The sequence below is a fragment of the Amycolatopsis sp. PSD-21 genome (genome assembly GCF_055561455.1).
This window is the reverse complement of the sequence record NZ_CM145712.1, coordinates 4,359,349-4,473,450: the sequence shown is the minus strand read 5'-3', so window position 1 is coordinate 4,473,450 and position 114,102 is coordinate 4,359,349. Positions and strand designations below refer to the sequence as shown.

Sequence of the window (114,102 nt, the reverse complement as noted above, 5' to 3'; positions counted from 1 at the left end):
ACGGGACCGACTGGTTCTACGTCTCGGACCCCGGTTACGAGGGCTGAGCCAGCCCCGCCACCGGGCCGAAGACGATCACCGCGGGCGGCCGCACCCCGGCCGCCGCCGCGTCCTCGACCACCTTGTCCAAAGTGGAGCGGAGCACCCGCTGCGTGCGCATGGTGCCGTCCTCGACGATCGCCACCGGCGTGTCGCCGGGCCGCCCCGACTGGAGCGCCTTGGCGAATAGCGGGAGTCGCTCGACGCCCATCATCAACACGATGGTGCCGCGCATCTTCGCCAGCAGATCCCAGTCCACCAGCGATTTCTCGTCGTCCGGTGCGACGTGCCCGGAGACCACGACGACCTCGTGCGCGACGCCGCGATGGGTCACCGGGACGTCCGCCGCGGCGGGGACGGAGAACGCGCTGGTGATCCCGGGGACCATCGTCACCGGGATGCCCGCTTCGGCGCAGGCGAGGACTTCTTCGAAGCCGCGGCCGAAGAGGTACGGGTCGCCGCCCTTGAGCCGCACGACGAACTTGCCGGCCTTGGCCCGCTCGATCAGGGTGGAGTTGATCACGTCCTGGCTGGCGGCGCGGCCGTACGGGATCTTCGCGGCGTCGACGATCTCGACGTGGGGCGCGAGTTCGTCGAGCAGTTCGCGCGGGGCCAGCCGGTCGGCGACGACGACGTCGGCCCTGGCGAGGAGACGGCGCCCGCGCACGGTGATCAGTTCCGGATCCCCGGGGCCACCGCCCACGAGGGCGACCCCCGGGAGGTCGCCGTGGACGTCCGGGACGCGGCCGTCGGCGACGGTACCGGCGCGGAGTCCGTCGAGGATGCTGTCCCGGACGGTGGCCGACCGCAGCGGCTCGCCGCCGGAGAGCACGCCGACCAGCAGCCCTCCGTGCCTGCCCGAGGCCGGGGTGACCGCGCTGCCGAGATCCCCGTCGTCGGCGCGGACGCAGAACACCCGCGCGCGCTCGGCTTCGGCGCAGACCGCGGCGTTGACCTCGGGATCGTTCGTGCACGCCAGCGCGTACCAGGCGTCGGCGAGGTCGCCCTCGGTGTAGCGGCGCTCGTGCCAGACGATCTCGCCCGCGTCGGCCATGGCGCTCACCGACGGCGTGGTGTGCGGCGAGATCAGTTCGACCCGCGCGCCGGCACCGATCAACCGCGGCAGGCGGCGCTGGGCGACCGTCCCGCCACCGATCATCACGACACGACGGCCTGCCAGGTCGAGGCCGGAGAGGTAATGCGGGTCATCCATGCGGGGCAGTGTAAGGATTCAGCGCCCCGGACCGCGATCCGAGTGAGAACCGCCTCAGCTCTCCAGCAGTGCCAGCAGTTCGGTGTTGCCGAACATCCTGGCCGCGTCGATCGCCGACGGCTCCCCCGCCGTCGCGTCCGCGCCGCCCTTCAGGAGCGCCTTCACGACCTCGGGCTCGTTCTTGAACACCGCGCCGGCCAGCGGGCTCTGTCCCCGGTCGTTCTGGCGGTTCGGATCGGCGCCGCGTTCGATCAGCGCGGCGACGGTCTCGGCGTGTCCGTGGTAGGCGGCGAGCATGACCAGCGTGTCACCCCGGTCGTTGGTCAGGTTCGCCGAAATGCCGGCGTCGACGTACGCGGCGATCTCGGCCGTGGCGCCCGAGCGCGCGAAGCCGAACACCTTGGCCCACAACTCCAGCAGTTCGGGATCGAATTCCTCGGCCTGTCCGGGGTTCTCCGTCATGGACTCGATTCTTCCACAGGGCCGCGGTCCGGGCGGCGAGTCGCACCGCCCGGACCGGTGGCGTCAGCGCCCCGCGTTGGGGTAGGGCAGCAACGCCATCTCGCGGGCGTTCTTGATCGCCGTGGCGACCTGTTTCTGCTGCTGGGGCGTCAGCCCGGTGACCCGGCGGGCACGGATCTTGCCGCGGTCGGAGATGAACTTCCGCAGCAGGTCGACGTCCTTCCAGTCGACCTCGGTGATCTTGTTGGCGTGCAAGATGTTCGTCTTGCGCTTGAAGGGACGGTCGCGGCCTGCCTTGCCCATCGCGCTCACCAGCTCGACTTCGTGACGCCGGGCAGTTCGCCGTTGTGCGCCATCTGCCGCATCCGGACGCGCGACAGCCCGAACTTCCGCAGGTAGCCACGCGGGCGGCCGTCGGCGGTGTCGCGATTGCGGATCCGGGTCGCGCTGGCATCGCGCGGCATCGCCTGCAGGGCCGACACGGCCGCGGCCTTCTCCTCGGGCGACGCGGAGGGCGAGGCGATAGTGGCCTTCAGCTCACGCCGTCGTTCGACGTAGCGGGCGGCGATCACCTTGCGCTGCTCGTTCTTGGCGATCTTCGACTTCTTGGCCATCAGCGCTCCTCCTTGAACTCGACGTGCTTGCGCGCGATCGGGTCGTACTTGCGCAGCACCATGCGGTCCGGGTCGTTCCGGCGGTTCTTCTTGGTGACGTAGGTGTAGCCGGTGCCCGCGGTCGAGCGGAGCTTGATGATCGGCCGGATGTCGGTGCTCTTGGCCATCAGAGCTTCACCCCTTTCGCGCGGAGCTCGGCCACGACTGCCTCGATCCCCCGCTTGTCGATGGTCTTCATGCCCTTCACCGAGACCCGCAGGCGGACCCAGCGCCCTTCGCTCGGCACGAAGTACCGCTTGGCCTGCAGGTTCGGCTCCCAGCGCCGGGACGTGCGCCGATGCGAATGCGACACCTGCTTCCCGTAACCCGGTTTGCGGCCGGTGACCTGGCACACGGCGGACATACACCCTCCCAAGTTGATATCGGTTGTCGTTTTCATTTACTCTACACAGCCGAACCAGAACGCCCTCGACGCCCCGGAGCTTCAGTGACCGACAACCCCCGCGTGCCCCTCGTCCTGATCAGTGGCCTCGCACCGGGACCGAACGCCGACCTCGCCGAGCGGCTGCGCCTCGCCGAGCCGGGTACCGCCGTCGTGCACCACGACCTGAGGCAGATCCACTCCGGAGTGGTCAGGCGGCGGATCCGGCTCGGCGACCGCGACCAGCTGACCGTCCTCGAACTGGCGCACGGCTGCGTCTCGTGCACGTTGCGCGAAGACCTGCTGCCGCTGCTGCGCAAGCTTTCGCAGATGCCTCAGGTGCGGCGCATCGTGGTGCGGCTCGACGAGGCGATGGAGCCCGAGCCGGTGAGCTGGGCGCTGCACAACGTCCTCGTCGGCGAGCGGCCGGTGATCGAGGACGTCGACCTGCGGGCCGTGCTGACGGTCGTCGACTGCGCGGGCTGGCTGGCCGACAGCACCGGTGACGACACCCTGGCCGAGCGGAACCTGCGGGCCAGCCCCGAGGACGAGCGCACCGTCGCCCAGGTCGCGCTGTCCCAGGTCGAATTCGCCGACCTGCTCGTCCTCGCCGGCGTGGCGACCGACGCGTGGTCCGCGGCGAAGGCTTCGGCCGTGCTCGACCGCGTCGCACCGTCGATCCCGCGCGTCGAGCTGTCCACTGTGGACGGGGAGACCGTGCTCGACGCCGTCCCGTCCGACGCCCGGCGCGGTGAGGTCACCGACATGCACGGGCCGCTGCTGCGGGGCCAGCCGCCGTTGCACACCGACTGCGGCATCGGGCTGCTCACCTTCACCTCGCAGCGCCCGTTCCACCCGGAACGCCTTCACGACGCGATCGACGTCCTGCTCGACGGTGTCGTCCGCACCCGGGGGCGGCTCTGGGTGGCGAGCCAGCCCGACATGGCGCTGTGGATCGAGTCCGCGGGCGGCGGTCTCGGCGTCGGGCACGCCGGGCCGTGGCTCGCCGCCCCGGACGGTCCGGACTGGGCCGACGTCTCCCCCGAACGCCGCACCCTCGCCTCCCTGCGCTGGGACCCGCTGTTCGGCGACCGCGCGCAGGAACTGGTCGTCGTCACGGATCAGGCCACCCCGGACGAGATCGAAGCCGCATTGAACGGGGCGCTGCTGACCGAGGAGGAACTCGCCGCCGGTGAGCAGGAATGGCTCCGGTACCCGGATCCGTTCGGCGAGTGGCACGAAGAACCGTGCGAGGACACGGAAATCGACCCTGAGAAGCACGACGTGAACGCGTCGAACCGAAAGGACGAAACGCAGTGAAACCGGGAATCCACCCCGACTACCACCCGGTGGTGTTCAAGGACCTCTCCACCGGGGACGCCTTCCTGACACGCTCCACCGCCACCTCGGAGCAGACCATCGAATGGAGCGACGGCAACACCTATCCGCTGGTGAACGTCGAGATCAGCTCGTGGTCGCACCCGTTCTGGACCGGCAACCAGCGGATCATGGACAGCGCGGGCCAGGTCGAGAAGTTCCACCGCCGCTACGGACGCCGCGGAGGGTCGAAGTAATGGCCGTCCCGAAGCGGAAGATGTCGCGCAGCAACACCCGGTCCCGGCGTTCGCAGTGGAAGGCGGCCGTACCGGATCTGGTGCCGATCAAGGTGAACGGCGAGACGAAACTCGTGCCGCGCAAGCTGATGAAGCATTTTCATCAGGGTGGGGAATGACGACGCCGGTCACGGTGCTGTCCGGTTTCCTCGGGGCGGGTAAGACGACCGTGCTCAACCACGTCCTCGCCAACCGCGACGGGCTGCGGGTGGCGGTGATCGTGAACGACATGAGCGAGGTCAACATCGACGCCGCGCTGGTGCGGGACGGGAACAGCCTGTCCCGCACCGAGGAACGGCTCGTCGAGATGACCAACGGCTGTATCTGCTGCACCTTGCGCGACGACCTGCTGGAAGAGGTCTCGCGGCTGTGCGAGGACGGCCGGTTCGACTACCTGCTCATCGAATCGAGCGGCATCTCCGAGCCGATGCCCGTGGCGGCGACGTTCTCGTTCCTGGACGCCGCACGGCTCGACACCATGGTGACCGTGGTCGACGCGGTGAACTTCGAGCGGGAACTGGCGGCCGGGGACGCGCTGGCCGAACGCGGGCTCGACCAGTACGACGGGGACGAGCGGACGGTCAGCGACCTGCTGATGGACCAGATCGAATTCGCGGACGTCCTCCTGCTGAACAAGGCGGACCTGGTCCCGGCCGTCTCCCTCGACCGGCTGACGGCGGTGCTGCGGCGGCTCAACCCGGCCGCCGACGTCGTCGTCTCGACGCACGGCCGGGTCCCGCTCGACCGGGTGCTCGGCACCGGGCGCTACGACATCGAGCGGGCGCAGGAGGCACCTGGCTGGGTGGCGGAGCTCAACGGCGACCATGTTCCGGAGACCGAGGAGTACGGGATCTCCAGCGTCGTCTTCCGAGCCTCGCTCCCTTTCGACCCGGAGCGGCTATGGGACTTCGTCGGGCGGCTCGACACCGGGGAGTTCGGGACGGTCCTGCGGTCGAAGGGGTTCTTCTCGCTGGCGTCGCGGCCCGGGGTGACCGGGCTGTGGTCTCAGGCGGGTTCGGTCGCCCGGTTCGAACCGCAGGGTGTCGAGGAGGCGCCGCGGCAGGAACTGGTGTTCATCGGCGTGGGGCTGGAGAAGGACGCTCTGCTGGACTCGCTGCGGTCGTGCCTGGCCGCCGGTCCGGCCGGGGCGGATCCGTTCCCGGAGTGGGAAGCGATGCACGTCCACTGAGCAGTACGCCTCGTGAGCGGTAAGGACGGTTCTAACCCGTCGGTGTCGCGAAAGCCACTTTCGGGACACCAGACGTCTCGAAAGTGGCTTTCGCGACATGCGCACCAGGGCCGTGGCCAGGCCCGGCGCCCTTCATGTGCTCGGACAGGGAACACCGGTACCGGAGGGGTCGAGTCTCGTGAGTGGTAAGGACGGTTAGAACCGTCCTTACCACTCACGAGGACGAGGGTCAGTGGTCGTCGTAGTGGTCCCCGTGCGCGGCGTGGCGGTGGCCGTCGTGCAGGTAGTCGACGTGGTCACCGTGCGGCACCGCGACATGACCGCAACCCTCGCCGTGCGCGTGGTCGTGCCCCTGGTGCGGGATGTGGTCGCCGGTCTCGCACTCGTCGAAATGCCCGTCGTGAGCACGGTGCAGGTGCCCGTCGTGCACGTAGTCGACGTGGTCTCCGTGGGGTACGGCGACGTGGCCGCATCCTTCGCCGTGAGCGTGCGTGTGGCCGGCGTGTTCGGTGTGCGCGGCGGTCATGACCGGGTCCTTCCTCAGCGGAAATGCCTGATCAGGCGGACCGTAGCACCGGTTTACGGGCCCAGCAGCGCTCTCACCCGACCGAGTGCACGCACCTGTTCGGCCCAGCGCGGGCCCGCCAGCCCGACGACGATGTGGGCCGCTCCTGCCTCCCGGTACGCCGCCAGCCGCTCGGCGACGGTCTCGGCGGAACCGGTCAGGGGCAAGGAGAGCGCCTGGTCGAGCGACATCCCGTAGGCCTCGTTGATCCCTGTCGCCAGATCCGCCGCTGTCGGCAGATCCGCGCCTTCCCCCAGTGCGCCGGTGGCGCCGACCGCGATCACCGGGTTCGCGACGCCGAGATCCGTCAGCCGCCGCCGTCCGTCGGCGACGGCGTCCGGCGGCAGGAGCGACGGGAACCACCCGGTGCCGTGCTCCGCGACGCGCTGGAGCACGAGCCTGCCCCGATTTCCGACCCAGATCGGCGGGACCGCCACCGCCGGTGCCAATTCGACGACGGCGTCGCCGATCCGCACCTCATTGCCCGCCAGCAGATCCGGCAGCAAACGGAGCGCCTGGTCGGTGCGCGGGCCACGTTCGCCATACGGCACCCCTGCCGCGGCGAACTGGGCTTCTCCCCCGCCCGAGCCGATGCCGAGGATCAGCCGTTCGCCCGACACCTTCTGCAGCGTGGCGATCTGCTTGGCCGCCCACGCCAAGGGCCGCATCGCCGGGACGAACACGCTGAGCCCGATCCGGATCCGGGTCGTGACCGCGGCGGCGACCCCCAGCCCGACCGTGCTGTCCAGCGATGGACGGCCGGTCATCAGGTGATCGCCGAGGAACACACTGTCGAGGCCCGCGTCCTCGGCCTGCCGGGCGGAGACGCGGAGGTCGCCTGCCGGGAGGATCACACCCAGTTTCATGAGCCCATCGTGCGACCTCCACTCGGCTGGAGGTCAAGGCGCGGATCGGTCAGGCGATGCGGCGGCGGTGCCCGGCCCAGAACGGCTCCCGGAGCGCCCGCTTGTCCACCTTGCCGATCGCCGTCAGCGGCAGCGCCTCGGCGAAGTCCACATCGGACGGTACGAAATGCTCCCGGCCGAAGAACTCCCTGGCATGTGCCCGGACTTCTTCGGCCGACAGCGCTCCCGAGGCGACCACCACGGCGTGGACCCGCTCGCCCTCGCCACCGTCGCCCGGCACACCGAACACGGCAGCGGCACGGATCAGCGGATGCCGCGCGAGCGCGTTCTCGACCACGGTCGAGTACACCTTGGTGCCGTGCTCGCCGGTGATGATGACGTCGTTCGCCCGGTCCAGCAGGTAGAGGTACCCCTCGTCGTCGAACCGCCCGAGATCACCGGTCCGCAGCCAGCCGTCCCCGATCGGCGCCGCCCCGTGGTACCCGACCATCATGGACAGTCCGCGCACCAGGACCTCCCCGTCGTCGATCCTGGCCTCCATCCCCGGCACGATCCGGCCAACGGACTCGAGCCGCTCCGGCCTGCCGTCGAGTTCCGCCGCGGAGATGCTCGCGATCATCGGCGCCTCGGTGAGCCCGTAGCCCTGCCCGACCACGGGCCCGAACACCTCGAGCGCCTGAGCCAGCCGCCTCGGCGGTAGCGGGGCGGCACCCAGCGAAAGCTGCCGCACACTGCCGACGTCGGTCGACACCATGGCCGGGTGGTCGAGCACTTCGGCCAGGCGCGCGGGCGTGAGGGACAACGCGGTGATCCGGTGTTCCGCGATCGCGTCCAGCACGGTGCCCGCGTCGAAGCCCCGCAGCAGCACGACACTCTCCCGTCGCAGGATCGCTCCCAGCACGGTGGCGTTGCCGGTCATATGCGTCATCGGCGCGATCAGCAGCGTGCGGCCCGGACCCGCCGGATCCGGCGCGAAGATATGCGCCATCCCGTCGTAGATCCCGCTGTGCCGGATGAGTTTCGGCGTTCCGGTCGTGCCTCCGGTGGGGAAGACCACGGTGACCGACTCCGGCAGTCCGGCCGGGTCGGTCCCATCGCGGTCCGTCAGTTCGTCGAGCGTGATCACGCGTGCGGGCCAGTCCGACGGCCGCTCGGTCACCAGGGTCGTGACCCCGGCCGCCTCGACCGCGGCGACGCGATCCGGCGAACTCGCCGACGCGGCGACGAGCAGCACCGTCGCGCCGCGCAGCTGTGCGGCGATCTGCAGGAGAACGGTTTCGGGCCGGTTGCCGGCGTCGATGGCGACCACCCCGCCCTCGGGCAGTCCCGCGTACATCCGGCGCACCAGGTCGAACGCCTTCGCGTAGCCGATCTCCACACCGTCCTGGACGAACAGCACCTCGTCGCCTCCCGAGCGCAGCGCGTCCAGCACCCGGGTCAAGAACAGACTCTCCACCGGCGGACCCTAACCCACCGAGCAGCACCCGCCTCCGGACGAAGCGGCGCCCTCGTAGGCGTCGTGCCAGTTCCACCACTCGTACGGCGGCGTCTGCGGATAGCCCTCCGGCGAGTCCTCCCACTCCTCCTGCCGTCCCAGCGCGGTGATGTCGAGGTAGCTCCACGTGCTCCCCATCGCCTCGTCGCCGCGATTGTTGACGAAGTAGGTCCGGAACACCTGGTCACCCTCGCGGATGAAGGCGTTGGTGCCGTGCCACTCGTCCACGCCGAAGTCGACGTCGAAGTCGCCGGCGATCGTGTACCACGGCATCGTCCAGCCCATCCGCGCCTTCATCCGCGCGAGATCCGCCTGTCCGCCCCGGGATACGAAGGCCAGGGTGGTGTCGCGGGCGTTCAGATGCGCGACGTGCGCGACCTGGTCGGCCACCAGCGAGCATCCTTTGCAGGCGTGGTCGGGGAACCCTTCCACGCCGGGATCGAAGAAGGCCCGGTAGACGATCAGCTGACGGCGTCCCTCGAACAGGTCGAGCAGGTTCACCGGGCCGGACGGCCCCTCGAACTCGTACGCCTTCTCGACGGGGAGCCACGGCATCCGGCGCCGCTCGGCGGCGAGCGCGTCTCGGGCTCGGGTCAGCTCCTTTTCCTTCACCAGCAACCGAAGGCGTGCTTCTTCCCATTCGGCCGCGGTCACCGTGTTCATCGCGCCAGCTCCGCGGGCAGGACGCTTTGCCGGTTCGGCCGCCCCTCCCCGGTGGTGATCAAATCGCGCAGGCTGGTGCCGACGTAGAAGCTCCACGCCTTGTGGCAGACGTCGAAGCATTCGTACTCCGGGACCAGCCCGTGATGGGTGAAGCGCGCTTCGGTCTTGCCGTCCTTCTCGGTGATTTCGAACGTGATCGTGGTGCCGACCCATTCGGTCTCGTCGCGGGTGAAGTCGAAGTGGTTTTCCAGCACCAGCCAGGAGACCTTGCGGCCGGGCACAGACTCGGTGATCCGGATCCGGCAGCGGTGCACCTCTTCGTAGTGGTACTCGAATTCGTCCCCGGTGAACTCGATCTCTTCCGACCACCACCGGCGGACGTCGGTGAAGGCGTCGAAGACCTGCCGCGGTGTCTGATCCACGGTGAAACTCGTCGTGAAGCTCATGATGAACCCTCCAGATGGTCTTTCAGAGCCGCCAGCGGCCCGTCCCAGTCACGGGCGAGCGCGGCGAGGAATTGCTGGGCGACCTGCATCGGGGCCGAGTGCAGCCGGTAGCGGACGCGGCGCCGCTCCCCCTGCTCCGGGATCACCAGGCCCGCGTCGGTGAGCAGGGCGAGGTGCTTGGCGATGGCCTGCCGCGTGATCGGCAGCCGGTCGGCCAGGTCGGTCGCCGTGGCCGGGCCGCCCGAGGCGAGGACGGCGAGAATGCTCCGCCTGCTCGGGTCGGCCAAGGCGACGAAGACCTGTTCGGCGATCGTTTCGTTGTCAGGCGGCATCGAGGTATTCGATCAGTTCGCCCAGCTCGGCCGCCCACCCCTTCGTGTTCCCCTCGAAGGCGACCTGGTGCGCGTCGTCCGGCAGCTGGGAGAAACCGGACTCGACGACGGTGAGCCGCGTGCCGCCATCGTTCGGGACCAGGGTGAACTCGACGTAAGTGCGGCGGGGGTCTTCGTCGGGGAGGCCGTAGATGTTCCAGGTGAAGCCGAAGACCTCCGGCTCTTCGACGCGCTCGACGCGCATCTTCGCCTGGTGCCCCTCGTCCCATTTCATCTCGGCCGCACCGCCGGGCCGCAGGTCGATGCTCGCCTGGTTGCCGAACCACGTGCCCAGGCCCTCGGCCGTGGTCAGCGCGGCCCAGACCTTCGCGGGCGGGTGGGCGATTTCGACGGTGCGTTCGATCCGGTCGGGGAATCCCACGACGGCCTCCTCAAGTAGCAATCAATCGGTTGCTATAACTTTGTATAGCAACCGACTGATTGCGTCAAGGGTGGATCAGGAAGCCGTGTACAGCGCGCCGAGGAACTCCAGCAGCAGCCGCTCCCGCAACGGACCGGGCGCCGTGGCCAGCAACGCGTTGATCTCCGCCATCCGGGTGGGCAATCCCGTGTCACCGCCGAGGCCCGCCGCCGCCAGCAGCCCGGCGAACTGCTCCGGCGTCAACGTCGCCGGGTCCAGCGCCGCGACGAACTCGGCGACCTGCGGGTCGACGACGACCGGCCCCGCTTCACGAGCGGCGACGACCGACGCGGCGAGGTCGGCCAGGAACTCTTTCTCGCTCCCCCGGTTCGCCGCCGTCACCGTCAGGTGCAGGTTCGCGGGCGACGTCTCGTGGGCGAACTGTGGCTGCACGTACCAGCCACGCTCGCGCATCTCGTCCGCGACGGTGAACAGGTCGAATCCGGCGCCGTCCGCCACGGTGAACGCGAGCAGGGTCGACACCGGATCACCGAGGACGCGCAAGCCGTCCAGCGCCTCGATTCCGGCGCGGATCTCCACGGCAGCGTCGCGCGTCGCCGAAGCCAGCCTCGCGTACCCCTCGTCGCCGACATGACGCACAACGGCCCACGCCGCGGCGAGCGGGCCACCGGACCGCGTGCTCTGCAGCGTGGTGTTCAGCATCGTGTAGCCGGGCCAGTCCGCGCTGGCGAAGTACTGCGGACGGCGAAGTTCGGCGTTGGCGTGCAAGAGAACAGACACGCCTTTCGGGCAGTAGGCGTACTTGTGCAGGTCGACCGAGACACTGGTGACGCCGGGGACGTCCAAGCCGAACGGGCCGAGCCCCAGGTACGGCAGCACCCAGCCGCCGATGCAGGCGTCGACGTGGAACCGGACGCCGTCCAGTAGCGCGGCGATCTCGGGGATCGGGTCGAGGACGCCGTGGGCGTACGACGGCGCGCTCGCGACGACGAGCACCGTGCTGCCGTCGACCGCCGCGGCCATCGCCTCGGGGACGGCGCGGAAGGTCACCGGATCGACGGGCACCGAAACCACGCGGACGCCGAAGAAATGCGCCGCTTTGTGGAACGCCGCGTGCGCGGTCGTGGGCAGCACGATATTCGGCGTTGCCACGTCGGGACGCGCGTCGCGAGCGGCCAGGACGGCGAGCATGCACGACTCCGTGCCGCCCGAGGTCACCGAACCGGCCGTCTCCGCCGTACCGCCCAGGAGGCGCGCGGCGGTCCCGACGAGGTCGTTCTCCATCCGCAGCAGGCTGGGGAACGCCGTCGGGTCGAGGCCGTTGGCCGACGACGCCAGCGCGTGCGCCGCCGCGCCGAGTTCGTCCACTTCGGACAGACCGCTGTCGTAGACGTACGCGAGGGTCCGCCCTCCGTGCGTCGGCAAGTCCCCCACGCGCAGCTCCCGTAGTTCCCTCAGGACGTCCTCGGCGGTCACGCGCGGCGCTCCAGCACCGATTTCCGCAGCAGCGGGATGCCCAGCACGATCAGCACGGCCGGGAGGATCGACGCGCCGAGCAGGATCGCCGTGAGCGCGCTGTCCGGCTGCGCGACCTTGGCGTCGAGACTGGACTGGTAACCGCCGAACTGCAGCACCAGTCCCCACAGCCCCGGTCCGAGCGCGAGCCCCAGCGTCTCCGACGCCGTCCAGACGCCGGCCGCGACCCCGGCCCTGGTCTCGCCGGTCCGCTCCTCCTCGTCGCTGATCAGATCCGGCAGGATCGCCAGCGGGAAGACCGAGATACCCGCGTAGCCGACACCGCAGAAGGCCACGAACACCATCGTGACGGCGAACGGGAACACCTCGGCGCCGAGAAGCCCCAGCAGGCCGACGCCGAACGCGGCGGTGGCGATCCGGAACCCGGCCAGCTTCCCGACGCTCGCCCCGAGTCGCGGCCACAGCGGCATGGTCAGCAGCGCCGGGCCGACGAAACCGACGAACAGGACCGTCGAATAGCCGGAGCTGCCGAGGATCCGCTCGGCGAAGAACGGGATCGCGGCCAGCACCGTGCCGATGCCGAGCGCCTGGATGAAGTAGACGCCGAGCAGCCAGCGGAACGGCCGCCACTGCGCGAGTGTCCGGAGCAGTTCGCGCGGGCTGACCGTGTTCGGCCGCAGCGCGCCGACGGGAGCGTCCTTCAGCCCCAAGTACACGCCGAGCGTCGCGAGCAGGATGACCAGCGCGATGAACAGGCCCATGACCCGGTAGCCGGCGACACCGCCGATGAGGTCGGTGATCGCGGGCGCGCCACCGCCGGAGACCAGGATGGCGACCGCGAGGAAACCGATCCGGACGCTGGTCAGCTTCGTGCGCTCTTCGGCCGAGTCCGTCAGCTCGGCGGGCAGCGCGTTGAACGGCACCTGGAAGAAGGCGTACGCGGTGGCGCACAACAGGAACACGACGACGACGTAGATCGCGTCGGGTACCGGGCCGCCGAACCCGGGATGCGCGAACAGGGCCGCGAAAAGGACGGAAACGCCGATTCCGCCGTAGAGCAGGAACCGGCGGCGGCTGCCGGTGCGGACCATGTCCGCGTCCGACAGCCTTCCCGCGATCGGGTTGAAGAGCACGTCCCACGCCTTGGGCACGAACACGATCAGGCCGGCCACGCCCGCGGCGACGCCCATCGTGTCGGTGAGGTATTTGAGGAGGAGCAGGCCGGGAACCGTGCCGAAGGCGCCGGTGACGAACGAGCCGAGCGAGTAGCGGTACCTCGTCCGTGCTGGCAGCGATGCCATGATCCTCCTCGAGGCGGTTCTCCCGATGAAGGCCTCAGTATTGGATCTTGGCCACCACCGGGTAGTGGTCGGAGGGAATCGTGCCACCGTCGTAATGCACGAGCTGTACCGGGCCGACAGCGGCGAGTGGGCGGCCGCCCGCGCGCACGGCGCCGACGTAGTCCAGCGAGTCACGGTAGGTCGCCGGAACGGACTTCGCCGCGTTCGGGTTCGTGGCCGCGTCGAAGGTGTACGCGCCTTCGCCTGTCGTGCGCAGGACGCCGCCGAGGAAGGCTTCGCCCTGCTGGACCTGGGTCCGGCCGAGGGAGTCCTTGCGCGTTTGCCCGGCCCAGTACTCGATGTTCAGGTCGCCCGCGATGACCACCGGTTCGCTCGCGGGAGCGTATTTCGTGACCAGGTCCCGGATCTCGCCGAGCTGCGCCATCCGGATCTCGTGCGCCTTCGGCAGCGTCTCCGGCCCCTCGTCCGCCTGCATGTGGGTACCCGCGACCCACAACGGCTTCCCGTTGACGACCAGGCGGGCGAGCGCGGCCCCCTTGTTGGACAGGTAGTCCGCGGTGCCGGAGTAGGAATTGCGGAAGACCAGCTGGTGCTGCTCGGTCACCGGCGCCTTGCTGAGCACGGTGACGCCGCCGTTGACCACGACGGGGGAATTCGAGCAGTTCCCGTTCACCGTGGTCCAGCCGGGCGAGGTACCGCAGTGCTGCCCGACGAGCGGGGTCTGGTGCGGCCAGACGTCCTTCAGCCGGTTCCGAAGTTCCTCCGCCTGGGCGCTGAACGCCTCGTCCAGGACGACGACGTCGGCGTCGTTCGCGCGGATGACGTCCTCCGCCGCGCGAGCCCTTGCCTGTTTGTCCGAAGTGTTCGGACTGGCGATCCAGGGCAGCTGCCAGATGTTGAACGCCATGACCTTCACCGAGACCGCCGCTTGGGCGGGCACGGCGGTTCCGGCGAACATCGCGGCGGCGATGGCGAGTACGGCGAGCTTCCGCACGAAAGATCCTTCCGGGTCAGGAGACGACGAACGTCCGCGAAGTCCCGCTGAACGCGGAGATCGCCCCGTTCCAGCCGTTCTTCCAGTCGCCGAAGTGGATCACGCGATATTTGCCGATCGGGGCGTTCGCGGGGATCTTCCAGTGGACGACGGCTTTCGATTCGGCGACGAACGTCCGCGCCCAGTGGTACTTCGTGTCCCAGTCGCCGTCGTCGGCGTGGCGGACCCACCTGCCGTCGACCAGCCGCTGGATCTCCAGGAACGTGCCGCCGCGCCGCAGGTCGTTCTTCGGATGCCCGGTGACGAACTCGACCGCGACCTGTTCGCCGCGCGCGTAGGTGCTCTTCGCGTCGACCAGGACGTCACCGAAGTTCTTGAACGCGGGCGGACTGTCGAAGACGACCCCGGGCTGGAAGTTGATCAGCTTGCCGCGCAGATCCCGCGGCGTCGGCCCGTGCGGCACCGCCGTCCCCGCCTTCATCGCGGCCGCGAGTTTGGCGAATTCCTGCTGGTAGGCCGGAAGCGTGTACCGGCCGTACAGCGTCGACGCGCCTTCGTACTGCTGCGAGTCGTACTCCTCGGGCGTGGTGACGTACTGGCTGTACGCGTTGGCGTACCCCTGGATGAGCACGTTCTCCAGCGGGACACCGAGTTCCGCGGCGACGGTCCGGCGCAGGCGCAGTCCGGCGACGATGGTCAGCTCGGCGGGCACGGCCACGAGGTGCAGCTGCCCGATCCGGACGAGCTGCAGCGGCAGGACCTCCGGCGTCCACGGATACGGCTTCATCGCACCGAACGGCACCGCGATCACCTTCGGCGCATGCGCGTCGGCGAGCGCCTGCGGGATGGGCGCGTCGATGCCGCCGAGCCAGTCGATGAACGGGTTCTTCACGCCTTCGGGGAGCGGCAGGCCGGGGCCGTCCTCGCGACTGCCCGCCAGCATCGACACCCCGATCGCGGCCGTGCAGGTGCGCTGCGGTCGCCCGTTCGGGGTGTACTTGGCGTCGACGGCCACGTCGGACATGTCCACGTAGCACATCCGGTGGTCGACGCCGCCCGTCACGGCCTCGGCGGCCGCGTCGAAAGCGCTCTTCGCCGCACGGAACTGGAGATCGCCGATGGTGCGGGTGTTCTCGAACTCGGTCTCGGGGGTGCCGGGTTCGAGGTTCAGGTTCGGGCTCATGTCGCCGGTGTTGGTCTGTGGGAACGCGGCGACGAACCGCGGATTCCCGTCGAGGTACCGCACGCCGGCGTGGTCGTGTTCCCATTCGTAGGCGGCGTAGCCCTTGTTGTCGCCGCTGATCAGGTGGTTGCCGTTGCTCATCGACGTCCCGTGCGTGGCGAACCAGCTGATCGCGCCGACGTCGACGCCGTTCTGGCTGAACCGCAGGACCGTGACGGCCGGGTCGATCGCCTGCGGGAAGTGGTCCTTGTCCGCCTGCGGGTTGAGGTCGAAGGCCTTGCGTGAGCGGTTGACGCTGGCCTTGGTCAGTTCGGCGCGGCCGAGCCGGATCGACCCCGGCGCGAGGTTCGCGTGCGCCCGGGCGATCGCCTCGAAGATCCCGTCCACGTGCGCGTCGTACACCTGCTGCTGGAAGCCCAGGATCGCCAGATCGTAGGCGGCGTAATGGGAATCCCCGCCGCACGCGGAGTGGGTGTGCGTGGCGTTGAGGAGCACGTTCTGCTCGGTGTACAGGTCGCCGTACGCGGCCTGGAGCTTGCGCAGCACGCCCTGGTGGACGGACTGGAACAGCGCGCCGAGATCCGCGGTGACGAAGGCGATCCGCTTGCTGCCGTCGTCGACCACGAAGGCGCGCGCCCGGGTGCGGAGGTGGATGCCGGCGGTCTGCTGCTGCGGCATCGAGTAGCCCATCATGCCGTTCTCGGCGGCCGGGCCGGTGACGTCGGAGATCCCGGCGCCGACGCGGAAACCCCGTGATGGCGCCGCTTGCGCCCGCTGGGCGCCGAGCACGCCCGCCGCGACGGGTAGCGCCGCCGCACCCGCGAGAACCCGCCTCCGGCTCACCGTCATGAGTCGCACCTCCCGGCCACGAACATGAACCGACTTCATGTTCGTGGCCGGGACGCTACGTGATGGGCCTCACTGCCGCAACCCACGAAAGGCGTGGGGGCCGACGGGGCCTTTCGCCGCGTCTGATGCGGCGAAGGGCGCTTTCACCGCATGTGATGCGGGGAAAGCGCCCTTCAGCAGAACTCGCCCGGCGGCGATAGGGACCCGGCCACGACCGCCGCTCCGCCGGCCACCCACCAAGTGACGCGAAAGCCACTTTCGGGACACCAGACGTCGCGAAACTGGCTTTCGCGACATCACTTCCGACCGGATTCCTCGTGAGCGGTAAGGACGGTTCTAACCGTCCTTACCACTCACGAGACCGAGGCGGCTACGCGAGGGTTTCCGCGACCTTCGTGAGCGTCGCGGCATCTCCCCGCAAAAGCAGCGTGGTCACCACGGTCTCCTCCCACGCCGCGAGTTCGTCACGGATCTTCTCCGCCGGGCCGATCAGCGACGTGTCCTCGACCAGTGACGTCGGGATCGCGGCGGTCGCCTCCTCCTTGCGGCCGGCCAGGTACAGCTCCTGCACCTTGTCGGCGACGTCCTCGTACCCCATCCGGGCGAAGACGTCGTGGTGGAAGTTGACCGATTTCGCGCCCATGCCGCCGATGTACAGCGCGAGCGACGGTTTGATCCAGCTCGCCGCCTCCTCGACGTCGTCGTGGACGAGCACCGGCACGGACGCGGCTACCTCGAAATCGTCGAAACCGTGCCGCGCGCCGGGACGCGAGAAACCCTCCTGCAGCGCCGTCCGGTAGAAGGCGTCGCTCTTGGGCGAGAAGAACAACGGGAGCCAGCCGTCGCAGATCTCCGCCGACAGCGCCACGTTCTTCGGCCCTTCCGCGGCCAGGAAGATCGGGATCTCCTCGCGGAACGGGTGCACTGTGGACTTGAGCGGTTTGCCGAGCCCCGTTCCACCCTGCAGCGGCAGCTGGAAATGCTGCCCGTCGTGGGTCACCGGCGCCTCGCGAGCGACGACCTTCCGCACGATGTCGACGTACTCGCGCGTGCGGGCGAGCGGCTTCGGATACGGCTGCCCGTACCAGCCTTCGACCACCTGCGGCCCGGACGCGCCGAGCCCGAGCACGAACCGCCCACCGGACAGGTGATCCAGCGTCAGCGCGTGCATGGCCGTCGCGGTCGGGGTGCGCGCCGACATCTGGACGATGTTGGTGCCGAGCTTGATCCGGCTGGTCGACGCGCCCCACCAGGCGAGCGGGGTGAACGCGTCCGAGCCGTAGCCCTCGGCGGTCCACACGGAGTCGAAGCCGAGTTCTTCGGCCCGCAGGACCGCGTCCAGCGCGCCCTCCGGCGGGCCGGACGACCAGTAACCGAGGTGGTAACCCAGCTTCATCGAGGCTCCTAGTCAGACGTTCGGTGAGTAGTGCTCGGGTTTGCCCCGCTCCGAAAGCGGCGGAAGGTTTCTCGCGGGAGTCTCGACCAACGGCGCGTCCGGGGCCAGTTCGCCACGCTCACGGCGCCAGCCCGCCCTGGCCCGCGGGTGGTAGCGGCGGTCTCGCGGCACCAGCTTGAACGCCGCGTTGATCAGCTTGCCCACCCGGCGATGGCGTCGCTCGTCGCGTTCGGTCCAGGTGTAGCCGAGCCGCTCGCGGATCGGCGGGTCGTACAGGCCGACCGTCAGCCAGACGAAGTTCCGCGCCACCTGCCCGCGGACCAGATTCCACGCGAAATCCGGCAGCCAGGGCAGGAAATGCGGTTTGGCGATGTCGTGGATCTCGAGGACGTCGCGGGTCGCCTTGTTGTCCTCCAGGACGTCTTCGCACATCCGCTTCCAGTAGAGCTGGAAGTCCTCCCATGATTCCGGCACCGGGCGCATGCTCATGCCGTACATCTCGTACCACTGGACGTGCTCGTCGAACAGCTTCCGCTTCTCGGCCTCGCCGATGCCGCCGCAGAAGTTGTCGGCGATGAGGATCGCGCTGACGAAGAACGTCGAATGCGCCCAGTAGAACGTGTCCGGGTTGAGCGCGTGATAGCGCCGCCCGTGCTTGTCGATGCCCTTGATCCGATCGTGGTAGCCGCGCACCTCCAACGCGGTCTGCCGGGCGCGCGGGCCGTCGTAGATCACTCCCCCGATCGGGTACAGCGAGCGGAACAGCCGCTGCCAGCGCTCCTCGAAGAATCGCGAGTGCTCTTCGACGCCCGCGCCCAGCTCGGGGTGCATGTTCTGCATGGATCCGGCCCACAGCGCGATGAGCAATCCGCGCCAGTCGCCGAAGTACTTCCAGGTCAGCGAATCCGGTCCCAGCGGCCGCGGCTGTGTCATCCCCGGTCTCCTCAATGAGCTGGTTAAATTGACCACAACTGTTGTCAGGTTAAAGTTGACAACGGCCGTAGTCAACAAGAGGAGCCGATCATGGCCGGCCGCAGCTGGGCAGGCACGACCCTGGACGACCGCAAGGCCGCGCGGCGGGGGCAGCTCGTCGACGCGGGCCTCGACCTGCTCGGAACACAGGGCAGCGCGGGGGTGAGCGTCCGCGCGGTGTGCCGTCATGCCAAGCTCACGGAGCGGTATTTCTACGAGAGCTTCGCCGACCGCGAGGAACTCGTCGTCGCGGTCTACGAGCACATCGGCGAGCAGGCGCGGCAGGCTCTGGTCGACGCGGTCAGCGACACGGCCGAGCCCGCCGAACGGGCGAAGGCCGCGGTCCGCGCCTTCGTCGAATTGATGCTCGACGATCCGCGAAAAGGCCGCGTGCTCCTGCTCGCGCCGATCACCGATCCCGCGCTGACCACGCGCGGGATCGCGCTCCTCCCCTCCTTCGCCGAGCTGGTCAGCGGGCAGCTGTCCCACGGTGACGCGGCCGAACGGCAGATGACCTCGATCGGGCTGGTCGGCGCGCTGAGCAACGTGTTCATCGCCTACCTCGACGGCTCGCTCAAGGTGAGCCGCGAGCGCCTGATCGAGCATTGCGTCCGCCTCGTACTCGGCGCCGACCGCGAACCTGCCGTCGGAGGTGACTCGCCTCCACGAAAGCGGCCCAACGCGTGAGCCCGCCCGGCGTGACCTTGTGCCATCGATCGGCGCCCTGCCGACGTCGGTCGCGGTCACGGGTTCACCTTCCGGCACTCAGCCCTGACCGCGTTCGGCGACCAGCTGCAGGGCGATGTCGATGATCATGTCCTCCTGCCCGCCCACGTATTTCGCGGCGCCGACGCGATACAGGATTTCGTGCGCCGGGACGTCGTATCGCTCGGCGGCGCGCTCGGCGTGCAGGAGGAAACTCGAGTACACCCCGGCGAACCCCTGCACGATCGACGACCGGTCCATCACCGGCAGCCGCGTGATGTAGGGCTTCACGACGTTCTCGGCTGCGTCCATCAGCACGTCCTTGTCGACGCCCGTGCGGATCCCGAGCCGCTCGAACGTCGCCGCGAGGACCTCGGTCGGCGAGTTGCCCGCGCCTGCGCCGAGCGCCACGAGCGAACCGTCGATCTGCCGCGCGCCCGCCCGGTAGGCGAGTACCGAGTTCGCGACGCCGAAGCTCAGGTTCTGGTGTCCGTGGTAACCGACCTGCGCCTCGTCGCCGAATTCCGCCACCAGCGCGGCGACGCGTTCACTAGCGTCCTCCAGGATCAGCGCACCGGCGGAATCGACGACGTACACGCATTGGCAGCCGGCGTCGACCATGATCCGGCCCTGCTTCGCCAGTGCCTCTGGCGTGGACATATGGGACAGCATCAGGAAACCGACCGTCTCCAGCCCGAGTTCCCTCGCCGCGCCGAAATGCTGGACGGAGACGTCGGCCTCGGTGCAATGGGTCGCGATCCGGACCGCGCCCGCGCCGAGGCCGGCCGCCACGCGCAGGTCGCCGACCGTGCCGAGGCCCGGCAGCAGCAGTACCGCGATCTTCGCGTGCCGCGCCTCGTCGACCGCCGCCTCGATCAGCTTCCGTTCGTCCACAAGGGAAAAGCCGTAGTTGAACGTCGAGCCGCCGAGACCGTCGCCGTGGCTGACCTCGATCAGTGAGACCCCGGCGTCGTCCAGCGCCCGGACGGTGTCGCGCACGTTCTTCTCGGTGAACTGATGCGCCATCGCGTGGCTGCCGTCGCGCAGGCTCGTGTCGACGATCCGGACCTGCCGGCTCACGTCGTCCCAGCTCATGCCGCCACCTCCTGAGTGGCCAGCAGGTCGCCGACGCGGGCGGCCGCGGCCGTCATGATGTCGAGGTTCCCGGCGTATTTCGGCAGGAAGTCCCCGTTCCCGGCGACCTCCAGGAACACCGCGACCCGTGCCTGCCCGCTCCAGCCTGGCCGCGGTGGGTCGTACTGGGGGTCCGCCTTGAGCGTGTAACCCGGCACGTAACCCTGGACCGTCTCGACCATCCGGTGGATGGATTCGCTCACCGCGTCGAAGTCCGCGTCCGGGTCGATCGCGCAGAACACCGTGTCTCGCATGATCATCGGCGGTTCGACCGGATTGATGATGATGATCGCCTTGCCGCGGCTCGCTCCCCCGACGAGTTCGATCCCGCGCGCCGTCGTCGCGGTGAACTCGTCGATGTTCGCCCGGGTGCCCGGACCCGCCGAGCGCGACGAGACGGACGCGACGATCTCCGCGTAGGGCACCGGCGTCACCCGCGACACCGCGTGCACGATCGGGATCGTGGCCTGGCCGCCGCAGGTGATGAGGTTGACGTTCGGCACGTCGAGCCGTTCGGGCAGGCCCACGGCGGGGCAGGTGAACGGGCCGACCGCGGCCGGGGTCAGGTCGATCGCGCGGATCCCGGCGGTCGCGTACCGCGGCGCGTTCGCCAGATGCGCCTTCGCCGAGGTCGCTTCGAAGACCAGGTCCGGCAGCTCGTCGCGCGACAGCAGCCAGTCGACGCCGCCGGCGGAGGTCTCCAGTCCCAGTTCCGCGGCCTTGGCCAGCCCGTCCGATTCCGGGTCCACGCCGACCATGTACCGCACCTCGACGTGCTCGCTGCGCCTCAGCTTCGCGAGCAGGTCGGTGCCGATGTTCCCGGGACCGACGATCGCGGCCACCGCTTTCCGTTGCGCCATGCCAGGTGACGCTCCCCGCTCGGATAGGGCACACTCAACCCATGCGTGCCGCTGGGCGGAACGACGACCCGGAACGAACCGGAGCGGACGGCCTCGTCGCCGCCCGGATCTCCGCGCTGCTCTCGGCGTTCCGCCCCGGCGACGACGCGCTCGGCGTTTCGGAACTGGCGCGGCGGACCGGTCTGGCGAAGTCGACCGTCCACCGGCTCACCGGTCATCTGGTCGCGACCGGCTTGCTCGAACGCGAAGGCGCGGCGTTGCGGCTCGGGCTGAAACTGTTCGAAATAGGCCAGCTGGCGGTACGGCGCCGCGGACTCGTCGAGGCGGCGCGGCCGTATCTCGCCGATCTCCGCGAAGCGACCAGGAACACCGTGCACCTGGCGGTCCTGGAAGGCACCGAGGTCGTCTACCTCGACATCCTGCGGGGACCCGACGCGCCGTCGTTGCCGTCCCGGATCGGCGGCCGGTTCCCCGCGCACGCCACCGGCGTCGGCAAGGCGATCCTCGCGTTCTCGCCGGAATCCGTGGTGTCCCAAGTGATCGACGCCGGTTTGCCCCGTGTGAGCGTGCGGACGATCACCGCCGCGGGTCTGCTGCGCCGTCAACTGGCCAAGATCCACGGCGAGGGGATCGCGTTCGAACGGGAGGAATCCGGCGTCGGTGTCGTCTGCGCGGCGAGCCCGCTGCTCGACGCGCAAGGCGTGGCGGTGGCGGCGTTGTCGATCTCCGGCTGGGCGAATCGCATGCACACCAACCGGGTCGCGCCCGCGGTGCGGACCGCCGCTTTGGCTCTTTCCCGGACTCTGTAAGGCTTTTAGGCGACGAGCCCGCGCCGGACCAGTTCCGGGCGCACGCCCTCACCGAACCAGTACGCCTCCTCCAGATGCGGATAGCCGGAGAGGACGAACTCCTCGATGCCGTGCGCGTGGTACTCCTCGATGAGGTCGGCGACTTCGCCGTGACTGCCGACGAGGGCGGTGCCCGCGCCACCGCGCACGAGGCCGATCCCGGCCCAGAGATTCGGGTACACCTCCAGCCCGCGGACGCCACCGTCGGTCTTCCCGCCGTGCAGCGCGGCCATCCGTTGCTGGCCCACGGATTCGCTGGCGGACAACTGTTTCTGGGTGTGGGCGATCCGCTCCGGGTCGATCGCGTCCAGCAGTTTTCCCGCCTCCGCCCAGGCTTCCGCCGACGTGTCACGCGAGAGGGTGTGCAGCCGGATGCCGAACCGGAGCTTCCGTCCCTGTTCCTCGGCGAGCTCGCGGACCTTGGCGATCTTCTCGGCGACCTGCGCGGGCGGCTCGCCCCACGTGAGGTAGACGTCGGCGTGCCTCGCCGCGACCGGCAGCGCCGCCGCGGACGAACCGCCGAAATAGATCGGCGGAACCGGGTCGGGCGCCGCGCGCGTGGTCGCGCCCTCGACTTTGAGGTGCTCGCCGTCGAAGTCGAACGGCTTGCCGCTCCACACGCCTCGCACGATCTCGAGGAACTCGCCGGTGCGGGCGTAACGCTGGTCGTGGTCGTGCCAGTCGCCGAAACGGCGCTGCTCCACCGTGTCGCCGCCGGTGACGACGTTGAGCAGCACGCGCCCCTGCGAGATCCGCTGGAACGTGCCTGCCATCTGCGCGGCCAGCGTCGGCGAGACCGTGCCGGGCCGGAACGCGACCAGGAACTTGAGGGTTCTCGTCTCGCGGATCAGGGCGGCCGTCGTCAGCCAGGCGTCCTCGCACCAGGTGCCGGTCGGCGTCAGTACGCCCTCGAAACCGTTGGCCTCGGCGGCGCGGGCGACCTGCGCGAGATAGTCGAGGCTCGGCTCGCGGGCGGCGGACGCCCCGGCGGCGCGGCTGGCGTGGAAGTGCTCCACGATCGTCCGGCCGTCACCGGTGGTGGGCAGGAACCAATGCAGCTTCAGCGTCACGGTTCCGAGCTTCGGCTCCCCGTACCGGGCTGGTCAATCAGCGAGCCTCGCGTCCCGCGATCTGGACGCCTTCCCCCGCATTTCGTCCTCTGAATGCGGGCAAGGGCGTGGCACCAGGCGCGTCGCGAAAGCCACTTTCGGGACGTCTGATGTCCTCAAAGTGGCTTTCGCGACGCTCCGACCGGTGCTCGGCCGCGCGTACGACGCTGAGTGCCTTCCCGCATTTAGTCCTCTGAATGCGGTCAGCCGCCGAACATCAGCCGCCATTCGTCAAGCGACTTCGGCCGGAACACGAAGTTCGTGTCCTTCACCCGCGACAGGTTCGCCGACGGCTCCGCCGAGTACTGGTGCCCCGGATAGACGACCGGATCGCCGTCCAGCCCTGCCAGCCACTGCAGGCTCCGGTAGATCGCTTCAGCGTCACCGCCGGGGAAATCGGTCCGCCCGCAGCCTTCGAGGAACAGCGTGTCGCCGGAGACGAGCTTCCCGTCGACCAGGAAGCACTGGCTGCCAGGCGTGTGCCCCGGCGTGTGCAGCAGCCGGATCGGCACCGCGCCGACCTCGATGACGTCGTCGTGGTCGTGCGATCGCAGATCGGTTCCGGAGACACCGGTGATCCGGCGGACCCACTCGGCCTCCGCGCCGTTGACATGGATCGGCACCTGGACGCGTTCCAGCAGCTCCGCGATCCCCGGCAGCGAGAAGCCCATCATCTCGCCGCCGACGTGGTCGGGATGGTGATGCGTGGCGAGGACGCCGGTCAGCCGCATGCCGTCGGCCTCCAGCAGGTCCAGCAGATCGCCGACGGCGTACGCCGGGTCGACGATGACGGCCTCGTTCGTCTCCCGGTCGCCGATCAGATAGGCGAAGTTGACCATCTGCGTCGCGACGGGGTCCCCCACCGCGAAGTCACGGCCCGCGAGCAATTGCCGGAAGTACAGCCTGTCAGCCATGCGGACACCTTACGGCGCTACTCCCCCGTGGTTCCGTCGGCCAGCTCCCGCAGGATGTCCAGATGCCCGACGTGCCGCGCCGTTTCCTGGACGACGTGCGCGAGCACCCAGCGGACGGTGAACTTCCCCGACTTGCGCGCGCGATCGTCCGGCGAGATCCCGGCCAGCGACGACTCCGCCAGGGCCCACTCGGCGCGGTACGCCGCGACGACCGAACGCGGGTCGTCGTTCTCGGTCAGGTCCCAGCTCGGATCCGGTGAGCCTTCCCACAGCGAAGGCAGATCCGCGCCACCGGCTTCGATCGAGAGCCACCAGCGCTCCACCGCGGTCAGATGTTTGAGCAGCCCCAGCGCGCTCATCCGCGGGGACGACGGCAGCGGTGTCGCGGCCGCCTGCTCCCTGGTCAGCCCGGCGACCTTGTTCACCGCCGTCGCGCGCAGGAAACGCAGGAAGTCCCATTGGATCCAGGCTTCGTCCTCGGCGATCCCCGCCGGCCAGGCACGGTCCACCGGCTCGGCCGCGCTCGAACTCGTGTTCGACATGTCGCTCACCCTACACATACGGCGAACTCGCGTGATCGAAGGCGTAACTTGCGTGATTGGAGGCGTAACTCGTGAGTTACGCGCCCAAGCACGCGAGTTACGTGCCTGATCACGTGAGTTACGTGTGGACACCGCAGGGCTAGGCTCGTGATTCATGTGGTGGGGTTTGGCTTGCGCGTTCTTCGCGGCCTGTGCGTACGGCGTCGCTTCGGTGATGCAGGCGATCGCCGCGAAAGCGACGTCGGGCGCGGAAGACCGCGTCGATCCCCGCCTGCTCGTGCGGGTGCTGCGGCAGTGGAAGTTCGTCGCGGGTCTCGCGCTCGACGTCGTCGGGTTCGTCGCGCAGGTCGCCGCGCTCCGGGTGCTGCCGCTGTTCGTGGTCCAGGCGGCGCTGGCGGGAAGCCTCGCCGTGACGGCGGTGGCCGCGCGGACACTCGGGGTCCGGCTCGGCCGTCGCGAGTGGACGGCGGTCGCGGTCGTCTGCGCCGGGCTCGCGTTGCTCGGGATGTCGGCGGAGAGCGAAGGCTCCGCCTCGACCGGGCTGGGTTTCCGGCTCGTGCTGATCGGCGCGGTCGTGGTGCTCGGCACGGCGGGGATGTTCGCCGGGCGGGCGTCGCGCCGGATCCGGACGCCGGCGCTGGGCCTGATCGCCGGCCTGTGCTTCGGCGTGGTCGCCCTCTCCGGGCGCGCGCTCACCAGCCTGGCCCCGCTCGATCTGCTGACCGACCCGGCGACCTACACGCTCTGCGTGGCGGGTGCGCTGGCGATGTTGTTCTACGCCACCGCGTTGCAGCGCGGCAGTGTCACGACCTCGACCGCGATGATGGTGATCGGCGAGACCGTGTTCCCGTCCCTGATCGGGGTGCTCGTGCTGGGCGACACCACGCGGCCAGGGTTCGCGGCCGTGGCGGTGGTCGGGTTCGTGCTCGCGGTTTCGGCGGCGCTGGCGCTGGCCCGCTTCGGCGAGCCCGCGCCGATCGAGCCGGTCAGCGCGCCGCTCGGCTGACCCCGCGCCGGGACACCAGCAGCCACGCCAGGTACAACCCGCCGATCGCCCCGGTCACGAGACCGACGGGCAGGCCGGCCAGGAACTGCTGGGTGATCAAATCGCTGGTCACCAGCAGGAGCATGCCCATCAGCGCGGCCGCGGCGAGCCCCGGGCCCGAAGACCGCGTGAGCCGCTTCGCCAGCTGGGGCGCGGCGAGCGCCAGGAACGCGATCGGGCCGGCGGCCGCGGTCGCGATCGAACACAGCCCGACGCTGACCCCGAGGAGCACGACCCGGCTCCGCTGCACCGGCACGCCGAGCCCCTTGGCCGAGTCGTCCCCCATTTCCAGCAGGGAAAGCCTTCTGCCGTAGACGAGGGCGGGCGGCAGCAGGACGGCGATGGCGATGGCGACCGGGACGACGTGTTCCCAGCCGCGCCCGTTGAGCCCGCCGACCAGCCATGCCTGCGCCGCCAGGCCGTCCTGCCAGGAGGCCCTCGTGATCAGGTAGGAGTTGAACGCGAGCAGCATCGCGTTCACGCCGATGCCGACGAGGATCAGGCGGAAGGTGTGCACGCCGCCCTTCAGCGCGAGCAACGCGATCAGGCCCGCGGTCGCGACGCCGCCGACCAGCGCACCCAGCGAAACCTGCAGCATGCCGCCGTGCACCACGATGATCGTCAGCAGCGCCCCGGCGGCCGCGCCCTCGGTGAAGCCGATGAAGTCGGGGCTGCCCAAGGGATTCCCGGACAGGCTCTGCAGGATCGCGCCGCTGACCGCGAGCGCGCCGCCGACCAGCAGCGCGGTCAGCAACCGGGGCAGGCGCAGGGTGGTCACGATGAACTCGGTGCTCCGGTCGCCGAAGCCGAACAGCGTCTGGATGACCTCGCCGACGGACAGCGGGTAGTCGCCGGTGGTCATGCTGACGGCGCCGAGGAAGAACACGGCGATGGCCAGCAGCGCGACGACGATCGCGGCCCGCGGGGTGACGCGAAGGGAAAGTCCGCCGCCCGGGGTGCGCAGGACGCGGGTGCTCATCCGTGGGTGCTCCTTGATCGCGGTCACAGCCTGGCCAGCTTCCTGCGGCGGCAGAGCGCGATGAACACCGGCGCGCCGAGGAACGCGACGACGATGCCCGCCTGCAGTTCCTCCGGCGGGTTCAGCACGCGGCCGACGACGTCGGCGCCGATCAGCGCGATCGGCGCGAGCAGCATCGAATACGGCAGGACCCAGCGCTGATCCGGGCCGACCAGCAGGCGTGCTGCGTGCGGCACGGCGAGCCCGAGGAACACGACCGGTCCGATCGCCGCCGTACCCGCGCCGCAGAGCAGGGTCACCACGATCGCCCCCAGCACCCGGGTGCGGCCGACGTGGGCGCCGAGGGCCTTGCCGGTCTGGTCGCCGAGCGCGAGGACGTTGAGCGGGCGGGCCAGCAGCAGCGCGATGATCGCGCCGACCGCCACGAACGGCGAGATCTGCCAGAACACGTCCCATTTGCGGCCGCTGAGCGAACCGACGTTCCAGAACCGGAACTGGTTGAACGTCTCGGGCATCAGCAGCAGGATCCCGACGATGTAGGCCTGGAGTACGGCCATGACGGCCGAGCCGGCGAGCACGAGCCGGTCCGGCGTGGCGCTGCGTCCCGCGGAGCCGAGCAGGTACACCACGACCGAGGCGATCGCCGCCCCGGCGAAGGCGAACCAGATGTAACCGAGCACGCTGGTGACCCCGACGAACGCGATCCCCGAGACGACCGCGGCCGAGGCGCCGGTGTTGACCCCGAGCAGGCCGGGGTCGGCGAGCGGGTTCCGGGTGAGCGCCTGCATCACCGCGCCGGCCAGGCCGAGCGCGACTCCGACGACGACGCCAAGCAGGGTCCGCGGGATGCGGAGGTCGTGGATGATCACGGCCTCGGTCGAGCCGTCGTTGTGCCACAGCACCGACCAGGTGGAGCTGAACGGGATGCTCTTCGACCCCACCCAGATGCTGAGCAGGAACACCAGCGCCAACAGGGCGAGCCCGACCACCAGACCACCGGCGCGGAACGTCCGTGCCGCCGTGCTGGGCGGGGACGCCGCAGCGGGCGGGCGTTCGGTGACGACCACGGAACCTCCTTCGAGTGAGGCGAGGCTAACCGAACGCCGGAGTTCACCTCAACGAGCTACCTACTTAGACTAGCCTTACCTTCCCCACCACGAACGGAGGCGCCGGTGACCGCAACGGCCACCACCAGCCGGAGTGTCCTGCGGCAGGCGATTTCCGGGCAGCGACGGCGGGTCACGCTCGCGTCCGTGCTCGCCGCCGGGCACCAGGGCGGTGAAGCCCTCGTCCCGGTGATCATCGGTGTGGTGATCGACCAGGCTGTCGACGGCGGTTCGGCGGGCACGCTCGTGTTCTGGATCGCCGTGCTCGGCGTGATCTTCGCCGGACTGTCCTACAGCTACCGATTCGCCGCGCGCGCCGCCGAAGGCGCGTCCCTGCGCGCGGCGCACGACCTCCGCATCGCGATCAGCCGCCGGGTCCTGCATCCCGGTGGCGGCGCGGACAAGGGCAAGCTGGCGGGTGAACTGGTCAACATCGGCACCAGCGACGCGCAACGCGTCGGAGTGGTGAACGCGGCGCTGCCGTTCGGGATCGCCGCGCTCGCCGGGGTGCTGGTCAGCGCCATCGCGCTGCTGCGGATCTCCCTTCCGCTGGGGCTCCTCGTGCTCCTGGGCACGCCGCCGCTGCTGTATCTCGCGCATCTCATCGGCAAGCCGCTGGAGCGCCGCAGCGAAGCCGAACAGGAACGGTCCGCGCACGCCTCGGGCGTCGCCACGGACCTGGTGTCCGGCCTGCGGGTGCTGAAGGGCATCGGCGCCGAACCCGCCGCGGTCGCCCGCTATCGCGACACGAGCCAGAGTTCGCTCAAGGCGACCTTGCGCGCCGCGCGGGCCAAGGCCTGGCACGACGGCGCGGTGCTCGCGCTGACGGGCGGCTTCATCGCGGTCGTCGCCCTCGTCGGCGGGCATCTCGCTTCGTCGGGAGCGATCAGCGTGGGCGATCTCGTCGCCGCGGTCGGGCTGGCTCAGTTCCTGCTCACGCCGTTCCTGATCTTCTCGTGGGTCAACGGCGAACTGGCGCAGGGCCGCGCGTCGGCGGCCCGGGTCGCCGATCTGCTGACCACGCCGGTCGCGGTGGACTCGGGCGACGGCGAACTTCCGTCGCCCGCCACCGGGAACGTCCGGTTCACCGAGGTCACCTACGGCGCCCTCCGCGGCGTCGACCTCGACATCCCGGCCGGGCAGCTGATCGGCGTCGTCGCCGCGGATCCCGCCGCCGCGACCGATCTGCTCGACTGCCTCGGCCGCGCGGGAGATCCGGCGGAGGGCAAGGTCCACGTCGACGGCGTCGATCTGTCCACTGTGGACCCGGAACGAGTTCGGGAGGTCGTCCTGGTCGCCGCGCACGACGCGGATCTGTTCGAAGGAACGCTGGCGGAGAACGTCCACGCGAACGGCCGGTCCGCCGACGAGGCGCTGGCCGCGTCGGCGGCGGACGAGGTCGCGGCGGCCCTGCCGGACGGCACCGCGACCGCGGTCACCGAACGCGGCCGCTCCCTCTCCGGCGGCCAGCGGCAGCGGGTCGCGCTAGCCCGCGCGCTCGCCGCGGACGCGCCGGTGCTCGTCGTCCACGACCCGACGACGGCGGTCGACACGGTGACCGAGGCGAAGATCGCCACCGGGCTCGCCCGGCTACGCAGAGGACGGACCACGATCCTGGTGACCACGAGCCCCGCCCTGCTCGCCGCGGCCGATCGCGTCGTCGTCCTCGACGGCGGGCGGATCACCGGCGAGGGCGGCCATGCCGAACTCGCCCGCGACCGCGCCGACTACCGCGCGGCGGTGCTGTCATGACCCGCGAACTCCTCCCCACCGCCGACGGCAAGCGGATCCGCGCCGTCCTCGGCGAACTGCTCCGTACTTCGAAGGCCCGCGCCGCCGGCGCGCTGGCGATGCTCGTCGGCGCGACCGCGATCGGGCTGCTCACCGCCCGGCTGCTCGGCCACATCGTCGACCTGGTCATCGAGAAGCGGCCCGCGACCGAGCTGACCACGCCAGTGGTGGCACTGGTCCTGGTCGCCGTGGCGCAGGCGATCGCGACGGCGTTGGGTGTCTCACTCACCGCCAAGCTCGGCGAAACACTGCTCGCGGAACTCCGCGAACGGTTCGTCGACCGGGCGCTGGGTCTCCCGCTGGAACAGGTCGAACGCGCGGGCTCCGGAGACCTGACCGCCCGCGTCACCAACGACGTGACGGTGGTCGCGAGGGCGGTCCGCGAAGCCCTGCCCGAACTGGGCCGCTCGGTGCTGACGATCGTCCTGACCCTCGGCGCGCTCGCCGTCCTCGACTGGCGTTTCCTCCTGGCCGCGCTGCTCGCGACGCCGATCCAGCTGCACACCGTGCGCTGGTACGTCCGCAACGCCGTGCCGTTGTACGCGAAGCAGCGGATCGCGACGGGTTCGCAGCAGCAGCAACTGCTCGACACGATCGGCGGCGCGAAGACCGTCCGCGCGTTCCGGCTCGCCGACGCCCACGTGGAGCGCGTCCGGCAGCGGTCCGAGGGCGCGATGGACCTGATGCTGCGCGGTGTGCGGCTGATGACGAGGTTCTTCGCCCGGCTCAACCTCGCCGAGTTCGTCGGTCTCTCGGCGGTGCTCGCGGCGGGGTTCCTGCTGGTGGGCGCCGACGCCGTGACCGTCGGCGCGGCGACCGCGGCGGCGTTGTACTTCCACAGCCTCTTCGGTCCGATCAACAGCGCGCTGGCTCTGGTGGACGACGCGCAGGCGGCGGCCGCGAGCCTCGCCCGGCTGATCGGTGTCGCCGATCTGCCCGCGCCGCGCGAACCCGAACGGCCCGCGAAACCCGTCGACGCCTCGGTGAAGGCGGCGGGGATCTCTCATTCCTATGTGGACGGTCACCCGGTGCTGCGGGACGTCGACCTCAGCCTCTCCCCCGGCGAACGGGTCGCGCTGGTCGGCGCGAGCGGGGCGGGCAAGACGACGCTGGCCAAGCTGATCGCCGGGATCCACACCCCGGGCGCGGGGACGATCTCCGTCGGCGGAGTGCCGCTCGACGAGCTCGGGCCGTCCGCCACGCGGCAGGCGGTCGCGCTGATCAGCCAGGAGGTGCACGTCTTCGCCGGTTCGCTGGCGGACGACCTCCGCCTCGCCCGTCCCGGGGCTTCCGACGCGGAACTGTTGGCGGCACTGGAAAAAGTCGGCGCGCGTGGCTGGGCGGAGGCGCTGAGCGAAGGGCTCGCGACCGTGGTCGGCGAGGGCGGGCATCGGCTGACCGTCACCCAGTCCCAGCAGCTGGCGCTCGCGAGGCTGGTGCTCGCCGATCCGCCGATCGCGATCCTCGACGAGGCGACCGCCGAAGCCGGGAGCGCGGGCGCGAAGACCCTCGAAGCCGCCGCGGCCGCGGCACTGGAGGGCCGGACCGGCCTGGTCGTCGCACACCGGCTGACGCAGGCCGCGGCGTCGGATCGCGTCGTCGTGCTCGACGCGGGCGTGATCGTCGAAAGCGGGACGCACGACGAACTCGTGGCCTCCGGCGGTCAATACGCAACGCTTTGGGCGGCCTGGTCGGACAACCGTTCACGGACGTGACCCGGGACGCAGTATCACCGGTTGCAATCGGCCGGTCCGCGTCTTAGGTTAGCCAAACCTGATCCTCGATTAATCCGGCATTCCGCCGGACAGCCGATCAAGAAGGACGGACGATGGCCCGAATCCCCACCCTCTCCGCCGTGCGCGGGCGCCTGAAGACCGCCGGCCTGCTGGCGTCCACCCTGGTGCTGGCCGCCTCGCTCACCGCGTGCGGAGGAGGCGGCGAGTCGGCCACCCCGGCCGCGCAGAACTCCGCCGGCTCGGCGGTCGACGCGAACGCGTTCCCGACCACGATCGAGCACAAGTACGGCAGCACCACCATCACGCAGGAGCCCAAGCGCGTCGTCACGGTCGGCCTGACCGAGCAGGACGCGCTGCTCGCGCTCGGTGTGGTCCCGGTCGGTGTCACCGAGTGGCTCGGCAAGTTCCCCGGCACCATCGGCCCGTGGGCGACCGACAAGCTCGGCGGCGCAGCGCTGCCCGAGGTCCTCAAGGACGTCGACGGGCCGCAGTACGAGAAGATCGCCGCGCTCAAGCCGGATCTGATCATCGCGCTGTACTCCGGGCTCACCAAGGAGCAGTACGACAAGCTGAGCCAGATCGGCGTCCCGGTCGTCGCGCAGCCGAAGGAGTACAACGACTACGGCATCCCGTGGAACGAGGCGACCAAGAAGGTCGGCCAGGCCGTCGGCCGCTCCACCAAGGCGAACGAACTGGTCAAGGGTGTCGAGGACAAGTTCGCCCAGGCCCGCAAGGAGCACCCGGAGTTCGCGGGCAAGTCGGCGCTGATGGCTTCGACCTACGAGGGTTACTTCGTCTACGGCAGCCAGGACGGGCGTTCGCACATCCTCGAATCGCTCGGCTTCAAGCTGCCGGCCGACCTCGACGCCGCCATCGGTGACAAGTTCGGCAAGAGCCTCAGCGCCGAGCGGACCGACCTGCTCGACCGCGACGCGCTCGTGTGGCTCATCGACACCCCGGCCAAGGCGCAGGAGATCCTCGGCAAGGACGCGCTCTACAGCGGCCTGAAGGTGGCGAAGGAGAAGCGCGAGGTCTTCATCGAGAACGAAGGCACCTACGGCAGCGCGGTCTCCTTCGTGACCGTGCTGAGCCTGCCGTTCGTGATCGACCGGATCGTCCCGCAGCTCGCGGCCGCGGTCGACGGTGACCCGAACACCGAGGTCAAGCCGGCCAACTGAGCCCGTTTGCAGTGCGCGTGAAGGCCCCCTTCCCTCGGCTGAGCCGAGGGAAGGGGGCCTTCACGTACTTCGAGGTCTGCTGGGTGCGGTGCTGCCGGAGGTGTTGCGGAAGTGGCATTCGCTCGCAGGCGGGGCAGTGACCGTTACCTGACCACGTTCGTCCACAAGGGACTGAAGACCGGCCTTCCGCGCCCGATTTGGGCGCTTTGGGCAGTCTTGCCCTGGGGGTCGTGAGTGGCAAAGAGGGTTAGAACGATCATTGCCACTCACGACCCCCAGGGCAAAGCACCCAAATCGGACGCGCACAGCGGTCACAGCGTCCTTTATGGACAATCGGTTCGCGCCACGAAGTTTGACTTACCCCTCCGAGGAAACCTAAATCCAAGGTGGCACCGTCAGTGCGGGAAACCCCAGGAGTCGTGCAGCGGAACGGTGATCTGCTTCAGCCACGTCTTGGTGGTGAAGTCGCGGGCCTTGATGACCACCGAGAACGGCGAGACCTCCACCTGCAGCCCCTGGTTGAACGCGCCCCCGAGGGAAACTTCCCCGCCCTTGCCGTCATCCGTCCAGCCGGTCTGCACGGCGGCGGTGTTGACGACGGTGAACCCTTCGAGATTGCCGGTGCCGGGGACCACCCGGCGGACCACCCAGTCCGACAGGTTCAGATCCCAGTGCGTGTGCCCGGAGAACAGGAACACGTCCCGGTGGCGGCCGAGGATCGAGAGCAGCCTGTCGGGCTGGAGGTAGTCGGACCGGTAGAGCTTGTTGTGCGTGCCGGAAACGGTGTTGGGCAACGGATGATGCGTCAGCACCATGACCGGGCTGCGCCGGTTCGACCAGTACCGGAGGCGTTGTTCGAGCCAGGTGAACTGGCGATCGCTCATCCAGACCTCGTCCCACAGCTTGGGGTCGTGGTACTTCGCGTACCGCTCGGTGCCGAGACAGAGCACCGGAACACCGCCGAACGACGACTCCGAGTAGACGGTGTTGCGGCCCGCGAACCGGTAGAAGCTGCGGAAGAGGGAGTCCTCGGTCGTCCCGTTGGGCCAGGTCTCCTGGGCGAGGGTGTCGGGATCCCGCCACTTCGGGACGTAGAACTCGTGGTTGCCGATCGCCCACGCGACCTCGCGCGGATGCGGGTGCTTGTCGAAGGTCGCGCGAAGCTGGGCGTACTCGAAGTCGTAGCCGCGCGGGGTGAGGTCGCCCGCGATACCGAGCCCGGCGCTGCCCGGGTTGATCGCGTGCAGGTCCTCGAGTGCCTTGCCGAAATCGGTGAGGTCGCCTTGAATGTCGCTGAGGACGTTGAAGCGGACCACCGGCCCGTGCGAGCCCCACTTCCCTTGCGCCTCCGCCTCACCCGGCAGCATCGCTACCCCTGCCGCCGCACCACCGGCGGTCACCATGAACGCTCTTCGATCCATAACCCGAACGCTACTCACGTTCTATGGCCGGATTCTGAACAACGCAAGTCCGTGAAGACCCCCTTGAGCGACAAGGAGGCCTTCACGGACCGAAGCGGGTCAGGACTCCATGGCCTTGACGAGCGAAGCGGGCCGCAGGTCCGTCCAGTTGGTCTCGACGTATTCGAGGCACTCCGGACGCGAGGCCGGGCCGAACTTCGTCGTCCAGCCCGCCGGGACCTCGACGAACTCGGGCCACAGGCTGTGCTGGCCCTCGTCGTTGACCAGCACCAGGTACGTGCCGTCGGGGTTCTCGAACGGGTTCGTCATTCCTTGTTCTCCTTCTTCGTGGCCGGTGAATCAGCCCGGCGGATGAGCGCGTCCAGTGCGAGGAACCAGCCTTCCGCGAGTTCCCGCACCGAGTCTTCGGTGAGCACGGCCTCCGGCCAGGACCAGTGTGCGGCCAGTTCGGGCCCGCCGGGGCGGTCCTCGGTGACGACGTTGACCGTCAGCGCGTGCGAGACCGGCATCCCGTCGTCAGGGCCGAGTTCGGCTGCTTCGGCCTCCGCCGCGTACGACCAGTCGGTCGCTTCGGGGACACCGATCCGGCCCAGGTAGTTGAACTCGATCTGCGGCTTCGCGAACTTCGCGAGCTCCGGGCCGGTGCGCGGGTCGAGGTACCGGAGCAGACCATGCCCGATACCGCCGTCCGGCAGGCCGTCGAGTTGCGCCCGGACCCGTTCGAGCGCCTCCCCGGCGGCGGCACCGCCGGCGAACGCGTCGTCGACGTCGAGGTCGCCCAGGTCCAGGCACACCGGGACAACGCTGGTGAACCAGCCGACCGTCCGCGACAGATCCGCGCCACCAGCGAATTCCTCCTCGCGGCCGTGCCCTTCGACGTCGACCAGCACCGCCCGTCCCCCGTCCCGGCGCCACCTGGTGACGGCGAGGGCGAGACCGGTGAGCAGTACGTCGTTGATGGTCGCACGGGACAGCAGCGGGGCCGTCCGCTCGGCGGGCAACGTCAGCGACACCTTCTTCACGGTCCCCGCCACATCCCGCGCGGGGTCGAGCGGCCGGTCCAGTGGGATCGGATCCCCGCCGCCCAGTACCGACTTCCAGCGATCCAGCTCGCCGGTGCGGTCCTGAGCGGACAGAGCACGCGACCATCGCCGGAACGAGGTGTCCACGGAAGACAGCTCCGGCACCCCGCCGTGCGCGACCGCATCCCAGGCGGAAGCGAGGTCCGGCAACAGGATCCGCCACGACACACCGTCGACGGCCAGGTGATGGATCATCAGCAGCAACCGGCCTGGCTCGGCCGGTCCGGCGTCGAACCACGTCGCGCTCAGCATCACGCCCGCGTCCGGGTCCAGCCGGGCACGAGCGGGCTCCGCGTGCCGCTCGATGAGAGCGGGCAGATCGCCGTCGATCTCCACGCGTTCGATGTGGACATCGACGGATTCGGCCACCCGGAGTGACCAGCCGTCCACCGATCGGTCGAGCCGCGCTCGCAGCATGTCGTGCCGCGCGACGACCGCGCCGAGCACGGTGTTCAGCTGGTCAGCGGTCATCCCAGACGGCGTCCGCAGCAACGCCGCCTGGTGGTAACCGCCGATCGGGCCGCCGAGTTCGCGCAGCGCGTGCATGATCGGCGTGAGCGCGACCGTGCCGTCGTCCTCGATGCTCTCGGCGACCTCGGCCAGCGCCTCGACCGTCCGGCGCGCGAACACGTCGTGCGGCGTGATCTTCAGTCCGGCCGCGCGCGCCCGGCTGACCAGCCGCATCGCGACGATGCTGTCCCCGCCGAGGGCGAAGAAGTCGTCGTCGGCGCCGAGTTCCGGCACGTCGAGCACCTCGGCGAAGAGCGCGCACAGCGCCTTCTCCCGGTCGGTCTCGGGCGCCCGTCCACCTGCCAGTTCCGTGTAGTCCGGCGCGGGCAGCGCCTTGCGGTCCAGCTTTCCGTTGGACAGCACGGGAAGCGCGTCGAGCGAGACGAACGCCGCCGGCACCATGTAGTCCGGCAGCGCCTCGGCCGCGAACCGCCGCAGCTCCTCCCGATCCACAGTGGACACCACGTACGCCACCAGTTGCTTGACCCGCGGCCGGTCCTCACGCACCAGGACGACCGCCTGCGTGACGTTCTCGTGTCGTTCGAGCACGGCCTCGACCTCGCCGGGTTCGACCCGGAAGCCGCGGATCTTCGCCTGGTCGTCGGCGCGCCCGCCGAAGTCCAGCCGCCCGTCCGCGGTCCAGCGGGCCAGGTCGCCGGTGCGGTACATCCGGGCTCCCGCCGGGCCGAACGGATCCGCCACGAACCGCTCGGACGTCAGCGCCGCCCGACCGAGGTATCCCCGGGCGAGCCCGGAACCGGCGAGGTACAGCTCCCCGGTGACTCCGGGCGGCACCGGCCGCAGTGCCGCGTCCAGTACGTAGGCGCGGGTGTTCGCGACCGGCCTGCCGACCAGCGGCTTCTCGCTGTCGCCGATCCTCGCGACCAGTGCGTCCACTGTGGACTCGGTGGGGCCGTACAGGTTGAAGGCCTCGGTTCCGTCCAAAGTGGCCAGGCGACGCCACAGACTCTCGGGCACCGCCTCACCGCCGACACCGATCACGGCGAGCGGGCACCGGTCGCCGTCGAGCAGCCCCGCGTCCGCCATCTGCGCGAAGAACGACGGGGTGACCTCGATGAAGTCGAAGCCGTCCCGCTCGATCATCGCGGCCAGCAGTTCGGGGTCGCGCCGGGTCTCCTCGTCCACGATGTGCACGGCGTGCCCGTCCAGCAGCCATAGCTGCGGCTGCCAGGACGCGTCGAAGGAGAACGACCACGCGTGTCCCACCCGCAGGTGCGGTTTGCCGGTGGCCTCGACGGCGGGCCGGTGCAGGGTGGCGCGGTGACTGTGGAACAGGTTCACCACGCCGCGATGCGGAACGACGACACCCTTGGGTGTCCCGGTCGAGCCGGACGTGTAGATCACGTACGCCGGATGTTCCGGGTCGAGCGGGCGGATCCGGTCACGGTCGGTCAGGTCGTGCGCCTGCCGGTCCTCGGTGACGAGCGCGCACAGCGCCAGTGTCTCGATCTCGGTCCGGGGCAACGACTCCAGCAGCTCGGGCTCGGTCAGGATCACCTCGGGCCGCGCGTCGGCGAGCATCGCGGCCAGCCGCTCGGCCGGGTAGTCCGGGTCGAGCGGCAGGTACGCCGCCCCAGCCTTGTGGACCGCGAGGATCGCCAGCAGCACGTCCGCCGAACGCGGCAGCGCCAAGGCGACGAAATCCTCGGGCCCCGCGCCGTGGGCAACCAAGGCCCTGGCGAGCCGGTTGGCGCGCTCGTTGAGTTCGGCGAAGGTCAAGGCGACCTCGCCCGACACCACCGCCGTCGCGTCCGGCGAACGCCGCACCTGGTCCTCGAACAGACCGGCCACAGTGGACGGTTCGACGGCGAGCGCCGTGTCGTTCCATTCCCGCACGATCAGGTCGAGATCGGCCTTCGCCAGGATGTCGACCCTGCCGACGGGTGCGTCCACATCGGACACCATCGCGGCGAGCACGCGTTCCATCGCGGGGAGAAGCCGCTCCGGCAGGCCGGCGTCGAACAGGTCGGAGCGGTACTCGGCGGTGAGCTTCAGCCGTGTGCCGGGTTCCACCGCCCAGGTGAGCGGATAGTGCGTGGAGTCCTCGTGGCGCACGATCTCCCCGCGCAACCCGGCACCGGTCTCGTCCTCGTCCGCGCCGGGGTAGCTCTCGAACACCATCAGCGTGTCGAACAGCTCCCCTAGCCCGGCGACGCGCTGGATGTCGGCGAGCCCGAAGTGCTGGTGTGCCAGCAAAGCGGACTGCTCGTCCTGGACCCGGTCGAGCAGGTCGCCCAGCTTTTCGGCCGGGTCGAGCGCGATCCGCACCGGGATCGTGGTGATGAACAGGCCGATCATCCGCTCGACCCCGGCCAGTTCGGGCGGGCGCCCGGCGACCGTCGCGCCGAACACGACGTCCGACCGGTTGGTCAGCCTGCCGAGCACGATGCTCCACGCAGTCTGGACGAGCGTGTTCAGCGTCAGGCCGCGCGAGCGGGCGACCGCGGACAGTGCCTCGGTCGCCCGCTCCGGCAGTTCCAGCGACAACCGTTCCGGCAGGGCCGGGACCCGCTGCGGGTCGTGCGGGACGAGATGCGTCGGCTCGGTCAGGCCGTCGAGTGCCTGCCGCCACGCGGTTTCGGCGGCCTCCCGGTCCTGTTCCCCGAGCCAGCCGAGATGGTCGCGGAACTGGCGGACGGGCGCCGGCTCGGCCCCGGCGTACAGCTGGGACAGCTCGGCGAACAGCTGCGGCACCGACCATCCGTCGAGCAGCACGTGCTGGTGGGTGAACACCAGCCGGTGCCGTCCGTCCGGCAAGGCCAGGAGCAGGAACCGCAGCAGCGGCGCGGCGGCCGGGTCGAACCGGCGCCGTTCGTGCGCCGACTCCGCCTCGGCGTCGTCCGCCGAAGCCAAGAAACGCCACGGAACGGTGACCGAACGCGCCACCAGCGCGACAGGGCGGCCGGACCCGAGGTACCGGTAGCCGGTGCGCAGGATGGCGTGCCGGTCCACGAGCGACTGGGCGGCGTCACGCAGTCGCGCCGGATCGAGCGGCCCGTCGAGATCGAAGGACACCTGGACGGTGTAGACGTCGGGTCCGCCGCCGTCCATCGTCGCGTGGAAGAGCAGCCCGGCCTGCAACGGCGTCAGCGGCCACACCTCGGCCGTGTCCGGCGCGACGTCGAGGATCTCCGCCTGTTCGGCCGCGTCGAGCTCCACCAACGGCTTCCTGGTCGTCGGCGCGTCGAGCCGCACCGAGCTGACCTCGGCCAGTGCCGCGACGGTCCGGTGCCGGAAGACGTCACGCGGGCTCAGCAGCAGCCCGGCGCTCCGCACGCGGCCGACCAGCTGCATCGCGACGATGCTGTCCCCGCCGAGGCGGAAGAAGTCGTCGTGGATACCCACCTTGTCCAGGCCGAGCACACCGGCGACGAGCGACGCGAGCAGTTCCTCGCGTGGGGTGCGCGGGGCATCGCCGGTGACCTCGCCGGAGAAGTCCGGGGCAGGCAGCGCCTTACGGTCGAGCTTCCCGTTGGGCGTCAACGGGTACGCGTCCAGCACCACGAACGCCGACGGCACCATGTACTCCGGCAGAGTGGCCTCCGCGAGCCGCCGCACCGCCTCGACGTCCGCCTCTCCGGTCAGGTACGCGATGAGCCTGCCGTCGCGCAGGACCACGCGTGCGGAGAGCACGGACTCGATCTCGCCCAGCTCGATCCGGAAGCCGCGCAGTTTGACCTGGTCGTCGGCCCGGCCGAGATAGTCGAGCGCGCCGTCGGTCCGCCGGCGCGCGAGGTCGCCCGTGCGGTACATCCTCTCCCCGGCCGCGAACGGATTCGCCACGAACCGCTCGGCGGTCAGCCCGGCCCGGCCGAGATAGCCGCGCGCGAGTTGCGTGCCCGCCAGGTACAGCTCCCCCGCCACGCCCGGCGGAACCGGCCGGAGCCGGGAGTCGAGCACGTGGACCTGGGTGTTCCAGACCGGGCGTCCGATGGGGACGGTGTCGTCGACGACATCCCACGAAGTCACGTCGACCGAAGCCTCGGTCGGCCCGTAGAGGTTGTGCAGCGGGACATCCACGCGAGCCGCCAGCTCCGGCGATAGCGCCTCGCCACTGCACAGGACGCGGCGGACGCCGTGCCACTCCGGCTCTTCGGCGAGGAACGCCTCCAGCATCGACGGGACGAAGTGCAGCGTCGTGATCCGCTCGTCACGGATCAGCGCTTCGAGATACGCCGGATCGCGGTGGCCGTCCGGTTTGGCGACGACCAGTGTCGCGCCGGTGATCAGCGGCCAGAAGAACTCCCACACCGACACGTCGAAACTCGACGGCGTCTTCTGCAACACCCGGTCATCGGCCGACAGGCCGTACTCGTCCTGCATCCACAACAGACGGTTCACGATGCCGGAATGCGGCACCACCACACCCTTGGGGCGACCGGTCGAACCCGACGTGTAGATCACGTACGCCGGACACGACGGATCCACCACCCGTCGCAGACTCTCACCGGAATACCCGTCGAGCGCGGGCAGCTCGTCCAGAACGACCGCGGGCGCGGCGTCTTCGAGCATGAACGCCAGCCGGTCGGCCGGATAGTCCGTGTCGAGCGGCAAATACGCCCCGCCCGCCTTGTGCACGGCATACAGCGCGACCACGAGATCGAGCGACCGCGGCAACGACACCGCCACCACCGACTCCGCACCCACACCCTGCTCGACCAGCCACCGCGCCAACCGATTCGCCCGCGCGTCGAACTCCGCATACGACAACTCGGCGCCCTCGAACACCACAGCGGGAGCATCGGGCGTCCGCGCCACCTGCGCCTCGAACAACTCCGGCAGCGTGGTCGCCGGGACGTCGTGCGCGGTGTCGTTCCAGCGCCCGAGCTGGGTGCGCTCGTCCTCGCCGAGGACGTCGAGCTCGCCGACTGGGATCACCGGATCGGCGGCCACCTGCTCCAGAACGGCGACCAGCCGCCGCGCGAACGATTCGGCCGTGGCGTGGTCGAACAGATCGGCGCTGTACTCGATGGCACCCGAGATCCCGCCAGTGTCACTGCCGTTCTCCAGGAACCCGAACTCGAGGTCGAACTTGGCGACGCTATGCGCGAACTCCTCCTGCTCCGCGCGGAGGCCGGGCAGCTTCAGCGAGTCCTCGGCCTCGGGTAGGTAGACCACCATCACCTGGAACAGCGGGTGCCTGGCCAGCGAACGTTCCGGGTTCACCGCGTCGACCAGGCGCTCGAACGGCAGGTCCTGGTGTTCGAAGGCGGCGAGGTCGGTCGCACGCACCCGGGAGAGCAGCTCACCGAACGCCGGGTTCCCGGACAGGTCGGTGCGCAGCACCAGCGAGTTGACGAAGAAGCCGATCAGCGGCTCCAGCCGTTCGTCGACGCGGCCGGAGCTCGGCGCGCCGAGCGGGATGTCGTCCCCGGCGCCGAGCCGGTGCAACAAGGCCGCGACCGCGGCCTGCGCCAGCATGAACATGCTGACGTCGTGCTGCCGGGCGACCACGCGCAGGCGTTCGGTGAGCCCGCCGTCGATCGGGAAGGTGACGAGACCACCACGGTGGCTCGACTCCGCCGGACGGGGACGGTCGACAGGCAGAGCCAGCTCGTCCGGCAGACCTGCCAGCGCTTCCCGCCAGAAGCCGAGGTGCTGAGGCGCTGTCGAATCGAGCAGTTCCCGTTGCCACAGGGCGTAATCCGCGTACTGGACGGGCAATTCAGTCCACTGTGGAGCGATGCCCGCCGCACGGGCCTTGTACGCCGTGGCGAGGTCCGCCATGAGCGGCCCTTGTGACCACTCGTCCGTCGCCACGTGATGGATCACCAGCAGCAGGACGTGTTCCCGCGGCGAGACGGCGAAGACCGTGGCCCGGATCGGGAGTTCCTCGTCGAGCGCGAACCCTCGGCCGGCCTCGGCGGACAACTGCGCCGGAAGGTCACCGGCTTCCTCGAAACGGACCTCCGGACGTGCGTCGGCCAGGATCCGCTGCGCCGCGACACCGTTCTCTTCGGCGAACACGGTCCGGAGTGGTTCGTGCCGCTCGACGAGGTCGCCGATAGCCGCGCGCAGCGCGTCCACGTCCAGTTCGCCGTGCAGGCGCCAGGCGAGCGGGATGTTGTAGGTGGCCGTGGTCCCTTCGAGCCGGTACAGGAACCACAACCGTTGCTGCGCGGGCGAAAGCGGCAGGACGTCCGACCGCTTCCCGGCGCTCAGGACCGGCTGCGTGGACGGGTCCGCGAGCCGTTCGGCCAGCGCGGCGACGGTCGGGGCGTCGAAGACGTCGCGGACCGAGACCGTGGCGCCGAGACTCGCCGAGATCCGGCTGACCAGGCGCATCACCAGCAGCGAATGCCCGCCGAGCGTGAAGAACCCGTCGTCGATCCCGACCCGCCCGACACCGAGCACGTCGGCGAACAGCGCACACAGGGCCTCTTCCCGCGCGTTCCGGGGCTCGCGGCCTTCGCTGGTCGCGAACTCCGGCGCGGGCAGGGCCTTGCGGTCGAGTTTGCCGTTCGGGGTCAGCGGAATCTCGTCGAGCACGACGAACGCCGACGGCACCATGTGCTCCGGCAGCTTCGCCGCCAACGACTCCCGCAGGCCGTCGGCGGACCCGACGACATAGGCGACCAACCGGTCTTCGCGGGCGACGACCACAGCGCGTGTGACGAACGCGCTCAAGGCGGCTTCGACCTCGCCGAGTTCGACCCGGAAGCCGCGGATCTTGACCTGATCGTCGACGCGGCCCAGGAACTCCAGCACGCCGTCGTCCGACCAGCGCGCGAGGTCCCCGGTGCGGTACATCCGCTCCCCCGGGCCACCGAACGGGTCGGCGACGAACCGCTCGGCGGTCAGCCCCGGCCTCGCCAGGTACCCGCGAGCGAGCTGCACGCCGGCGAGGTAGAGCTCACCGGGGACCCCTGGCGGGACCGGGTTCAGCCACGCGTCCAGCACGTACGTCCGCGTGTTCCACACCGGACGCCCGATCGGGACCGACGACGTGATCTCGGCACCGGCTCGCCAAGCGGTCACGTCGACGGACGCTTCGGTCGGGCCGTAGAGGTTGTACAGCGGCACGTCCACGCGGGCCGCCAGCTCGGACGGCAGCGCCTCGCCACTGCAGATCACGCGCCGCAGGCCCGCACACGTCGCGGTCTCCAGGAACAGCGCGAGCATCGACGGGACGAAGTGGACGGTGGTGATCCCGGCGGTGCGGATCAGCTCGGCGAGGTACGCCGGGTCCTTGTGCCCCTCGGGTTTGGCGACCACCAGCGTGGCGCCGGTGATCAGCGGCCAGAAGAACTCCCACACCGACACGTCGAAACTCGACGGCGTCTTCTGCAACACCCGGTCATCGGCCGACAGGCCGTACTCGTCCTGCATCCACAACAGGCGGTTCACGATGCCGGAATGCGGCACCACGACCCCCTTGGGGCGACCGGTCGAACCCGACGTGTAGATCACATACGCCGGACACGACGGATCCACCACCCGGCCCAGGCTCTCACCGGAATACCCGTCCAAAGCAGGCAGCTCATCGAGAACGACAGCAGGCGCCGCGTCTTCGAGCATGAACGCGACGCGATCGGCCGGATAGTCACGGTCGACCGGCAGGTAGGCGCCACCGGCCTTGTGCACGGCGTACAGCGCGACCACCAGGTCGAGTGATCGCGGCAGCGACACCGCAACCACCGACTCCGCACCCACACCCTGCTCGACCAGCCACCGCGCCAACCGATTCGCCCGCGCGTCGAACTCCGCATACGACAACTCGGCGCCCTCGAACACCACAGCGGGAGCATCCGGCGTCCGCGCCACCTGCGCCTCGAACAACTCCGGCAACGTCGCGACCGGGACTTCACGAGCCGTGCGGTTCCACTCGGTCACCCGCGCGAGTTCGTCGCCCACGAGGACGTCGAGCGCCGCGACCGGCCGCTCCGGTTCGGCCGTGACCTGCTCCAGCAGCGACGTCAGGCGAGTCAGCAGACGCTCGGCCGTCGTCTCGTCGGCGAGGTCCTCGGCGTACTCCAGCATCAGCGTGGCGGTGGTGCCGTCGTCGACCATCGTGAAGTGCAGGTCGAACTTCGCCATGCCGGTGTCCATCTCGAACCACTCGGCGGGCAGGCCGAGCACGTCGTGCGCGTCGCTCTGCCGGTGGTAGCCCACCATCACCTGGAAGAGCGGGTTGCGCCCCGGCACCCGCGGCGGGTTCAGCTCCTCGACCACGCGCTCGAACGGCAGATCGCCGTGCGAGAACGCGGCGAGGTCGGCCTCGCGGACCCGGTCGAGCAGGGCGGCGAACGTCGGCTCACCGGACAGATCGGTCCGCAGCACCAGCGTGTTCACGAAGAACCCGACGAGATCGTCGAGTGCCGCGTCCGTACGTCCGGCGATCGGGGCACCCAGCGGGATGTCGTCGCCGGCGCCGGTCCGGTGCAGCAACGCGGCCACCGCCGCCTGAAGCACCATGAACGGGCTCGCACCCGATGTTGCCGCCAGGTCGCGCACAGCGGCCGACAGCTCCTCGGAGAGCGGCGACTTGACCTTTCCGCCCTTGCCCGTCGGCTGGAGCGGGCGCGGGCGGTCCAGCGGCAAGGTCAGCTCGTCCGGCGCCCCGCGCAGGGATCCGGCCCAGAAAGCGACCTGAGCGGCTCCGCGCTGATCGAGGAAGTCCCTCTGCCACAGGGCGAAGTCGGCGTACTGCACCGGCAGATCCGTCCAGACGGGACTGCCGCCACCGAGCCGCGCCCGGTAGGCCGAGGTCAGGTCGTCCAGGAACGGCCGGTCCGACCATTCGTCGGTCGCGCTGTGGTGCAGGACCAGCGAGATCACCTGGTCACCCTCGCCGAGGCGCAGGACCCGCAGCCGGACCGGGATTTCCGCCGCCAGGTCGAACGGGGTCCGCGAAAGTCCGGCGATCCGCGCGGACAGGCCCTCCTCGTCGCACTCTTCGACGGCGAACGGGATCTCCGGCGCGTCGAGAACGCGCTGGTAGGGCTCCCCGTCGTGCTCGGCGAGCACGGTCCGCAGGACCTCGTGCCTGCCGAGCACGTCGCCGAGCGCCGCACGTAGCGCGTCGAGGTCCAGGTCACCGCGCAGGCGGAAAGTCAGCGGGAAGTTGTACGCGACCGCGTTCGCTTCCATCCGGTCCACGAGCCAAAGGCTGCGCTGGGCCGCCGAAAGCGGGATGCGGTCGGGACGCTCGGCGCGGACCACCGCCGGGCGCGCCGGTTCGCCACTGCCCGCGCGTGCGGCCAGCTCGGCCACTGTCGGCGCCTCGAACAGGTCGCGGATGGCCAGTTCGGCGCCTAGTTCGGTCCTGGCCCGGCTGATGAGCCGGGTGGCGAGCAGGGAATGGCCGCCGAGATCGAAGAAGTTGTCCTCGACGCCGACCCCCTCCACACCGAGGACCTCGCCGAAGAGCGCGCACAGCGTCTCCTCCTCGGCGGTCTCGGCCGGACGGCTTTCGGCGAGCCGCACCGTCTGCTCGGCGTCCGGGAGCGCCCGCGTGTTGAGCTTGCCGTTGTCGGTCAGCGGCAGCGCGCCCAGCGTGACGAAGGCGGCCGGGACCATGTAGTCCGGCAGTTCCGTCTTGAGCCTGTCCCGCAGGCGCTGCACCAGCTCGCCGCCGCCCCGGGCCGCTGTGGGGCTCGTGGCGTACTTGGCCAGGTTCGTGCCGAGCGAGACCGGCTGATGGACCCCGGTGACCAGCGCTTCCGTCTGTCCCTTGTGGACGAACACGGCCTCGAACGCGCCCTCGGCCGACCACGTGCAGTACACCCGGAACCCGAGCCGGTCGCCGAGTTCGTGGACGTCCTCCGGCTCCACGCCACGCGCGGCACGGAACGCCGCGAGGACGTCGACGAGCGGCGCACCGGCGTCCAGCGCACGCGTCGCCTCGACCTCCGGAGCCTGCCGGGCGTCCGGGATCCGGCTCACCCGAAGCGTTTCCACGCCGGGAAGACGCTTCTCCAGTGCGGCCAGGGAACCCACTTCGTCCCATGACAGGCGTGGCGCCTGAGCGACCGACACCGACTCGGCGGGTTCCTTGACGAGCACCGCGTCGTAGCGGTACCGGCTCAGCTCGTTGTGCAGCCGGGCCCGTTTGATCCGGACCTGCGCGGCGACGTCCGTAAGCCGCCGCGCGAGCGCGGTGAAGTAGTCCGGGTCGATCAGCAGTTCCTTCTCCAGCGCGGCACCGCGTTCGATCGCGCGCCGCACCTGGGCGACGTCGGACGTCGCGTCCGCGCGGGTGAGCTGGACAGCGGTGTGGAAGGCACGGGCGAGCCGCAAATTGCGGACGTCGCCGACGAACAGCGCGCCGCCGGGGGCGAGCAGGCCGATCGCCTTCGTGATCACGTCGGTCAGATAGTCGACGCTCGGGAAGTACTGGATGACGGAGTTGATCACGATCGTGTCGAACCGGCCGGCGGGCAGGCCGTCGAACACGTGCGCCGGCTGGGCGCGCAGATTCACCTTGGCCGCCAGCGCGGGATCCTGCTCCAGCTCGCGGTTCAGCTTCGCGATCACCGGCGCGGCGAGGTCGGTGCCCCAGTATTCCTGGACCAGCGGAGCGATCTGCCCCATGAGCAGACCGGTGCCGACGCCGATCTCCAGCACCCGTTCCGGCTTCAGCTCGGCGATGCGGTCGACGGTCGCCCGTCGCCATTCCCGCATGTGCTCCAGCGGGATCGGCTCGCCGTCGTAGCTGGAGTCCCAGCCCGCGAAGTCCTCCGTGAACAACGCCGTCGGGATCTCGGTGTACTCGTCGGAGTAGATCTGCTGCCATTCGCCGACCTGGTCGGCTTCGGCCTCGGCGCGCGCGTCCCCGCTCAGCTCGGCCGGGACGACGTACCCGATGAGCCGCTGAAGTCCGGGCGCCGACGGGTCCGGCCGCGCGAGGACGGCGGCCTGCGCGACCTCCGGATACCGGCTCAGCGCGGTCTCGATCTCGCCGAGTTCGACGCGGTAACCGCGGATCTTGACCTGGTCGTCGGTGCGGCCGAGGAAGTCGAGATTGCCGTCCGGACGGCGGCGCACCAGGTCACCGGTGCGGTACATCCGCCCGCCACCGGGCACGAACGGGTCGGCGACGAACCGTTCGGCGGTCAGGCCGGGACGGCCGAGGTAGCCGCGGGCCAGGCCCTCGCCCGCGATGTAGAGCTCACCCGCGACACCGTCGCGGACCGGCCGGAGCCACGCGTCGACGATGTAGGCGCGCGTGTTCCAGATCGGCTTGCCGACGGTCGGGGTGTCGCTGTCGGTCGTGCCGCCGCCGAGCGTGTTGATCGTGTATTCGGTGGGGCCGTACAGGTTGTAGCCGTAGGTCCCCTCGGTGTCACGCAGCCGGTTCCACACCGACTCGGACACCGCTTCGCCGCCGAGCAGTACCAGCGCGGGCCGGTGCCCGTCCAGCAGCCCCTCCTCGATCAGCAGATGCGCGTACGTCGGCGTCACGTTGACGACGTCGACCTCGTGCTCGTCGCAGTACGCCACGAGTGCCCGCGCGTCCCGCCGCAGTTCCTCGTCGCAGACGTGGACTTCGTGCCCTTCCACGAGCCACAGCAGTTCTTCCCACGACATGTCGAAGGCGAACGACACGGTGTGGGCGATCCGCAGCCGCCGCCCGCCCGCCGACGCGATGGCCGGGGCGAAGATGGCGCCCTGGTGGTTGAGCTGCATGTTCGTCAGGCCGCGGTACGGCGTGACCACGCCCTTGGGCTTGCCGGTCGAGCCCGACGTGTAGATGACGTACGCCGGGTGCTCCATGCGATCCGCGCGGCCGCGCGCGAACAGCGGGCGTTCGGCGTCGGAGATCGGGCCGTCGCCGAACGCCCTGTCTTCGTGGTCGTCGACGAGGATCCGCGGCGTGGTGCCGGGAATTGTCGCCGAGACCTCCTTGGTGGACACCAGGCACAGCGGCCGGGCGTCCTCCAGCATCACCGTGAGTCGCTCGACCGGGTAGTCGAGCTCCAGCGGCAGGTACGCCGCGCCGGTCCGCAGCACGGCGAACAGCGCGACCACCATGTCGATCGACCGCGGCAGCCCGAGCGCGATCACCTGTTCCGGTGCGGCCCCCTTCGCCAGCAGCAGGCGGGCCATCCGGTTGATGCGCGCGTCGAGTTCGGCGTAGGTCAGCTGTTCTTCACCGAACACCAGTGCCGTCGCGTCCGGAGTTCGCTCGGCCTGGACGGCCAGCAGGTCCGCGATCGTGTCCTCGACGACGGGATGCTCGGCCTCCGCCCAGCCGGCCTCCAGCGCGGCACGATCCTCGGCGGACACCGTCGCCAGCGCGGCGACCGGTTTCGCCGGATCGTCGACCATCTGCGCGACCAGAGACGTGAACCGGTCCAGCACCGACGCGGCCTCGGCGGCGTCGATCACGTCGCCGGAGTAGGACACCGTGATCCGGATCTCCTCGCCCGGCGTGACCACCAGCGTCAGCGGGTAGTGCGTGGCGTCGATGTTCAGCAGGCCGGTGATGCCGTGCCGGTGACGCAGACCGTCGCGCCGTTCGTCGCCGTCGGCGTTGCGCAGCACGAAAAGCGTGTCGAACAGGACGCGATGCCCGGCTTCCCGTTGCAGGACACCGAGGCTCATGAACTCGTACGGAGTCAGGTCCATCCGCTCGGACTGCAAGCGTCGCACCAGGTCCAGGACGGATTCGGCCGCGTCGAGCCGCACCCTGGTGGGCACGGTGTTGAGGAACAGGCCGATGGTGTTCTCGATCTCGGGCACGGCGGCGGGCCTGCCCGCTACCGCGGCCCCGAACACGACGTCGGTGCGCCCGGTCATGGTCGACAGGACCAGGCCCCAGGCGGCGTTGAGCACGGAGTTGACGGTCAGGCCGTGCCTTCTGGCCTGCTCACGCAACGCGCGTCCCAGTTCGGGCGGGAGCACGGTGTCCAGGTCGACCGGGGTCGCCGGGACCAGGTCCCGGCCTTCCGGGCCGATGACCGTCGGCTCCGCGAGCCCCGACAGCGCCTCGCGCCACGCGTTCGTGGCCGCCTCGATGTCCTGCCGGCCCAGCCAGCGCAGGAAGTCCACATAGGACCCGGCAGCGGGCAGTGCCCGGTCGTCACCGCCGAGGTCGTACAGCGCGAACAGCTGCTCGATGAACAGCCAGGCGGACCAGCCGTCCCAGAGCAGCAGGTGCCGGTTCAGCACCACACGGTCGCGTCCGTCGCCGAGCCTCACCAGCTTCAGCCGGAACAGCGGCGGGGCGCCGAGGTCGAACCGCGTCGCGCGGTCTTCCGCCATCAGCTCTTCGAGCTTGGCCTGCTGCTCGTCTTCGGGAAGGGCAGAAAGGTCCACTTCCGACACCGGGGGTTCGACCGCGGCCGCCACGAACTGCACCGGTCCGCGCAGGCCGTCGCTGGTGAACCCGGCGCCGAGGCTCGGGATCCGCCGGAGCAACGCGGAGACCGCCGCCCGCAACCGGCCGGCGTCCAGGCGGTGATCGAAGTCGATCGCCTCCTGGATCGTGTAGATGTCGACCCGGTCGGAGTTGTAGCTGGAGTGGAAGAACAGCCCTTCCTGCAACGGCGACAACGGCCAGACGTCGGCGACCGGCACCGGGCTGACCCGCTCCACGCGGGTGATCTCCTCCTGCGTCAGCGACACGAGTTCGAGGTCGGACGGCGTGAGGCCCACCGGCGCGTCCGTGTCCACCGCCGCGAGATCGACCAGGGCGGCGGCCCAGCGTTCGGCGAGCGCGGCGCCGGTGCCCGCGAACGTCGCCGTCAGCCGCGGCCCGTCCGGGGTCTCCTCGCAGGCGACCCCGATGCGGAGGGCGTGGTCTCCGGACGGCGGCACGGCCGCGTGCCCGGCGACCTGCCATTCCCCCGGCCCGGCCGGGATCCGGCCGTCGTAGCGCAGCGCGATCCGCGGCTTCGGGAGCCCGGCGAGCAACGGGCCGGTCTGGACATTGAGGTAACGCAGCGGGCCGTAGCCCTCGGGTGTCTTCCGGACGGTCTCCTTGACGGCCTTGAGCAGCGCGAGCGGTTCGCCGGTGGCGGTGATCCGCACCGGGCGGACCGACGTCAGCGCGCCGACCGTGTCCGAGGTGTCCACCCTGCTGTGAAGATCGACGAGGAGGTCGCCGCCGACGGCGATTTTCAGCGCCGTCAGGAGGACGTCGGTCACGTCGCCGTGCACGGCCGACGGGAGCGCGCCTACCAGCGTCCGGGTGTCCTCGATGGACAGAGTGACGCGACGTTCGACGACGTCGCCGGGGATCTCGGCGGAGCCGGGCGTCAAGGTCTCGGCCCAGTGCTCGATCTCGCCGAGCAGCGCGGGATCCCGCGCTTCGTCGGTGATCCGGCGGGCGATCGTCCGCAGCGACGTCCGCACGGGGGCGAACACCGGCGGACGGCCGTCGGTCACGGCCTGCCAGGCGATCGCGAGATCGGCCGCCAGCGTCGTCCAGCTCCGCGCGTCCAGCAAAACCGGATGCGCGACCAGGAGCAGCCTGCCCGGCTCGTCGAACCAGACGGCCTGCAGCAGGGTGTCCGCAAGCCTCGCCGCGGCGTCCCGGTACTCGTCCTCCAGAGAACCGGTCGCGTGCCGAAGCAGATCCGCCGCCTGCACCGTCCCTTGTGGACGAATTTCGAGCGACCACAGCACCGAGGCGAGCCGCGACAGTTCGAGCCGCAGGCCGTCGTGGTGGTCGAGCACGAGTTGCAGGGCGGCGGCGAGTGTCTCGACGTCGGCCCCGGCGGGCGCGTTCAGCAGCACGGACTCCGGCTGGATCGCGTCGCCGAGTTCCCGCAGTCTGAGCACCTCGGGAAGGAGAGGCAAGGCGCCGACACCGTCGGCGACGGCCGGCTCGGAAGGTGCGCCGGAGGCGGCGAGCGCGGCCGGGGTCCGGAGCTCGAAGACGTCCTTGGGGCTCAGCTCGAACCCGGCCCGCCGGGCGCGGCTCGACACGGCGATCGACGAGATGCTGTCGCCGCCCAGCAGGAAGAAGTCGCCGTCGGCACCGACGGAGTCCAGGCCGAGGACGTCCGCGAAAATCCGCGCGAGGGTCCGTTCCCGGTCGTTCCCGGTCGCGGCCGCGGGCCTGACGGCCTCGGGCGCGGGCAAAGCGCGGACGTCGAGCTTTCCGCTGGGGGTCAAGGGGAACTCGTCGAGCACGACGAAGGCCTGCGGGACCATCGGCGACGGCAGCGCTTCGCTGACGGCGGCACGCAGCCGCTCCGGGTCCGCATCGCCGACGACGTAACCGACGAGCGCGCCGTCCTTCGCGACGACCGTGGCGGCCGTGACCTCCGGCAACGCGACGAGGACCGCTTCGATCTCGCCGAGTTCGATCCGGTTGCCGCGGATCTTCACCTGCCGGTCGGTGCGGCCGAGGTACTCGATCTCGCCGTCGGCGCGGCGCCGCACCAGGTCACCGGTCCGGTACAGCCGCTGCCCGGGTTCGCCGAACGGGTCGGCGACGAAACGTTCGGCGGTCAGGCCGGGCCGCCCGTGGTAGCCGCGGGCCAGCTGGACGCCGGCGAGATACAGCTCGCCCGCCACGCCGTCGGGCACCGGACGGAGACAGCCGTCGAGGACGTGCACCCGCGTGTTCCACACGGGGCGGCCGATGGGCACGGTGGCGCCCTCGGTGCCTGTGCCGGCGAAGAAGGTGACGTCGACGGCCGCCTCGGTGGGGCCGTAGAGGTTGTGCAGCGGGACGCCGGTGAGCGAACGCCACCGCGCGGCGATCTCGCCGGTCAGCGCCTCGCCGCTGGAGAAGACCCGGCGCAACGACCCGAGTTCGCCGGTGACCTCGTCGCTGCCGAGGAACGCGGCGAGCATGGACGGGACGAAGTGCAGGGTGGTGATCCGCCGTTCCCGGATCACCCGGGCGAGATACGCGGGGTCGCGATGACCGTCCGGTTCGGCCAGGACCACCGTGGCGCCTTCGCACAGCGCCCAGAAGAACTCCCATACCGACACGTCGAAACTCGACGGCGTCTTCTGCAGCACTCGGTCATCGGCCGTGAGCCGGTATTCGTGCTGCATCCACACGAGCCGGTTGACGATCGCGCGATGCGTGACGGCCACGCCCTTCGGCCGACCGGTCGATCCGGAGGTGTAGATCAGGTAGGCGGTGTTGTCCGGCCCGGCGGCAGAGCCCGGAACGTCGTCGACGGGTTCGCCGGTGACGGGGACCTGCGTGAGCCCGCCGACGACCGGGATCCGCGCGGCAGTGCCGGGTTCGGAGAGCACGAAACGCGCGCCGGAATCGGCGAGCATGTACTCGAGCCGGTCGGCCGGGTAGTCGAGGTCGATCGGCAGGTAGGCGGCCCCCGCCTTGAGGACACCCAGCAGCGCGACCATCAGCTCGGCCGACCTCGGCACGGCGACGGCGACGACCTCTTCGGGACCGGCGCCCAGGGCACGCAGCCTGCGAGCCAGGTTCTCGGCGCGGGCATCGAGGTCCGCATAGGACAGTTCGGTGTCCCTGAAGATCACCGCCGTCGCGGCCGGCGTCTTGGCGACCTGCTCGGCGAAGGCCTCGGCCAGTGTGCGCTCCGGCACGGGGTGCGAGGTCGCGTTGAGGTCGGCCAGACGGCCGCGTTCGGCGGGCGACAGCAGGTCGAGGGCGGCGACCGGCAGTTCGGGGTTCGCGGTCAGCGTCTCCAGCAGGCGCGCGAACCGCTCGGCGAGCTGACCTGCCGCGACCGCGTCGATCCGCGCGGCGTCGAACTTGAGGCTGAACTCCAGGTCTTCACCCGGGGTCACGATCAGCGCGACCGGGAAATGCACCGCGTCGGTGACCTCGACGCCGGTGAGGCGGACGGTTCCGGACGCGCGTTCGTCGTCACGCGGGAAGTTCTCGACGACCACGAGGGTGTCGAACAGTTCTTCCTGCGCCGCACCGGCGATACGCTGCAGTTCGCCGAGGCCGAGATGCTGGTGATCCAGCAACGCCGCCTGCTCGTCCCGCAACCGCCGCAGCACGGCGGCGACGGTCTCGGATCCCGACCAGCGCAGCCGCACCGGCACCGTGTTGATGTAGAGGCCGACCGCCGATTCGATACCGGCGGCGCCGGTGTCACGACCGGAAACCGTGCTGCCGAACAGCACGTCGTCACGGCCGGTGAGCCCGCCGAGCAGGAGACCCCACGCGCCGTGCAGCACGGCCCCGAGGGTGAGCCCGTGCGCGCGAGCCATGTCCGACAACGCCTTCGTCGCCTGCTCGCCGAGGTTCAGGTGCAGCCGCGACGGCTGTCTCGCCGCTCCGGCCCCGCCATCGACCAATCGGGTGGGTTCCTCCACTCCGGACAGTGCCGCGCGCCAGGCCTCGCGCGAAGCCTCGTGATCACGGGACGCGAGCCTCCGCAGGTGGTCGGCGCGGGTGTCCTGCTCCGGGAGCGCGTCCGCTCCTTCGTAACCTGCCAGCAGTTCACGGAGCAGCACCACGACCGACCAGCCGTCGGCGATGATGTGGTGGAACGTCAGCGCCAGCTTGGCGTGCCGCTCGTCGAGCCGGGTGAAGGTGGCCCGTAGCAGCGGCGGCCGGGCGAAGTCGAACCGGCGCGCGCGGTCGGCCTCGAACGACTCCGCGACCTGTTCGGGGGCCACCTCGCGCCACGGCAGTTCGGCGTGCCGGGTCACCGTCTGGACGACCTGGCCACCGTCGAGCTGCCGGAAACCGGACCGCAGAGACGAATACCGGTCCAGCAAGGCCTGCGCCGACCGGCGGAGTGCGTCAGCGTCGACGTCACCTTCGAGGTCGAGCACCTCCTGCACCGTGTAGATGTCCGCGGCCTGGCCGCCTTCGAACTCCGCGTGGAAGAAGAACCCTTCCTGCAGCGGCGTCACGGGCAGGACGTCGGCGTACTCGGCGAGCGACGCGCGTTCGGCGCCGGTCAGCTCCAGCAACGGCCGCTCGTCCACAGTGGACTCGGCGACGACGGCCTCCGCACAGGTGGCAAGCGCCTCGGGAGTCCGGTGCTGGAACACCTGACGCGGGGTGATGGCGAGACCGTGTTCCGCCGCGCCCAGCACCAGCCGGATGGACAGGATGCTGTCGCCGCCGAGCGAGAAGAAGTCGTCGTCGGCACCGAACGAAGTCAGACCGAGGACTCGCGCGGCGACGTCGCACAGGATCCGCTCGCGTTCGGTGCGCGGCGCGCGGCCAGTGGCGGCCGCGCCGAAGTCCGGGAGGGGCAGCGCGGTACGGTCGAGTTTGCCGTTCGGCATGATCGGCAGCCGGTCGAGGTCCACGAACGCCGACGGCACCATGTAGTGCGGCAGCGCCGCTTCCGCGTGGGCGCGCAGATCCTTGAGCAGCGTCGGCGATCCGTCCGGGGCCGGGACGACGTACGCCACCAGCCGCCGGTCACCCGGCTTGACCTCGCGGGGCACGACGGCGATCCGCTCGACCCCGGTGAACGTGGCGAGCGCGGACTCGACCTCCCCGGGTTCGATCCGGAACCCGCGGATCTTGACCTGGTGGTCGGTGCGGCCGAGGAAGTCCAGGTTCCCGTCCGCTCGCCAGCGGACCCGGTCACCGGTGCGGTACATCCGCGCGCCGCCGCCGGCGAACGGGTCGGCGACGAAACGTTCCGCCGACAGCCCCGGACGGCCCGCGTAGCCCCGCGCGAGACCGCGTCCGCCGACGTACAGTTCGCCCTCGACGCCGACCGGGACCGGCCGCAGCGCGGTGTCGAGGACGTAGCAGCGGGTGTTCGGGTCCGGGACACCGATCGGGATCGGCCCGGTCCAGCCGGGCTCGGCCGCCCACAGCGTGGAGTTCACCGTCGCCTCGGTCAGCCCGTACGCGGCGACGACCCGCAGGTCTTCGGCCCAGCGCGCGATCAGTTCCGGCGGCACGGTCTCGGTGCCGACGATCAGCACCGCGCCCTTCGGCAGTTCGCAGTCCGAGGGCAAAGCCGCGACCAGCGACGGCGGCAGGATCATGTGCGTCGCCGCGTTGTCCGCGATGTACCCGGTCAGCTCGACGCCCGCGACGCGGCGATGCGCCGGGACCACGATCAGTGTCCCGCCGACGCACAGCGACATGACCAGATCCCAGACCGTCACGTCGAAACCGGTGGAGGCGAACTGCACCACCCGGCTGTCCTCGCCGATGCCGATCCGTTCGGTCGCCGTGCTGATCAGGCTGCCGATCCCGTCGTGGGACAGGACCACGCCCTTCGGCCTTCCCGTCGAACCCGAGGTGTAGATGACATACGAGGCCTGGTTCAGCGCGATCCCGCTCACGTCCACAGTGGACGGGTCGAGGGCCGCGAGTTCCGCGGCCGTCTCGGGATCGTCGAGCAGGATCCGCTCGGCGTCCACACCGGACGGCAGCTGCGCGGATTCCTCCACAGTGGACACGAGGATCCCCGCACCCGCGTGCGAAAGCATGTACGCGAGGCGATCTTCGGGATGGTCGAGGTCGAGCGGGAGGTACGCGGCTCCGGCCTTCATCACGCCGAGCAGCGCGACGACGAGATCGGCCGACCGCGGCATCGCCACACCGACGACGTCCTCGTCACCGACGCCGCGTCGCCGCAACAGCCGGGCGAGCCGGTTGGCGGCGGCGTCGACCTCGGCGTAGGTCATCCGGACGTCCTCGCAGACGACGGCCTCCGCGTCCGGCTTCCGCGCGACGACCCGGGCGAACGCCTCGGGCCAGGACACCTCCGGCGACTCCGCGACCGCCGTCCCGAGCGCCAGGACCCGGGCCCGTTCCTCGGCAGAGAGCAGGTCGATCGCGGCCAGCGGCAGGTCCGGCCCTGCCATCAGGGCGTCGAGCACCGCGGCGAACCGGCGGCGGTGATCGGCGAGTTCTTCGTCCGAGGACACGGCCTCGTCCGCGTCGAAGTCGAACCGGAGCCCGCGCCCTTCACCGGCGTCGTACACGGCGATGGCGACGTCGCTGATCGGCCCGAGTTCGAGGTTGCGCACCGTCGCGCTCGCGGCGCCGAACGCGAGCTCGCCGCCCACGGCCATGTAGTTCACGCTCAGCCCGACGAGTTCGTGCACCCCGCCGCTCGCGCCGAGCTCACGCGCGAGGTCTTCCCCGCGATACCGGCTGTGTTCCAGCAGCGCGGACACCTTCTCCGCGACCTGGGCGACGAGCTGCGCCGGCGTCGTCTCCGGGCGCACCGTCAGCCGCAACGGCAGGACGTTGGAGATCATGCCCGGCCGCTCACGCAGGGCGCGGGTGGTCCGAGCGGTGACCGGCAGGCCGAGGACGAGGTCTTCGGCGCCCGTCACCCGATGGGCGTACGCCGCCACCGCGGCGATCACCACCCGGGACAGCCTCGTGCCCGCGTCGAGCGCGAACTTCCGCAGGTGACCGGCGTTCGCCGCGGACAGCTCCCACGAATGCCGCCGGAGCCGGACCCGGCCGGACGACGCGCGGCCGAGCAGCCGCACCGGATTGGGCCTGCCCGCGAGTTCACCGAGCCAGTGGTCGCGGTCGGCCTTCGCGTCGTAGTCCACCTCGGCCAGCCCGGCGAGCGGCCAGGAGACCTCCTCGGCGGTGCCCGAATAGTGCGCCGCCGCGCGACGGGTCAGGACCGCCTGGCCGTGCGCGTCCATCACCAGATGGTGGTAGCGCTGGAACCAGCGGACCCGGTCGGCGGCCAGGACGAGCAGTGTGTGCGCGGTGAGCGGCCCTCGGGCGGGGTCGGTCACCACGGCGAGCTCGGCCCGCGCCCACTCGTCCGCGGCCCGCTCCGGATCCGGCTCACCGGTGAAGTCGAGGACCGCGACCTCACCGGGGGCGACCGGACGCTGGACCGGCGTGTCGCCCTCCAGCTCGACCGTGACGTGGAGACACGCCGCCTCCGCGACCGCCCGCCGGACGGCTTCACCCAGGCGGGCGATGTCGACGTCGCCGCGCAGCTCGACGACCCAGCCGATCGTGTAGACCGGGTCGGCCGGGTCGAGCTGCTGCGCGAGCCAGATCCCCTGCTGTGCCGGGGTCAGGGGAAAGCCGCGGTTCATCGGGTCGCCTCCACCGTTCAATGCTTTCGGGATCGTCCGTGCCTCAGGCGGGCCCGGTCCCGCTCACCGCGTACTCGGGCCGGGACGCGCCCGCGGCGCGGCGGTCCACAATGGACTGAAGGATCTCGCCGACCCGGACGGCGGTGTTGGACAGCAGCGACGACGTGATGCCGTGCGTGTGTTCGGTGCCGCCCTGGAGGTAGATCCCGCCGTCCAGCGGCGGCTCGGTGACGATCCGGTAGTCGCGTTCGACCCGGAGCCTGCCCTCGTCGTCACGCAGGCAGGCCGACGCCAGCTCACCGAGCAACGGTGTCGGGTCGGCCGGGCTGTACCCGGTGGCGTACACGACGAAATCGGCGTCGAGCCGGGTCCGCTCCCCCGTCTCCAGCGCTTCGACGGTGACCCGCACTTCGGAGCCGGTGTCGGTGACCTCGGTGGGGCGGGAGACGTTGATGAGCTTCAGCCGCTCGATCCCCTGCACCTTCTCGCGGTAGACGCGCCGGTACAGCTCGTCGATGAGCTCGATGTCCACGGCCGAATAGTTGGTCGCGCCGTGGTAGCGCATCAGGCGGTCCTTGACCGCTTCCGGCGCTTCGTAGAAACGCCCGACCGCCTCGGGGTCGAAGATCCGGTTCGCGAACGCGCTGTCGTCGGCCGGGCTGTAGCCGTACCGCGCGAACACCGCGCACACCTCGGCCCGCGGGAAGCGGTCGTGCAGCAGCGCGCTCACCTCGGCCGCGCTCTGGCCGGCGCCGACGACGACGAACCGGCGCGGCTCCTCGACGGCCATGCCTTCGAGCCGGTGAAGGAGTTCGCTGTTGTGCCAGATCCGTGTGCCCGGCGTCACACCTTCGGGGAGGTTCGGCCGCAGTCCGGTGCCCATCACCAGATTGCGGGCGCGCAGGTTCACCAGTTCGCCGTCGGTGCGGGCGTGCACGTCGAAGAACACGATCTCGTCGCCGTCGAACACCGGCGTGACGGAGAGCACTTCGGTGCCATAGGAAACCAGGTCGTCGACCTTTTCCGCGGCCCATTCGAAGTAGTCGTGGAACTCGATCCGCAACGGGAACAGGTTCTTGTGGTTGATGAAGTCGACCAAGCGGTCCTTACTGTGCAAATACGACAGGAAGCTGAACGAACTCGTCGGGTTCCGCATCGTCGCCAGGTCCTTGAGGAAGGAGACCTGCATGGTCGCGTTGTCGATCAACATCCCGCGGTGCCAGCCGAAACGCGCCTGGCGCTCGAGGAAGTGGGCGGTGACGGTCCCGGCCCCCGGCGCGGCGTTGTGCTCGGTGACCGCGATGGCGAGCGCGAGGTTCGAGGGACCGAACCCGACCCCGACCACGTCGTAGACCGGAACCCGTTCACCGACCACTGCTCGTGCCATCTTGAACCCCTAGCGCGGCTCAGCCGCATCTCGGTACTTCGTTACAAAGACCAGGGAACCCTAACCTAAGTTAGGTGAGGCTCAACTAGTACTTTCAGTGGTGATGTTCATCCCTCGACCAGGAGGAGGCCGGTCCCATGCGGGTCGCCATGTTCGGATACCAGACCTGGGGACACCGCACCCTGCGGGCGTTGATCGACGCGGGCCACGATGTCGCCCTCGTCGTCACCCACCCGAAGAGTGACCACGCCTACGAGAAGATCTGGTCCGACTCCGTCGCGGACCTCGCCGAGGCCAATGGGATCCGCGCGCTGCTGCGGCAGCGTCCCGACGACGCGGAACTGCTGGCGGAGCTCAAGGAAGCCGACCTCGACCTGATCGTCGCCAACAACTGGCGCACCTGGCTGCCGCCCGAGATCTTCGAGATGCCGCGGTACGGCACGCTGAACGTCCACGACTCGCTGCTGCCCGCCTACGCCGGCTTCTCGCCGCTGATCTGGGCGCTCATCAACGGCGAGAAGGAGGTGGGCCTCACCGCCCACATGATGGACGCCGACCTCGACGCGGGCGACATCGTGCTCCAGCGCTCCGTGCCGGTCGGTCCGAAGGACACGACGACCGATCTGTTCCATCGGACGGTCGACCTCATCGCGCCGATCACGACCGAGGCCATCGAGCTGATCGCGAGCGGGGACTACACGCCGGTCAAGCAGGACCGGTCGAAGGCCAGCTTCTTCCACAAGCGTGCCCTTGAGGACAGCCTCATCGACTGGTCCTGGCCCGCCGAGGAGATCGAGCGGCTGGTGCGTGCGCAGTCCGACCCGTACCCCAACGCCTTCACCTACCACCGAGGGAAGCAGCTGCGCGTGATCCGTTCTTCGGTTTCGGTGGGTCACTACGGCGGCACTCCCGGCCGGATCTTCATCCGTGAGGGTGAAGGTGTCGTGATCGTCGCCGGTCCGGAGGCGCGCCGGGGCAGGTCGCACGGCCTGGTCGTCGAGCGGGTCCGGACCGAGGACGGCACCGAACTCGCCGCCAACGACTATTTCCGCTCGATGGGTGGTTATCTCACCTCGCGGCCCTAGGGTGTACCCACGGTTCGACCTGGAGGGAACGTCATGCCGGAGAAGATGACCGACGAGCAACGCCGCGCCTTCCTCGCCGAAGGCACCCGCACCGCCGTCTTCGCGACGGTCCGCCCGGACGGCAGGCCGCACGCGGTCCCGGTCTGGTTCGCCCTCGACGGGGACGACATCCTGGTCAACCTCGGCGCGGACTCCGTCAAAGGCAAGGCGCTCAAGGAGAATCCGCGCGTCTCGGTGGTCGCCGACGACCCGGCTCCGCCCTACTCGTTCGTGAGTGTGGAAGGTGTCGCGGAGATCGTCTCGGACCCGGACGACGTCCGTGCGGGTTCGGAGTCGATCGCGCGGCGGTACCTCGGCGAAGCGGGGCAGGAGGCCATCGACGGCTGGCTCGCCTACGCGACTTCTCCGGGGAAGGTGATCGTGCGGGTGCGGCCTGAGCGTTTCGTGGCGATCGCGAAGGTCGGCGGCTGAGGTCGCTTCGGTCTCGACACCGCGCTTGCCCGCCAGAGTCCGCGTGAAGGACTCTCCCTTCACACCTTGCCCAGTACATGAAGGCCCCCTTCCTTGCGCCTAGGTACAGGAAGGGGACCTTCATGTACCTAGGCGAGCTCTCGTGATCCGAAACCGCCACTCGCGGGACCTGATGTACCGCCGAGCGGGAGCCCGCTGGCCGCCGCCACCGTCCGGCGCCAGGATGGCCCCGTGGCCGAGATCGTTTTCGACGAGAACACCCGTTCCTGGCTCATCAGCACGGCATCCACGAGTTACGCGCTCAGGCTGACCGAGGACGACACGCCCTCCCACGTCTACTGGGGCCCCGCGCTCACCGCCGGCCAGGTCGCCGACATCCTCCCCCGGACGAAGGAACGCTGGGACGCCTTCAACGATCCCAACGAGGGACTCGACGAACTCGCGGCCGACGGCGGCACCCGGTATTGGACCCCTGCCCTCCAGGTCCGGTTCGCCGACGGGACCCGGGCCCTCGAATGGCGCTACCTCGGCCACGACATCGACGGCGGACAGCTGCGCGTCCGCTTCCGCGATCGCCACTACCCCCTCCGGATCACGCTCGGCTACCGCGTCCCGGAAGGCACCGACGTCATCGAGCGCTGGACCGAACTCGGTCACGACGGCCCGGACGGCCCGATCGAGATCATCCGGGCCGACTCGGCGACCTGGGTCGTGCCGGACCGGCCGGACCACCGGATCAGCCACGTCACCGGCCGGTGGGCAGCCGAGAGCCAGCTGCTCCGCGAGCCTGTCCCCCACGGCGAAACGACGTTCGTGAGCAGGCGCGGCATCACGAGTCATCACGCCAATCCGTGGGTGATGCTCGACGACGGCGAGACGACCGAGCGGCACGGCGAGGTCTACAGCGCCGTACTCGCGTGGAGCGGTTCATGGCGCATCACCACCACCCGCTCGTCCGCCGGCCGCCTCACGGTGACCGGCGGGTTCGGCCAAGACGGCGTCGTCCCCCGGCTCGCGCCCGGCGACACGCTCACCACACCGGTTTTCGCCGGGTTGTACACCGACGGCGGATTCGGCGCCGCGAGCCGCGCCTGGCACGCCTACACGGGCGGCCACGTCCTCCCGCATCCCGGCGAACTCCGGCCGGTGCTCTACAACTCCTGGGAGGCAACGGGTTTCGACGTCACCGAGGCCGGGCAACTCGCGCTGGCGCACAAGGCCGCGGCGCTCGGCGTGGAGTTGTTCGTGGTGGACGACGGCTGGTTCGGCGCCCGGAACGGCGACCACGCCGGCCTGGGCGACTGGCAGGTCAACCGGGACAAGTTCCCCGGCGGTCTCGAACCCCTCGTCCGGGAAGTTCACGAGCTCGGCATGAAGTTCGGGCTCTGGGTCGAACCGGAGATGGTCAATCCGGACAGCGAGCTCCACCGCGCCCACCCCGACTGGGTCCTCCACCATCCACATCGGACACGGTCGGAACTCCGGCGGCAGCTGGTGCTCAACTTCGCGCGACCGGACGTCGCCGAGTGGGCCTTCGGCACACTCGACTCCCTCGTCGGCACGAACGGGATCGACTTCCTGAAATGGGACATGAACCGCCCGTTCAGCGAAGCGGGCTGGCCCGCCGACAGCGATCCGGACCGGCTGTGGGTGGAGCACACCCACTCGGTCTACGCGATCATGGACCGCCTGCGTGCCCGCCATCCCGGGCTGCGGATCGAGGCGTGCAGCGGCGGTGGCGGCCGGATCGACCTCGGGATCATGGCCAGGACGGATCAGGTCTGGACTTCCGACAACACCGACGCGCTCGACCGGCTCGTCATCCAGCACGGCTACGGCCAGGTGTACCCGGCGCGCGCGATGTCGGCGTGGGTCACCGACGATCCCAACTTCGTCACCCGGCGGTCCACACCGCTGCGCTTCCGGTTCCACGTCGCGATGGCGGGGGTGCTCGGCATCGGCGGCGACATCGTGAGGTGGTCCGAGGAGGATCTGGACCACGCGCGCGAACAGATCGCGCTGTACAAGGAGATCCGGCCGATCGTGCAGCACGGCAGGCTCCACCGTCTCGTGCCGCCTGGCACCGACGGCGTCTCCGCGCTGCAGTACGTGGCGGCCGACGGCGGACGCGCGGTGGTGTTCGTGTTCCGGCAAGCGGCACATTTCCACACTCACGAACGACCGCTCCGGCTCGACGGTCTCGACCCCTCGGCCCGCTACCGCGACGAGGACACCGGAAAGGTGTGGCACGGGGCCTCGCTCCTGGCACACGGCCTGTTCCCTGGTCTTCCGGAGGGCGATTTCGCCAGCGTCTTGATCCGGTTGACGAAGCTCTGAGCACCCCGATAGATCAGATGTATAGCCTGTTTTCGCCCGGCCAGAGTCCGATAGGCCGCTTGACATCCCCCTAGACATCCGATCGAATGCCGTCGTCCAGGAGACCGCGAGAAGGGTGACTGGGGCATGAGAAGGTCCTTCGCGTTGGGAGTCGCGCTACTCCTCGCCGCGAGCCTCACCGGATGCACCGTCGGCGGCGGGACGAACGCCTCGGGAAACGAGATCACCTTCCTGACGTTCGAGACGCCGAACCTCCCACCGTCCTATTGGGACTCCGCCATCAAACGCGTCACGGACCGCGATCCCGGCCTGAGCGTGAAGAAACTCGTAGCCCCGTCGACCGACCGCACCGGCTACGCCAAGCAGCTGCTGCAGTCCGGCCAGTTCCCCGACGTCGCGATCGCCGTCGACTCCGCCGGGTTCGCCGAATCGGGCAACCTCTACGCGTGGACGCCCGAGGAGCTCAAGGACTTCCAGTTCCCCGCGGCCAACCCGATCAAGGGCGGCCACCACCAGCTGCCCGCCAACACCCAGACCATCCCGCCGATCTACTACAACAAAAAGCTCTTCGCCGACGCCGGGATCACGTCGGCACCGAAGACGTGGAACGAACTCCTCGCCGCGTCGGAGAAACTGAAGACGAAGGGCATCACTCCGTTCACCATCGGCGGCGGCAAGGAAGGGTTCCCGTCCGCGATGCTGCTGGACGGCCTGGTCAGCGTCGACGTCTACGGCAGGACACCGGACTGGCTTTCCCAGCGGCGGGCCGACAAGGTCAAGTTCACCGATCCGGCGTTCCAGCAGGCGTTCGGCAAGTTCGCCGACCTGGTGGCCAAGGGCTACCTCGACAAGACCCAGGTCTCACGGGACTACTCGGCGACCGAGGCGGCCTTCCTCAACGGCGAGGGCGCGATGTACCCGATGGGTAACTGGTTCGCCGCCAGCGCCGACGCCAAGAAGCCGCCGTTCGAGATCGGCGTCTTCAACTTCCCTTCCGAGGACGGGAAACTCGTGGTTCCCGCGTACACCGGTGGCGGCATCGTCGTCAACGCCAAGTCGCGGAACCTCGACGCGGCAAGGAAGTTCGCGCTCGCGTTCCAGCTCGACAAGGAGCAGATCGACGCCTCGGTCCGGGCCGACGGCCTGTTTCCCGCGATCAAGGGTTACACGCCGCCCACCGATGTCGGCCCGGTTTTCAAGGCGGGCTACGACCTTTACCAGGAAGCCGTCGCGAAGAACGCGGTCGTGAACGCCTTCAGCTGGGAGACCGCGGACGACGGGCTCCTGCCGGGGATGAAGGACAAGGTCTACCAGGCCGCGCAGGACGTCATCACCGGCCGCAAGACGGTGGCCGACGCGTGCGCGTTCCTGGACACCGAATGGGCGAAGGCGCGCTGACACCACGATGGGGAGGAAACCGATCCTGCCGCGCGTCTGGCATTTCGCCTCGTTCGGCGCGCCCGGCGTCGTCATCTACCTCTGCTTCGTCATGGCGCCGATCCTCATCAGCTTCGGCTACAGCCTGACGAACCACAATCCGTTCAACCCGCCCGCGGAATTCGTCGGGCTCGAGAACTACCGGCTGCTGTTCCAGGACGAACAGTTCCTGACCGCGCTCCGGGTCACCACGATCCTGACCGTGATCGTCGTGATCGTGCCGAACGTGCTCGGGCTCGGCGTCGCGTTGCTGCTCGACCGGAAAGGCTGGCTGTACAACGCTCTGCGGAGCGTGTTCTTCACGCCCGTGATCCTCAGCTCGGTCGTGGTCAGCATCATCTGGACGAAACTGCTCGACGACCGGGGCCCGGTCAACGACGCGCTCCGCGCCCTCGGCGTCGAGCATCCGCCGGGCTGGCTTTCGGATCCGGATCTCGCGCTGTACTCGGTCGCGTCGATCGTGTGCTGGCAGATGCTGGGGTTCTGTGTGGTCGTGTATCTCGCGGGCCTGCAGGGTGTCCCGGCCGAATTGCTGGAGGCCGCGGAGATCGACGGCGCCGGACCGGTGCGCCGGTTCCGCGCGGTGACGTGGCCGCTGCTCGCGCCGTCGTTGACGATCAACACCGTCGTGCTGCTGATCTCGGCGTTCAAGACCTACGACCACGTCAAGGTGGTCACCAACGGCGGGCCGGGTTCGGGGACGACGGCCACCATCGCGTTCGGTGTCCTCGCCACCGGACTCGACGCGAACCACGTCGGCTACGCGTCCGCGATGGCCGTGGTGATGCTGGTGATCGTGGCGGTGCTGACCACGATCGTGCTGCGGTTCCTGCGGCGGCGGGAGGTGGACCTGTGACCGCGAAGTGGCTTCGGCCTGCCGCGGCGATCCTGGCGAGCGCGCTCTTCGCCGTGCCGCTGTACTACGTGCTCGTCAACGTCTTCAAACCCGGCGATCGGATCGCCCAGGAGCCGGCGTCGGTCCCGCTGCCACCGACGCTGTCCAACATCCACGCCGTACTCACGCGGCCCGACGGTCTGTTCTGGGTGAGCCTGGCGAACAGCGTGCTCGTCACGCTGCTGTCGATCATCGTGCTCACCGTGCTCTCGGCCATGCTCGGGCATTACCTCGCGCGTTCCGGCCGGCGATGGACCAAGGTGCTCGCGCTGATCCTGTTGGCGGGCTTGATGATCCCGCCCCAGGTGATCCTGATCCCGGTCACCGAGGTGCTGCGGCTGACCGGGTTGATGGCGACGGTCCAGGGTCTGGTGCTGTTCAACGTCGGCTACTACGTGCCGTTCGGTGTCTTCGTGTTCACCGGGTTCATCCGCGGGGTCCCGGTGGAACTCGAGGAGGCCGCGTTGCTCGACGGCGCGAGCCGGACGCAGGTGTTCTGGCGGATCGTGTTCCCGTTGCTGCGCCCGGCCACGGCGAGTGTGCTGATCTTCCTGGGGGTGTGGATCTGGAACGACTTCATCGATCCGCTGATCATCCTCGGGCCCAGCCAGGGCACGACGGTCACCACCGGGATCTACCGCTCGATCGGGCAGTACCAGGCGGATCTCGGCAGCGTGTTCGCGCTGATGTTCCTGGCGACACTTCCGGTGCTGATCTTCTACCTGGCGCTGCAGAAGCAGTTCGTGAAGGGCCTGACCGGCGGCGCCACCAAGGGCTGACCCGCATTCAGTCGGCTGAATGCTCTGCGGTGCGAGTTCACTCGGCGCCCCGGTGCCCATGTCGCGAAAGCCACTTTCGGGACATCAGACGTCGCGAAAGTGGCTTTCGCGACAGCCCGACGTCGGCGCGGCCGGCAGCACCCGCCGCGCATTCAGAGGACTAGGCCGTGTCCTGTAAGTCTGTTCGATGGGCTTCGTGATCCAGGTGGTTCCTGACGGTGCGGGCGGGTCGGCCTCGTACCGGGTCGTACTCGGCCGAGCCCGCCCGTGCCGTCAGGGAGCGCCTGGGCGCGGAGACCGCGAACATGACTTGCAGGACACGGCCTAACCGCTCAGAGCTCCGTCACCTTGCCATCGGCGACTTCCAGCCGCCGTGTCGTCGCCACCGCGTCCAGCATCCGGCGGTCGTGCGTCACCAGCAGCAGCGTCCCCGGATACTCCGCGAGCGCCGACTCCAGCTGCTCGATCGCGGGCAGGTCGAGGTGGTTCGTCGGCTCGTCGAGCACGAGCAGATTCACCCCGCGCGCCTGCAGCAGCGCCAGCGCGGACCGCGTCCGCTCCCCCGGCGACAACGTGGCCGCGGACCGGAGGACGTGCGCGGCCTTGAGCCCGTACTTCGCCAGTAGCGTCCGCACATCGGCGTCGGCCAGTTCCGGGACTTCGCGCGAGAAGGCCTCGAACAGGGGCAGGTCGCCGAGGAACAGCTTCCGCGCCTGGTCGACCTCACCGACCACGACACCGGAACCGAGTGACGCGGCGCCTTCGTCGACCGGGACGCGTCCGAGCAGCGCGGCGAGCAGCGTCGACTTCCCGGCGCCGTTGGCCCCGGTGATCGCGACCTTGTCCGCCCAGTCGATCTGCAGATCCACCGGGCCGAGGGTGAACTCGCCCCGTCGCACCACCGCGCCGCGCAGCGTCGCCACGACCGCGCCCGCCCTGGGCGCGGCGGCGATCTCCATCCGCAGCTCCCATTCCTTGCGCGGTTCCTCGACGACTTCGAGCCGCTCGATCATGCGGTCGGTCTGCCGGGCCTTCGACGCCTGCTTCTCCGTCGCCTCGCTCCGGAACTTGCGGCCGACCTTGTCGTTGTCGGTGGCCTTGCGCCGGGCGTTCTTGACGCCCTTCTCCATCCACGAACGCTGCATCGCACCACGGGCTTCGAGCGAAGCCTTGGTGTTCGCGAACTCCTCGTACTCCTCACGGGCGTGCCGCCGCGCGACGGCACGTTCCTCCAGGTACGACTCGTAGCCGCCGCCGTAGGTCCGCACCTGCTGCTGCGCGTAGTCGAGTTCGACGACGCGATCCACGGTGCGGGCGAGGAATTCCCGGTCGTGGCTGACCAGCACGGTCCCGGCGCGCAGCCCGGTCACGAACCGTTCGAGCCGTTCGAGCCCGTCGAGGTCGAGGTCGTTGGTCGGCTCGTCGAGCAGGAAGATGTCATACCGGCTCAGCAGGAGCGACGCCATGCCCGCGCGGGCCGCCTGCCCGCCCGACAACGACAGCATCGGCTGGTCGAGGTTCACGGTGAGCCCGAGATCCGCGACGACTTCGCCCGCCCGGTCGTCCAGGTCGGCCCCGCCGAGCGCGAGCCAGCGGTCGAGCGCGAGACCGTACGCGTCGTCCGCGCCGGGTTCGCCCGCGGTGAGCGCTTCGGTTGCGGCGTCGAGCGCGGCCTGTGCGGCGGTGACGCCGGTGCGCCGCGAGAGGAACGCGCGGACGGACTCACCCTCACGGCGTTCCGGCTCCTGCGGGAGGTGACCGACGGTGGCCGTCGGCGGGTTCAGCCGGACACTGCCCTCTTCCGGCGGGACGAGGCCGCCGAGGGTCTTCAGCAGGGTCGACTTGCCCGCGCCGTTGACCCCGACGAGACCGATCACTTCGCCGGGCGCGACGACCAGGTCGAGACCGGAGAACAGCACGCGGTCGCCGTGGCCGGCGGCGAGATTCTTGGCAACGAGTGTGGCGCTCATGAGATCGGTAAGTCTACGGGGGCCGATTGAACACCTCGTGGTCCCTCGGAAGAGTGGCAAGTATCCAAGCGATCACGGAACGTGGGTAACCTGGTTGTTCTTCTGGACCCGAACGAACCCCCGAGCATTGAGGTCGGTGACAGCAAATGGCGGACTCCGCCACCCCGGTCCCCGTCGTCCACCAGCAGAAAGGCGGTACCCGTAGGCCGACGTTGAGCAGGCGGCGGGAAGTCGGTCATGCCAGCGCGAGGTCGCTGCTGATGACGATCCTCGGCGAGTACGTCCTGCCCCGTGACCAAGCGATCTGGACCTCGACGCTGGTCGAGGCGCTGCGCGTGCTCGACATCGAGGAGAAGTCCGCTCGGCAGGCACTGGCCCGTTCCTCCGCCGAGGGCTGGGTCGTCTCCGAACGCGTCGGACGAAGAGTGCGCTGGTCGCTCACTCCACCAGGCAGGCGCCTCCTGACCGAAGGCGCGGAACGGATCTACGCCTTCGGCAACGAGGAGAAGACCTGGGACGATCGCTGGCTGATGCTGATCGTGTCGGTCCCCGAAGCGAAACGGGATCTCCGGCACCGGCTGCGCACCCGCCTGACGTGGGCAGGCTTCGGTTCGCCGGTGGCGGGCGTCTGGGTCAGCCCGGATCTCAGCCGCCAGCGGGAGGCCCAGCAGATCGTGCAGGAACTCGGCCTCGACGCGCAGGCGATGTCGTTCACCGCCGCCTACGGTGACGTCGGCGATCAGGAGACGATGGTCGCGCGCTCCTGGGACCTGAGTGAGCTCAAGGACCGCTACGAGGACTTCATCGACCGCTTCACCGGTTTGCGTCCTTCCGGCGAACGCGGCGTCCTGCGCGCGCAGACCGAACTCGTCCACGAATGGCGCAGCTTTCCCTTCCTCGATCCGCGGCTTCCGCTAAAACTCCTCCCCGACGGTTGGAGCGGCGTGCGCGCGGCGGACCTGTTCCACCGCAAGCACGTGGAATGGCGACCAGAAGCACAGGCGCAATGGGACGAACTCGTGGCGACGTCGGGCTAGGGTCACGGAAAACGACCCATCGGAGGGAACCGCCTTGGCCGCCTCGATCCGCCTCGACCGTGAAGACGACCTCGCCGTCCTGACCATCGCCTCGCCGCCGCTGAACCTCTACACGGCGGAACTGCAGGCCGAACTGGGCGAGGCGATCGGCGAACTGGAGACCACGCCGCCGCGCGCGGCGCTGATCCGCGCCGAGGGGAAGATCGTCAGCGGCGGCGTGGACGTCTCCCTCTTCGACGCCCAGTCGAGCGCGGCCGAGGCGAAGGTGCTCTTCGACGAGATGCTGGCGATCCCCGACCGGATCGCCGCACTCCCGTTCCCCACCGTGTTCGCCGCCCACGGGCTGTGCCTGACGTGGGCGTTCGAGGTCGCGGTCGCCTGCGATCTCATCCTCGCGAGCGAGAAGGCCAAGTTCGGCCTGGTCGAACGGGTCGTCGGCCTGACCCCGACCATGGGCGGCACGCAGCGCCTCGCCGCCCGCGCGGGTGTCGGCCGCGCCAAGGAGTTCGTGATGACGGGCGCGACCTACGACGCCGCGACCCTCGAACGCTGGAACGTGGTCAACCGGGTGCTCCCGGTGGACGGTTTCGACGAGGCCGCGCGTGCCTTCGCGGCCGACCTCGCCCAGGGGCCGACGAAGGCGCACGCGGCCACCAAGAAGGTCCTCGAACACTACGAGCACGGCGGCGTCGCCGAGGCGAACGAACACATCACGACGATCGCCGCCGGACTCTTCGACACCGAGGACCTGCGCGGCGCGGTGAAGTCGTTCCTCGCCGACGGTCCCGGCAAGGCGACGTTCACCGGCCGCTGAGCCGTCAGGGCCGCTGACCGACCGCGTCCACCACACCGGACGCGGTCACCGCGGTCGAATTCGTGCCCAGGAACTGGAACGTGTCCGCGGTGAAGACGATCACGATCGGCTCCGCGTCCGGACCGTCGGTGGGCTTCAACGGCCACGTGATCCCGACTCCGGGCCTTCCCGCGGCGTCGTGGGCGGGCTCCATGACCCGGAGCCGGGGCACCTTCGCCGCGGCTTCGAACAGGGCGGCGCGAGTCGCGGGCGAAAGGTAGTACCCACTCGCCAGCTCCTGGATGTCCTTGCCCATCGCGTTGTAGTCGCCGTCCTCACCGGAGTGGTGGGCGTTGAGGTAGGCGAACATCGCGTCGGCGCCGGTGGGGAGGTCGCGGCGATCGCGGACGGTCGGCTCGCACGGCTCCGTGCGTCCCTTCAGCGGCTCGCCGCCCTTGTACACCTGCGCTTTCCCGTCCCGGCAGCCCGGGAGCGGCAGGAGCGATCCGTCCGCCATCTTGATCACGCCGTCCCGGGTGCCGTCGGCCGAGAACCATGATTCCCGCTCACCCTCGGGATCCTTGGTCTTCGTATAGAGGAATTGGTCGGGCCTCGGCGGTGTGGCCGGAGACTTCAGCGCGGCCGCGGCGGCGTTCCGGAGCACCGTCACGGGATCCGCGGCGGCCGCGGGAGGCTGGAGACCGACCTGCTCGACCGGTGCCAGCGCGACGAAGGCGGTGATGGCCGCGGCGAGCCCGAGCGTCCCCGCCCCGGCCCACGCCCAGCGTCGCCGTTTCCTCAGCGGCGCGACGTTTTCCCGTCCCGCCTCGGCGATCTCGGCCATCAATCTCGCGCGGGCCTTGGCGAGCGCTCCGGATTCCGCGAGCGGGACCGAGCCGGTCCGCTCGGCGATCGACTGCAGCTCATCCATGGGTGGAGATCTCCTTCGAAGTCGTGGTGTCCGGGCGCCCCAGCGCCTCTCGGACCTTCCGGCGAGCGCGATTGAGCCGCGAGCGGACGGTGCCGAGCGGAATGCCCAGCGCCGAAGCCACCTCCTCGTAGCTCAGGCCTTCTCCGGCGAACAACGTGAGCGCGTCCCGGTCGCCGTCGGCGAGTTCCGCCAGCGCGGAGTCCAGCAGTTTCCCCATCGCCTCGGCGGTCACCTGCTCCGCGACGCGCTCGGCATGCCCTTCCTCGTGAGACGGCGGGCCGAGGGCTTCCCGCAGCTTCAGCTCCTTGGCCTCCTCACGACGCCGCTGCGCCACGAGGTTGGTGGCGATCCCGTAGAGCCAGGGCCGGGCGTCGCGGCGCTCGGTGTCGTACCCCGCGCGTTTGCGGAAGGCCACCAGGAACGCCTCCCCCAGCGCGTCCTCCGCGGCGGCGGGGCCGATGCGCCTGACCAGGTAACGGTGGATATGCGCGGCATGCCGGTCGAAGATCGCGGAGAACCACTCCGGCCCGGTCACCGATCTCGCGATCAACTCCGCGTCGTCGAGATCGTCCGGATCCGCCCTAGGTGAGCTCATGAACCGCCCTTCGTCGTTCGCCGGTGTCACCCGTTGTCCGCATCCGGGGCCTATCGGGTTCACGACCGACGAATCGGTCTAGACCTTTTATGCGCTCCGCGCTACATTCAAGTGTGGTCTAGACCACGCGCGCCATTTTCGAGCAGGTCAGTCTCGCCGCCTCTTTTGGAGAGAACCGCCATGAGACGCACCAGAAGAAGACTACTCAGCGCACTCACCGTGACACTCCTCGCCGCCGGGCTCCTGGTAGCCGCGGGCACTCCGGCGCTGGCGGCGGGCCGCCTCCGCGCCGCCTTCACCTTGACCGGGACCACCGGCGAATACACCGTCACGAACCCCAGCAGCGAAACCGTCGCCGACTGGTCCATCACCTTCACCGTCCCCGCCGGCGTGACCGCCACCAGCGGCTCCAACGGCACGGTTTCCCAGACGGGCAACCAGGTCACCCTCACCCCGGCGTACTACATCAAGTCCCTCGCGCCGGGCCGTTCGACCTATCCCTACAGCCCGTCGTTCCGGCTCAGCTCCGCGGTCAACCCGACCACCTGCCGGATCGACGACGCCAACTGCGACGGTTCCGGCGACGCCCCGCCGTCGACCCCGGCCAACCTGCGACTCGTGGCGAAGACGACCACGACCGCCGCGCTGGCCTGGAACGCCGCCGCGCCGGGTTCCCTGCCCGTCGTCGGCTACGACGTCTACCAGGGCACCGCGCTGGCGGCCTCGGTCACCGGCACCGAAGCGCGGATCACCGGGCTGACGCCGAACACGGCGTACAGCTTCACCGTCGTCGCCAAGGACCGGAAGGACGCCAAGTCCCCGCCCACCCCGGCACTCGCGGTGACCACCAACAACCCGAGCGACGACACCCAGGCGCCGACCGCGCCGTCGAATCTCCGCTCGACCGCGGTCACCTCGGGCTCGATCTCCCTGGCGTGGAACGCGTCCACGGACAACACCGGCGTCGTCTCCTACGACGTCTACCGCGGGACGACCCTCGCCACCACGGTGACCGGGACCACCGCGACGGTGACCGGGCTCTCACCGTCCACTTCGTACTCTTTCACGGTCAAAGCCCGGGACGGGTACGACAACGTCTCCGCGGCGAGCGCCGCCGTCAGCGCTCGCACCGGCGACATCGTGAACGGATACGCCCGGGTCGGGTACTTCGTCCAGTGGGGCATCTACGGCCGCCAGTTCTTCGTCAAGAACCTGGTGACCAACGGATCCGCCGCCAAGCTGACCCATCTGCTGTACGCCTTCGGGAACATCGACCCGGTCAACCACACCTGCCTTTCGGGCGTCACCAAGGGCACGACGCCGAACCCGCAGGATCCGAACCAGGGTGACGGCGCGGGCGACGCGGAAGCCGACTACTCGCGGCCGATGTCGGCGGCACAGTCGGTCGACGGGGTCGGCGACACCGGCTGGGAGACGCTGCGCGGCAACTTCAACCAGCTGAAGAAGCTCAAGGCCAAGTACCCCAACCTGAAGATCCTCATCTCCTTGGGCGGCTGGACCTACTCGAAGTACTTCTCCGATGTCGCGGCCACGCCCGCGTCACGGCAGAAGTTCGTCGCGTCGTGCATCGACACGTACCTCAAGGGGAACGTGAAGCCGTACGGCGGCGCCGGCGGGCCGGGTACGGCCGCGGGCATCTTCGACGGTATCGACATCGACTGGGAGTGGCCGGGCAGCCCCGACGGGCATCCCGGGAACCACTGGAGCGCCAACGACAAGACGAACCTGACCGCGCTGCTGGCCGAGTTCCGCACGCAGATGGACGCCTACGGGGCGACCACCGGCAAACGGTACGAACTGCAGGCCTTCACCCCCGCCGACCCGGCGAAGGTGAAGGGCGGCTGGGAGATCCCGAAGATCTTCGACTACCTCGACGTCGCGAACGTGCAGGGTTACGACTTCCACGGCTCCGGCAGCGACAACTCGTGGGAGCCGAACCGCACCGGCCACCAGGGGAACCTCTACGCCGACGCGGACGATCCGTACAACTTCAAGTTCAGCGTCGAATCGGCGATCAACGCCTACACCGAGGCCGGGGCCAATCCACGGAAGCTCACCCTCGGGCTCGCCTTCTACGGGAGAGGCTGGCAAGGGGTCGCCGACGGCGGCAAGAAGGGCGAATGGCAGAGCGCGACGGGAGCCGCGCCAGGCCAGTTCGCCGAGGAAGCAGGTACCCGTGGCTACGCGAATCTCTTGGCCAGTGTCCCCAACTGCGCCGTCCAGCACGACACCGCGGCCGTGGCCACGTCGTGCTACACCGGCAACGGAGGGCAATGGTGGACCTTCGACGACGCCTGGTCCATCCAGCAGAAGGTCGCCTGGCTCAAGACCAGAGGACTGCTCGGGGTCATGGCCTGGGAGATGTCCGGTGACACCGGAGCCCTCATGACCACAGTGGACAACTCGTTGAAGTGACGGCCGCCCTCGCGCGTGGCGAGCCACGCGCGAGGGCTTCACCTCCACCTCGGCTTGCTGCACAGTGTGTTCCGTGACTTCTGCGAACGACGACCGGACTCTGCTCATCGCCGGCTCCTACACGGCGGTGAGCGGCGGCAAGGGCGAGGGCATCGGCACGTTCTGGCGCGACGCGCGGACCGGGGAGCTGACCCCGGCGGGTTCCCTCGCGCTGGACTCGCCGAGCTGGCTGACGCCGCATCCCGCGCTCCCCGTGCTCTACGCCGTGAACGAGACGGCCGAAGGCGCGATCACCGCGGTGGCCGTCGCCGAAGACGGCACGCTGTCGGCGCTGAACTCGCTGCCGACCGGCGGCGCGGATCCGTGCCACCTGGCGGTCACTCCCGACGGCCGGTACCTGTTGTGCGCCAACTACAGCGGCGGCAGCCTGGCCGCCTTCGCGCTCGGCCCCGACGGAGTGCCCACCGTGCGGACCGCGCTGGTCGAGCACGAAGGCAGCGGCCCGAACACCGAACGACAGGAGTCGGCGCACGTCCACATGGCCGTCGTCGACGAGAGCGGGACGCTGGTCAGCGCGGTCGACCTGGGCACGGACGAGATCCGTAGCTACCGCCTCGGCGAGGAGGGCGAGCTGATCCCCGTGTCGGTGTCGGCGCTGCCCGCCGGGACCGGCCCTCGGCAACTGGTCCGGCGTCCCGGCACGAACCACGCGTACGTCGTCGGCGAGCTGGCCGCCTCGCTGGTGACAGTGCGCGAACAGCCGCCGGGCACGTTCGCCGTCGAGAACTCCGTTCCCGCGACCCGCGAACCCGGTGGCCCGAACCTCCCGGCGCAGCTGGTCCTGCACGAAGACCGGCTGTTCCTGTCGAACCGGGGTCCCGAGAGGATCACGGAATTCACGTTCGACGGCGTGCTCCCGCAGGCCGTCGACGACCATCCGACCGGCGCATGGCCACGGCACTTCTCAATCGCCGGAGAGCATTGTTATGTCGCGTCGCAGAACACCGACGAGATCCAGGCCTACGAACGCGCGACCTGGCGCCTGGCCGGCAGTTATCCGATCGGAAGCCCGGCCTTCATCGGCCTTTGGCCGCACTGATCCGTTCAGCCCGCTGAACGGGCGGGCTTCTTTCTTTTCGAGGTGAACTAAGACTCTTGACGCAACTGGTTCAGACCATGACACTGAATCGCGCGCCGCCGGTGACCTGGTTCACACCCACTCGAGGAGTCCCATGTCCCTACCGAGGAAACTGCTCACCCTGACCACGCTCGTCCCGTTGGCACTAGGCCTTTTCAGTGCCCCCGCGCAGGCCGCGCCCGCCGCCTTCACCCATCCCGGCGTGCTGGTCAGCCGCCCGCAACTGGACTTCGTCCGCACCAAGGTGCAGGCCGGCGCGCAACCGTGGAAACAGGCGTACGACGCGATGATGTCGAGTTCGTACGCCTCGCTGTCCCGGTCACCGAAACCCCGCGCCGTCGTCGAATGCGGTTCCTATTCGAATCCGAACATCGGCTGTACCGATGAGCGGCAAGACGCGATCGCCGCGTATTCGCTTTCCCTGGCCTGGTACATCACGCGCGACGCGAAATACGCGACCAAGGCGATCGAGATCATGGACGCCTGGTCCGCGGTGCTGAAGGATCACACGAACAGCAACGCTCCCCTGCAGTCGGCGTGGTCGGCCTCCTCGTGGCCGCGCGCGGCGGAGATCATCAAGCACACCTACCCGAGCTGGCCGAATTCCGGCCGCTTCGGCACCATGCTCCGGAACGTGTACCTGCCCGAGGTGATCAACGGCAGTCACAGCAACGGCAACTGGGAACTCAGCATGACCGAGGCCGCGCTCGGCATCGCCGTCTTCCTCGACGACAAGGCGACCTACGACAAGGCCGTCGCGAAGTTCCGCACCCGCGTCCCCGCCTACCTCTACCTGACCAGCGACGGCGCGCTCCCGAAGACCGCGCCCGGCAGCGGCCTGAACACCCGCGACAAGATCGTCAAGTACTGGCAAGGCCAGACGACGTTCGTCAACGGCCTCTCCCAGGAGACCTGCCGGGACTTCACCCACACCGGCTACGGCCTCGCCGCCATCGCGAACTTCGCCGAGACCACCCGCATCCAGGGCCAGGACCTCTATCCCGAGATCGCCGACCGGCTCCGCGAAGGCCTCGGCTTCCACGCGAAGTACCAGATGGGCGCCGCCGTCCCGTCGTGGCTGTGCGGCGGCAGCCTGAAACTCGGCCTCGGCCCGATCACCGAGGTCGGCTACAACCACCTTCACACCCGCCTCGGGCACACCATGAGCAACACCGAGGCCCTCACCCTGCGCCAGCGCCCGGCGGGCACCAACAACCTGTTCGTCGCCTGGCAGACCCTCACCCACGCCGGCAACCCCCAGTGACCCCGTGGGGGCCGCCCGAATGCGGCAGGGCGGCCCTCACGGACCGTTTTCCCAGCTCAGACACACAGTGACCCCTGGTTGCAAGCCCCCGTCCGGGACCCGCTAAAGTACTCACATCGCACTCCACGGAGCGCGGGTCCGGGCTGTGGCGCAGTTTGGTAGCGCACTTGACTGGGGGTCAAGGGGTCGCAGGTTCGAATCCTGTCAGCCCGACCGGAAGACGAAAGGCCCGTGAGCAGCACAACCGCCGCTCACGGGCCTTCTTCATGAACAGGGGCTGGTCTACGCCGGGCACAGACGGATTTCATTCCGGCAGCCCCGAAATCGGAGGGCTCGTAGCCTTGTCTCGTAGGCACCTGTTCCGCGGGACTGCCGACCTCGGCACATCAAGTGCCTCTTCGCCGACTCACCATGAGGCGAGCCGCCGACGGACGTGAGCCCGTGAGTTTCTGTTCACGGCGCGGAAGCCAAGTCGCGATCGAACTCCCCGAAAGGGATGATGTCGCGCCCGGCGCCTTGGGTTCCTCCCTCTCAGGCGAGAGTGGCGCCGTACGCGGCGAGCACGGACCGGAGCGGCTGGAAGAAGCTGACCTGACTGTTCCCGCCGGACAGCACTCCGTAGCCGACGCCGCCATAGAACAACGGACCGCCGCTATCACCGCTCTCGATGGGGATGTCGGTCGCGATCGTCCCGACGACCTGCTTGTCCTTGCCGTAGTTCACGGTCTGATTGAGGCCTAGGACCTTCCCGCACGTCTTCTTCGTCGTCATGCCGCTCTTGCACACGGTTTGCCCCACCTGCGGGATGCCCGCGCGAAGGATCCGCTGGGTGCTGCCATCGTAAAGATCCACCTGGCTGGGCCCGGAGCCGGAGAGGTCCCGGATACGGCCGTAATCGGTCACCGGGAAGTGACTGTCCACATGGGGGCCGATGCCTTCCCAGTCGAGCCCGTGTGTGGTGCAGTGCCCGGCGGTGAGGATGTATCGGACGCCCTCGACGAGGATCGCGAACCCCGCTGAACAATAGTACGGTTCACGACCGGGTCCCGGCGAGACGCTGTACATCGCATCACCGCCGTTCACCGCGGATCGCTGGACCGCACCGGCCGCGGACGGTGCCGCGGAAGCGACCGGGCAAGCCAGCAAGATGGCCGCGGCCACCGAAATCAGCACCCCGGCCTGCTTACGGCGTGAGCAGCCGAACATGGTCACGTCCTTCCGCCCTCGGGAGAATGGCGATGTGTGACCAGTCCAGTGCCGCGCGGCCCGCGGCACAACCGGAGTCAGCCTGACGAGTGATCCGGAGCCGTCGGCGCCGAGATCAGCCCTTGATCTCCGTCCGAAGTCGCTCGGCAAGTCGCACGGACGCCTCGATCTCTTCCCGCCTGATCGACACGCTTTCGACGTTGATGCCGAACGGAACGCCCAGGCCGCGGCAGTAGGTCATCAGTTCGGTTGCCGCCGCGACGGCGAACCGATACGACGCTTCGAGGGTGTCGGACGCGTGCCTGAGGTCGTTCTCGATCCATCGCGGTACGTCGACGCCCAGCCACCGCAGAAAGTCGAGTGTCTTCAACGATCCGCAGACCGAGAAGGTGAAGACGACCGGAACGGGTGCTCGTCCGCGCGCGACGCATTCGTAGTGGTAGTCGGAGACGAGGTTCTTCGCCGCGTGGACGTCGTAAACCACCTGAGTCACGAAGAACCGGCAACCGGCATCCTGCTTTGCCAGCAGTCTCAGATGCTCGTCGTCCCGGTGGCTGTGACGTTCTGGAATCGCGACGCCGCCGAGCGACAGACCGGGGTTGGCGTCACGCCACAGCGCTTGAGCATCTCCGAGTGATGTCCTGGCGTCGGCCTTGCTGGACGCAGCGCCGACCAGAACGGTCATCACGCGTGCCGGGTCTTGGGCCGCCAGCCATGACCGCAGCTCCGACGGCGCGTACTTTCCGGCCGCTCGGTAGACGATGACCGGGGTCTGCCAGCTCGAGAAGTTGTTCGCGAGATAGTTCGCGGGGTCGAGGGTCGGCGAGAACGGGAACGGGCGCCGCGCCGGATTCCGAGCGACTTCGTCATCGATGTCGTAGAGGATCAGGCCGTCGAGGTTCAACGGGCGCAAGCGAGCCATCGTGGCCTCGGCGATCTCTTGAACTCGTTCGTGAGCGGTGGCCAGGCGCGGTGGTGTCAGTGCGAACAGCAAGAACTCGCCGGCGGCCCGGTCGATACGGCGCACAAGATCCATGCAAGGACCGTAGCCGAAGCACAAAGCCCGTCTACAGGTCGAATTCTCCCGGCGCGAGGCTGCGCGTCAGGCAGAACTCGTTTCCTTCCGGGTCGGCCAGCACCACCCACGACCGGCCTTCTCCTTGCCCCACATCCGCCTTGGTCGCGCCGAGCGCGAGCAAGCGCTCCAGTTCGGTCTGCTGGTCACTGTCGATCGGACAGATCTCGAAGTGCAGCCGGTTCTTGGCGATGGTCTTGGCCTCGGGAACACGGACGAAAACCATACTCGGCACGGCGGGCCCGCCACGCAACGCGGCCAACCGCTGTTCGTCCGGCACCTCCGGATCGGGCCCGATCTCGACCGCGGCACCGTTCTTGTCCGCATAGACGACGTAATCCAGAACGCCGCACCAGAAATCCGCCAGTTTCCGTGGATCCACGCTGTCGATGGTCATCCATTCGAACCGACTCGCCATATGCCACACCTTTCCCTTCCGGTATCCCGGATTCACCCTATTCCGACCCCGGCCCGCGCGGCTCCGCCACCGACCAGGGCGGAGGGATCGCCCGCCATGGCTGAAGTCCACGCCAGTCCTTGTCCACAAAGGATATTTACCGCCCACGGTCGAACGACCCCGCCTCCGCTCATGACGGCCCACCCGCGCAATGACGAGGTTCACCGTGCGACACCTTCGACCTGGGGCCAGCGGAACCGCCTTATGTTCAGAAGACGGATCCGAACCGGTCTCGGCAGTCGCCGGGAAGAGATGCCCTTGTCCCGAGGTGGAGGTTCCGTGGCGCTCGAAAATGCCGGGCGGGGCGGTCGTTCGCGACAGCTCGCGCTCGTCGTCCTGTGTCCGGCATCGCTGATGGTGGTGCTCGACGGCACGATCGTGGTGGTGGCCCTGCCGTCCATCCAGTCCGATCTCGGCTTCGCCACGCCCGATCTGGCCTGGGTTGTGAACGCCTATCTCGTACCCATCGGCGGTCTGCTCCTGTTCTCGGGCAGGCTGGGTGGTCTCGTCGGCAGGCGACGCGTTTTCCTCATCGGGTTGTGCGTCTTCACCGTCGCCGCGTCCCGGACGACTTCACTGGCCGACGCCGGTCAGGGGCAGAAGGAAGCTGCGGCGGCCGGCTTCCAGCTCGCCTATCTGGGCAGTACCGCCTTCGTCGTCCTGGCCGTTCTCACCGCGCTCGTGCTGGTGCCGAAGCGCCTCGACACGCCGGACAGGCAACCACAACCCGAACTCGGGCACTGGACGTCCCCGTAGCTCAGCCGTCGTTTTCCGCCGCATCGGCGGCCAGCAGGTTGTGCGCGACCACCGTGCGCAGCATCTCGCGGAACCGCTCCTGCTCCGCCGAACCGAGCGGGGCCAGCACCGCCGCTTCCGCCGCCTGGATCGCGGCGCGGGTCTCCTCCAGCCGGACACGGCCGGCCTCGGTGCCACGGATCAGCTTGTTCCGCCGGTCGGCCGGATCGACCTCGCGTTCCACCAGCCCGGCCGCCACCAGGTCGTCGATCAGGTACACCATCACGGTGCGGTCGATGTCCAGCTGCCTGCCCAGTTGCGCCTGGTTCCTGGCGCTCTCGTGCACCGCGCCGCACAGCGCCTGAAAGCCCCGCAACCCGTGCGGGATACCGGAAACCGCGCGCTCCAGCACGGATCCGTGGGCACGGCACACCTGCGCGAGCAGCCAGCCGAGGTTGTCCTCCAACCCCATCGGGAGCGCACCCGTCGTCGAACCTGTCACCCGGCCACCCTAGCGCCTCGCCGGGATCGTCAGATAATCTCAAGACAAGACAATCTTTTCAGCAGATTGATTCCGGGAGGCCCAGCGTGCGCGTCGAAGTGTGGTCCGATGTCGGCTGTCCTTGGTGCTATCTGGGCAAACGCCGTCTGGACAAAGCGATCGGCCGGTTCGAGCACGGCGATGAGGTCGAGGTCGTGTGGCGCAGTTTCCAGCTCGCCCCGCACTACCCCCCAGGCGCCGCCAAACCGCTCTACGAAGCCCTCATGGAGCAGACCGGCGGTTCGCTTTCGGACGTGCGGTCCATGGTCGGCAGGGTCGTCGCCCCCGCGGCGGCCGAGGGCCTGAAGTACGACTTCGACAGCGCCTTCATGTGCAACACCTTCGACGCCCACCGTGTCGCCCAGTTCGCCGGACAGCGTGGACTCGGCGGCCGCGCCCACGAGCGACTGCTCCGCGCCCTGCTCGTCGAGGGTGACGTACTCGACGACACCGAGACCCTGGTCCGCCTCGCCACCGAGATCGGTCTGCCCGCCGAAGAGACCCGCCGGGTACTGGCCGGTGACGACTACGCGGAGGCGGTGCGGGAGGACGCCCGCGAGGCACGGCGACTGGGTGCCGAGGGCGTACCGTTCTTCGTCTTCGACCGGGCATTGGGCGTCTCGGGCGCGGAATCGGTCGACGTCTTCGTCAGCGTTCTCCGCCAGGCGCGCGAGCGGTCGATATCCGGGCTCTCGTCGCAATAGAGCCGGCAATGACGACGGAACATCCCTTCCCTGGTGCGGATTCGTTGCAGCGGAACCGCGAGCGCGTCCGGTGAGTCCCAGTTGAGAACTGGACGCACAACCACTACAAGGGGATGCATGAAGACCCTACTCAAGAAGGCGACGATCACTGCCGCGGCGAGCATGGTGATGCTCGGCCTCACCACGGTGGGCACCGCCTCCGCCGAGGCGGCGGCCATCACCTGCGACTCGAAGTCCAGCGGCAAGGACGGCCCCTTCTACCATGGGGAATCGGCCTCCTACGCCTACGACAAGCGGTTCAGCAAGAGTCACCCCGTCCCTGCCCTGGCGACCAACATCCCCCAGGGCACGGCGACCTGGTCGAACTGGGACGGGTCCAACGACCTGATCCTGGTCACCTCGTACGAGTCCGGCCACCGCAGCGCGATCATCATCGGGATCGACGCCAAGACCGGCAAGCAGGTCGGCCAAGCGCTGCTCGCGTACTCGCACGTCGGCGGGATCGCCGTCTTCGAGAAGCAGGGCTGGGCCTTCGTGTCGGGCAAGGGCGACACGGTCCGCAAGTACTCGCTGGCGAAGCTGAAGAACGCGATCAAGAAGTCGCTGCCCATCGAGCAGGAGGGCAAGGCGCAGACCGTCTACGCCTCGTCCTTCCTGACCAGCCACGGCCCGAGCAACACGCTGTGGGCGGGCAAGTTCGAAGACTCCAAGCGCGGCTTGATGCACTCGTACACCGTCGGCTCCGACGGCAAGCTGAGCTACCGGCCGGGCTCGTGGGAGGTGCCGACGAAGACGCAGGGCCTCATCGTCACCAAGGACCTGTTCATCTACAGCACTTCGCACGGCCGGAACAACCGCAGCAACATCTACGTGGTCCGGCGCGGCGCCGGCGACAAGGACCTGGACACGGCCAAGAAGCACTGCTTCCGCGCGCCGAGCATGTCCGAGGGGCTGACGGTGTACGGCAGCAACGTCTACCTGGCATACGAGTCCGGCGCGCACTACTACAGCAAGGCCGCCGACAAGCCGAGGAACATCATCTCGAACCTGCACAAGGCGTCACTGTCCTCTTTGGAGGCACTGGCGCCTCGGTGAGGCACCGGCAAGCGGGCGAGGACGAGTCCTCGCCCGCTTGCCGGAGCGCAGGAGCGTCAGCGGTGCCCGTGGATGGTGCGCTGGATCCAGCCGTCGTAGGCGGGAACGCTGGTGTAGAGACCGGGTCCGTTGGCGCAGGGCACGTCGTCGTCACCAGGACCGGAGGTGACGCCGATCAGTTCCCACCGGCCCCACTTCCCGCGCTGGACCTGCGGGCCGCCGGAGTCCCCCATGCACGCCATCGCACCGGGCTTGCGGCTGATCGTGCAGAGCCGGGTCGAGTCCGCGTAACCGGGCGAGCATTCCGACACCGCTCCCCGGCGCGTGTCGAGCTGCTGGAGTCGTTCGGGGAACACCACTTTGGTGATATCGGCGGTGTCGACCGTGGTGCCGAAGCCCATCAGGCGGGTCGGCGTGCCGGGGCGGCCGGGGCGGTCGGCGATGCGGATGGGTCGCTCGGAAACCGGGCGGTCCAGGCGTACCAACGCGATGTCGTTCTTGTTCGGCGCGCCCGGCTGGTAGCCGGGGTGGCGAACCCAGTGGTCGATCTTGCGGACGGTGCCGCCGGTCGACCGCCGGTCGCTGCCGATCCGCACGGTCCCCTCCGGCCTCGCCGGGTTGTTGTCCGGGTCGACACAGTGCGCCGCGGTTACCACCCACTGCGGGTGGACCAGCACGGCCCCGCAGACGCCCTTCGCATTGTTCATCTCGGGCACGATCTCCGGGATCGAGGCCATGAATTCATAGCGCTCGGTGGAGTTCTCCCCGTTCACCACGGCACCGGCGCTGCCGGGCACCGCGAGCGCGCAGGCAGCACCTGCCAGTGCGACCGCGGCGGCACGAACCAGGTTGCGGCGCAAGGAAGCCACTCTCGACATACATTTCCTTCGTTCGGGTACTTCGGATCGATGGGATCCAGCATCCCGGCCCGCCTCGTCCCGGACCATCGGGGCAGCTTGCTGATTCGTCGTCACGGCTGCTCTACGCCCTGAGGTAGGGCTTGCCCTACCTCAGGCGCAAAGGCACGCCCGCGAACGCGGGATCCGCGGGCGTTCACGCATGTCGAAGAGCGAACTGGTCAAGGCGCTCGAGAAAGCCACTCGCCGGGAGACCGCTCGTGCCCGGCGAAGCCACTAGCAGGCCGACTCATGCGGCCATCACCGCCCGAGCCGGCAGTCCGTCACTCCCTGCCGAGGACGATCGTCGGCTCGAGTTCGATCGCCATGTCGTCCAGGGCATCGGCCTCGCCGCGTGGTTCGGGCACGGTCACCCGTTCGGTTGACGACTGGGGTTCTTCGATCGCGTAGGTCATGGTCCTCAACTCCGTTCGGGTCACGGCCGGCCGGTGGAAGCCGGCAGGAGGCGATTACCCGCTGCTCCGGAGATCAATCCTCGGGTGGCGTTCGGGACGGGTCTCCGCGGCGACTCGGCCGCGGAGACCCCCTCGGTCACCAGCTCACGCTGAACTCGGCCGTCGCCCCGCTCCCCGTTTTCGTCAGTTTCCCGATCCGGCTCCGCCGTTCCGGAGACGGATCCTCATGCGGAAGCAAGCTCGCGTCGGTGATGTAGTTCCACGAAGCCCACCACGAACCATCAGGCGCTTGGAACGCGTTGAACGCGCCGGGTCCCCGCTTGTTGCCCGGCAGGTTCTTCTTGCGGTACTTGTCCGGCAGGCCCGGCCGGAACCGCGGCTCACCGTCCGGGTCCGGCTGGTAGGAGAAGTACGCGCGCTGCTCGGCCATCGGGGTGCACCGGTTGTCGGTCAACCCGGTGCCGCAGTAGGCGACGCCGGTCGAGTAGCGGTTCGCGTACCAGTTGTTCCCCGAGTAGAAGAGGTACCAGTCGCCGTCGATGCGGACGGCGTTGGGATTCTCGATCGTGAGGACGTCGTCGGACGGGCTGTTGTGGTGCGTCCACTCGAGATTCGTGTTGTCGATGAGCTTCTTCGCGTCGGCTTCGGCTATCCGCCGCACGTGACGTGGCCGGTCGAACTCCAGTTTCGCCGCCCCCAGGGCGGTGACGCGGTCCTGTGTCCACGCGCCGTTGCGCAGGGTCAGCCAAACCTCGCCCTGTCCCCTGCTCACGTCGGCGTCGATCGCCCACCCGCGATCCGGGCAGAACAGCGGATCGGCGTTGGCGACGAAACCTCCCGTGGCCCGTAGCGAGGTGGCGTAGCCGATGCAGTGCTTCGCCTGACCGGCTGGCTCGGGGCCGGGAAGCGCCGCGCTGTAGAAGACGTAGTAGACGACGCGGCCGTCCTCCTGGTGTGCGAACAGGGCAGGTGTCCACAGTGGGGAGTCCGGCCTGGCCCAATAGCCCGCGGGGAACGTGACGCCGTCCCAGGCGTCGCCGTCGACGGCGCCTCGGCGCTGGAACGATCCGCCGCTGAACTCGACCTTCGTGTACGGCAGCTTCTTGCCGGGGACGCTCGCCCCGACCGCGACGTAGGTGTTCGTCTCCGGCACCCGCATCAGATCCGCCGCCGGGAACCGGAAGTCCAGCGACTCGTCGCGCGGTCCGGTCTCGGCCGTCGCGGCCGGGACGGCCGTCAGCAGGCTGACACCGCATACGAAGGCGATCAGGGCGCGCCTCATCATCGGGTCACCGTCACCCGGGCGCGCACCGGACGGTGGTCGCTTCCGTAGCCGCCGAGGGCGTCGACCTCGGACCCTGTCGAGTCCTTCTTCGCCCACACGTGGTCGATGGACCTGGTTCCGTGGCTCGGAGCGCTGTAGGAGCCTGCCACACGCCGCAGCCCCGTCATCAGATCCGAACCCGGCTCGGCGTTGAAGTCTCCCATGACGATCGGTTCGGCCGCGCGGGACGAGAACCAGTCCGCGGTGTTGCGGACCTGCAGGTTGTGCAGTTCGCGGTTGAGGTCGAAGCGCTGCGCGGACGGGGTGAGGTGCACGACGCCCACGACCCACTCGAAGCCCGCGCCGCCCACCCGCACCCAGTTGACGTACTTCGGCGGCACCCAGGAACCGCAGTCACCTGGTTCGGCGGGGCCGGTACCGGGAGTGGACGGGTCCACTTTGGCCGCGGGTGAGATCTCGCCGGCACCGTGGCCGGTGATGGTCATGTTGCCGCGTACCAGGATGGCGTTGTGCTTGACCGCGCGCCGGTCCGACTCGTAGATGGCGACGTACCCCGTCGCGGCCGCGGCTTCCTTCACCACGGCCTCGCGGTCGGCGACCTCCTGCAGTCCGATGACGGCGGGGGGTTCGGTCTCGATGAGACGGACGAGGTCGGCCTTGAGGCCGCCCGCGTCGCCAACGTTGTAGGTGACGACCTTGATCGTGCGTTCGGTCGCCGCCTCGGCGGCGGGCACCGTGACGAGCGTGGCGAACGGCACCAGCAGCGCCAGCGCGAGGGTCTTGCGTCTCGAATGCTTCATGGGATTCCCTCCAGTGTCGATGACGGAGGGAATCGGACCATCGGCGGCCCGCCGCGGGCAACGCTCCGCGCGATCCCGTCATTTCCCGGAAAGAACTACTCCGGCGAAGGGTTCTCCCAGACGAAGGTGACCTTGTTACCCGCCGGATCCACGATCTCCGTCAGCTTCACGAAGCCGAAGTCCTGGATCGGGCCGCATTCCACCCCCCGCTCCGCGAGGTCGCCGACGGTCTCGTCGATGTCCTCGACGACGAGGACCACCGTGCTCTTACCCGCGGTTTCCGGATCGTGCGCCACCTGGAGCCCGGCGTTGCCGGTGATCCGCCATTCCGCGACGCCCTCCATCGGTTCGGTGTCCGGTCGCCGCCCGATCCACTGCTCGTACCAGGCGACGGCGGCGGCGTGGTCAGTGACCGGCAGGACCGCGTAGACATCCTTGAAACTCGGCAAGGGTCGTCCTTCCACTCGGGATCGCCGCCCACTGTATGCCGGTTCGTCCGAGTTCGCCCTGGCTTTACAAGGTCACCTTTACCCTGCACCGCGTGACCGGCAGACGGACTATGAGGATGACCGCGCGGCTTTTCGCCGTGCTGGCCGCGCTCACCGCCGTCGCTCTCCTGCAGGGTGCTCTGTGCAGCGACGGAGCGGCGGCGGCCGGCTCGCCCTGCGCTCCCCTGTTCGCCGCCGAAGCCGCGCACACCACATTCCCGGCCGGCGAATGCGAGCCGGCCCTGCTGAGCCCGGCGAACCAGCCCCTTCCGGACAACCATCTCGACGACGTCGCGGTCATCGGCCTGGCATTGCTGGCCGCGCTCGTCCTGCTCGTCCGCCATCATCGCCCGGGTGGGACCGGGATACCGCCGTCCTCCCCGGCAAGGCGTTCGACGGCCACACCACCGCTCGTCCAGCTCTGCGTTTCGCGTACCTGATCCGGCACGCCCATGCCGCTTTCAGATGCCGGAACCGAGCCAAGGACACAACAGAATGACCAAGAACACCAAGGTTTCCCTGACGGTCGTGGCCGTCGTCGTCGCGGTCGTGGCCGCGTTGCTCGTCGTCACCAATCTGGGTGAGGACGCCCCGGCGGCGCAGGTGGACGCACCCCCCGTGGTGCCCGCGTCGATCCTCGTCCGGCCGGACAGCCATCGGCTCTCCGATCCGGCGGGCAGCAAGGTGACCGTCGTGGAGTTCCTCGACCTCGAATGCGAAGCGTGCGGTGCCGCGTTTCCCGGCGTCGAGCGCCTCCGCGCCGAGTACGGCGACCGGGTCACCTTCGTGATGCGCTACTTCCCCATCCCGAGCCATCAGAACGCCGAGCTCGCCGCGCGGGCCGTCGAGGCGGCGGGTAAGCAGGGCAAACTCGAACCGATGTACCGCCTGATGTTCGAAAAGCAGCCGGAGTGGGGCGACCAGCAGGTCTCCCACCGCGAAACCTTCCTCCGGTTCGCCCGCGAACTGAGCCTCGACCTGCAGGCCTTCGAAACCGCGCTCGACGATCCGGTCACGCTCGGCCGGGTGCTCGCCGACCGCACCGACGGCGCGAACATCGGCGTCGAGGGCACCCCGACGTTCTTCGTCAACGGCGTCAAGTTCACGGGGTCACCGTCCTATCAGGGTCTCAAGGCCGTCATCGACCGGGAGCTCGCGAAATGACGCCGTTCGCCGTCCGGGTGACGCCGTGGGTACTGGTGGTCGGCGGCACGATCGGGCTGCTGGCTTCGTTCGTGCTCACGGTCGAGAAGATCGCGCTGCTCAAGGACTTCTCCTACATCCCCACCTGCAGTGTCAACCCGGTGCTCAGCTGCGGGTCGATCATGAAGACGCCGCAGGCCGAGCTGTTCGGGTTCCCCAATCCGCTGCTGGGGATCGCCGGGTTCAGCGTGGTCGTCACCACGGGAGCCGCCCTGCTCGGCGGAGCACGGCTCCCTCGCTGGTATTGGCTGGGCCTTCAGATCGGCTCGGCGCTCGGTGTCGTTTTCGTGCACTGGCTGATGTTGCAGAGCCTGTACGTCATCGGCGCGCTGTGCCCGTACTGCATGGTCGTCTGGGCGGTCACCATCGCCGTCTTCTGGTACACGACCCTGCACAACCTCCACAAAGGACCGGAGGTGAAGGCGGTGATCCGGTACCACAGCGTGGTTCTCGTGGTCTGGTACGCCGCCATCACCGTCGCGGTCCTGCAGGCGTTCTGGAGTTACTGGACGACGCTCGTCTGAAGACGGCTCCGGTCGAGAGCACGTAATCCCCAGGCACAGACAACGCCGATCACCGTCAGCGCCAGCCACGGGATCTCCGGGACGCCCGCCCGGCGCGCGAGGTCGAAGACGCTGCCGGTGAAGAGGTTGCCGAGGAGGATGCCCACGCCGACGATCGTGTTGTAGAAGCCGTAGTGCGTGGCGACCAGCCGGTCGCCCGAAAGCCGCACGACGGTGTCCATTTCGAACGGGAAGACGACGACCGTGCCGACGGCCAGCAACGCGGCGGACAGCAGCAGTCCGGCGCCGGCCGCGGCCGGTCCCGCCCGGGCGACCGCCAGCGGCGCGACGAAGGCCACGGCCATGAACACCAGCCCCGCGGCGAGGCACGTGCCGGGCGGCCACCGGTCCTTGAACCAGGCCGTGATCTTGAGCTGCCCGGCGATCGCGAGACCGCCCGAGATCACGAACAGCCCCGCGATGAGCACGGTCGCCGACGTCTCCGAGCCGGTGATCCGGCGTGCCTCCATCGGAAGGGCAAGGTAGGTCTGGAAGGACAGCACGTACGAGCCGATCATGACCAGTGCGAAGAGCAGAAAGGACCGGTTTGCCGCGACGATCCGCCAGTCCGACCAGATCGACGACGTGCCCTGTTCGCTTTCGTGCGCGGGCAGCGCGCGTACCTGCACCACGGTCAGGACGCCGAAGACCGCGGCGGCGACCAGGCAGGTCAGCCGGAAGTCGACGGCCGTCAGCGCCAGCCCGACCACGGGCCCGGCGAGGATCCCGCCCTGGTAGAACACGTTGAACACGGAGAAGGCCTCCAGCCGCCGCTCTCCCGCGTCCGCCGCCAGGTACGCGCGGACCGCCGGGTTGAACAGCGCCCCGGCGAAACCGGTGGCCGCGGACGCGACGATCAGCGACGGCAACGACGACGTCACGCTCAACAGCGCGAATCCCGCGGTCCGCAGCACACATCCGGCGACGATGAGCGGTTTGTAGCCGAACCGGTCGGCCAGCGTGCCACCGACGAGGAACATGCCCTGCTGCGAGAAGTTGCGGATCCCCAGCACCAGGCCGACCGCCCAGCCCGCCAGCCCCAGCGGCCCCGCCAGGTAGCCGGCGAGATAAGGCATCAGCATGTAGAAGCCGACGTTGATGGTGAACTGGTTGACCATCAACACCTTGCTGGGCCGGTCGAAGGAGCGGAACCGCTCGGCGAACGCGGTCACAGCGCCGGGTCCACGACCGTGCGGCACCGGGTCCAGCGTTCCACCACGCGTTCGCCGGGATGCGCGATGAGATCCGGTTCGCGTGCCGGGACGACGTCGAGGAGGCCGTGTCCCGCGCAGTACTCGTCGTTGTAGACGGTGTCGAAGTAACGCTGGGGACCGTCCGGGAAGATCGCCGCGATCCGGACGTCCGGATCGTGCGTGCGGGCCAGCCAGGCGGCCACGAGGGCGACCGCGCCGACACTCCAGCCGCCGGTCGCGTACTGGGCGGCGGCGAGACGGCGGCAGGTCCACACCGCCTCGGCGGGGGCGACCCAGTGGACCTCCTCGAACGCGGCGTAGTCGACGTTGCGCGGATGGATGCTCGACCCGAGCCCGCGCATCAGCCGCGAGGTGGCGGGCTGCCCGAAGATCGTCGATCCGACGGTGTCCACGCCCACCAGGCGCAGGTGTGGGAAGTACCGCCGCAGCGCGCGGAACGTCCCGGCCGAATGCCCGCCGGTGCCGACCGAGCACACCAGCACGTCGATCCGGCCCAGTTGCGCGGCCAGCTCGTCGGCCAAGGTCGCGTACGCGGCGACGTTATCCGGGTTGTGGTACTGGTCGGGGCACCAGGAGCCGGGCTGCTCCGCCAGGACCCGCTGCACCCTGTCCCGGCGCGCCTGCTGCCAGCCGCCCACCGGATGCGGCTCGGTGACGAGGTCGACGCGGGTGCCGTGCGCGGTGAGCATCCGCCGGACGATGGGCTCCATCCCGGGGTCGGTGACCAGGGTGACCGGATGACCGTGGACGATCCCGGCCAGCGCGAGCCCGAGCCCGAGCGTCCCGCTGGTCGACTCGACGATCATCGCGCCGTCGGCCAGTTCACCGCGGGCCTTGGCCGCTCCCACCATGTGCAAGGCGGGACGGTCCTTCATGCCGCCGGGGTTGAAACCCTCCAGCTTGGCCCAGAAACCCTTACCGGAGCCGGTGAGTCGTTCGTCGATCCAGAGCACGGGCGTGTTGCCGACGGCAAGCGCCGTGTGCCGGGGCAGGACAGCGTTCATCGAGGATTCGTCTTTCTGTGCTGTGTGGACAGGACGGGACGGCGCGAGGCCGGTCACGTCCGCGAAACGCACAGCTCGACGAGTATCCGGGGCCCGCTCCGGATGACCGGGAACAGCCGGGTGTTCTCGTGCATCACTGGCGAAAAGCCGGGTTCCGAATGAGGCGGGACAGCTGGGACGGGCGGCGATTCCTCGCTTCGGACCGCGACGGCGGCGAGCGGACGGGCGTGTACGTGGCCCTCCCGCGGCGGGCACGACGAATCGTGAGAGGCCGACGCCACGGCGAGGGCATCGCCGTGGCCGTCGTCCAGGCAGCCGACAGCTCCGGAACCCGCCACGACCAGCAACACCAAGGCCACGACGAGTCGACGAAGAGTAGCCAGGAAGACACTCACGGTTCTCACCGTAGCAAAGACTCCCATGATCCGTAGTACTAGCCGTCTTAGTAGGACTTCACCGGGCGCTCACAACCGGCCCCGTACTACTAAGTGAGATAGTTGACCCTGTGCGACAGGAGATTCGGCACCCGTGACCCCACACCGGCGCTCACCGCGGCACCCCCTTGCCGCCACTGCCGCCCTCATGATCCTCGGCTTCGGAACGCTCCCCGCCAACGCGCAGCCCGCGCCGGACGGCCAGGATCCGATGCGGCGCTACCAGGAACTCGGCGCCCAGGCCGCCAAGGCCGACGAGGATCTGCGGGAATCCCAGGACCGGTTGAAAACCCGCGAGGGCGAACGCGACCAGGCCACCGCCGCCGTCGGCCGGGCCGACGGCGAGCTCACGCAGGCACGGTCGGCGATCGATCGCTTCCGGCCGCAGGTCGAGGCGATCGCGCGGTCCGCGATGAGCGGCGAGCGGCTCGGCAACGCCGTCCTGCTGCTCGACAGTGGCAGCAGGCAGGAGTTCCTCGACCGCTCCTCCGCGCTGTCGGTCCTGGCCGAGGAGAAGAGCAAGGCGTTGAACGGCCTGCGCGACGCGCTCGCGAAGGCACAGACCGCGCGCACGACCGCGGAGGACGCCCGGGAAATGGCCCAGCTCGCCGCCAACGACGCGACCGTGGCCCTGGACCAGGTCCGCACCCGCAAGGCGGACCTCGACGATCAGATCGCGAAGGTGCGGCAGGCGCTCGGGCAGCTGCCCGCCGCCGACAAGGCGAAACTCGGCAAGGTCCAGGACAAGGGCTCGTACCTCGGCCCGCCCGGCGCCGCGAACGACGCGCTGCAGGCTGCGCTGTCCAAACGGGGCTCGCAATACGAGTGGGGCGCCACTGGGCCGAGCGAATTCGACTGCTCGGGCCTGACGTCGTGGGCGTACAAGCAGGCTGGGATCTCGCTTCCCCGCACCAGCCGCCAGCAGTACACCGTGGGCAAGGCCGTCCCGCTGGACGCGCTCGTCCCCGGTGATCTCGTCTTCTACGACGACGGCACCGGCAACCCCGGCGCCATCCACCACGTCGGCATGTACGTCGGCGGCGGCAAGATGGTCGACGCGCCCACCGAAGGCCAGCTGGTCGACGTCCGTTCGGTGAAGGGCGACGGGCATCTGATGGGCGCGCGGCGCGTCGTCGGCTGAGCCGGAGCGGCACAGTATCCTTCCCGGCGGAGGTGTCATGCAACGGCTGGGCGAGCTCGAAGCGTCGGTGATGGACGTGCTCTGGGACGCGGCGGAACCCCTGCGGGTGCGCCAGGTCCTCGAGGCGATCAACCGGGACCGCGATCTCGCCTACACCACGGTGATGACGGTGCTGGACAATCTGCATCGCAAGGAATGGGTCGAGCGCGAAATGGAGAATCGCGCCTACCGCTACCGCGCCGTGGCGACCCGCGAGGAGGCGACCGCGCAAAGTCTGCGGGAAATCCTCGACGCCTCCGACGACCGTGAATCGGTGCTGCTGCATTTCGCACGCTCGGTCACCGAAGAGGAGTCGGACATCCTGCGGCGCGCCTTGCGACGGAAGCCCGGCAAGCGATGATCCTGGCGGCGGTGCTCCTGTTCGGCGTGGTGGTGATCGGCTGGTGCTCACCCCGGCTGCTCGGCAGGCTGACCGCGGGCGGGATCAGCCCCGGCACGGCGCTCGCGTGGTGGCTGCTGACCGCGCTCGGCGTCCTCGTCGGCACCCTCGGCGCCGTCCTTCTCCTCGTCCTTCCCGACCACGGGCCCGCCGGGGCCATCACGCGGATCCTCCACGAGTGCTGGGCGGCCGTCGGCCACAGCGGCCTGCCCGGCCTCGATCCGCTCGCCGGCACTTTCGCGGTCACCGCCGTCGCGATCGGGGCGGCGAGGCTCGCCGTGTCCACCGCCCGCCGCCGGAAACGCAGCACGCTGCTGCACCGGCGCCATCTCGACGTGCTCCGGTTGTCGGGCGCCCGGCCGGGGCCGACGCTGTGGCTGCCCGACGACCGCCCGATCGCCTACAGCCTCGGCGGCCGCGACGGCCTGATCGTCGCGAGCCACGGCCTGGCAGGCAGGCTTTCGCCCCGCGAACTCGACGCGGTGCTGGCCCACGAACGCGCGCATCTGCGCGGCAGACACCACTTTCTTTCCGGATGCGCCGAAACACTCGGCCGCGTACTGTGGTTCGTCCCGCTGATGCGCGAACTCCCCGGCGCGGTCCGGCTGCTCGTCGAACTGGCCGCCGACCGGGCGGCCGCGGCGGGGCACGGGCCGGAGACCGTGCGTTCGGCGTTGTTGTCGATCCACGCGGCCGGCGGCGACACCGCGCTCCGGTTGCGCTGGCTGGCCCGGCACGCGGGCGGCCCGGCGCGCTTCCCGGACCGGGTGCGTGCCGTCGCGGGCGGGGCGCTGGCGTTGTTCGCCGCGCCCTTGCTCACCGTCGGCCTGATGTTCACGGCCGGGCTCGTTTCCTGCTGGTGAAGGAAACGCGTTCGTCACCGATGCGGACGAACGGGTTCAGCTCGGACACCATCAGGTGACAATCGTTTTCCGGTCCGGAAAGGCCATTTCCCGAACGGGCGTACGCACGTCGCTGACCGTCGTTCGCCGGTCGGCGAATCGGGGACGGTAAATCGCGCAGTCTCCACTCACACGAGTGAGGAGCCGCCATTCCGCTGAGCCGGAAAGGCGAATTCCCAGCGCTACTCAAATGGCGGCATTCGGCCGGGGCCGCGTGTGCGTAACGTCGATCACCGTACTCACCTCGCACCGAATTCCGTGCACCCCATGGAGGTTTTCGTGATCCGACGTCCTCTGCGCACCCTGACCGTCCTGATCGGCGCCGCGACAGCCGTCACCGCCTTCGCGGCACCGGCTTCGGCTGCGCCATCGGTGCTGACCGAAGCGGCGGGCCCGGCCACGGTGGCCGCCGCCCAGCAGGAACTCGGCACCTCGCTCGGCGCCGCGTTCGCCGGCTCCTGGCTGGACACCACGACCGGCGAGCTGATCGTCGGCACCACCGACGCGGGCCGGTCTTCCCGGATCCGCGCCGCGGGCGCGATCCCGAAGGTACTCCGGCACAGCGCCGCCGGACTGAAGCAGATCCAGTCCACATTGGACAACAGAACCGCCGGCCTGCCAGGTTCGGTGGCCGGCTGGTACGTGGACGTGCCGTCGAACGACGTCGTGGTCAGCGTGGTGGGCGGCGATCCCGCCGGACTGGCGTGGGCAGCCTCCGCCGGGGTCCCGGTCCGGGTGGAACACGTGAAGAGCGCGCCGCGTCCATTGTGGAGCGTGGTCGGCGGGCAAGGCCTGTACTTCGACGGCGGTGCCTGTTCGGTCGGGTTCAACGCCTACGACGACGATGACCATTACGTGATCACCGCGGGCCATTGCACCGAACTCGGCGGGACCGTGCGGGGCACCGGCGGCACGATCGGCAAGGTCGCGAGGTCCTCCTTCCCCGGCAACGACTACGGCACGGTCAAGGTGACCCACTCCGACGTCTCGACCCCGCCCCGGGTCGACCGGTACGAGGACGGGTCCGACGTGCGGATCGAGGGTGCCGACGTGGTCGGCGTCGGCGGCCGGATCTGCCGGTCCGGGATCACCACCCACTGGCATTGCGGGCGGGTCGAAGCGCTGGACCAGACGGTGAACTACGGCAACGGGAACATCGTGCGGGGCCTCACCCAGACCGACGCGTGCGCCGAACCCGGCGACTCCGGTGGCTCGTTCGTCAGCCGTCCGTCGTCGGGTTCCGGCACGAAACTCGTGCAGGCGCAGGGTATGACCTCGGGCGGTTCCGGTGACTGCGACGAGGGCGGCACCACGTTCTTCCAGCCCGTCAAGGAGGTGCTCGACCGCTACGACCTGACGCTCGAAAAGGACTGATCTCCCATGGCGAGGGGTGGCCGGCCCACCGGCCGCCCCTTGATCAGGCGAGCGAGCTCGACGGCCTCGGCGGCCAGCGTCTCGATCTCGGCCCAGCGGCGGCGGATCCGCTCGTGATCGGCCACCAGCGTGCCGGAAACCATGCCCAGCAACAGGTTCGCGTCCGTTCCGACCTCCGCCAGCCGCAGGAAGGGGCGGCGGTCGTCCTCGGTTCCAGCCCCGTGCTCCGCGGCCCATTCCCGGGCTCGCATCCCGGCGTCGTGGCAGGCGTCGACGAGGAGGGTCCGGATCTCCCCCGGCCGGTCCCCCGGGCTCGCGGGAGGTTTCCCCATCAGCGGAAAGATGTTCCAGGCCACCGACAGCAGGCAGTCGGCCACTTCGTCCATCGACTCCACGTCCACCGGGCGAGTGTTCCGGCCCGCGCGTCCTGCCAGGCGCAATGACGCGCGGGACCCGCAGGGTCGACCCGATCGGGTGGCGCTATCAGGCCGGGGTCTCCTGAGCGCCCGCGGGTTCTGGAGGCGGGTCGCGAAAGCCACTTTCGGGACACCAGACGTCTCGAAAGTGGCTTTCGCGACATGCTCGCCGGAGCGGTACCGGCGATGTCACGTGACTGGGCGGACGACACGCGTGATCCGGCGGACGACACGCGTGACTGGATGGACGACACGACCGCGGCAGGGGTTACACCACGAGCCGTCCACCGGATCACGCGAGTCGTCCAGCTGATCACGCGAAAGCGCCCATCCGTGCACGGCACAGTAGGTACTAAAGCGTGGCCCTAGCCGTCCTTATCACTCACGAGGCTCGGCTCGGTCTGGTCGTCAAGGGCCCGCGCGTCGGCCATCCGCAGGCCTGCGATCAGGCCGGACAGTCCCTGGTGGCCTTCGGGCCGGAAAGTGAGGATCCCGCTGGCGAAGAACAGTAGGTTCGCCAGCGGCTCGAACCCGCCGTTGGCCACCGACGCCAAGGTGAGCAGCGTGAAATAGCCGCCGGAACCGGCGAGGAACCGTACGGCCATCCGCCACAGGGCAGGCTTTCCGCCGTCCGGCCCGGCGGGACGCAGCAACACGACCCGCTGGCCGAAGCTGGCGCCGTTGCCCGCGACGGGAACGACGAACAACAGGAGCAGGGCGGGCAGGAAAGTACCGATGAGCGCGGTCACCACGGTGTTCGGTTCGCCGGCGATCAGGGTCGTCACGATCCCGACGGTGGTACCGAGCAGCACGACCGAGACGACGTCGACGGCCATCCCGAGCAGACGGCGGCGCGCGGTGACCGGCCGCGGCGTCCCCGGCGGCGCGGACGGCTCGTTCCCCGGCAGCAGCCGCAACAGCGGGGCGAGACCGAAACCGACGGCGGCGCCGAGGGTGTTCGTCAGCAGATCGTCGACGTCGGCCAGCCGGTACGGGCACTCGAACAGGAACCAGACCCCGGTCAGCTGCGTGCACTCGATGAACAGCGAGACGGCGAAGCCGATCGCGACGGTGGCCGCGAAACCGCGCCGGAAGAGGTGCCGCACGAACATCCCCAGCGGCACGAACAAGGCGACGTTGAACACCGCCTGCTGGACGGCCGGATTGCGCAGGAACGCCCGGAGGCCCGCGCCGGTCTGTTCGCGGCGGATGTCGGCGACGAACTGGAACGGGCGCAGTTGCAGCTGACCGGCCGCGTGCCCGGCGCACGTCGTCGTCTCCGGGATGGGGAGCAACGTGTACGTCCACAGCGACATGGCGTAGACCAGGAACCCGAACACCAGCAGGACCCGCCAGAGCCCGAGTTCCCCGCGGCGCCGGTAACTCGCGGCGATGTACGGGACGGCCAGGAGGCCCGCGAGCACGCAGCCCGCGAACACCGCGATGACCGCGGAGATGGTCGGATCAGTCACTCGCGGAAGCTAACAACGCGCGCTCCGGCGCACCCGCCACACCACCTGGGCGGGTGACGGAGTCGGCCGGGGCGAGCGTTCGCTGATGCGCGAGCGCGGCGATGGCGAAGGTCAGGTGGACGACGACCCAGTTGCGGTCTTCGCGATGGACCCGCTGCAGCAGGTCGAGAGAAGCGTCGCCCGGCGTACGGCCCTGACGGCAGGCGTCGATGAACGCCTGGGTCAGTTCGTCGACGTTCCTCCGGAACTCCGCGAAGGTGTCGGAGGGCTGGGCGTTGGTGCAGAAATCCACGGTCACGTCACAGAGCGTTCCATAGCGCGACACAAAGTTACGAATTGGCGCAGCCCTAATCACTCACGTGAGGTAGGCCTCGCGTGAATCTGTGCTCTGCGTCACGCCGAAGCGAGCCCGGCGGGCATCCGGCGTTCCCGTTCGGCCGCCTTCGCGCGGCGGGTGACCGGGAAGCGCTGATCGAGTTCGACCAGCAGCGGGGTCACCGCCATCAACGCCAGCAGGGCGAGCCCGGCGTATGCGCCCACGGTCGCGATGATCGTCATTTCGGCCTCCTCGGTCCCCGTGCCGCCTCCTCCGGCGGCCTGGAACCAGGATCGCCTTCCGCCCGGTGGCGGCGGATCGGTCATCCGGCGGAGACGCCTCGACCGGTCGGCCTTTTCGGCACTGTCCGATCGGCCGATCCCGGGCGGCGGTGCAGCAGGTCGAACCGCGACCACATGGCCTCGGCCGCCTCGATGGACTCGCCGGTGCGGACGGGATCGACGGCGGCGAGCTGCGCGACGATCGCCTGCACCAGGCTCATTCCCGCGGTCAGCGACGGGAAGAACGTCACGCCTTCGGCGGGCACCATCAGCACCTGTTCGACCGCGGCCGCCAGCGCGGGACTGGCCGCGTCGGTGATCGCGAAGACCCGCGCTCCCCTGGCCTTGGCCTCGTTCGCGGCCAGCACCGTGCTTTCGTACAGCCGCCAGAAGCTGATCGCGATGAGCACGTCTTCGGACGTCAGTTTCGCCGTGGCGTTGGCGAGTTCGGCGTCGCCGGCCGTGATCGCGTGGACGTCGTATCCGGCGAGCCGGGCGTTGTGCGCGAACGCGATCCCGACCGCGGCGTAGCTGCCGTCGGCGATCACGACCGTGCGGCGCGCCCCGGCGACGGCCTCCGCGACGTTGCGGATCTCGTCCTCGGCGACGCGCCGGTTGAGCAGGGCGAGGCTGTCGAGGTCGCGGCGCAGCGACGCCGACCCCGGCGAGTCGACGTCCCGGTGTTCCTCGGCCACCTGCGGCGCGCTCAGCGACGACATGTACCGCGCCCGCAACTCCTGTTGCAGCGCCGGCCATCCGGCGAACCCCAGCGCCTGCGCCGTCCGGGTGACGGTGGCGACGTTGACCCCGGCGAGCTGGGCGAGCTCGGCCGTCGAGCCGAACGACGCCCGCCGCGGTTGCGAGACCAGCACTTCGAGCACGGCGGCCGCCTTCGGCCGCAGGCCGCGCTCCGGTGTGCGATCCCGAAGCCACGCCTCGAAACCGTCGTCGGTTCCCGTCCCTGTCACGCGCACCCTCCCTCGACGGCGTCACGGTAACGCATCGTGCCCGGCGGACCACTTGCAACAACCATTGCAGTTTTGTCGAAACGCAGTATACGTTGTCCGCACTCTCGTGACTCCTCGTCGCCCGAACCACGGAAGGCGTTCCCCATGACGCTTCTGGCACGACTGGACCGGCTCCCGCTGAGCCGTCCCCATTACAAACTCCTGCTGATCGGCGGGCTCGGTTACACCTTCGACGGGATGGACTCCGCCGTCGTCGCGTTCCTGCTGCCGAGCGCGAAAGCCGCCTGGGGCCTCGACAACGGCCAGCTCGGGCTGATCGGTTCGGCGACGCCGTTCGGCTTCCTCTTCGGCGCGATCGCCGCCGGGCTGCTGGGCGACCGCATCGGCCGCAAGAAGGTCATGATGTACGCCCTGGCCTTCTACGCGGTGTTCTCGGTGGTCGCCGCCTTCTCCCCCAACTATGAGGTCTTCCTGGGCGCCAGGGTGCTGGCCGGGGCCGGCGCGGGAGCCGAAAGCGCGATCATCGCACCGTTCCTGTCGGAGTTCGTCCCCGCCAAACGCCGCGGCTGGTTCGTCGGCGCGCTGGCCGGATTCTTCTCGTTCGGGTTCGTCATGGCCGCGCTGATCGGCCGGTTCGTGGTCCCGACGGTGCCGGAGGGCTGGCGGGTCGCGCAGCTGATCACCGCGCTGCCGATCGTCATGCTGCTGTGGTGGCGCCGCTCGCTGCCCGAATCACCGAGGTTCCTGGTCGCGAACGGACGTCATGCCGAGGCCGAGAAGATCGTCACGAAACTGGAGCGGGACGTCGAAAAGGCGACGGGGCAAGCACTTCCCGCCGTCGCGGCGGCCGACGCCCAGCCCGCGACGGAGACCCCCAAGGTCAATCTCCTGAGCGCCCTGAAGTTCTTGTGGAGCCCGGCGATGGCACGCCGCACCGCGGTGATCTGGACCGTGTGGTTCGTGATCACGTTCTCCTACTACGGCTTCTTCTCCTGGATCCCGACGCTGCTCGTCGACCGCGGTATCACGGTGACCAAGAGCTTCGAGTTCTCCATCATCATCTACCTGGCGCAGATCCCCGGATACTTCTCCGCCGCGTGGCTGTCGGAGCGGCTCGACCGCAAGCACACCATCGCGTTGTACCTCGCCGGGTCCGCGGTGAGCGCGTTCTGGCTGAGCCAGATGGACGCGCCGTGGTCGATCACCCTCGCCGGGGCGGTGCTGTCGTTCTTCCTCAACGGCACCTACGCCGGTGTGTACTCCTACACCCCCGAGGTGTTCCCGACCTGGATCCGCGCCAGCGGGACCGGGCTGTCGAGCGCGTTCGGCCGGGTCGGCAGCATCCTCGCCCCGACGATCATCGGCCTGTCCGCGGCGAGCCTCGGCTTCGCCGGCGTCTTCGGCATGACCACCGCCGTCCTGGTGGCCGGGGTGGTGGTCGTGGTCGTCTTCGGCCTGTCCACCGCCGGCCGCTCACTCGAAGAACTGACCGAACACGGCGCGCCCGTGAAAACCGCGAAGGAGATGACCAAGTGACCGTGTCGCTGTCCACTGTGGAGGACAAGACCCGAGCCACGATCGGCGTACGGCTGTTCACCGTCCTGGCCTGGGTGCCCGAACGGCGGGCGCTGCGGCGCGTGTACAGCAGCCACCCCGTCGAATACCCGATCGGCGGCGAGAAGACCGTCGAGGTGGCCGCCGGCTGGCTGGAGCGGTGCATCACCGGCCAGGAGCCCTTCTTCGGCCCGGACCGCGCGGCGGTGCGGGAGATCTTCGCCGACCACGAACTCATCGACAGCCTCGGCTGCGGCGCGGTGATCAACGTGCCGGTGGTGGACGACGGCCACACGCTCGGCGTCCTCAACCTCCTCGACGCGGAGGGCAACTACGACGACGAGTCCGTCGCGACCGCCCGATCCCTGGCACCGTTGGCCGTCCCGGCCCTGCGCAAGCTCCTGGAGGAGACCCGATGAACGGATCGCTGCTGCTGCGTAACGCCCGCCTGCTCGACCCCGTCAGCGGCGAGTACACCGAGGGAGACCTCCGGTGCGCCGACGGCCGGATCGTCGAGATCGGCGACGGGCTCACCGCGGACGACGCGCGGACCGAGGACCTGCGCGGCGCGTTCGTGCTGCCGGGGCTCGTCGACGCCCACGTGCATGTCACCGCGTCGACCGCGGATCTCGGGTCGCTGCCCGCGTCGTCACCGTCCTACGTGGCCGCGCACAGCGCCCGCACCATGAGCCGGATGCTGGACCGGGGCTTCACGACGGTCCGTGACGCCTCCGGCGCCGACTACGGCCTCGCCGACGCGCAGGCTGAGGGCCTGTTCCGCGGTCCGCGCCTGTTGTTCTGCGGCCGGGCGCTGAGCCAGACCGGCGGGCACGGCGACAGCCGGACTCGCGGCGCCAACGTCAGCGACGACCACCCGTGCTGCGCCGGCCTCGGCCGGGTCGCCGACGGGGTCGACGCGGTCCGTGCGGCGGCGCGCGACGAACTGCGCAAGGGCGCGCACCACATCAAGGTGATGGCCTCCGGCGGCGTCGCCTCCCCCACCGACCGGATCGACTCGACGCAGTACTCCGCCGAGGAGTTGCGCGCCATCGTCGAGGAGGCGGAGTCGGCCAACCGTTACGTCGCCGCCCACGCCTACACCGCCCGCGCGGTGAACCGCGCGCTGGAACTGGGCGTGCGGTCGATCGAGCACGGCAACCTGATCGACGACCTCAGCGTCGAATTGTTCCTCCGGCACGACGCGTACCTGGTGCCCACCCTGGTCACGTACTGGGCGCTGAAGGAGGAAGGGCGCGAGCACGGGCTGCCGGAATCCAGCTGGCGCAAGGTCGACGAGGTGCTCGGCGCGGGCATGGCCGCCCTCGAGAAGGCCGCCAGGGGCGGCGTGAAGATCGTGTACGGCAGCGATCTCCTCGGCGGGATGCACCGGCACCAGAACCACGAGTTCCGGCTGCGTGGCGAGGTCCAGTCCGCGCTGGAGGTGGTCCGCTCCGCGACGTCGACGGCCGCGGACCTGCTGAACCTGACCGGCGAGATCGGCACGCTGGCGCCGGGCGCGCACGCGGACCTGGTGGTCGTCGACCGGGATCCGCTGGAGGACATCGGTGTCCTGGCCGAGCCGGAGAAGTTCCGGTACGTCGTGCAGGGCGGGACCGTGGTCTCCCCCTGACGCGTTTCGTCCTCTGCTCGCGGTACTTGCGCGTGCAAGTACCGCATTCAGAGGACGAAACGCGGGTCAGGAGATGCGCTGCGGGACGTCCCACGGGTTGTCGTCCCGCAGCGGCTCCGGCAGCAGGTGCGACGGCCAGTCCTGATAGGACACCGGCCGCAGGAAGCGGTCCACCGCCGCGGTTCCGACCGAGGTCGACGCCGGTGACGTCGTCGCCGGGAACGGTCCGCCATGCTGCATCGCGGCCGTCACCGCGACCCCCGTCGGCCAGCCGCCCCACAGGATCCGCCCGCTGCGGCAGGCCAGCACCGGGCGCAGCGCCTCGACCTCGGACGCCTCTTCGGGTGACGCGTGCACGGTCGTCGTGAGCTGACCGGGCAAGGCCGCCAGCACCGGCAGGACGTCGGAGAGGCGCAAGTACCGCACCACGACGCCCAGCGGGCCGAAACACTCTTCGGCCGCTTCCGGCACGAAGTCCTCCAAAGCGACTTCGAGCAGCTGCGCACCGGGAGCCCGGACGACTTCGCGCATTCCCGGGATCGCGGCCAACCGTGCCGCGCCGGTCTGGAACCCGGACGCGATGCGGTCGTTCAAGAACGGCGCTGCCGGGACCTCGCGCAACCGCTCGGCGGCGAGGTCCACGAACGGGCTGTCCGACGGCACGAACACCAGCCCGGGATTCGTGCAGAACTGGCCGTTGCCCAGCGTCAGCGAACCGGCATACCCCGCCGCCAGCTCCTCCGCCCGCGACCGTGCCGCGCCGGGCAGGACGATCACCGGGTTGACGCTGCCGAGCTCGCCGTGGAACGGGATCGGAACCGGCCGCTCGGCCGCGATCCGTGCCAGCGCGAGCCCACCCGCCACCGACCCGGTGAACGCGGCGGCCGCGATCGCCGGATGACGCAGCGCCTCCACGCCGGCGACTTCTCCTTCGACGAGGCCCAGGAGCGCGCCCCACCGGCCGAGGGCTTCCACCACGACCGAAGCCGTCCTGCGGGACAGCTCCGGATGGCCGGGGTGAGCCTTGACGACCACCGGGCAGCCTGCCACCCACGCCGACGCGGTGTCCCCGCCCGCCACGCTGAACGCGAACGGGAAGTTGCTCGCGGCGAACACCAGGACCGGGCCGACCGCGGTGCGGTACCGGCGCAGCTCCGGCCGGGGGCCGGGCGGCCACGCCGGATCGGCCCGGTCGATCCGGACGTCGTAGTACGAGCCGCTTTCAGCCGCGAGCAACCGCAGTTGGAACGTCGTGCGGCCCAGCTCGCCGGTCAACCGCTTCGTCCCCAGCCGGGTCTCGGCGTCGGCGATCTCGATCAGGGACGGCCCGGCCGCGTCCAGCGCGTCGGCCACGCCGGTGATCACCGCCGTGCGGGTCTTCGGCGAAACGGCGGCCCATTCGGCGGCGATGTCCGCCGCCCTCTCGATCTGCTTCATACTTCCTTCCTCTCCAGGTTCCCGGAATCGAAGCCGAGCCCGCGATCGCTCCCTTGTGGACAGTGCGACGCCGTGTCGCGAAAGTGGCTTTCGCGGCACAGGCGCCGCCGGAGAACCCGTCAGAGCACGAAGCCCGCGGGGAACGGGTCGTCCGGGTCGAGCAGATAAGTGGCGTTGCCGGTGATCCACGCGCGTCCGGAGAACTCCGGCACCACGGCGGGAACGCCGCCGACGGTGGTCTCGGCGACGAGCTCGCCGGTGAAGGTGGTGCCGATGAACGAGCTGTTCTCGAACGGCGTGTGCAGCGGCAGTTCGCCTCGGGCGTGGAGCTGGGCCATCCGCGCCGAAGTGCCGGTGCCGCACGGCGACCGGTCGAACCAGCCGGGATGGATCGCCATCGCGTTCCGCGACGACCGCGCGTCCGAACCCGGCGCGAGGAACTGGACGTGCTTGCAGCCGCCGATCAGCGGATCGGCGGGATGCTTCGGCGGCCGCTGGTCGTTGATCGCCGCCATGATGTCCAGCCCGGCGGCGAGGATCCGGTCCTTCTCCGCCCTGTCGAACGGGATGTCCACTTGGGACAGTTCGAGGATGGCGTAGAAGTTGCCGCCGTAGGCCAGGTCGTACCGCACCTCGCCGAGGCCGGGCACCTCGACCACGGCGTCCCGCTCGGCGAGGAACGACGCGACGTTGCGGAGCTTGACGCGCACCGCGCGGCCGTCCCGGACCTCGACCTCGGCGTGCACGAGCCCGGCCGGGGTGTCCAGCCGTACGACGGTCTTCGGTTCGGTCACCTCGACCATGCCGGTCTCCACCAGCACGGTCGCCACGCCGATCGTGCCGTGCCCGCACATCGGCAGGCAGCCGGACACCTCGATGTACACCACACCCCAGTCGGCGTCCGGCCGCGCGGGCGGCTGCAGGATCGCGCCGCTCATCGCCGAATGGCCACGCGGCTCGTTCATCAGGAACTGCCGCAGGTGGTCCAGGTTCTCCATGAAGTACCGGCGGCGGTCGGCCATCGTGTCGCCGGGGATGACGCCGACCCCGCCGGTCACCACCCGGGTCGGCATGCCCTCGGTATGGGAGTCGACGGCGGTGATCGACCGGATCGACCGCACCTACTCCACCCCCAGCGAGGCGAGGGCGCGGCGCATGTCGGCGGTGACCTGCTCGCGGTGTTCCTCGGTCAGCGGCCCTCGCGGCGGACGGCACGGCCCGCCGTAGCGGCCGACGAGGTCCATCCCGAGTTTGATCGCCTGGACGAACTCGGTGCGCGAATCCCAGCGGAACGCGGCGACCAGCGGTTCGTAGAGCGCCCTCGCCTCGTCGAGCTTGCCGGCCCGCGCCAGGTCGAACAGGCGCACCGACTCGGCGGGGAACACGTTGGGGAATCCGGCGAACCAGCCGGTCGCCCCCATCAGCAGGCTTTCCAGCACGACGTCGTCCGCGCCGCTGATCACGTCCAGGCCGGGCGCCTGCTCGCGGATCTCCAGCACCCGCCGGACGTCGCCGGAGAACTCCTTGACCGCGACCACGTTGTCGATCCGCACGATCTCGGCGAGCAGCGCCGGCGTGAGGTCGACCTTGGTGTCGATGGGGTTGTTGTAGACCATCACCGGCAGCCCGACCGACGCCACCGCTTCGAAATGCGCGAGCACCTCGCCGCGGTTCGCGCGGTACATCGTGGGCGGCAGGCACAGCAGACCGTCGGCACCGTCCTCGGCCGCGACCTCGGCCCAGTACCTGGCCTGATGCGAGCCGGGCCCGTGCACGCCGACGACGACGATCCCGTCGTCACCGACGGTTTCGATCGCGGTGCGGGCGACGCGACGGCGTTCCTCGTCGGTCAGCGACGAGTATTCGCCGAGCGAGCCGTTCGGGCCGACGCCCCGGCAGCCGTTGTCGACCAGCCACCGGCAGTGCGCGGCGTAGGCGTCGTAGTCCACGGCCAGCCCGGCGGGGGCCGACGCGTCCGCCCGGTACGGGAGTGCGGTCGCGACGACGACGCCACCGAGGTCGGGGGTGCTCATCCAGGTTCTCCTTCGGTTCGGGCGGCGAGTTCGCCCAGCCGGATCGGCTGGACGATCGGGCGGTGATGCCGTTCGGTACCACCACAGAGTTCGGACACGGTCGGACCGCAGATGCGGCCCTGGCACGGGCCGAGGCCGGCCCGGGTGCCGAGTTTCAGGGCGTGCGGGCCGGGACAGACCGTGTCCTCGGCCGCACGCGTCAGTTCGCCGTACGTCGTCTCCTCACAGCGGCAGACGATCGTGTCGTCGCGCAGCCAGCCTTTCCAGGCCGCGCCGATGGGGTAGGCCGTGGCGAGGCGTTCGGCGAAGGCCAGCGCCCGGTCGCGGGCGCGGATCAACCCTGGCGACGGCTCGGCCCCGGCCGCGACGCAGCCGGCCACCGCTCCCTCGGCCGCCGCCGTGACCGCGCCGCCGATCCCGGTGATCTCACCCGCGGCGAAGACACCGTCCACTGTGGTCCGTTGCGCGGCGTCGACCCGCACGAACCCCTCGTGCAGCGCGCAGCCCGCGGCGACGGCCAATTCCGGCTGCGGGACGAAGCCGTGTCCGACGCAGACCGCGTCGACCTCGTAGGTGCGCTCGGTGCCCGGAACGACCGACCAGTCGGCGCGGACCTTCGCGGTCACGACCTCGCGGACGCGGTCCGCGCCGCGCGCCTCGATCACCACCCGGCCCATCCGGTACGGGACCCGATGCCGGGCCAGCGTCGCGGCGTACCGCGCCAGTTCACCCGCCTTCCCCGCCTGGGCGGCGAGGCGCCACGGGCGGGACGACCATCCTTTTCGGACGGTCCCGACCGGGTTCGCCTCCAGTACCGCGACCACCTCGGCCCCGGCGCCCAGCAACGATTCCGCGACCGGCAGCAGGAACGGCCCGGCCCCGGCGACGAGCACCCGCTCGCCGATCGCGACCCGCTCCCCCTTCGCCAGCGCCTGCGCCGCGCCCGCGGTGTACACGCCGGGCAGTTCCCAGCCGGGGAACGGCAGGGTGCGGTCGTGCGCGCCGGTCGCCAGGATCAGCGCGTCCGGGACGAGGGTCAGCAGCTCGCGTCCGGAGCCATCGGACGGTCCCCGCAGGACGTGCACCGTCTTCTCCGTGCGGTCGAACGCCCAGACGGTGGAGCCGGGCCACCACCGGCATCGCGGATGCGAAAGCACCCGGCGCCGCCGGTCGAACTCCGCCCACCCGTGCTGGACCCGCTCCGGACGCCGCGCCGCATACGCCCCGGGAAGCATCCGGTTGTACTGCCCGCCAGGGGTGTCCGCCTGGTCCAGCACCGTGACCCGGGCACCGGCCCGCAGCGCGTGTTCGGCCGCCGCGAGCCCGGCGGGCCCGGCGCCGACGATCACCACGTTCACGCGGTCTCCTCCCGGGACTGGGTGCGGATCTCGTCCCCGTCCGCGGCCGGGCGGCGGCAGGCGCGGACGTCGGGCACGTCGTTCACCGTGAGCAGGCAGTCGAAGCACGCGCCGATACCGCAGAACACACCGCGCGGTGCCCCCGACCGGGTGGTGCGCCAGGAGGTCCGGCCCGCGGCGAGCAACACGCCCGCCACGCTCTGCCCGGCGATCCCGGTCAGGGTCTCGCCGTCGACGGTGACCCGGATCGGCCGGTCGGTGCGGCCCACCGGGTCGCGATCGCGCGGCAGCAGCCATCCGCTCACGCCGCCACCTCCGCCAGTACGGCCGGGCGGTCCACAGTGAACTCTTCGACGGGCATCGATGGCTCCGAACCGATGAGCAGTTCGCGCAGCAGGCGGGCGGTACCGACGCTCAGCCCGATCCCGGCGCCCTCGTGCCCGGTGGCGTGCCAGAGATTCCCCAGTCGCGGATCCTCGCCGAGCACCGGGAGGTGATCGTCGACGTAGGGCCGGAAGCCGCCGTACGCGCGCATGATCGCGACGTCGGCGAGCGCCGGGAACAGGCGCAGCGCCTTGACCGCGATGGCGCTCAGCACGTCCGGGCGGATCGCGTCGTCGAACCCCACCCGGCGGCGGGACGAGCCGATCAGCACGGTGCCGCCCCAGGTGGACTCGACGACGGCGGAGGTCTGCAGGTCACCCGAATCGGCACCGACCGCGCCGACGTAATCGGCGTCGTACACCTTGTGCCGGACGACACCGGGCATCGGCGTGGTCACCAGTACCTCGCCGCGGCGGGGCCGGACCGCGATCGCGGCGCCGAGACGCGCCGACACCTGGCCCGCCCACGGGCCCGCGGCGTTCACGACGACGTCGGCCTCGATCAGTTCACCGGGCACCCGGACGCCGGTTATCCGTCCGTTGTGGACGGTCGCGCCGACGACTTCGGTGCCGGAGCGCAGCCGGGCGCCATGACGCAGTGCGGAGCCCAGCAGGGCCAGCGCCGCGCCCGCGGGCTGGACCTGCGCGTCCTCCGGGTAGTGGAACGCGGCGGTCACCTCACGGGTCAGCGCCGGCTCCGCGTCGGCGAGTTCCTTGTGGGACAACGGTTCCGCGCGAACACCGGGCTGTGACGCGGCGAAGGCGGTGAGGGCGCGAGCTCCGCCGTCCGTGGTGGCGACGACGATGCCGCCCTTGGGGTCGTATTCGATCGCCGCGGCGGCGCGGGCGTCCTCGTCGGCGATCTCGGCGACGACCCGGGGCCACAACGCGGTCGAAAGCTTGGCGAGTTCGAGTTCGGCGCCGGGTCCCTTGTCGGAGACGAGGATGTTGCCCTCGCCGTGCGAAGTGGTTCCCCCGGCGGGACGGCCGCGATCCACGACCACGACGTCGAAGCCCGCCAGGCTCAGCTCACGGGCGCACGCGGCGCCGACGATACCCGCGCCGAGGACGACCACGCGCGTTCGGTTCATCGACCCTCCAGCGTTCGGTAAAGCGAACGATCGGAGCGTAGGTTCCGTCCTGGAGGGGTGTCAATACCCGGCGAGCGGTCAGCCCTTCAGCACCGGATGCGGCCTGCCGTCGAGCCGTTCGTCGGCGCGGTACTGCAGCAGCAGCACCGAGTGCACCGGGCCGTCCGAAGCGGTATAGCAATGCGGCTCACGGGCGTCGAAGGCCACGTAATCCCCAGGCCCGACCTCGACGGTCTTCCCCGCCACCTCGACCAGCAGCGATCCGGTCTGCACGATGGTGTGCTCGACTCCGACGTGCCCCTGCGAACGCTGCGGCGCGTCCCCGCGCACCACCTGGTCGTACACCTCGAAGACGCCGTCACCGGCCTCGATGCGCCGCAGCGGCCGGAGATCCACTCCCTCGCCGCTGAGCACCTCGACGTCGGCGCCGCGCACCACGGTGAGCGCACCGCCCGCCCGGTGGTCGAGCAGGTCGGAGATCGCCACCTCCAGCACCCTGGACAGGCTGAACACGGTCTCGATGGTCGGATTGCCACCGCCGGACTCCAGCTGCGACAGCGTCGCCTTGCCGATCCCCGAGCGCCGCGAGAGCTCCGACAGCGAGATGCCCCGCGCCGCCCTGGCCGCGCGCAGGTTGACCGCCAGCATGTCCCGGATCGAGGGCGTCTCGTCCTGCACCGCTTCTCCCCTGTCGTTCGTCGAACCGTACGACCTCGTTCGCTTTGCCGATCGAGTTCGCGGACATCATGACACGCCTCCCGACGCCGGGGGCATAGCCGCGGCCGATGGGGCGGCGCGATGGTGGACCGCGCGGATCGCGATGAAACTCCATCACCAACCGGTGTGTCACCGTTGACACAGGGTCACGGGCGCACCGTCGTTTCCCTCCAGCGAGGAGATTCCCGTGCAGCTGATCCGCAGATCCGCGGGCCGACGACTTCGGGCGTTCGGCGCGGTGCTCATCACGACCCTCGGACTGACCGCGGCCGCCGCCACCCCGGCGACGGCGGCCGCGAACGCCTGTCTCACCGGCACACTCGCCTTCGACCACTACGACGCCGAAGCCGGGACGAGCAAGCCGCTGCGCACGCAGGTGGCCCGGAACGCGAACTGGGAACTGTGGGGCCGCACCGGTTCCGGCACGGCGACCAGGCTCGCCGCCGGCATCACCGGCGCGTCCGACGGCCGGTTCACCGCCTGCCACACCGCGTCGCTCGCCGAGGCGTACGTGCGGTTCCGGTCGAGCAGCACCTCGATGTGGCGGGTCGTGAAGGCCGCGAACGACACCACCGACTACGCGTTCGACTCGGCGCGCCGCACGAACGTCTCCGGCCCCGTCGACCTCGGCACGGTGAAGGTGCCTTCGACGCTGCAGCGGGCCTGGAAGGTCGTGGACACGCTGAACGTCCTGTATTGGAAACGGGCCAACCCGGTCTCCTCGTGCTGGACGGCGCGGCAGTCCGACGGCCGCTGCGACCGGATCACGTTCGTCTGGGACCCGAAGGTCGCCGACGGCGGCTACTGGGACTACCCGGACACGAACTACGTCTTCCTCGGCGCGTCGATGCCCGACTCGAAGCACCTCATCCTCCACGAGGCGGGACACTGGCTCCAGTGGCAGCTCTACGGCCGCGACTTCCCCGTGGTGGACAACTGCAACCCGCACTACGTCGAGAAGCACAGCTCGGAATCCTGCGCGTGGACCGAAGGTTTCGCCGACGCCGTCGCCGCCTACGCGCTCGGCGACTACCGCTACGTCCGTGATGACGGGACATCGGTGAGCTTCGAGAACGACGGCCCGACGCCCGGCTGGGACGACGGCGACACCGTTCAGGGCCGGGTCGGCTCGTCGCTGCTGGACCTGTGGGCGCCGGACGGCCCGGACGGCGGGAACTGGGACCGTACGATCGCGCTGATGACCCGCCACTTCAGCCAGGACTTCCGCGAGTACTTCACCGAGGACCGGCCGGCCGTCGGCCTGTCCACGACCGGTGCCGCCGAGCGGATCCTCGCCGGGCACACGATCTGGTACTGACGGGGACCCCGGAGGGCCGGACCGCGGCCCGGCCCTCCGGGAGTGTCCACAAGGGACAGTTCGTGCGGTGAAATGCCTGATCAATGGCTGAAGGTACGGATTTCCGAGGGGGGTCGTGAGTGGGTCCAGGCCGTTGTTGGTACCGGGCCCGGCCACGCCGACGTTGCGAAAGCCACTTTCGCAACGTTGAAGGTTGCGAAAGTGGCTTTCGCAACCCCCCGGCAGCACAGGTGAGCTCCGAACACACAAACCCGTGCCCGTAGTAGGTACACAAACACCCTTAACTCCCTTGTGGACGGTCAAGAGCGTGCCGGACTCCTTGGCGGCCTACGCCACCTTTGCCTTACCCCTCGCCCGCCCTTCACCCCCTGGCTGCCCGGACCCAGGCGGTGATCTCGTCGGCGGTCGAGGGGAAACCGCCGGAGAGCAGGTCGTACCCCGCTGGAGTGACCACGACGTCGTCCTCGATCCGGACACCGAGGCCGCGCAGCTCCGGCGGCACGGTGCGGTCGCCGGCGTGGAAGTACAGACCGGGTTCCACCGCGAGCGCCATCCCCTCGGCGAGCGTGCCCTCGCGATACGCCGACGGATGGGCGGCGGCGCAGTCGTGGACGTCGAGCCCGAGGAAATGGCCGGTACCGCAGACGATGTACCGGCGGTGCTGCTGCCCGTCCGGCGACAGCGCTTCGTCCACCGACACCGGGAGCAGGCCCCAATCGTGCAGACCCTCCGCGAGCACGCGCAGCGCCGTCGCCTGGAACGCGCCGTAGTCCTGGCCGGGGCGGACCTCGCCCAGCGCCGCGACGTGCGCCTTGTGCACGAGGTCGTAGACGTCGCGCTGCGCCTTCGTGAAGTCCCCGCCGACCGGGAAGGTGCGGGTGATGTCGGCCGTGTACAAGGAATCCACCTCGACGCCGGCGTCCAGCAGCAGGAGGCTGTCCTCGGTCACCCGCCCGTCGCAGCGCGTCCAGTGCAGGATCGGCGCGTGCGGTCCGGCCGCCACGATGGAGGTGTAGCCCGGTCCGGTCCCCTCGGTGCGGGCACGGCGGTCGAAGGTGCCCTGAAGCCAGCGTTCCCCGCCACCGCAGACCGCCTCCGGGAGCGCGGCCAGCACGTCGGCGAACCCGAGGGCGGTGGCGTCGACGGCGGCGCGCAACTGGCCGATCTCCCAGTCGTCCTTGATCCGGCGGAGCTCCGCGAGGACGGTACGGAGCCGTTCGCTGTGGCCGAAGCGGTACGCGTCGAGCGCGGGGTCGACCCCCGCGCCGACCAGGAAGCTCGGATTCCGTCCGCGCAAACCGTGCGGGAGGTCCTCCAGCGGACGGCATTCGATGCCGAGCGCGCTCTCGTACGCGGCCGGTCCGGCGGCGGAGCCCACCCACAGCGGGCTGGTGTCGGCGTCGCCGACGAAGTCGGGCTCGTGCGCTTCGGCGGGCCGCGGGACGTACAGCGTGGCGTGGTGGCTGTCCCCCGCCGGGGTCATCACGAGGATCGCGCCCTCACGCTGGCAGCCGGTGAGCCAGACGAAGTCGCTGTCGGCGCGGAAGCCGTGGAAGGTGTCGTTGGACCGCACCACGGCCCGGCCCGCCGCGAGCGCGATCCGCTGACCGGGCAGTTCCGCCGACAGCCTGCCGCGATGGGCGGCGGCCGCCTCCGCGGTACCCGCCGGCACGTCCACCGCGGTGTCGGCGGGCTCCCACCCGTCGCTGATCCAGTTCCGGAACCCTTTGGCGGCCAGCAGCGCGCGCAGATCCGGCCGGGTTCGGTCGCCGGTCATCGGCTCCCCTTTCAGGTAGTCACGGTTCTGGCCGCACCTTCGCACCGCGAACGGCCGGGCCGTAATGACCGGCGGCGATAGACTCCGCCTATGGCCCTGGAGATCCGGCACCTGCGGGCGATCTGCGCCATCGCCGAAGCGGGCAGCCTCTCGCAAGCGGCCGCCGCGCTGGGCATGTCCCAGCCGTCGCTGACCTCGCTGCTCCAGCGGCTCGAACGGCAGATCGGCGCGCCGCTGTTCGTCCGCAGCCATACCGGCGTGACCCCGACCCCGGTCGGCGAGCAGACGTTGCGCCGGGCGCTGACCCTGCTCGTGGAGTTCGACCGGTTCGAAAGCGATCTCCTCGGCGCGCTCGGCGACGGACCGGTCCGGCTCGGATCGTCCCAAATGGACTGTCTGCCCACCTTCGTCGAACGTCTGGACGACGCGCTGCCGGGGCTGGACGTGACCGTCCACGTGGAACCCTCCAGCACGGTCCTGGCGCAGGCGCTGGCCCGCGCGACGCTCGACATCGCCGTCATCGCCATGTCCGACGATCAGGAAGTGCCGCTGGCGAAGCATCTCGGGCACCGGGTGCTGTTCTCGTGGGTGCCCGTGTTCGTCGGCCTCCCAGCGAAGCACCCGCTCGCCGGCGGGTTCGAAGTCGACCTGGCGGACCTTGCCGACGAAGCATGGATCGGGCCGCCCGGCCCCGAGGACGGCTCGCTGACGTCGCTGCGCGCGGCGACACATCGCGCCGGGTTCACGCCGCGGATCCGGTTCGAATGCCCGAACGGCGGCGGACGGCACCTGATCGCCGCCGGGCAGGCGGTGCAGCTCGTCGAACCCACCGCACCCGAACTGCCCGGCATGGTCGTCCGGCCGTTGAAGGGCGACCCCATGCGGATGCGGCTGGTGCTGGCCTGGCGCAAGGAACGGCTGACGTGGGACCAGGCGGAGAACGTGTACCGCGCGGTGATGACGTCGTACACGCGGCACGCGATGGCGTCGACCCCGTTCCGGACGTGGTGGGAGCGGCGGCGGAGCGCACAGTCGTGGGACGGGCTGGCGGACTTCTTCCGGAGCCTGTAACCCGATCCCGCCTCGCCGCGATTGACCCCGTACCGAGCGAACGGAGACGGGGGATGATGCCGCAACGGCTGTGGCTGGGTCTGGCGGTCGTCTACGCGTGCACCGCCGTGGTCCAGCTCTACCTGCTCGCCAGCACCGGTGCCGTCTGGGCCGGGACACTCAGCGCGGTCGGCTTCGCGGCGGCGCTCCTCTGCGGTCTCGCCGCCTGGAAGTCCTCGGGCCGGGAACGGGACGACACCAGGGAAATCGACTCACACCGGTCCTAGCGGCCGGGATAAGGGGCGGCCCACGGCTCCTCTTCGAGCGCGACCGCGTTGGCGACGTTGGCGATCGTCCGGTACCAGCCGGCCAGCACGAGGAGTTCCAAGAGCAGCGGCGCCGGGAAGTGCCCGGCGAGCGCGGCCCACGTCTCGGCGGAAACCGTTGCGGTGTCGTGGAGTTCGTCGACGGCGCGGATCAACGCACGGTGTCGCTCCGACCAGACGGGATGCCCGGAGTCACCCGACACGGTCGCTTCGAGCTGCTCCGGCGTCAAACCGACCACCGGCGCGAAAACCGCGGCGTGGACACCCCATTCGTAGCGGCATCCGCACCGGGCGGTCACCCGCGCGATGACGATTTCCCGGTCCAGCGCGGGTAATCCGCCGTGCGCGAGCAGACCGGCGCCCAGGACGCGCATCCGCGACGCCAGCTCGGGATGGAGCTGCAGCAGGCGGAAGAGCGCCAGCGGCTCCCGCGCCACCCCGGGCGGCATCCACTTGCGGAGAGCTTGTTCGACGTCCGCCTCGTACGGCGGGGTGAGTGGCGCGATCCGGGCCATGACACCTCCAGTGCTTCGATTTCAGAACCACTATGCTGCTTCGAAAGTCGAAGCACAAGGGGGTGCCATGCCCGGCGAACCGATCCCGCGGCCCGGGCGGCCGGTCCGCGGCTCCGAAACCGGCCGTCCGCTCATGGCCGCGCTCGACCTGCTGGGACGCCGGTGGACCCTGCGGGTGATCTGGGAACTGCGCCAGGGCGACGTCGGCTTCCGCGAACTGCGGCGCCGCTGCGAACTCATGTCTTCGAGCGTGCTCGCCACCCGCCTCGCCGAGCTCACCGAAGCCCGCATCGTCGAGACCGGCGGCGAGGGTTACCGCCTGACACCATTGGGCGAACGACTCCTCGACGCGTTGCACCCGCTCGAAAAATGGGGCCTCGCCTGGGAAAAGGCGTTACGCGAGTGACCATGCACGAGGATGTATCCCGCCGTTCACCGCATATGGTCTTGCCAGCCGCGAGGAGCGGCGTACGGTGAGAAGTACGTGAGGTTGAGTCCACCAGCCCGCGCGAACGACCCGCATGTCCGCGGCCCAGCACCTTGTCACAGGGCGACGCGGCGGCGAGTTGACTTGCGCAGCCGTTGTGCAGGCTTTCCCGTTGTCGTTTCGTCCCGGCTATCCGGGAGCCAGCATCATGACCGAACGCATTCCCTACACGCGGAGCAGCCGCGACGGCCCCGCCGTGCGCGCCGGCCTCCACCTGACCATTCCGCGCCCGCGTCCCACGGCCGAGAACCTGTTGCGGGTTCAGCGGATCCGGTGGAACGAAGACCTGCTCATCGTCGCCGCGGCCGGGGAGATCGACCTCGCCACCGCGGGACGCCTGGAACGCGCGCTTTCGGGCCGCCTGCCCGTCGCCACGGTGCTCGACCTCAGCGAAGTCGGCTTCCTCGGTGTCGCCGGGCTACGGGTCATCGAATCCGCCGCGGCCCGCGCCCGCTCCGAAAACCGCACGACCGGGGTGGTCACGGACGCCCGGCCGGTACTGCGCCTGCTGCAGCTGTTCGGAGTCGACAGCCATATCCCCGTGTACCGGCACCTCGACCACGCGATCCTCGAAGTGCCGCACCGCTGAGCCGCCGCCCGGTCAGGATCCGGCGAGCGGCAGGAGCGTGGACAATCCCGTCTTCGAAGCCAGCCGCCGGATCGTGGGCGACGGCAGGAAACTGAGGTCGACCCCCTGCGTGCTGCACCGGTCGTTGATCCTGACCAGGGTCGCCAAACCCGTGGAATCGCAGAACTCCACGCCTTCGAGGTCGACCACGAGCTTGCCCGGCGCGGGCTCCAGCGCGTCCTCGAAGGTCTCCTTGAGATCCTCGGAGGTCGTCAGGTCGATCTCCCCCGCCACCGCGATGACGACCTCGGCGCCATCGGGCCTGGCGACGGTCACCGAGAACGGGACCTCCCGGGTTTCGCCGTCTCCGCTCGTCACCGTCATCCACCCCTCACGATCGGTACGCGACAGTCTCGAACATATCCGATGGAGCCGCCCGCTCGCGCGGCACTCGTGTCCCGATGCCCGGCGGTGCCTTAGCCTTGTCGTTGGATCCGGCGGTCGTGGACCGCGGCGGACGACGAGGAGAAGCTTCGTGATGCCGATCGACGAGCCGGTGCGCGACGGCACCGACGAGCTGGTCCTCGAGGTCGCCGCGGTCGCCGCACAGGCGGCCGCGTTACGGGACCTCCTGGCGAAATGGGCCCTCGGCCGGGGCCTTCCCCGGGAGCTGGCCGAGGATCTCAAGCTCACCGCCTACGAAGCGATGACGAACGTCGTCAAGCACGCGTATCCCGACGGCACCGAAGACAACGTCATGCGGGTGACCGCCGCCCACGACGACGGTCACGTCAGGATCAGCGTCGCCGACGAGGGCCGCTGGCGCGACGGACGCCGCCCGGACGGCGGACGCGGCCTGCCGATCATCCGCGCCTTCGCGCCGGAGGCGACGGTGACGAGCACGCCGACCGGGACCGTCGTCCGGCTCGCCTGGCCCTGCCCTTCCGCCTGACCGGGCCGGCGGGTCTTCACGAACGTCGCACCGCGTGCGCGGCCCACCGCCCGTTGATGCGATGGACCTCGACGTCCCGTTCGTAACAGGCGGAAAGCCCCTCCCCGGTGAGGACCTCATCGATCGGGCCCGCACCGGTGACCCTGCCGCGACGCACCATCAGGGCGTGCGTGGCCGTCGCCGGGATCTCCTCCAGATGATGCGTCACGGTGACGGTCGCCAGCTCCGGCTGGGCCAGCGTCAGGTTCTCCAGCGCCATCAGCAGATCCTCGCGGCCGGGCAGGTCGAGACCGGCGAACGGCTCGTCCAGCAGGAGCAGCAGCGGGTCGGCCATGAGCGCCCTGGCGAGCCGGACCCGGGCGCGCTCGCCCTGCGAGCAGACGCGCACGGGCCGGTCGCGCAGTTCGGTGCAGCCGACCAGTTCGAGCAGTTTCGCCGCCCTGTCCCGGACAGTGTCGTCGTAGCGGTCCCACAGCGGCAGCACGCTTCCGCTGAACCCGGTCATCACCACCGTGTGCGCGTCGTGGTTCT

General features: G+C 69.7%; 101 protein-coding genes and 1 tRNA gene (2 of these 102 cut by a window edge). 42 read left to right on the top strand and 60 right to left on the bottom strand.

Going from position 1 to position 114,102, the window contains the following annotated elements; all coding sequences use genetic code 11:
- A protein-coding gene (locus ACZ1DY_RS21030; protein ID WP_465485464.1) for a GNAT family N-acetyltransferase crosses the window boundary here: on the top strand, window positions 1-47 show its final stretch. 508 nt of this gene lie to the left of the window's left edge; only the last 47 of its 555 coding nucleotides appear in the window; the start codon falls outside the window, past its left edge; its stop codon occupies window positions 45-47.
- Here the strand turns inward: ACZ1DY_RS21030 and cobA are convergent.
- From cobA to rpmB, 6 genes are all read right to left on the bottom strand, one after another.
- Window positions 35-1,252 carry a uroporphyrinogen-III C-methyltransferase gene (gene cobA, locus ACZ1DY_RS21025; protein ID WP_465485463.1) on the bottom strand — a complete coding sequence of 406 codons (1,218 nt, stop codon included), beginning with the start codon at window positions 1,250-1,252 and terminating at the stop codon, window positions 35-37. The two genes, ACZ1DY_RS21030 and cobA, sit on opposite strands and share 13 nt — an antisense overlap.
- Window positions 1,253-1,306: 54 nt before the next feature.
- Window positions 1,307-1,714: an ankyrin repeat domain-containing protein gene (locus tag ACZ1DY_RS21020; protein ID WP_126732083.1), complete on the bottom strand. Its 408-nt coding sequence runs from the start codon at window positions 1,712-1,714 to the stop codon at window positions 1,307-1,309.
- A 63-nt stretch (window positions 1,715-1,777) separates the two neighbouring features.
- Window positions 1,778-2,026, bottom strand: coding sequence for a 30S ribosomal protein S18 (gene rpsR, locus ACZ1DY_RS21015; RefSeq protein WP_126732084.1), 249 nt, complete (start codon window positions 2,024-2,026; stop codon window positions 1,778-1,780).
- On the bottom strand, window positions 2,023-2,328 hold the full coding sequence (gene rpsN, locus ACZ1DY_RS21010) for a 30S ribosomal protein S14 (RefSeq protein WP_034306410.1): 306 nt from the start codon (window positions 2,326-2,328) through the stop codon (window positions 2,023-2,025). The genes rpsR and rpsN overlap by 4 nt, the downstream gene beginning before the upstream one ends.
- Entirely contained in the window at window positions 2,328-2,495 is a 168-nt protein-coding gene (gene rpmG / locus ACZ1DY_RS21005; RefSeq protein ID WP_016334057.1) for a 50S ribosomal protein L33, read from the bottom strand. The genes rpsN and rpmG overlap by 1 nt, the downstream gene beginning before the upstream one ends.
- Window positions 2,495-2,731, bottom strand: a complete 237-nt coding sequence (rpmB, locus tag ACZ1DY_RS21000) for a 50S ribosomal protein L28 (RefSeq protein ID WP_005149951.1) — start codon at window positions 2,729-2,731, stop codon at window positions 2,495-2,497. The genes rpmG and rpmB overlap by 1 nt, the downstream gene beginning before the upstream one ends.
- Window positions 2,732-2,815: 84 nt before the next feature.
- Between rpmB and mrf the strand changes: the two genes are divergently transcribed.
- Genes mrf through ACZ1DY_RS20980 form a run of 4 tightly spaced genes read left to right on the top strand, consistent with a single transcriptional unit; the run spans window position 2,816 to window position 5,551 of the window.
- A complete protein-coding gene (mrf, locus tag ACZ1DY_RS20995; protein WP_465485462.1) occupies window positions 2,816-4,069 on the top strand; it encodes a ribosome hibernation factor-recruiting GTPase MRF in 1,254 nt (417 codons plus the stop codon).
- Window positions 4,066-4,323 (top strand): type B 50S ribosomal protein L31, encoded by a 258-nt coding sequence (locus tag ACZ1DY_RS20990; protein WP_034306403.1) that lies wholly within the window; start codon window positions 4,066-4,068, stop codon window positions 4,321-4,323. The genes mrf and ACZ1DY_RS20990 overlap by 4 nt, the downstream gene beginning before the upstream one ends.
- Window positions 4,323-4,481: a 50S ribosomal protein L32 gene (gene rpmF, locus ACZ1DY_RS20985; RefSeq protein ID WP_005149940.1), complete on the top strand. Its 159-nt coding sequence runs from the start codon at window positions 4,323-4,325 to the stop codon at window positions 4,479-4,481. Before ACZ1DY_RS20990 ends, rpmF begins: the two co-directional genes overlap by 1 nt.
- Window positions 4,478-5,551 (top strand): GTP-binding protein, encoded by a 1,074-nt coding sequence (locus tag ACZ1DY_RS20980; protein ID WP_465485461.1) that lies wholly within the window; start codon window positions 4,478-4,480, stop codon window positions 5,549-5,551. Before rpmF ends, ACZ1DY_RS20980 begins: the two co-directional genes overlap by 4 nt.
- Window positions 5,552-5,780: 229 nt before the next feature.
- On the opposite strand, the gene ACZ1DY_RS20975 is transcribed toward ACZ1DY_RS20980, so the two are convergent.
- From ACZ1DY_RS20975 to ACZ1DY_RS20915, 13 genes are all read right to left on the bottom strand, one after another.
- The gene (locus ACZ1DY_RS20975) at window positions 5,781-6,077 is read right to left on the bottom strand and encodes a hypothetical protein (protein WP_125794207.1); all 297 of its coding nucleotides are present in this window, start codon (window positions 6,075-6,077) and stop codon (window positions 5,781-5,783) included.
- Window positions 6,078-6,130: 53 nt separating this feature from the next.
- Window positions 6,131-6,982 carry an LLM class flavin-dependent oxidoreductase gene (locus ACZ1DY_RS20970; RefSeq protein ID WP_465485460.1) on the bottom strand — a complete coding sequence of 284 codons (852 nt, stop codon included), beginning with the start codon at window positions 6,980-6,982 and terminating at the stop codon, window positions 6,131-6,133.
- A gap of 49 nt (window positions 6,983-7,031) precedes the next feature.
- Window positions 7,032-8,438 carry a class I adenylate-forming enzyme family protein gene (locus tag ACZ1DY_RS20965; protein WP_465485459.1) on the bottom strand — a complete coding sequence of 469 codons (1,407 nt, stop codon included), beginning with the start codon at window positions 8,436-8,438 and terminating at the stop codon, window positions 7,032-7,034.
- Between the two features lie 9 nt (window positions 8,439-8,447).
- Window positions 8,448-9,140 carry a DUF899 domain-containing protein gene (locus ACZ1DY_RS20960; RefSeq protein WP_465485458.1) on the bottom strand — a complete coding sequence of 231 codons (693 nt, stop codon included), beginning with the start codon at window positions 9,138-9,140 and terminating at the stop codon, window positions 8,448-8,450.
- Complete coding sequence (locus ACZ1DY_RS20955; RefSeq protein WP_465485457.1) at window positions 9,137-9,586, bottom strand: SRPBCC family protein; 450 nt, start codon at window positions 9,584-9,586, stop codon at window positions 9,137-9,139. The genes ACZ1DY_RS20960 and ACZ1DY_RS20955 overlap by 4 nt, the downstream gene beginning before the upstream one ends.
- Entirely contained in the window at window positions 9,583-9,918 is a 336-nt protein-coding gene (locus ACZ1DY_RS20950; protein WP_034306386.1) for an ArsR/SmtB family transcription factor, read from the bottom strand. Before ACZ1DY_RS20950 ends, ACZ1DY_RS20955 begins: the two co-directional genes overlap by 4 nt.
- Complete coding sequence (locus tag ACZ1DY_RS20945) at window positions 9,908-10,339, bottom strand: SRPBCC domain-containing protein (RefSeq protein ID WP_465485456.1); 432 nt, start codon at window positions 10,337-10,339, stop codon at window positions 9,908-9,910. Before ACZ1DY_RS20945 ends, ACZ1DY_RS20950 begins: the two co-directional genes overlap by 11 nt.
- Before the next feature lie 75 nt (window positions 10,340-10,414).
- Window positions 10,415-11,815 (bottom strand): pyridoxal phosphate-dependent decarboxylase family protein, encoded by a 1,401-nt coding sequence (locus ACZ1DY_RS20940; protein ID WP_465485455.1) that lies wholly within the window; start codon window positions 11,813-11,815, stop codon window positions 10,415-10,417.
- Window positions 11,812-13,116 (bottom strand): MFS transporter, encoded by a 1,305-nt coding sequence (locus tag ACZ1DY_RS20935; protein WP_465485454.1) that lies wholly within the window; start codon window positions 13,114-13,116, stop codon window positions 11,812-11,814. Before ACZ1DY_RS20935 ends, ACZ1DY_RS20940 begins: the two co-directional genes overlap by 4 nt.
- A 34-nt stretch (window positions 13,117-13,150) precedes the next feature.
- Window positions 13,151-14,110 (bottom strand): sphingomyelin phosphodiesterase, encoded by a 960-nt coding sequence (locus ACZ1DY_RS20930; protein ID WP_465485453.1) that lies wholly within the window; start codon window positions 14,108-14,110, stop codon window positions 13,151-13,153.
- Window positions 14,111-14,126: 16 nt separating this feature from the next.
- Window positions 14,127-16,142, bottom strand: a complete 2,016-nt coding sequence (locus ACZ1DY_RS20925) for a neutral/alkaline ceramidase (protein WP_465485452.1) — start codon at window positions 16,140-16,142, stop codon at window positions 14,127-14,129.
- Between the two features lie 370 nt (window positions 16,143-16,512).
- Window positions 16,513-17,538 (bottom strand): LLM class F420-dependent oxidoreductase, encoded by a 1,026-nt coding sequence (locus ACZ1DY_RS20920; RefSeq protein ID WP_257487093.1) that lies wholly within the window; start codon window positions 17,536-17,538, stop codon window positions 16,513-16,515.
- A 12-nt stretch (window positions 17,539-17,550) separates the two neighbouring features.
- On the bottom strand, window positions 17,551-18,471 hold the full coding sequence (locus ACZ1DY_RS20915) for an oxygenase MpaB family protein (protein ID WP_465485451.1): 921 nt from the start codon (window positions 18,469-18,471) through the stop codon (window positions 17,551-17,553).
- Window positions 18,472-18,561: 90 nt separating this feature from the next.
- Between ACZ1DY_RS20915 and ACZ1DY_RS20910 the strand changes: the two genes are divergently transcribed.
- Window positions 18,562-19,197 (top strand): TetR/AcrR family transcriptional regulator, encoded by a 636-nt coding sequence (locus ACZ1DY_RS20910; RefSeq protein ID WP_257487095.1) that lies wholly within the window; start codon window positions 18,562-18,564, stop codon window positions 19,195-19,197.
- 78 nt (window positions 19,198-19,275) lie between these two features.
- On the opposite strand, the gene dmpG is transcribed toward ACZ1DY_RS20910, so the two are convergent.
- Both dmpG and ACZ1DY_RS20900 read right to left on the bottom strand, forming a co-directional pair.
- Window positions 19,276-20,310, bottom strand: coding sequence for a 4-hydroxy-2-oxovalerate aldolase (gene dmpG, locus ACZ1DY_RS20905; protein WP_126732099.1), 1,035 nt, complete (start codon window positions 20,308-20,310; stop codon window positions 19,276-19,278).
- The gene (locus ACZ1DY_RS20900) at window positions 20,307-21,209 is read right to left on the bottom strand and encodes an acetaldehyde dehydrogenase (acetylating) (protein ID WP_063273523.1); all 903 of its coding nucleotides are present in this window, start codon (window positions 21,207-21,209) and stop codon (window positions 20,307-20,309) included. Before ACZ1DY_RS20900 ends, dmpG begins: the two co-directional genes overlap by 4 nt.
- Before the next feature lie 41 nt (window positions 21,210-21,250).
- Between ACZ1DY_RS20900 and ACZ1DY_RS20895 the strand changes: the two genes are divergently transcribed.
- The gene (locus ACZ1DY_RS20895) at window positions 21,251-22,018 is read left to right on the top strand and encodes an IclR family transcriptional regulator (protein WP_126732100.1); all 768 of its coding nucleotides are present in this window, start codon (window positions 21,251-21,253) and stop codon (window positions 22,016-22,018) included.
- Between the two features lie 5 nt (window positions 22,019-22,023).
- On the opposite strand, the gene ACZ1DY_RS20890 is transcribed toward ACZ1DY_RS20895, so the two are convergent.
- The 3 genes from ACZ1DY_RS20890 to ACZ1DY_RS20880 form a co-directional block, all read right to left on the bottom strand.
- Window positions 22,024-23,127 carry an LLM class flavin-dependent oxidoreductase gene (locus ACZ1DY_RS20890; RefSeq protein WP_257487098.1) on the bottom strand — a complete coding sequence of 368 codons (1,104 nt, stop codon included), beginning with the start codon at window positions 23,125-23,127 and terminating at the stop codon, window positions 22,024-22,026.
- 242 nt (window positions 23,128-23,369) lie between these two features.
- Entirely contained in the window at window positions 23,370-24,080 is a 711-nt protein-coding gene (locus ACZ1DY_RS20885) for an MBL fold metallo-hydrolase (RefSeq protein ID WP_192744506.1), read from the bottom strand.
- A 17-nt stretch (window positions 24,081-24,097) separates the two neighbouring features.
- Window positions 24,098-24,622 (bottom strand): DinB family protein, encoded by a 525-nt coding sequence (locus tag ACZ1DY_RS20880; protein WP_465485450.1) that lies wholly within the window; start codon window positions 24,620-24,622, stop codon window positions 24,098-24,100.
- Window positions 24,623-24,776: 154 nt separating this feature from the next.
- Here ACZ1DY_RS20880 and ACZ1DY_RS20875 point away from each other — a divergent pair, with 154 nt between their 5' ends.
- Window positions 24,777-25,628: a DMT family transporter gene (locus ACZ1DY_RS20875; protein ID WP_465485449.1), complete on the top strand. Its 852-nt coding sequence runs from the start codon at window positions 24,777-24,779 to the stop codon at window positions 25,626-25,628.
- Here ACZ1DY_RS20875 and ACZ1DY_RS20870 read toward each other — a convergent pair.
- Both ACZ1DY_RS20870 and ACZ1DY_RS20865 read right to left on the bottom strand, forming a co-directional pair.
- On the bottom strand, window positions 25,609-26,646 hold the full coding sequence (locus ACZ1DY_RS20870) for a FecCD family ABC transporter permease (protein WP_257487102.1): 1,038 nt from the start codon (window positions 26,644-26,646) through the stop codon (window positions 25,609-25,611). The two genes, ACZ1DY_RS20875 and ACZ1DY_RS20870, sit on opposite strands and share 20 nt — an antisense overlap.
- Before the next feature lie 23 nt (window positions 26,647-26,669).
- Window positions 26,670-27,713 (bottom strand): FecCD family ABC transporter permease, encoded by a 1,044-nt coding sequence (locus ACZ1DY_RS20865; RefSeq protein ID WP_465485448.1) that lies wholly within the window; start codon window positions 27,711-27,713, stop codon window positions 26,670-26,672.
- 105 nt (window positions 27,714-27,818) lie between these two features.
- On the opposite strand from ACZ1DY_RS20865, the gene ACZ1DY_RS20860 reads away from it, so the two are divergent.
- The 3 genes from ACZ1DY_RS20860 (at window position 27,819) to ACZ1DY_RS20850 (ending at window position 32,457) form a co-directional block, all read left to right on the top strand.
- Entirely contained in the window at window positions 27,819-29,504 is a 1,686-nt protein-coding gene (locus ACZ1DY_RS20860; RefSeq protein ID WP_465485447.1) for an ABC transporter ATP-binding protein, read from the top strand.
- Entirely contained in the window at window positions 29,501-31,258 is a 1,758-nt protein-coding gene (locus ACZ1DY_RS20855; RefSeq protein ID WP_465485446.1) for an ABC transporter ATP-binding protein, read from the top strand. The genes ACZ1DY_RS20860 and ACZ1DY_RS20855 overlap by 4 nt, the downstream gene beginning before the upstream one ends.
- A gap of 113 nt (window positions 31,259-31,371) precedes the next feature.
- On the top strand, window positions 31,372-32,457 hold the full coding sequence (locus ACZ1DY_RS20850; protein WP_465485445.1) for an iron-siderophore ABC transporter substrate-binding protein: 1,086 nt from the start codon (window positions 31,372-31,374) through the stop codon (window positions 32,455-32,457).
- A gap of 395 nt (window positions 32,458-32,852) precedes the next feature.
- Here the strand turns inward: ACZ1DY_RS20850 and ACZ1DY_RS20845 are convergent, their stop codons facing one another.
- The 4 genes from ACZ1DY_RS20845 to ACZ1DY_RS20830 form a co-directional block, all read right to left on the bottom strand.
- Window positions 32,853-33,878, bottom strand: a complete 1,026-nt coding sequence (locus ACZ1DY_RS20845) for a metallophosphoesterase family protein (protein WP_465485444.1) — start codon at window positions 33,876-33,878, stop codon at window positions 32,853-32,855.
- Between the two features lie 99 nt (window positions 33,879-33,977).
- Window positions 33,978-34,187, bottom strand: coding sequence for an MbtH family protein (locus tag ACZ1DY_RS20840; protein ID WP_007029404.1), 210 nt, complete (start codon window positions 34,185-34,187; stop codon window positions 33,978-33,980).
- Complete coding sequence (locus tag ACZ1DY_RS20835; RefSeq protein WP_465485443.1) at window positions 34,184-56,395, bottom strand: non-ribosomal peptide synthase/polyketide synthase; 22,212 nt, start codon at window positions 56,393-56,395, stop codon at window positions 34,184-34,186. Before ACZ1DY_RS20835 ends, ACZ1DY_RS20840 begins: the two co-directional genes overlap by 4 nt.
- Before the next feature lie 43 nt (window positions 56,396-56,438).
- Entirely contained in the window at window positions 56,439-57,782 is a 1,344-nt protein-coding gene (locus tag ACZ1DY_RS20830; protein WP_465485442.1) for a lysine N(6)-hydroxylase/L-ornithine N(5)-oxygenase family protein, read from the bottom strand.
- 137 nt (window positions 57,783-57,919) lie between these two features.
- Here ACZ1DY_RS20830 and ACZ1DY_RS20825 point away from each other — a divergent pair, with 137 nt between their 5' ends.
- The 6 genes from ACZ1DY_RS20825 to ACZ1DY_RS20800 all read left to right on the top strand — a co-directional run bounded on the left by ACZ1DY_RS20825 (window position 57,920) and on the right by ACZ1DY_RS20800 (window position 64,786).
- Window positions 57,920-58,867, top strand: a complete 948-nt coding sequence (locus ACZ1DY_RS20825; protein ID WP_457954833.1) for a methionyl-tRNA formyltransferase — start codon at window positions 57,920-57,922, stop codon at window positions 58,865-58,867.
- Window positions 58,868-58,900: 33 nt separating this feature from the next.
- Entirely contained in the window at window positions 58,901-59,338 is a 438-nt protein-coding gene (locus ACZ1DY_RS20820; protein WP_465485441.1) for a PPOX class F420-dependent oxidoreductase, read from the top strand.
- A 231-nt stretch (window positions 59,339-59,569) separates the two neighbouring features.
- Entirely contained in the window at window positions 59,570-61,675 is a 2,106-nt protein-coding gene (locus ACZ1DY_RS20815; RefSeq protein WP_465485440.1) for an alpha-galactosidase, read from the top strand.
- 126 nt (window positions 61,676-61,801) lie between these two features.
- Window positions 61,802-63,073, top strand: a complete 1,272-nt coding sequence (locus tag ACZ1DY_RS20810; protein WP_465485439.1) for an extracellular solute-binding protein — start codon at window positions 61,802-61,804, stop codon at window positions 63,071-63,073.
- A 7-nt stretch (window positions 63,074-63,080) separates the two neighbouring features.
- The gene (locus ACZ1DY_RS20805) at window positions 63,081-63,968 is read left to right on the top strand and encodes a carbohydrate ABC transporter permease (protein WP_257487113.1); all 888 of its coding nucleotides are present in this window, start codon (window positions 63,081-63,083) and stop codon (window positions 63,966-63,968) included.
- Window positions 63,965-64,786 carry a carbohydrate ABC transporter permease gene (locus tag ACZ1DY_RS20800; RefSeq protein WP_465485438.1) on the top strand — a complete coding sequence of 274 codons (822 nt, stop codon included), beginning with the start codon at window positions 63,965-63,967 and terminating at the stop codon, window positions 64,784-64,786. Before ACZ1DY_RS20805 ends, ACZ1DY_RS20800 begins: the two co-directional genes overlap by 4 nt.
- 332 nt (window positions 64,787-65,118) lie before the next feature.
- On the opposite strand, the gene ACZ1DY_RS20795 is transcribed toward ACZ1DY_RS20800, so the two are convergent.
- Complete coding sequence (locus tag ACZ1DY_RS20795) at window positions 65,119-66,756, bottom strand: ABC-F family ATP-binding cassette domain-containing protein (RefSeq protein ID WP_465485437.1); 1,638 nt, start codon at window positions 66,754-66,756, stop codon at window positions 65,119-65,121.
- A gap of 146 nt (window positions 66,757-66,902) precedes the next feature.
- Here ACZ1DY_RS20795 and ACZ1DY_RS20790 point away from each other — a divergent pair, with 146 nt between their 5' ends.
- Together ACZ1DY_RS20790 and ACZ1DY_RS20785 are read left to right on the top strand one after the other, a co-directional pair.
- Entirely contained in the window at window positions 66,903-67,793 is an 891-nt protein-coding gene (locus ACZ1DY_RS20790) for a PaaX family transcriptional regulator (RefSeq protein ID WP_126732119.1), read from the top strand.
- A 34-nt stretch (window positions 67,794-67,827) separates the two neighbouring features.
- Window positions 67,828-68,607, top strand: a complete 780-nt coding sequence (locus ACZ1DY_RS20785) for an enoyl-CoA hydratase/isomerase family protein (protein ID WP_465485436.1) — start codon at window positions 67,828-67,830, stop codon at window positions 68,605-68,607.
- Between the two features lie 4 nt (window positions 68,608-68,611).
- Here ACZ1DY_RS20785 and ACZ1DY_RS20780 read toward each other — a convergent pair whose 3' ends face one another.
- Complete coding sequence (locus ACZ1DY_RS20780) at window positions 68,612-69,517, bottom strand: CU044_5270 family protein (RefSeq protein ID WP_465485435.1); 906 nt, start codon at window positions 69,515-69,517, stop codon at window positions 68,612-68,614.
- Window positions 69,510-70,112 (bottom strand): RNA polymerase sigma factor, encoded by a 603-nt coding sequence (locus tag ACZ1DY_RS20775; RefSeq protein WP_465485434.1) that lies wholly within the window; start codon window positions 70,110-70,112, stop codon window positions 69,510-69,512. Before ACZ1DY_RS20775 ends, ACZ1DY_RS20780 begins: the two co-directional genes overlap by 8 nt.
- A 219-nt stretch (window positions 70,113-70,331) precedes the next feature.
- Here ACZ1DY_RS20775 and ACZ1DY_RS20770 point away from each other — a divergent pair, with 219 nt between their 5' ends.
- The 4 genes from ACZ1DY_RS20770 (at window position 70,332) to ACZ1DY_RS20755 (ending at window position 75,163) form a co-directional block, all read left to right on the top strand.
- Window positions 70,332-72,548, top strand: a complete 2,217-nt coding sequence (locus ACZ1DY_RS20770) for a glycosyl hydrolase family 18 protein (RefSeq protein WP_465485433.1) — start codon at window positions 70,332-70,334, stop codon at window positions 72,546-72,548.
- A 73-nt stretch (window positions 72,549-72,621) separates the two neighbouring features.
- Entirely contained in the window at window positions 72,622-73,647 is a 1,026-nt protein-coding gene (locus ACZ1DY_RS20765; protein ID WP_465485432.1) for a lactonase family protein, read from the top strand.
- Window positions 73,648-73,780: 133 nt separating this feature from the next.
- Window positions 73,781-74,950 carry an alginate lyase family protein gene (locus ACZ1DY_RS20760; RefSeq protein ID WP_465485431.1) on the top strand — a complete coding sequence of 390 codons (1,170 nt, stop codon included), beginning with the start codon at window positions 73,781-73,783 and terminating at the stop codon, window positions 74,948-74,950.
- Window positions 74,951-75,089: 139 nt separating this feature from the next.
- Window positions 75,090-75,163: transfer RNA gene (locus ACZ1DY_RS20755), tRNA-Pro, on the top strand.
- Window positions 75,164-75,481: 318 nt separating this feature from the next.
- Here the strand turns inward: ACZ1DY_RS20755 and ACZ1DY_RS20750 are convergent.
- The 3 genes from ACZ1DY_RS20750 to ACZ1DY_RS20740 form a co-directional block, all read right to left on the bottom strand.
- Window positions 75,482-76,156 carry a S1 family peptidase gene (locus tag ACZ1DY_RS20750; RefSeq protein WP_257487120.1) on the bottom strand — a complete coding sequence of 225 codons (675 nt, stop codon included), beginning with the start codon at window positions 76,154-76,156 and terminating at the stop codon, window positions 75,482-75,484.
- A 115-nt stretch (window positions 76,157-76,271) separates the two neighbouring features.
- Window positions 76,272-77,192: a methylenetetrahydrofolate reductase gene (locus ACZ1DY_RS20745; protein ID WP_465485430.1), complete on the bottom strand. Its 921-nt coding sequence runs from the start codon at window positions 77,190-77,192 to the stop codon at window positions 76,272-76,274.
- Window positions 77,193-77,223: 31 nt separating this feature from the next.
- Window positions 77,224-77,649 (bottom strand): VOC family protein, encoded by a 426-nt coding sequence (locus tag ACZ1DY_RS20740; RefSeq protein ID WP_465485429.1) that lies wholly within the window; start codon window positions 77,647-77,649, stop codon window positions 77,224-77,226.
- 318 nt (window positions 77,650-77,967) lie between these two features.
- On the opposite strand from ACZ1DY_RS20740, the gene ACZ1DY_RS20735 reads away from it, so the two are divergent.
- Window positions 77,968-78,444, top strand: coding sequence for an MFS transporter (locus ACZ1DY_RS20735; RefSeq protein WP_465485428.1), 477 nt, complete (start codon window positions 77,968-77,970; stop codon window positions 78,442-78,444).
- A gap of 1 nt (window position 78,445) precedes the next feature.
- On the opposite strand, the gene ACZ1DY_RS20730 is transcribed toward ACZ1DY_RS20735, so the two are convergent.
- A complete protein-coding gene (locus ACZ1DY_RS20730) occupies window positions 78,446-78,925 on the bottom strand; it encodes a MarR family winged helix-turn-helix transcriptional regulator (protein ID WP_465485427.1) in 480 nt (159 codons plus the stop codon).
- Window positions 78,926-79,011: 86 nt separating this feature from the next.
- Here ACZ1DY_RS20730 and ACZ1DY_RS20725 point away from each other — a divergent pair, with 86 nt between their 5' ends.
- Window positions 79,012-79,668, top strand: a complete 657-nt coding sequence (locus ACZ1DY_RS20725) for a DsbA family oxidoreductase (RefSeq protein WP_465485426.1) — start codon at window positions 79,012-79,014, stop codon at window positions 79,666-79,668.
- A gap of 117 nt (window positions 79,669-79,785) precedes the next feature.
- Window positions 79,786-80,763 carry a hypothetical protein gene (locus ACZ1DY_RS20720; protein ID WP_257487126.1) on the top strand — a complete coding sequence of 326 codons (978 nt, stop codon included), beginning with the start codon at window positions 79,786-79,788 and terminating at the stop codon, window positions 80,761-80,763.
- 56 nt (window positions 80,764-80,819) lie between these two features.
- Here ACZ1DY_RS20720 and ACZ1DY_RS20715 read toward each other — a convergent pair whose 3' ends face one another.
- The 5 genes from ACZ1DY_RS20715 to ACZ1DY_RS20695 all read right to left on the bottom strand — a co-directional run bounded on the left by ACZ1DY_RS20715 (window position 80,820) and on the right by ACZ1DY_RS20695 (window position 84,609).
- Window positions 80,820-81,641, bottom strand: coding sequence for a S1 family peptidase (locus ACZ1DY_RS20715; protein ID WP_465485425.1), 822 nt, complete (start codon window positions 81,639-81,641; stop codon window positions 80,820-80,822).
- Between the two features lie 302 nt (window positions 81,642-81,943).
- Complete coding sequence (locus tag ACZ1DY_RS20710) at window positions 81,944-82,075, bottom strand: hypothetical protein (RefSeq protein WP_257487128.1); 132 nt, start codon at window positions 82,073-82,075, stop codon at window positions 81,944-81,946.
- A gap of 136 nt (window positions 82,076-82,211) precedes the next feature.
- Window positions 82,212-83,360 (bottom strand): family 43 glycosylhydrolase, encoded by a 1,149-nt coding sequence (locus ACZ1DY_RS20705; RefSeq protein ID WP_465485424.1) that lies wholly within the window; start codon window positions 83,358-83,360, stop codon window positions 82,212-82,214.
- Window positions 83,357-84,160: an endonuclease/exonuclease/phosphatase family protein gene (locus ACZ1DY_RS20700; RefSeq protein WP_465485423.1), complete on the bottom strand. Its 804-nt coding sequence runs from the start codon at window positions 84,158-84,160 to the stop codon at window positions 83,357-83,359. The genes ACZ1DY_RS20705 and ACZ1DY_RS20700 overlap by 4 nt, the downstream gene beginning before the upstream one ends.
- Window positions 84,161-84,255: 95 nt before the next feature.
- Window positions 84,256-84,609: a VOC family protein gene (locus ACZ1DY_RS20695; RefSeq protein WP_257487131.1), complete on the bottom strand. Its 354-nt coding sequence runs from the start codon at window positions 84,607-84,609 to the stop codon at window positions 84,256-84,258.
- Between the two features lie 92 nt (window positions 84,610-84,701).
- Between ACZ1DY_RS20695 and ACZ1DY_RS20690 the strand changes: the two genes are divergently transcribed.
- The 3 genes from ACZ1DY_RS20690 to ACZ1DY_RS20680 are packed head-to-tail and all read left to right on the top strand — an operon-like array spanning window position 84,702 to window position 86,375.
- Window positions 84,702-85,088 carry a hypothetical protein gene (locus ACZ1DY_RS20690; protein WP_465485422.1) on the top strand — a complete coding sequence of 129 codons (387 nt, stop codon included), beginning with the start codon at window positions 84,702-84,704 and terminating at the stop codon, window positions 85,086-85,088.
- A gap of 55 nt (window positions 85,089-85,143) precedes the next feature.
- On the top strand, window positions 85,144-85,812 hold the full coding sequence (locus ACZ1DY_RS20685; RefSeq protein WP_465485421.1) for a DsbA family protein: 669 nt from the start codon (window positions 85,144-85,146) through the stop codon (window positions 85,810-85,812).
- Complete coding sequence (locus ACZ1DY_RS20680; RefSeq protein ID WP_465485420.1) at window positions 85,809-86,375, top strand: vitamin K epoxide reductase family protein; 567 nt, start codon at window positions 85,809-85,811, stop codon at window positions 86,373-86,375. Before ACZ1DY_RS20685 ends, ACZ1DY_RS20680 begins: the two co-directional genes overlap by 4 nt.
- Here ACZ1DY_RS20680 and ACZ1DY_RS20675 read toward each other — a convergent pair.
- Both ACZ1DY_RS20675 and ACZ1DY_RS20670 read right to left on the bottom strand, forming a co-directional pair.
- Window positions 86,354-87,586: an MFS transporter gene (locus tag ACZ1DY_RS20675; protein ID WP_465485419.1), complete on the bottom strand. Its 1,233-nt coding sequence runs from the start codon at window positions 87,584-87,586 to the stop codon at window positions 86,354-86,356. The two genes, ACZ1DY_RS20680 and ACZ1DY_RS20675, sit on opposite strands and share 22 nt — an antisense overlap.
- Window positions 87,583-88,632, bottom strand: coding sequence for a PLP-dependent cysteine synthase family protein (locus tag ACZ1DY_RS20670; RefSeq protein ID WP_465485418.1), 1,050 nt, complete (start codon window positions 88,630-88,632; stop codon window positions 87,583-87,585). The genes ACZ1DY_RS20675 and ACZ1DY_RS20670 overlap by 4 nt, the downstream gene beginning before the upstream one ends.
- A gap of 528 nt (window positions 88,633-89,160) precedes the next feature.
- Here ACZ1DY_RS20670 and ACZ1DY_RS20665 point away from each other — a divergent pair.
- The 4 genes from ACZ1DY_RS20665 (at window position 89,161) to ACZ1DY_RS20650 (ending at window position 92,922) form a co-directional block, all read left to right on the top strand.
- Window positions 89,161-90,207, top strand: a complete 1,047-nt coding sequence (locus tag ACZ1DY_RS20665; protein WP_465485417.1) for a C40 family peptidase — start codon at window positions 89,161-89,163, stop codon at window positions 90,205-90,207.
- 37 nt (window positions 90,208-90,244) lie between these two features.
- Window positions 90,245-90,607, top strand: a complete 363-nt coding sequence (locus ACZ1DY_RS20660; RefSeq protein WP_192744547.1) for a BlaI/MecI/CopY family transcriptional regulator — start codon at window positions 90,245-90,247, stop codon at window positions 90,605-90,607.
- Window positions 90,604-91,509, top strand: coding sequence for a M56 family metallopeptidase (locus tag ACZ1DY_RS20655; RefSeq protein WP_465485416.1), 906 nt, complete (start codon window positions 90,604-90,606; stop codon window positions 91,507-91,509). Before ACZ1DY_RS20660 ends, ACZ1DY_RS20655 begins: the two co-directional genes overlap by 4 nt.
- 318 nt (window positions 91,510-91,827) lie before the next feature.
- The gene (locus ACZ1DY_RS20650) at window positions 91,828-92,922 is read left to right on the top strand and encodes a S1 family peptidase (RefSeq protein ID WP_257487139.1); all 1,095 of its coding nucleotides are present in this window, start codon (window positions 91,828-91,830) and stop codon (window positions 92,920-92,922) included.
- Here the strand turns inward: ACZ1DY_RS20650 and ACZ1DY_RS20645 are convergent.
- The 5 genes from ACZ1DY_RS20645 to ACZ1DY_RS20625 all read right to left on the bottom strand — a co-directional run bounded on the left by ACZ1DY_RS20645 (window position 92,895) and on the right by ACZ1DY_RS20625 (window position 96,375).
- Window positions 92,895-93,323 (bottom strand): hypothetical protein, encoded by a 429-nt coding sequence (locus ACZ1DY_RS20645; RefSeq protein ID WP_465485415.1) that lies wholly within the window; start codon window positions 93,321-93,323, stop codon window positions 92,895-92,897. The two genes, ACZ1DY_RS20650 and ACZ1DY_RS20645, sit on opposite strands and share 28 nt — an antisense overlap.
- Before the next feature lie 380 nt (window positions 93,324-93,703).
- Window positions 93,704-94,810 (bottom strand): VanZ family protein, encoded by a 1,107-nt coding sequence (locus ACZ1DY_RS20640; RefSeq protein WP_465485414.1) that lies wholly within the window; start codon window positions 94,808-94,810, stop codon window positions 93,704-93,706.
- Complete coding sequence (locus ACZ1DY_RS20635; protein ID WP_465485413.1) at window positions 94,803-95,108, bottom strand: hypothetical protein; 306 nt, start codon at window positions 95,106-95,108, stop codon at window positions 94,803-94,805. The genes ACZ1DY_RS20640 and ACZ1DY_RS20635 overlap by 8 nt, the downstream gene beginning before the upstream one ends.
- Window positions 95,109-95,203: 95 nt before the next feature.
- Entirely contained in the window at window positions 95,204-95,368 is a 165-nt protein-coding gene (locus ACZ1DY_RS20630) for a hypothetical protein (protein WP_465485412.1), read from the bottom strand.
- A gap of 80 nt (window positions 95,369-95,448) precedes the next feature.
- Complete coding sequence (locus tag ACZ1DY_RS20625; RefSeq protein WP_465485411.1) at window positions 95,449-96,375, bottom strand: MurR/RpiR family transcriptional regulator; 927 nt, start codon at window positions 96,373-96,375, stop codon at window positions 95,449-95,451.
- Between the two features lie 144 nt (window positions 96,376-96,519).
- Between ACZ1DY_RS20625 and ACZ1DY_RS20620 the strand changes: the two genes are divergently transcribed.
- From ACZ1DY_RS20620 to ACZ1DY_RS20610, 3 genes are read left to right on the top strand one after another with little or no spacing between them, the layout of a single operon-like run.
- A complete protein-coding gene (locus ACZ1DY_RS20620; RefSeq protein WP_126732151.1) occupies window positions 96,520-97,911 on the top strand; it encodes an MFS transporter in 1,392 nt (463 codons plus the stop codon).
- A complete protein-coding gene (locus ACZ1DY_RS20615) occupies window positions 97,908-98,348 on the top strand; it encodes a GAF domain-containing protein (RefSeq protein ID WP_465485410.1) in 441 nt (146 codons plus the stop codon). Before ACZ1DY_RS20620 ends, ACZ1DY_RS20615 begins: the two co-directional genes overlap by 4 nt.
- Window positions 98,345-99,559: a metal-dependent hydrolase family protein gene (locus ACZ1DY_RS20610; RefSeq protein WP_465485409.1), complete on the top strand. Its 1,215-nt coding sequence runs from the start codon at window positions 98,345-98,347 to the stop codon at window positions 99,557-99,559. The genes ACZ1DY_RS20615 and ACZ1DY_RS20610 overlap by 4 nt, the downstream gene beginning before the upstream one ends.
- A 66-nt stretch (window positions 99,560-99,625) precedes the next feature.
- Here the strand turns inward: ACZ1DY_RS20610 and ACZ1DY_RS20605 are convergent, their stop codons facing one another.
- The 7 genes from ACZ1DY_RS20605 to ACZ1DY_RS20575 all read right to left on the bottom strand — a co-directional run bounded on the left by ACZ1DY_RS20605 (window position 99,626) and on the right by ACZ1DY_RS20575 (window position 106,539).
- On the bottom strand, window positions 99,626-100,996 hold the full coding sequence (locus tag ACZ1DY_RS20605) for an aldehyde dehydrogenase (NADP(+)) (protein ID WP_465485408.1): 1,371 nt from the start codon (window positions 100,994-100,996) through the stop codon (window positions 99,626-99,628).
- 119 nt (window positions 100,997-101,115) lie between these two features.
- A complete protein-coding gene (locus tag ACZ1DY_RS20600) occupies window positions 101,116-102,117 on the bottom strand; it encodes a proline racemase family protein (RefSeq protein ID WP_126732155.1) in 1,002 nt (333 codons plus the stop codon).
- Complete coding sequence (locus ACZ1DY_RS20595; protein ID WP_465485407.1) at window positions 102,118-103,029, bottom strand: dihydrodipicolinate synthase family protein; 912 nt, start codon at window positions 103,027-103,029, stop codon at window positions 102,118-102,120.
- Window positions 103,026-104,387 (bottom strand): FAD/NAD(P)-dependent oxidoreductase, encoded by a 1,362-nt coding sequence (locus ACZ1DY_RS20590; RefSeq protein WP_465485406.1) that lies wholly within the window; start codon window positions 104,385-104,387, stop codon window positions 103,026-103,028. Before ACZ1DY_RS20590 ends, ACZ1DY_RS20595 begins: the two co-directional genes overlap by 4 nt.
- The gene (locus tag ACZ1DY_RS20585) at window positions 104,384-104,692 is read right to left on the bottom strand and encodes a (2Fe-2S)-binding protein (protein ID WP_465485405.1); all 309 of its coding nucleotides are present in this window, start codon (window positions 104,690-104,692) and stop codon (window positions 104,384-104,386) included. Before ACZ1DY_RS20585 ends, ACZ1DY_RS20590 begins: the two co-directional genes overlap by 4 nt.
- Complete coding sequence (locus ACZ1DY_RS20580) at window positions 104,689-105,861, bottom strand: NAD(P)/FAD-dependent oxidoreductase (protein ID WP_465485404.1); 1,173 nt, start codon at window positions 105,859-105,861, stop codon at window positions 104,689-104,691. The genes ACZ1DY_RS20585 and ACZ1DY_RS20580 overlap by 4 nt, the downstream gene beginning before the upstream one ends.
- A gap of 78 nt (window positions 105,862-105,939) precedes the next feature.
- Window positions 105,940-106,539: a helix-turn-helix domain-containing protein gene (locus tag ACZ1DY_RS20575; RefSeq protein ID WP_185927041.1), complete on the bottom strand. Its 600-nt coding sequence runs from the start codon at window positions 106,537-106,539 to the stop codon at window positions 105,940-105,942.
- A 226-nt stretch (window positions 106,540-106,765) separates the two neighbouring features.
- On the opposite strand from ACZ1DY_RS20575, the gene ACZ1DY_RS20570 reads away from it, so the two are divergent.
- A complete protein-coding gene (locus ACZ1DY_RS20570; protein WP_465485403.1) occupies window positions 106,766-107,896 on the top strand; it encodes a metalloprotease in 1,131 nt (376 codons plus the stop codon).
- A 361-nt stretch (window positions 107,897-108,257) separates the two neighbouring features.
- On the opposite strand, the gene ACZ1DY_RS20565 is transcribed toward ACZ1DY_RS20570, so the two are convergent.
- A complete protein-coding gene (locus ACZ1DY_RS20565) occupies window positions 108,258-109,673 on the bottom strand; it encodes an aminopeptidase P family protein (protein WP_465485402.1) in 1,416 nt (471 codons plus the stop codon).
- Between the two features lie 90 nt (window positions 109,674-109,763).
- Here ACZ1DY_RS20565 and ACZ1DY_RS20560 point away from each other — a divergent pair, with 90 nt between their 5' ends.
- Window positions 109,764-110,744 (top strand): LysR family transcriptional regulator, encoded by a 981-nt coding sequence (locus tag ACZ1DY_RS20560; RefSeq protein WP_126732160.1) that lies wholly within the window; start codon window positions 109,764-109,766, stop codon window positions 110,742-110,744.
- Window positions 110,745-110,797: 53 nt separating this feature from the next.
- Window positions 110,798-111,010 carry a hypothetical protein gene (locus tag ACZ1DY_RS20555; protein WP_465485401.1) on the top strand — a complete coding sequence of 71 codons (213 nt, stop codon included), beginning with the start codon at window positions 110,798-110,800 and terminating at the stop codon, window positions 111,008-111,010.
- On the opposite strand, the gene ACZ1DY_RS20550 is transcribed toward ACZ1DY_RS20555, so the two are convergent.
- Window positions 111,007-111,564: a carboxymuconolactone decarboxylase family protein gene (locus tag ACZ1DY_RS20550; RefSeq protein ID WP_465485400.1), complete on the bottom strand. Its 558-nt coding sequence runs from the start codon at window positions 111,562-111,564 to the stop codon at window positions 111,007-111,009. The genes ACZ1DY_RS20555 and ACZ1DY_RS20550 overlap by 4 nt on opposite strands.
- A gap of 67 nt (window positions 111,565-111,631) precedes the next feature.
- On the opposite strand from ACZ1DY_RS20550, the gene ACZ1DY_RS20545 reads away from it, so the two are divergent.
- Both ACZ1DY_RS20545 and ACZ1DY_RS20540 read left to right on the top strand, forming a co-directional pair.
- Window positions 111,632-111,970, top strand: a complete 339-nt coding sequence (locus ACZ1DY_RS20545; protein WP_126732163.1) for a winged helix-turn-helix transcriptional regulator — start codon at window positions 111,632-111,634, stop codon at window positions 111,968-111,970.
- A 229-nt stretch (window positions 111,971-112,199) separates the two neighbouring features.
- A complete protein-coding gene (locus ACZ1DY_RS20540; RefSeq protein WP_465485399.1) occupies window positions 112,200-112,640 on the top strand; it encodes an STAS domain-containing protein in 441 nt (146 codons plus the stop codon).
- Window positions 112,641-112,652: 12 nt separating this feature from the next.
- On the opposite strand, the gene ACZ1DY_RS20535 is transcribed toward ACZ1DY_RS20540, so the two are convergent.
- Window positions 112,653-113,003, bottom strand: coding sequence for an STAS domain-containing protein (locus ACZ1DY_RS20535; protein ID WP_126732165.1), 351 nt, complete (start codon window positions 113,001-113,003; stop codon window positions 112,653-112,655).
- Between the two features lie 154 nt (window positions 113,004-113,157).
- On the opposite strand from ACZ1DY_RS20535, the gene ACZ1DY_RS20530 reads away from it, so the two are divergent.
- Window positions 113,158-113,571 carry an ATP-binding protein gene (locus tag ACZ1DY_RS20530; protein WP_126732166.1) on the top strand — a complete coding sequence of 138 codons (414 nt, stop codon included), beginning with the start codon at window positions 113,158-113,160 and terminating at the stop codon, window positions 113,569-113,571.
- A gap of 16 nt (window positions 113,572-113,587) precedes the next feature.
- Here ACZ1DY_RS20530 and ACZ1DY_RS20525 read toward each other — a convergent pair whose 3' ends face one another.
- A protein-coding gene (locus ACZ1DY_RS20525; protein WP_257487158.1) for an ABC transporter ATP-binding protein crosses the window boundary here: on the bottom strand, window positions 113,588-114,102 show its 3' portion. The gene runs 319 nt beyond the window's last position; 515 of the gene's 834 nt are visible here — the last part of the coding sequence; the start codon falls outside the window, past its right edge; it ends in the stop codon at window positions 113,588-113,590.

Bases quoted from the DNA above. Each gene is read 5' to 3' on its own strand.
- cobA (WP_465485463.1), bottom strand. From the start codon at position 1,252: ATGGATGACCCGCATTACCTCTCCGGCCTCGACCTGGCAGGCCGTCGT.
- ACZ1DY_RS21020 (WP_126732083.1), bottom strand. From the start codon at position 1,714: ATGACGGAGAACCCCGGACAGGCCGAGGAATTCGATCCCGAACTGCTG.
- rpsN (WP_034306410.1), bottom strand. From the start codon at position 2,328: ATGGCCAAGAAGTCGAAGATCGCCAAGAACGAGCAGCGCAAGGTGATC.
- rpmG (WP_016334057.1), bottom strand. From the start codon at position 2,495: ATGGCCAAGAGCACCGACATCCGGCCGATCATCAAGCTCCGCTCGACC.
- rpmB (WP_005149951.1), bottom strand. From the start codon at position 2,731: ATGTCCGCCGTGTGCCAGGTCACCGGCCGCAAACCGGGTTACGGGAAG.
- rpmF (WP_005149940.1), top strand. From the start codon at position 4,323: ATGGCCGTCCCGAAGCGGAAGATGTCGCGCAGCAACACCCGGTCCCGG.
- ACZ1DY_RS20980 (WP_465485461.1), top strand. From the start codon at position 4,478: ATGACGACGCCGGTCACGGTGCTGTCCGGTTTCCTCGGGGCGGGTAAG.
- ACZ1DY_RS20975 (WP_125794207.1), bottom strand. From the start codon at position 6,077: ATGACCGCCGCGCACACCGAACACGCCGGCCACACGCACGCTCACGGC.
- ACZ1DY_RS20970 (WP_465485460.1), bottom strand. From the start codon at position 6,982: ATGAAACTGGGTGTGATCCTCCCGGCAGGCGACCTCCGCGTCTCCGCC.
- ACZ1DY_RS20960 (WP_465485458.1), bottom strand. From the start codon at position 9,140: ATGAACACGGTGACCGCGGCCGAATGGGAAGAAGCACGCCTTCGGTTG.
- ACZ1DY_RS20955 (WP_465485457.1), bottom strand. From the start codon at position 9,586: ATGAGCTTCACGACGAGTTTCACCGTGGATCAGACACCGCGGCAGGTC.
- ACZ1DY_RS20950 (WP_034306386.1), bottom strand. From the start codon at position 9,918: ATGCCGCCTGACAACGAAACGATCGCCGAACAGGTCTTCGTCGCCTTG.
- ACZ1DY_RS20935 (WP_465485454.1), bottom strand. From the start codon at position 13,116: ATGGCATCGCTGCCAGCACGGACGAGGTACCGCTACTCGCTCGGCTCG.
- ACZ1DY_RS20925 (WP_465485452.1), bottom strand. From the start codon at position 16,142: ATGACGGTGAGCCGGAGGCGGGTTCTCGCGGGTGCGGCGGCGCTACCC.
- ACZ1DY_RS20920 (WP_257487093.1), bottom strand. From the start codon at position 17,538: ATGAAGCTGGGTTACCACCTCGGTTACTGGTCGTCCGGCCCGCCGGAG.
- ACZ1DY_RS20915 (WP_465485451.1), bottom strand. From the start codon at position 18,471: ATGACACAGCCGCGGCCGCTGGGACCGGATTCGCTGACCTGGAAGTAC.
- ACZ1DY_RS20910 (WP_257487095.1), top strand. From the start codon at position 18,562: ATGGCCGGCCGCAGCTGGGCAGGCACGACCCTGGACGACCGCAAGGCC.
- dmpG (WP_126732099.1), bottom strand. From the start codon at position 20,310: ATGAGCTGGGACGACGTGAGCCGGCAGGTCCGGATCGTCGACACGAGC.
- ACZ1DY_RS20900 (WP_063273523.1), bottom strand. From the start codon at position 21,209: ATGGCGCAACGGAAAGCGGTGGCCGCGATCGTCGGTCCCGGGAACATC.
- ACZ1DY_RS20895 (WP_126732100.1), top strand. From the start codon at position 21,251: ATGCGTGCCGCTGGGCGGAACGACGACCCGGAACGAACCGGAGCGGAC.
- ACZ1DY_RS20885 (WP_192744506.1), bottom strand. From the start codon at position 24,080: ATGGCTGACAGGCTGTACTTCCGGCAATTGCTCGCGGGCCGTGACTTC.
- ACZ1DY_RS20880 (WP_465485450.1), bottom strand. From the start codon at position 24,622: ATGTCGAACACGAGTTCGAGCGCGGCCGAGCCGGTGGACCGTGCCTGG.
- ACZ1DY_RS20875 (WP_465485449.1), top strand. From the start codon at position 24,777: ATGTGGTGGGGTTTGGCTTGCGCGTTCTTCGCGGCCTGTGCGTACGGC.
- ACZ1DY_RS20870 (WP_257487102.1), bottom strand. From the start codon at position 26,646: ATGAGCACCCGCGTCCTGCGCACCCCGGGCGGCGGACTTTCCCTTCGC.
- ACZ1DY_RS20855 (WP_465485446.1), top strand. From the start codon at position 29,501: ATGACCCGCGAACTCCTCCCCACCGCCGACGGCAAGCGGATCCGCGCC.
- ACZ1DY_RS20850 (WP_465485445.1), top strand. From the start codon at position 31,372: ATGGCCCGAATCCCCACCCTCTCCGCCGTGCGCGGGCGCCTGAAGACC.
- ACZ1DY_RS20845 (WP_465485444.1), bottom strand. From the start codon at position 33,878: ATGGATCGAAGAGCGTTCATGGTGACCGCCGGTGGTGCGGCGGCAGGG.
- ACZ1DY_RS20840 (WP_007029404.1), bottom strand. From the start codon at position 34,187: ATGACGAACCCGTTCGAGAACCCCGACGGCACGTACCTGGTGCTGGTC.
- ACZ1DY_RS20835 (WP_465485443.1), bottom strand. From the start codon at position 56,395: ATGAACCGCGGCTTTCCCCTGACCCCGGCACAGCAGGGGATCTGGCTC.
- ACZ1DY_RS20830 (WP_465485442.1), bottom strand. From the start codon at position 57,782: ATGGCACGAGCAGTGGTCGGTGAACGGGTTCCGGTCTACGACGTGGTC.
- ACZ1DY_RS20825 (WP_457954833.1), top strand. From the start codon at position 57,920: ATGCGGGTCGCCATGTTCGGATACCAGACCTGGGGACACCGCACCCTG.
- ACZ1DY_RS20820 (WP_465485441.1), top strand. From the start codon at position 58,901: ATGCCGGAGAAGATGACCGACGAGCAACGCCGCGCCTTCCTCGCCGAA.
- ACZ1DY_RS20810 (WP_465485439.1), top strand. From the start codon at position 61,802: ATGAGAAGGTCCTTCGCGTTGGGAGTCGCGCTACTCCTCGCCGCGAGC.
- ACZ1DY_RS20805 (WP_257487113.1), top strand. From the start codon at position 63,081: ATGGGGAGGAAACCGATCCTGCCGCGCGTCTGGCATTTCGCCTCGTTC.
- ACZ1DY_RS20795 (WP_465485437.1), bottom strand. From the start codon at position 66,756: ATGAGCGCCACACTCGTTGCCAAGAATCTCGCCGCCGGCCACGGCGAC.
- ACZ1DY_RS20790 (WP_126732119.1), top strand. From the start codon at position 66,903: ATGGCGGACTCCGCCACCCCGGTCCCCGTCGTCCACCAGCAGAAAGGC.
- ACZ1DY_RS20780 (WP_465485435.1), bottom strand. From the start codon at position 69,517: ATGGATGAGCTGCAGTCGATCGCCGAGCGGACCGGCTCGGTCCCGCTC.
- ACZ1DY_RS20775 (WP_465485434.1), bottom strand. From the start codon at position 70,112: ATGAGCTCACCTAGGGCGGATCCGGACGATCTCGACGACGCGGAGTTG.
- ACZ1DY_RS20760 (WP_465485431.1), top strand. From the start codon at position 73,781: ATGTCCCTACCGAGGAAACTGCTCACCCTGACCACGCTCGTCCCGTTG.
- ACZ1DY_RS20750 (WP_257487120.1), bottom strand. From the start codon at position 76,156: ATGTTCGGCTGCTCACGCCGTAAGCAGGCCGGGGTGCTGATTTCGGTG.
- ACZ1DY_RS20745 (WP_465485430.1), bottom strand. From the start codon at position 77,192: ATGGATCTTGTGCGCCGTATCGACCGGGCCGCCGGCGAGTTCTTGCTG.
- ACZ1DY_RS20740 (WP_465485429.1), bottom strand. From the start codon at position 77,649: ATGGCGAGTCGGTTCGAATGGATGACCATCGACAGCGTGGATCCACGG.
- ACZ1DY_RS20720 (WP_257487126.1), top strand. From the start codon at position 79,786: ATGAAGACCCTACTCAAGAAGGCGACGATCACTGCCGCGGCGAGCATG.
- ACZ1DY_RS20715 (WP_465485425.1), bottom strand. From the start codon at position 81,641: ATGTCGAGAGTGGCTTCCTTGCGCCGCAACCTGGTTCGTGCCGCCGCG.
- ACZ1DY_RS20710 (WP_257487128.1), bottom strand. From the start codon at position 82,075: ATGACCTACGCGATCGAAGAACCCCAGTCGTCAACCGAACGGGTGACC.
- ACZ1DY_RS20705 (WP_465485424.1), bottom strand. From the start codon at position 83,360: ATGATGAGGCGCGCCCTGATCGCCTTCGTATGCGGTGTCAGCCTGCTG.
- ACZ1DY_RS20700 (WP_465485423.1), bottom strand. From the start codon at position 84,160: ATGAAGCATTCGAGACGCAAGACCCTCGCGCTGGCGCTGCTGGTGCCG.
- ACZ1DY_RS20685 (WP_465485421.1), top strand. From the start codon at position 85,144: ATGACCAAGAACACCAAGGTTTCCCTGACGGTCGTGGCCGTCGTCGTC.
- ACZ1DY_RS20680 (WP_465485420.1), top strand. From the start codon at position 85,809: ATGACGCCGTTCGCCGTCCGGGTGACGCCGTGGGTACTGGTGGTCGGC.
- ACZ1DY_RS20670 (WP_465485418.1), bottom strand. From the start codon at position 88,632: ATGAACGCTGTCCTGCCCCGGCACACGGCGCTTGCCGTCGGCAACACG.
- ACZ1DY_RS20660 (WP_192744547.1), top strand. From the start codon at position 90,245: ATGCAACGGCTGGGCGAGCTCGAAGCGTCGGTGATGGACGTGCTCTGG.
- ACZ1DY_RS20655 (WP_465485416.1), top strand. From the start codon at position 90,604: ATGATCCTGGCGGCGGTGCTCCTGTTCGGCGTGGTGGTGATCGGCTGG.
- ACZ1DY_RS20630 (WP_465485412.1), bottom strand. From the start codon at position 95,368: ATGACGATCATCGCGACCGTGGGCGCATACGCCGGGCTCGCCCTGCTG.
- ACZ1DY_RS20620 (WP_126732151.1), top strand. From the start codon at position 96,520: ATGACGCTTCTGGCACGACTGGACCGGCTCCCGCTGAGCCGTCCCCAT.
- ACZ1DY_RS20610 (WP_465485409.1), top strand. From the start codon at position 98,345: ATGAACGGATCGCTGCTGCTGCGTAACGCCCGCCTGCTCGACCCCGTC.
- ACZ1DY_RS20605 (WP_465485408.1), bottom strand. From the start codon at position 100,996: ATGAAGCAGATCGAGAGGGCGGCGGACATCGCCGCCGAATGGGCCGCC.
- ACZ1DY_RS20595 (WP_465485407.1), bottom strand. From the start codon at position 103,029: ATGAGCACCCCCGACCTCGGTGGCGTCGTCGTCGCGACCGCACTCCCG.
- ACZ1DY_RS20580 (WP_465485404.1), bottom strand. From the start codon at position 105,861: ATGAACCGAACGCGCGTGGTCGTCCTCGGCGCGGGTATCGTCGGCGCC.
- ACZ1DY_RS20565 (WP_465485402.1), bottom strand. From the start codon at position 109,673: ATGACCGGCGACCGAACCCGGCCGGATCTGCGCGCGCTGCTGGCCGCC.
- ACZ1DY_RS20560 (WP_126732160.1), top strand. From the start codon at position 109,764: ATGGCCCTGGAGATCCGGCACCTGCGGGCGATCTGCGCCATCGCCGAA.
- ACZ1DY_RS20555 (WP_465485401.1), top strand. From the start codon at position 110,798: ATGATGCCGCAACGGCTGTGGCTGGGTCTGGCGGTCGTCTACGCGTGC.
- ACZ1DY_RS20550 (WP_465485400.1), bottom strand. From the start codon at position 111,564: ATGGCCCGGATCGCGCCACTCACCCCGCCGTACGAGGCGGACGTCGAA.
- ACZ1DY_RS20545 (WP_126732163.1), top strand. From the start codon at position 111,632: ATGCCCGGCGAACCGATCCCGCGGCCCGGGCGGCCGGTCCGCGGCTCC.
- ACZ1DY_RS20540 (WP_465485399.1), top strand. From the start codon at position 112,200: ATGACCGAACGCATTCCCTACACGCGGAGCAGCCGCGACGGCCCCGCC.
- ACZ1DY_RS20535 (WP_126732165.1), bottom strand. From the start codon at position 113,003: ATGACGGTGACGAGCGGAGACGGCGAAACCCGGGAGGTCCCGTTCTCG.
- ACZ1DY_RS20530 (WP_126732166.1), top strand. From the start codon at position 113,158: ATGCCGATCGACGAGCCGGTGCGCGACGGCACCGACGAGCTGGTCCTC.